The 111554-nt window shown below is 63.8% G+C and carries 112 protein-coding genes and 3 tRNA genes (1 of these 115 running past the window's edge); 47 read left to right on the top strand and 68 right to left on the bottom strand.

The window, feature by feature from the left end; all coding sequences use genetic code 11:
* Positions 1-124: 124 nt before the first annotated feature.
* On the bottom strand, positions 125-409 hold the full coding sequence (locus AC4FIJ_RS04315) for a hypothetical protein (RefSeq protein WP_490335491.1): 285 nt from the start codon (positions 407-409) through the stop codon (positions 125-127).
* 137 nt (positions 410-546) lie between these two features.
* Positions 547-702, bottom strand: a complete 156-nt coding sequence (locus AC4FIJ_RS04320) for a hypothetical protein (RefSeq protein WP_490335492.1) — start codon at positions 700-702, stop codon at positions 547-549.
* A gap of 308 nt (positions 703-1010) precedes the next feature.
* Here AC4FIJ_RS04320 and AC4FIJ_RS04325 point away from each other — a divergent pair, with 308 nt between their 5' ends.
* Positions 1011-1532, top strand: a complete 522-nt coding sequence (locus tag AC4FIJ_RS04325; RefSeq protein ID WP_490335493.1) for a helix-turn-helix domain-containing protein — start codon at positions 1011-1013, stop codon at positions 1530-1532.
* On the opposite strand, the gene AC4FIJ_RS04330 is transcribed toward AC4FIJ_RS04325, so the two are convergent.
* The 4 genes from AC4FIJ_RS04330 to efp all read right to left on the bottom strand — a co-directional run bounded on the left by AC4FIJ_RS04330 (position 1533) and on the right by efp (position 5126).
* Positions 1533-3323 carry an SLC13 family permease gene (locus tag AC4FIJ_RS04330; RefSeq protein ID WP_490335494.1) on the bottom strand — a complete coding sequence of 597 codons (1791 nt, stop codon included), beginning with the start codon at positions 3321-3323 and terminating at the stop codon, positions 1533-1535.
* A gap of 77 nt (positions 3324-3400) precedes the next feature.
* A tRNA-Leu gene (locus AC4FIJ_RS04335) sits at positions 3401-3484 on the bottom strand.
* Positions 3485-3560: 76 nt separating this feature from the next.
* Positions 3561-4382: an inositol monophosphatase family protein gene (locus AC4FIJ_RS04340; protein WP_490335495.1), complete on the bottom strand. Its 822-nt coding sequence runs from the start codon at positions 4380-4382 to the stop codon at positions 3561-3563.
* 180 nt (positions 4383-4562) lie between these two features.
* Entirely contained in the window at positions 4563-5126 is a 564-nt protein-coding gene (efp, locus tag AC4FIJ_RS04345; RefSeq protein ID WP_185883589.1) for an elongation factor P, read from the bottom strand.
* A 130-nt stretch (positions 5127-5256) separates the two neighbouring features.
* Here efp and AC4FIJ_RS04350 point away from each other — a divergent pair, with 130 nt between their 5' ends.
* The 7 genes from AC4FIJ_RS04350 to AC4FIJ_RS04380 all read left to right on the top strand — a co-directional run bounded on the left by AC4FIJ_RS04350 (position 5257) and on the right by AC4FIJ_RS04380 (position 10319).
* Positions 5257-5808 carry an adenine phosphoribosyltransferase gene (locus AC4FIJ_RS04350; RefSeq protein WP_490335496.1) on the top strand — a complete coding sequence of 184 codons (552 nt, stop codon included), beginning with the start codon at positions 5257-5259 and terminating at the stop codon, positions 5806-5808.
* Between the two features lie 82 nt (positions 5809-5890).
* Positions 5891-7342: a cytochrome ubiquinol oxidase subunit I gene (locus AC4FIJ_RS04355; protein WP_490335497.1), complete on the top strand. Its 1452-nt coding sequence runs from the start codon at positions 5891-5893 to the stop codon at positions 7340-7342.
* On the top strand, positions 7342-8349 hold the full coding sequence (cydB, locus tag AC4FIJ_RS04360) for a cytochrome d ubiquinol oxidase subunit II (protein WP_490335498.1): 1008 nt from the start codon (positions 7342-7344) through the stop codon (positions 8347-8349). The genes AC4FIJ_RS04355 and cydB overlap by 1 nt, the downstream gene beginning before the upstream one ends.
* Positions 8346-8489, top strand: a complete 144-nt coding sequence (locus AC4FIJ_RS04365) for a DUF2474 domain-containing protein (protein WP_490335499.1) — start codon at positions 8346-8348, stop codon at positions 8487-8489. The genes cydB and AC4FIJ_RS04365 overlap by 4 nt, the downstream gene beginning before the upstream one ends.
* 188 nt (positions 8490-8677) lie before the next feature.
* Positions 8678-9196 (top strand): c-type cytochrome, encoded by a 519-nt coding sequence (locus tag AC4FIJ_RS04370; RefSeq protein ID WP_490335500.1) that lies wholly within the window; start codon positions 8678-8680, stop codon positions 9194-9196.
* 43 nt (positions 9197-9239) lie between these two features.
* Positions 9240-9905: a cytochrome b/b6 domain-containing protein gene (locus AC4FIJ_RS04375; protein WP_490335501.1), complete on the top strand. Its 666-nt coding sequence runs from the start codon at positions 9240-9242 to the stop codon at positions 9903-9905.
* Between the two features lie 204 nt (positions 9906-10109).
* Positions 10110-10319, top strand: a complete 210-nt coding sequence (locus tag AC4FIJ_RS04380) for a hypothetical protein (RefSeq protein ID WP_490335502.1) — start codon at positions 10110-10112, stop codon at positions 10317-10319.
* Positions 10320-10397: 78 nt separating this feature from the next.
* Here AC4FIJ_RS04380 and aqpZ read toward each other — a convergent pair whose 3' ends face one another.
* The 3 genes from aqpZ to AC4FIJ_RS04395 form a co-directional block, all read right to left on the bottom strand.
* On the bottom strand, positions 10398-11117 hold the full coding sequence (aqpZ, locus tag AC4FIJ_RS04385; RefSeq protein WP_490335503.1) for an aquaporin Z: 720 nt from the start codon (positions 11115-11117) through the stop codon (positions 10398-10400).
* A gap of 226 nt (positions 11118-11343) precedes the next feature.
* Positions 11344-13140 (bottom strand): IlvD/Edd family dehydratase, encoded by a 1797-nt coding sequence (locus AC4FIJ_RS04390; RefSeq protein WP_490335504.1) that lies wholly within the window; start codon positions 13138-13140, stop codon positions 11344-11346.
* A gap of 17 nt (positions 13141-13157) precedes the next feature.
* A complete protein-coding gene (locus tag AC4FIJ_RS04395) occupies positions 13158-14318 on the bottom strand; it encodes an aldose epimerase family protein (protein ID WP_490335505.1) in 1161 nt (386 codons plus the stop codon).
* 139 nt (positions 14319-14457) lie between these two features.
* On the opposite strand from AC4FIJ_RS04395, the gene AC4FIJ_RS04400 reads away from it, so the two are divergent.
* Entirely contained in the window at positions 14458-15786 is a 1329-nt protein-coding gene (locus AC4FIJ_RS04400; RefSeq protein ID WP_490335506.1) for a sugar MFS transporter, read from the top strand.
* A 119-nt stretch (positions 15787-15905) separates the two neighbouring features.
* On the opposite strand, the gene AC4FIJ_RS04405 is transcribed toward AC4FIJ_RS04400, so the two are convergent.
* Entirely contained in the window at positions 15906-16661 is a 756-nt protein-coding gene (locus AC4FIJ_RS04405; RefSeq protein WP_490335507.1) for a FadR/GntR family transcriptional regulator, read from the bottom strand.
* 110 nt (positions 16662-16771) lie between these two features.
* Here AC4FIJ_RS04405 and AC4FIJ_RS04410 point away from each other — a divergent pair, with 110 nt between their 5' ends.
* From AC4FIJ_RS04410 to AC4FIJ_RS04465, 12 genes are all read left to right on the top strand, one after another.
* Positions 16772-18301: an aldehyde dehydrogenase (NADP(+)) gene (locus tag AC4FIJ_RS04410; protein WP_490335508.1), complete on the top strand. Its 1530-nt coding sequence runs from the start codon at positions 16772-16774 to the stop codon at positions 18299-18301.
* 69 nt (positions 18302-18370) lie between these two features.
* On the top strand, positions 18371-19366 hold the full coding sequence (araD1, locus tag AC4FIJ_RS04415; RefSeq protein WP_490335509.1) for an AraD1 family protein: 996 nt from the start codon (positions 18371-18373) through the stop codon (positions 19364-19366).
* 5 nt (positions 19367-19371) lie between these two features.
* A complete protein-coding gene (locus AC4FIJ_RS04420) occupies positions 19372-20298 on the top strand; it encodes a Gfo/Idh/MocA family protein (RefSeq protein ID WP_490335510.1) in 927 nt (308 codons plus the stop codon).
* Positions 20299-20320: 22 nt separating this feature from the next.
* Positions 20321-21886 carry an alpha-N-arabinofuranosidase gene (locus AC4FIJ_RS04425; RefSeq protein ID WP_490335511.1) on the top strand — a complete coding sequence of 522 codons (1566 nt, stop codon included), beginning with the start codon at positions 20321-20323 and terminating at the stop codon, positions 21884-21886.
* Entirely contained in the window at positions 21883-22791 is a 909-nt protein-coding gene (locus AC4FIJ_RS04430; RefSeq protein ID WP_490335512.1) for a 2-dehydro-3-deoxygalactonokinase, read from the top strand. The genes AC4FIJ_RS04425 and AC4FIJ_RS04430 overlap by 4 nt, the downstream gene beginning before the upstream one ends.
* A complete protein-coding gene (locus AC4FIJ_RS04435) occupies positions 22788-23423 on the top strand; it encodes a 2-dehydro-3-deoxy-6-phosphogalactonate aldolase (RefSeq protein ID WP_490335513.1) in 636 nt (211 codons plus the stop codon). Before AC4FIJ_RS04430 ends, AC4FIJ_RS04435 begins: the two co-directional genes overlap by 4 nt.
* Positions 23423-24445: an arabinan endo-1,5-alpha-L-arabinosidase gene (locus tag AC4FIJ_RS04440; protein ID WP_490335514.1), complete on the top strand. Its 1023-nt coding sequence runs from the start codon at positions 23423-23425 to the stop codon at positions 24443-24445. The genes AC4FIJ_RS04435 and AC4FIJ_RS04440 overlap by 1 nt, the downstream gene beginning before the upstream one ends.
* 25 nt (positions 24446-24470) lie before the next feature.
* Positions 24471-25895 carry a glycoside hydrolase family 43 protein gene (locus AC4FIJ_RS04445; protein WP_490335515.1) on the top strand — a complete coding sequence of 475 codons (1425 nt, stop codon included), beginning with the start codon at positions 24471-24473 and terminating at the stop codon, positions 25893-25895.
* A gap of 263 nt (positions 25896-26158) precedes the next feature.
* Positions 26159-29032, top strand: coding sequence for a TonB-dependent receptor (locus AC4FIJ_RS04450; RefSeq protein ID WP_490335516.1), 2874 nt, complete (start codon positions 26159-26161; stop codon positions 29030-29032).
* A gap of 747 nt (positions 29033-29779) precedes the next feature.
* Complete coding sequence (locus AC4FIJ_RS04455; RefSeq protein WP_490335517.1) at positions 29780-30742, top strand: hypothetical protein; 963 nt, start codon at positions 29780-29782, stop codon at positions 30740-30742.
* Positions 30743-30929: 187 nt separating this feature from the next.
* Entirely contained in the window at positions 30930-31373 is a 444-nt protein-coding gene (locus AC4FIJ_RS04460) for a hypothetical protein (RefSeq protein ID WP_490335518.1), read from the top strand.
* Positions 31374-31490: 117 nt separating this feature from the next.
* A complete protein-coding gene (locus AC4FIJ_RS04465; RefSeq protein WP_490335519.1) occupies positions 31491-32150 on the top strand; it encodes a hypothetical protein in 660 nt (219 codons plus the stop codon).
* A 190-nt stretch (positions 32151-32340) separates the two neighbouring features.
* Here AC4FIJ_RS04465 and AC4FIJ_RS04470 read toward each other — a convergent pair whose 3' ends face one another.
* From AC4FIJ_RS04470 to AC4FIJ_RS04515, 10 genes are all read right to left on the bottom strand, one after another.
* The gene (locus tag AC4FIJ_RS04470) at positions 32341-32676 is read right to left on the bottom strand and encodes a hypothetical protein (protein WP_490335520.1); all 336 of its coding nucleotides are present in this window, start codon (positions 32674-32676) and stop codon (positions 32341-32343) included.
* A 478-nt stretch (positions 32677-33154) separates the two neighbouring features.
* Positions 33155-33397, bottom strand: coding sequence for a hypothetical protein (locus AC4FIJ_RS04475; RefSeq protein ID WP_490335521.1), 243 nt, complete (start codon positions 33395-33397; stop codon positions 33155-33157).
* Positions 33398-33639: 242 nt separating this feature from the next.
* The gene (locus tag AC4FIJ_RS04480; protein ID WP_490335522.1) at positions 33640-34020 is read right to left on the bottom strand and encodes a hypothetical protein; all 381 of its coding nucleotides are present in this window, start codon (positions 34018-34020) and stop codon (positions 33640-33642) included.
* Positions 33999-34415 (bottom strand): hypothetical protein, encoded by a 417-nt coding sequence (locus AC4FIJ_RS04485; RefSeq protein WP_490335523.1) that lies wholly within the window; start codon positions 34413-34415, stop codon positions 33999-34001. The genes AC4FIJ_RS04480 and AC4FIJ_RS04485 overlap by 22 nt, the downstream gene beginning before the upstream one ends.
* Positions 34416-34417: 2 nt before the next feature.
* The gene (locus AC4FIJ_RS04490) at positions 34418-34801 is read right to left on the bottom strand and encodes a hypothetical protein (protein ID WP_490335524.1); all 384 of its coding nucleotides are present in this window, start codon (positions 34799-34801) and stop codon (positions 34418-34420) included.
* Positions 34798-35097, bottom strand: a complete 300-nt coding sequence (locus AC4FIJ_RS04495; RefSeq protein WP_490335525.1) for a hypothetical protein — start codon at positions 35095-35097, stop codon at positions 34798-34800. The genes AC4FIJ_RS04490 and AC4FIJ_RS04495 overlap by 4 nt, the downstream gene beginning before the upstream one ends.
* Positions 35094-35636, bottom strand: coding sequence for a glycoside hydrolase family 108 protein (locus AC4FIJ_RS04500; RefSeq protein WP_490335526.1), 543 nt, complete (start codon positions 35634-35636; stop codon positions 35094-35096). Before AC4FIJ_RS04500 ends, AC4FIJ_RS04495 begins: the two co-directional genes overlap by 4 nt.
* A 44-nt stretch (positions 35637-35680) precedes the next feature.
* Positions 35681-36175 carry a hypothetical protein gene (locus AC4FIJ_RS04505; protein WP_490335527.1) on the bottom strand — a complete coding sequence of 165 codons (495 nt, stop codon included), beginning with the start codon at positions 36173-36175 and terminating at the stop codon, positions 35681-35683.
* A gap of 46 nt (positions 36176-36221) precedes the next feature.
* Positions 36222-36644 carry a hypothetical protein gene (locus tag AC4FIJ_RS04510; protein ID WP_490335528.1) on the bottom strand — a complete coding sequence of 141 codons (423 nt, stop codon included), beginning with the start codon at positions 36642-36644 and terminating at the stop codon, positions 36222-36224.
* Between the two features lie 46 nt (positions 36645-36690).
* Positions 36691-36819, bottom strand: a complete 129-nt coding sequence (locus AC4FIJ_RS04515) for a hypothetical protein (RefSeq protein ID WP_490335529.1) — start codon at positions 36817-36819, stop codon at positions 36691-36693.
* 47 nt (positions 36820-36866) lie between these two features.
* Here AC4FIJ_RS04515 and AC4FIJ_RS04520 point away from each other — a divergent pair, with 47 nt between their 5' ends.
* Both AC4FIJ_RS04520 and AC4FIJ_RS04525 read left to right on the top strand, forming a co-directional pair.
* Positions 36867-37757 carry an acyltransferase family protein gene (locus tag AC4FIJ_RS04520; RefSeq protein ID WP_490335530.1) on the top strand — a complete coding sequence of 297 codons (891 nt, stop codon included), beginning with the start codon at positions 36867-36869 and terminating at the stop codon, positions 37755-37757.
* Positions 37758-37963: 206 nt separating this feature from the next.
* On the top strand, positions 37964-38794 hold the full coding sequence (locus AC4FIJ_RS04525) for a sterol desaturase family protein (RefSeq protein WP_490335531.1): 831 nt from the start codon (positions 37964-37966) through the stop codon (positions 38792-38794).
* A 46-nt stretch (positions 38795-38840) separates the two neighbouring features.
* On the opposite strand, the gene AC4FIJ_RS04530 is transcribed toward AC4FIJ_RS04525, so the two are convergent.
* Genes AC4FIJ_RS04530 through AC4FIJ_RS04540 form a run of 3 tightly spaced genes read right to left on the bottom strand, consistent with a single transcriptional unit; the run spans position 38841 to position 41353 of the window.
* Entirely contained in the window at positions 38841-40430 is a 1590-nt protein-coding gene (locus tag AC4FIJ_RS04530; RefSeq protein ID WP_490335532.1) for a LamG-like jellyroll fold domain-containing protein, read from the bottom strand.
* A complete protein-coding gene (locus AC4FIJ_RS04535; protein ID WP_490335533.1) occupies positions 40430-40831 on the bottom strand; it encodes a hypothetical protein in 402 nt (133 codons plus the stop codon). The genes AC4FIJ_RS04530 and AC4FIJ_RS04535 overlap by 1 nt, the downstream gene beginning before the upstream one ends.
* Positions 40832-40840: 9 nt before the next feature.
* Positions 40841-41353 carry a gp53-like domain-containing protein gene (locus tag AC4FIJ_RS04540; RefSeq protein ID WP_490335534.1) on the bottom strand — a complete coding sequence of 171 codons (513 nt, stop codon included), beginning with the start codon at positions 41351-41353 and terminating at the stop codon, positions 40841-40843.
* Between the two features lie 115 nt (positions 41354-41468).
* Here AC4FIJ_RS04540 and AC4FIJ_RS04545 point away from each other — a divergent pair, with 115 nt between their 5' ends.
* Together AC4FIJ_RS04545 and AC4FIJ_RS04550 are read left to right on the top strand one after the other, a co-directional pair.
* Positions 41469-41723 (top strand): hypothetical protein, encoded by a 255-nt coding sequence (locus tag AC4FIJ_RS04545; RefSeq protein ID WP_490335535.1) that lies wholly within the window; start codon positions 41469-41471, stop codon positions 41721-41723.
* On the top strand, positions 41713-42780 hold the full coding sequence (locus tag AC4FIJ_RS04550; protein WP_490335536.1) for a site-specific integrase: 1068 nt from the start codon (positions 41713-41715) through the stop codon (positions 42778-42780). Before AC4FIJ_RS04545 ends, AC4FIJ_RS04550 begins: the two co-directional genes overlap by 11 nt.
* Positions 42781-42851: 71 nt before the next feature.
* Here the strand turns inward: AC4FIJ_RS04550 and AC4FIJ_RS04555 are convergent.
* Positions 42852-42926, bottom strand: a tRNA-Gln gene (locus tag AC4FIJ_RS04555).
* Positions 42927-43055: 129 nt separating this feature from the next.
* Between AC4FIJ_RS04555 and AC4FIJ_RS04560 the strand changes: the two genes are divergently transcribed.
* Complete coding sequence (locus AC4FIJ_RS04560; protein ID WP_490335537.1) at positions 43056-44084, top strand: DNA topoisomerase IB; 1029 nt, start codon at positions 43056-43058, stop codon at positions 44082-44084.
* A gap of 237 nt (positions 44085-44321) precedes the next feature.
* On the opposite strand, the gene AC4FIJ_RS04565 is transcribed toward AC4FIJ_RS04560, so the two are convergent.
* The 5 genes from AC4FIJ_RS04565 to AC4FIJ_RS04585 form a co-directional block, all read right to left on the bottom strand.
* Complete coding sequence (locus AC4FIJ_RS04565) at positions 44322-44678, bottom strand: hypothetical protein (RefSeq protein ID WP_490335538.1); 357 nt, start codon at positions 44676-44678, stop codon at positions 44322-44324.
* 36 nt (positions 44679-44714) lie between these two features.
* Positions 44715-45023, bottom strand: coding sequence for a ParB N-terminal domain-containing protein (locus tag AC4FIJ_RS04570; RefSeq protein WP_490335539.1), 309 nt, complete (start codon positions 45021-45023; stop codon positions 44715-44717).
* Between the two features lie 575 nt (positions 45024-45598).
* Positions 45599-45689, bottom strand: a tRNA-Ser gene (locus AC4FIJ_RS04575).
* 96 nt (positions 45690-45785) lie between these two features.
* Positions 45786-46766: a MarR family transcriptional regulator gene (locus AC4FIJ_RS04580; RefSeq protein ID WP_490335540.1), complete on the bottom strand. Its 981-nt coding sequence runs from the start codon at positions 46764-46766 to the stop codon at positions 45786-45788.
* An 80-nt stretch (positions 46767-46846) separates the two neighbouring features.
* On the bottom strand, positions 46847-48136 hold the full coding sequence (locus tag AC4FIJ_RS04585) for an adenylosuccinate synthase (RefSeq protein ID WP_490335541.1): 1290 nt from the start codon (positions 48134-48136) through the stop codon (positions 46847-46849).
* Between the two features lie 136 nt (positions 48137-48272).
* On the opposite strand from AC4FIJ_RS04585, the gene AC4FIJ_RS04590 reads away from it, so the two are divergent.
* On the top strand, positions 48273-49226 hold the full coding sequence (locus tag AC4FIJ_RS04590) for an alpha/beta hydrolase (RefSeq protein ID WP_490335542.1): 954 nt from the start codon (positions 48273-48275) through the stop codon (positions 49224-49226).
* Between the two features lies 1 nt (position 49227).
* Here the strand turns inward: AC4FIJ_RS04590 and AC4FIJ_RS04595 are convergent, their stop codons facing one another.
* The 3 genes from AC4FIJ_RS04595 to AC4FIJ_RS04605 all read right to left on the bottom strand — a co-directional run bounded on the left by AC4FIJ_RS04595 (position 49228) and on the right by AC4FIJ_RS04605 (position 53256).
* The gene (locus AC4FIJ_RS04595; RefSeq protein ID WP_490335543.1) at positions 49228-50406 is read right to left on the bottom strand and encodes an ATP phosphoribosyltransferase regulatory subunit; all 1179 of its coding nucleotides are present in this window, start codon (positions 50404-50406) and stop codon (positions 49228-49230) included.
* A 75-nt stretch (positions 50407-50481) separates the two neighbouring features.
* The gene (gene serA, locus AC4FIJ_RS04600) at positions 50482-52065 is read right to left on the bottom strand and encodes a phosphoglycerate dehydrogenase (RefSeq protein ID WP_490335544.1); all 1584 of its coding nucleotides are present in this window, start codon (positions 52063-52065) and stop codon (positions 50482-50484) included.
* 69 nt (positions 52066-52134) lie between these two features.
* A complete protein-coding gene (locus tag AC4FIJ_RS04605) occupies positions 52135-53256 on the bottom strand; it encodes a phosphoserine transaminase (RefSeq protein ID WP_490335545.1) in 1122 nt (373 codons plus the stop codon).
* Between the two features lie 210 nt (positions 53257-53466).
* Between AC4FIJ_RS04605 and AC4FIJ_RS04610 the strand changes: the two genes are divergently transcribed.
* Positions 53467-54180 carry an extensin-like domain-containing protein gene (locus AC4FIJ_RS04610; RefSeq protein ID WP_490335546.1) on the top strand — a complete coding sequence of 238 codons (714 nt, stop codon included), beginning with the start codon at positions 53467-53469 and terminating at the stop codon, positions 54178-54180.
* 267 nt (positions 54181-54447) lie between these two features.
* Entirely contained in the window at positions 54448-55017 is a 570-nt protein-coding gene (locus tag AC4FIJ_RS04615; RefSeq protein ID WP_490335547.1) for a TMEM165/GDT1 family protein, read from the top strand.
* A gap of 36 nt (positions 55018-55053) precedes the next feature.
* Here AC4FIJ_RS04615 and AC4FIJ_RS04620 read toward each other — a convergent pair whose 3' ends face one another.
* The 8 genes from AC4FIJ_RS04620 to AC4FIJ_RS04655 form a co-directional block, all read right to left on the bottom strand.
* On the bottom strand, positions 55054-55590 hold the full coding sequence (locus AC4FIJ_RS04620; RefSeq protein ID WP_490335548.1) for a GNAT family N-acetyltransferase: 537 nt from the start codon (positions 55588-55590) through the stop codon (positions 55054-55056).
* Between the two features lie 35 nt (positions 55591-55625).
* A complete protein-coding gene (locus AC4FIJ_RS04625; protein WP_490335549.1) occupies positions 55626-56243 on the bottom strand; it encodes a response regulator transcription factor in 618 nt (205 codons plus the stop codon).
* A gap of 199 nt (positions 56244-56442) precedes the next feature.
* A complete protein-coding gene (locus tag AC4FIJ_RS04630) occupies positions 56443-57198 on the bottom strand; it encodes a proteasome-type protease (protein WP_490335550.1) in 756 nt (251 codons plus the stop codon).
* Positions 57199-57305: 107 nt separating this feature from the next.
* Entirely contained in the window at positions 57306-58247 is a 942-nt protein-coding gene (locus tag AC4FIJ_RS04635) for a transglutaminase family protein (protein WP_490335551.1), read from the bottom strand.
* Between the two features lie 19 nt (positions 58248-58266).
* Positions 58267-59211: an alpha-E domain-containing protein gene (locus AC4FIJ_RS04640; protein WP_490335552.1), complete on the bottom strand. Its 945-nt coding sequence runs from the start codon at positions 59209-59211 to the stop codon at positions 58267-58269.
* Positions 59211-60647: a circularly permuted type 2 ATP-grasp protein gene (locus AC4FIJ_RS04645; RefSeq protein WP_490335553.1), complete on the bottom strand. Its 1437-nt coding sequence runs from the start codon at positions 60645-60647 to the stop codon at positions 59211-59213. The genes AC4FIJ_RS04640 and AC4FIJ_RS04645 overlap by 1 nt, the downstream gene beginning before the upstream one ends.
* A 10-nt stretch (positions 60648-60657) precedes the next feature.
* Positions 60658-61635: an esterase/lipase family protein gene (locus AC4FIJ_RS04650; protein ID WP_490335554.1), complete on the bottom strand. Its 978-nt coding sequence runs from the start codon at positions 61633-61635 to the stop codon at positions 60658-60660.
* Positions 61636-61745: 110 nt separating this feature from the next.
* A complete protein-coding gene (locus AC4FIJ_RS04655; RefSeq protein ID WP_490335555.1) occupies positions 61746-62303 on the bottom strand; it encodes a DUF3617 domain-containing protein in 558 nt (185 codons plus the stop codon).
* A gap of 152 nt (positions 62304-62455) precedes the next feature.
* Here AC4FIJ_RS04655 and uvrB point away from each other — a divergent pair, with 152 nt between their 5' ends.
* The 3 genes from uvrB to AC4FIJ_RS04670 all read left to right on the top strand — a co-directional run bounded on the left by uvrB (position 62456) and on the right by AC4FIJ_RS04670 (position 66776).
* On the top strand, positions 62456-64642 hold the full coding sequence (gene uvrB / locus AC4FIJ_RS04660; protein WP_490335556.1) for an excinuclease ABC subunit UvrB: 2187 nt from the start codon (positions 62456-62458) through the stop codon (positions 64640-64642).
* 87 nt (positions 64643-64729) lie between these two features.
* Positions 64730-66250, top strand: coding sequence for a S10 family peptidase (locus AC4FIJ_RS04665; protein WP_490335557.1), 1521 nt, complete (start codon positions 64730-64732; stop codon positions 66248-66250).
* A complete protein-coding gene (locus AC4FIJ_RS04670; protein ID WP_490335558.1) occupies positions 66240-66776 on the top strand; it encodes a hypothetical protein in 537 nt (178 codons plus the stop codon). Before AC4FIJ_RS04665 ends, AC4FIJ_RS04670 begins: the two co-directional genes overlap by 11 nt.
* 10 nt (positions 66777-66786) lie before the next feature.
* On the opposite strand, the gene AC4FIJ_RS04675 is transcribed toward AC4FIJ_RS04670, so the two are convergent.
* The 6 genes from AC4FIJ_RS04675 to tsaD are packed head-to-tail and all read right to left on the bottom strand — an operon-like array spanning position 66787 to position 72105.
* Entirely contained in the window at positions 66787-67434 is a 648-nt protein-coding gene (locus AC4FIJ_RS04675; protein ID WP_490335559.1) for a helix-hairpin-helix domain-containing protein, read from the bottom strand.
* A gap of 39 nt (positions 67435-67473) precedes the next feature.
* Positions 67474-67632 carry a hypothetical protein gene (locus AC4FIJ_RS04680; RefSeq protein WP_490335560.1) on the bottom strand — a complete coding sequence of 53 codons (159 nt, stop codon included), beginning with the start codon at positions 67630-67632 and terminating at the stop codon, positions 67474-67476.
* A 23-nt stretch (positions 67633-67655) separates the two neighbouring features.
* Entirely contained in the window at positions 67656-68414 is a 759-nt protein-coding gene (locus AC4FIJ_RS04685) for an OmpA family protein (RefSeq protein WP_490335561.1), read from the bottom strand.
* 9 nt (positions 68415-68423) lie between these two features.
* Entirely contained in the window at positions 68424-69986 is a 1563-nt protein-coding gene (locus AC4FIJ_RS04690) for an oligosaccharide flippase family protein (RefSeq protein ID WP_490335562.1), read from the bottom strand.
* Complete coding sequence (locus AC4FIJ_RS04695; RefSeq protein WP_490335563.1) at positions 69983-70987, bottom strand: NAD(P)H-dependent glycerol-3-phosphate dehydrogenase; 1005 nt, start codon at positions 70985-70987, stop codon at positions 69983-69985. Before AC4FIJ_RS04695 ends, AC4FIJ_RS04690 begins: the two co-directional genes overlap by 4 nt.
* The gene (gene tsaD, locus AC4FIJ_RS04700; protein WP_490335564.1) at positions 70984-72105 is read right to left on the bottom strand and encodes a tRNA (adenosine(37)-N6)-threonylcarbamoyltransferase complex transferase subunit TsaD; all 1122 of its coding nucleotides are present in this window, start codon (positions 72103-72105) and stop codon (positions 70984-70986) included. The genes AC4FIJ_RS04695 and tsaD overlap by 4 nt, the downstream gene beginning before the upstream one ends.
* A gap of 45 nt (positions 72106-72150) precedes the next feature.
* Between tsaD and hemC the strand changes: the two genes are divergently transcribed.
* Genes hemC through AC4FIJ_RS04715 form a run of 3 tightly spaced genes read left to right on the top strand, consistent with a single transcriptional unit; the run spans position 72151 to position 74744 of the window.
* The gene (hemC, locus tag AC4FIJ_RS04705) at positions 72151-73098 is read left to right on the top strand and encodes a hydroxymethylbilane synthase (RefSeq protein ID WP_490335565.1); all 948 of its coding nucleotides are present in this window, start codon (positions 72151-72153) and stop codon (positions 73096-73098) included.
* Positions 73095-73784, top strand: a complete 690-nt coding sequence (locus AC4FIJ_RS04710; RefSeq protein ID WP_490335566.1) for a uroporphyrinogen-III synthase — start codon at positions 73095-73097, stop codon at positions 73782-73784. Before hemC ends, AC4FIJ_RS04710 begins: the two co-directional genes overlap by 4 nt.
* Positions 73785-73802: 18 nt before the next feature.
* Entirely contained in the window at positions 73803-74744 is a 942-nt protein-coding gene (locus tag AC4FIJ_RS04715; protein WP_490335567.1) for a hypothetical protein, read from the top strand.
* 18 nt (positions 74745-74762) lie between these two features.
* Here the strand turns inward: AC4FIJ_RS04715 and AC4FIJ_RS04720 are convergent, their stop codons facing one another.
* Positions 74763-76100 (bottom strand): FAD-dependent monooxygenase, encoded by a 1338-nt coding sequence (locus tag AC4FIJ_RS04720; protein ID WP_490335568.1) that lies wholly within the window; start codon positions 76098-76100, stop codon positions 74763-74765.
* Positions 76101-76288: 188 nt separating this feature from the next.
* On the opposite strand from AC4FIJ_RS04720, the gene AC4FIJ_RS04725 reads away from it, so the two are divergent.
* The 4 genes from AC4FIJ_RS04725 to budC all read left to right on the top strand — a co-directional run bounded on the left by AC4FIJ_RS04725 (position 76289) and on the right by budC (position 80346).
* A complete protein-coding gene (locus tag AC4FIJ_RS04725) occupies positions 76289-78379 on the top strand; it encodes a protein-disulfide reductase DsbD family protein (RefSeq protein ID WP_490335569.1) in 2091 nt (696 codons plus the stop codon).
* 107 nt (positions 78380-78486) lie between these two features.
* Positions 78487-78918, top strand: a complete 432-nt coding sequence (locus AC4FIJ_RS04730; RefSeq protein WP_490335570.1) for a response regulator — start codon at positions 78487-78489, stop codon at positions 78916-78918.
* Between the two features lie 109 nt (positions 78919-79027).
* Positions 79028-79468, top strand: a complete 441-nt coding sequence (gene aroQ / locus AC4FIJ_RS04735; protein WP_490335571.1) for a type II 3-dehydroquinate dehydratase — start codon at positions 79028-79030, stop codon at positions 79466-79468.
* A 116-nt stretch (positions 79469-79584) separates the two neighbouring features.
* A complete protein-coding gene (gene budC, locus AC4FIJ_RS04740; RefSeq protein ID WP_490335572.1) occupies positions 79585-80346 on the top strand; it encodes a meso-2,3-butanediol dehydrogenase in 762 nt (253 codons plus the stop codon).
* Between the two features lie 55 nt (positions 80347-80401).
* Here budC and AC4FIJ_RS04745 read toward each other — a convergent pair whose 3' ends face one another.
* The 5 genes from AC4FIJ_RS04745 to AC4FIJ_RS04765 form a co-directional block, all read right to left on the bottom strand.
* Positions 80402-81151 carry a 3'(2'),5'-bisphosphate nucleotidase CysQ gene (locus tag AC4FIJ_RS04745; RefSeq protein WP_490335573.1) on the bottom strand — a complete coding sequence of 250 codons (750 nt, stop codon included), beginning with the start codon at positions 81149-81151 and terminating at the stop codon, positions 80402-80404.
* A gap of 2 nt (positions 81152-81153) precedes the next feature.
* Positions 81154-83085, bottom strand: a complete 1932-nt coding sequence (gene cysN, locus AC4FIJ_RS04750; protein WP_490335574.1) for a sulfate adenylyltransferase subunit CysN — start codon at positions 83083-83085, stop codon at positions 81154-81156.
* On the bottom strand, positions 83085-83999 hold the full coding sequence (cysD, locus tag AC4FIJ_RS04755; RefSeq protein ID WP_490335575.1) for a sulfate adenylyltransferase subunit CysD: 915 nt from the start codon (positions 83997-83999) through the stop codon (positions 83085-83087). Before cysD ends, cysN begins: the two co-directional genes overlap by 1 nt.
* A gap of 142 nt (positions 84000-84141) precedes the next feature.
* Complete coding sequence (locus tag AC4FIJ_RS04760; protein ID WP_490335576.1) at positions 84142-84681, bottom strand: TspO/MBR family protein; 540 nt, start codon at positions 84679-84681, stop codon at positions 84142-84144.
* Positions 84678-85472 carry a TlyA family RNA methyltransferase gene (locus AC4FIJ_RS04765; protein ID WP_490335577.1) on the bottom strand — a complete coding sequence of 265 codons (795 nt, stop codon included), beginning with the start codon at positions 85470-85472 and terminating at the stop codon, positions 84678-84680. The genes AC4FIJ_RS04760 and AC4FIJ_RS04765 overlap by 4 nt, the downstream gene beginning before the upstream one ends.
* Positions 85473-85658: 186 nt before the next feature.
* Between AC4FIJ_RS04765 and AC4FIJ_RS04770 the strand changes: the two genes are divergently transcribed.
* The 3 genes from AC4FIJ_RS04770 to AC4FIJ_RS04780 all read left to right on the top strand — a co-directional run bounded on the left by AC4FIJ_RS04770 (position 85659) and on the right by AC4FIJ_RS04780 (position 89585).
* The gene (locus AC4FIJ_RS04770; protein ID WP_490335578.1) at positions 85659-86219 is read left to right on the top strand and encodes a hypothetical protein; all 561 of its coding nucleotides are present in this window, start codon (positions 85659-85661) and stop codon (positions 86217-86219) included.
* Positions 86220-87105: 886 nt separating this feature from the next.
* Positions 87106-87360, top strand: a complete 255-nt coding sequence (locus tag AC4FIJ_RS04775; protein ID WP_490335579.1) for a hypothetical protein — start codon at positions 87106-87108, stop codon at positions 87358-87360.
* Positions 87361-87548: 188 nt separating this feature from the next.
* Entirely contained in the window at positions 87549-89585 is a 2037-nt protein-coding gene (locus tag AC4FIJ_RS04780) for a 3-hydroxyacyl-CoA dehydrogenase NAD-binding domain-containing protein (RefSeq protein WP_490335580.1), read from the top strand.
* A gap of 20 nt (positions 89586-89605) precedes the next feature.
* On the opposite strand, the gene AC4FIJ_RS04785 is transcribed toward AC4FIJ_RS04780, so the two are convergent.
* Both AC4FIJ_RS04785 and AC4FIJ_RS04790 read right to left on the bottom strand, forming a co-directional pair.
* Positions 89606-90589: a glucokinase gene (locus tag AC4FIJ_RS04785; protein WP_490335581.1), complete on the bottom strand. Its 984-nt coding sequence runs from the start codon at positions 90587-90589 to the stop codon at positions 89606-89608.
* A gap of 55 nt (positions 90590-90644) precedes the next feature.
* Positions 90645-91814, bottom strand: coding sequence for a D-alanine--D-alanine ligase (locus tag AC4FIJ_RS04790; RefSeq protein ID WP_490335582.1), 1170 nt, complete (start codon positions 91812-91814; stop codon positions 90645-90647).
* Positions 91815-91917: 103 nt separating this feature from the next.
* On the opposite strand from AC4FIJ_RS04790, the gene AC4FIJ_RS04795 reads away from it, so the two are divergent.
* The 3 genes from AC4FIJ_RS04795 to AC4FIJ_RS04805 all read left to right on the top strand — a co-directional run bounded on the left by AC4FIJ_RS04795 (position 91918) and on the right by AC4FIJ_RS04805 (position 94747).
* A complete protein-coding gene (locus AC4FIJ_RS04795; RefSeq protein ID WP_490335583.1) occupies positions 91918-92706 on the top strand; it encodes an alpha/beta fold hydrolase in 789 nt (262 codons plus the stop codon).
* A complete protein-coding gene (locus tag AC4FIJ_RS04800; RefSeq protein ID WP_490335584.1) occupies positions 92703-94310 on the top strand; it encodes a Mur ligase family protein in 1608 nt (535 codons plus the stop codon). Before AC4FIJ_RS04795 ends, AC4FIJ_RS04800 begins: the two co-directional genes overlap by 4 nt.
* Positions 94311-94411: 101 nt before the next feature.
* Positions 94412-94747 carry a PilZ domain-containing protein gene (locus AC4FIJ_RS04805; RefSeq protein ID WP_490335585.1) on the top strand — a complete coding sequence of 112 codons (336 nt, stop codon included), beginning with the start codon at positions 94412-94414 and terminating at the stop codon, positions 94745-94747.
* Here the strand turns inward: AC4FIJ_RS04805 and mmsB are convergent.
* The 7 genes from mmsB to AC4FIJ_RS04840 form a co-directional block, all read right to left on the bottom strand.
* The gene (gene mmsB, locus AC4FIJ_RS04810) at positions 94744-95613 is read right to left on the bottom strand and encodes a 3-hydroxyisobutyrate dehydrogenase (protein WP_490335586.1); all 870 of its coding nucleotides are present in this window, start codon (positions 95611-95613) and stop codon (positions 94744-94746) included. The two genes, AC4FIJ_RS04805 and mmsB, sit on opposite strands and share 4 nt — an antisense overlap.
* A gap of 38 nt (positions 95614-95651) precedes the next feature.
* Positions 95652-96434 carry an enoyl-CoA hydratase-related protein gene (locus tag AC4FIJ_RS04815; protein ID WP_490335587.1) on the bottom strand — a complete coding sequence of 261 codons (783 nt, stop codon included), beginning with the start codon at positions 96432-96434 and terminating at the stop codon, positions 95652-95654.
* Entirely contained in the window at positions 96431-97486 is a 1056-nt protein-coding gene (locus AC4FIJ_RS04820; RefSeq protein WP_490335588.1) for an enoyl-CoA hydratase/isomerase family protein, read from the bottom strand. Before AC4FIJ_RS04820 ends, AC4FIJ_RS04815 begins: the two co-directional genes overlap by 4 nt.
* Positions 97483-98625: an acyl-CoA dehydrogenase family protein gene (locus AC4FIJ_RS04825; RefSeq protein ID WP_490335589.1), complete on the bottom strand. Its 1143-nt coding sequence runs from the start codon at positions 98623-98625 to the stop codon at positions 97483-97485. The genes AC4FIJ_RS04820 and AC4FIJ_RS04825 overlap by 4 nt, the downstream gene beginning before the upstream one ends.
* A gap of 34 nt (positions 98626-98659) precedes the next feature.
* A complete protein-coding gene (locus tag AC4FIJ_RS04830; protein ID WP_490335590.1) occupies positions 98660-98959 on the bottom strand; it encodes an I78 family peptidase inhibitor in 300 nt (99 codons plus the stop codon).
* 17 nt (positions 98960-98976) lie between these two features.
* Complete coding sequence (locus AC4FIJ_RS04835) at positions 98977-99447, bottom strand: hypothetical protein (protein ID WP_490335591.1); 471 nt, start codon at positions 99445-99447, stop codon at positions 98977-98979.
* 104 nt (positions 99448-99551) lie between these two features.
* A complete protein-coding gene (locus AC4FIJ_RS04840; RefSeq protein WP_490335592.1) occupies positions 99552-101048 on the bottom strand; it encodes a CoA-acylating methylmalonate-semialdehyde dehydrogenase in 1497 nt (498 codons plus the stop codon).
* 118 nt (positions 101049-101166) lie between these two features.
* Here AC4FIJ_RS04840 and AC4FIJ_RS04845 point away from each other — a divergent pair, with 118 nt between their 5' ends.
* On the top strand, positions 101167-102063 hold the full coding sequence (locus tag AC4FIJ_RS04845) for a LysR family transcriptional regulator (RefSeq protein ID WP_490335593.1): 897 nt from the start codon (positions 101167-101169) through the stop codon (positions 102061-102063).
* A gap of 38 nt (positions 102064-102101) precedes the next feature.
* Here the strand turns inward: AC4FIJ_RS04845 and lpdA are convergent, their stop codons facing one another.
* From lpdA to AC4FIJ_RS04860, 3 genes are read right to left on the bottom strand one after another with little or no spacing between them, the layout of a single operon-like run.
* On the bottom strand, positions 102102-103514 hold the full coding sequence (gene lpdA / locus AC4FIJ_RS04850; protein ID WP_490335594.1) for a dihydrolipoyl dehydrogenase: 1413 nt from the start codon (positions 103512-103514) through the stop codon (positions 102102-102104).
* A gap of 11 nt (positions 103515-103525) precedes the next feature.
* Entirely contained in the window at positions 103526-103915 is a 390-nt protein-coding gene (locus AC4FIJ_RS04855) for an acyl-CoA thioesterase (protein ID WP_490335595.1), read from the bottom strand.
* A 13-nt stretch (positions 103916-103928) separates the two neighbouring features.
* Positions 103929-105281, bottom strand: coding sequence for a pyruvate dehydrogenase complex dihydrolipoamide acetyltransferase (locus AC4FIJ_RS04860; RefSeq protein WP_490335596.1), 1353 nt, complete (start codon positions 105279-105281; stop codon positions 103929-103931).
* 192 nt (positions 105282-105473) lie between these two features.
* Here AC4FIJ_RS04860 and AC4FIJ_RS04865 point away from each other — a divergent pair, with 192 nt between their 5' ends.
* A complete protein-coding gene (locus AC4FIJ_RS04865) occupies positions 105474-105929 on the top strand; it encodes a universal stress protein (RefSeq protein WP_490335597.1) in 456 nt (151 codons plus the stop codon).
* Positions 105930-105944: 15 nt separating this feature from the next.
* Here AC4FIJ_RS04865 and AC4FIJ_RS04870 read toward each other — a convergent pair whose 3' ends face one another.
* The 4 genes in view from AC4FIJ_RS04870 to proS are tightly spaced (at most 54 nt apart) and all read right to left on the bottom strand, a layout consistent with a single transcriptional unit that may run on beyond the window.
* Entirely contained in the window at positions 105945-106475 is a 531-nt protein-coding gene (locus tag AC4FIJ_RS04870) for a peroxiredoxin-like family protein (RefSeq protein ID WP_490335598.1), read from the bottom strand.
* A gap of 54 nt (positions 106476-106529) precedes the next feature.
* The gene (gene rnr, locus AC4FIJ_RS04875; RefSeq protein WP_490335599.1) at positions 106530-108839 is read right to left on the bottom strand and encodes a ribonuclease R; all 2310 of its coding nucleotides are present in this window, start codon (positions 108837-108839) and stop codon (positions 106530-106532) included.
* A 43-nt stretch (positions 108840-108882) separates the two neighbouring features.
* Entirely contained in the window at positions 108883-110235 is a 1353-nt protein-coding gene (locus AC4FIJ_RS04880; protein ID WP_490335600.1) for a M28 family peptidase, read from the bottom strand.
* 45 nt (positions 110236-110280) lie between these two features.
* Positions 110281-111554: the 3' portion of a proline--tRNA ligase gene (gene proS, locus AC4FIJ_RS04885; RefSeq protein WP_490335631.1), read on the bottom strand. 256 nt of this gene lie beyond the right edge of the window; the window shows 1274 of its 1530 coding nt (coding positions 257-1530); its start codon lies off the right edge, out of view; the stop codon is at positions 110281-110283.

The following is a 111554-nucleotide window of genomic DNA, read 5'->3' on the forward strand; positions in this document are numbered from 1 at the left end:
TTATGCCACTCCCGCCAACCCTTCGTAGCCAACCCCGTGAATAAGACGGGCTAGATCGCTGGGGCCATGAAAAAGGCGCAGGCCGGTCGGTGAACCCCTTGGCCTGCGCCGCTTTTCAGCGCTGTCAGTTGGCGATCTTCTCCGCGGCCTGATCGGCGGCGTTGCCGATCGATTCCGCCGCATTGCCGACGCTGCCGGCGGCATCGGCCACGGCATTGTCCTTGGCGATTTCGGCGTTCTGGCCCTGCATCAGGACGAAGCCGCCCACCAGCAGCGCGATGACCAGCACCACCAGCAGCATGACGCCGAACCCGCCCGAACGGCGCGGTTCCGCATCGCGGATGACTTCGGTACGGACATGCGTATTGCCTTCGGGCGTATCCACCCGCGTAATGCGTTCTTCTGTCATGCGAATTTCCCCTTCGCTATCGATGGACGGGGAAACGCCGGATGGGGCATGCGGTTCCGGAGCCGGTTCCGGGCGGGGTATTCCGCCCATCCGGTCTGCAAAGAAAAACGGCGGAGATTTCTCTCCGCCGTGTTTCGTCAATTGTTCATCAGGGAATCGATGGTACGTCGAAATCCGCGAGAAACGTCGTCTGCGGGTTGCCTCAACGCATCCAGCCAGGCAGCGATGTCGCCCAGTCCTTCATTGTCGTTGAGTGCATTCTGTTCGTGCATCTGCGCATACATTTGCTTCATGCTCGCCCTCATATCATACCGAGCCATTGGTCATGAAACTTGCAGATTTGACAGGCTTGTCAATAGAACAGCGGCTTCGTCATGAAATTGAAACGAATGACCGAAGCTGTGGCGGAAAAGCGACTTATTATTACTTTTGATTGCAGAAGGGGCTTGCGGTGATGCAAGATCGCGCAAGCAATTTTTTTTGGGCCGATGTCCCCGGACGGCTGACAGAGGACGATACGGAAGAATTGCGCGCTGCGTTGGCGATTCTATCGGGTCTCTCCGGCGGTGAGGCAGGTGGTTTCGATTGGCCTGACGATGTGGTGTCCATCAGCGCTGGGCTCGACGATTTCCAAAGCGAGATCGGGCGATATGTTGCATCCGGCAAGCGCGTAGTCGTGCTGGCCGGAAGAGCGCATGCCGCGCGCCGGCAGGCCGCGCTGGCGGCGGGCGCGGATGAATTTCTGTCTACGGGGCCCATCGAACCGACCGAACTGGCGGCGAGACTGCGGTGGCTGAACACCGGGTCTTCGCTGCCGCCGTCGATCCGGCTGGACGGGACCGTGCTGACGCTGGACGGCACGGACCATGCGCTGACCGAACGCGAGGCGCAGATCATGGCGCTGCTGATCGCGGCGAAAGGGCGGTTCGTGCCGCATGAAGACCTGCTGGCGCTGTGGGGCCGCCATGCGCATGACGCGCAATATGTGCGGGTCGCGATACGGGCGCTGCGCCGCCGGATCGAGCCCGAGCGCGACATGCCGCGCTATCTGCTGAGCGAACCGGCCATCGGTTACCGGCTGGGGCCGGGCCACGCGCCCGGCTGGCCGCCCGTCACCCCCTGATCACATGTAGAACATCACCAGCAGGATCGACAGCGTGGTCGCCATCAGCATGACGAGCGGCACGCCGGTGCGGATATAGTCGCGGAACTGATAGCCGCCCTCCTCCATGATCAGCATGTTGGTCTGATAGGCGATGGGCGTCGCGTAGCACAGGTTGCAGCCGAACAGCACGGCCAGGATCAAAGGTTCGGCAGGCAGGTTCAGCGTCTGCGCGATGTTGAACGCGATCGGCGTGCCCACCGTGGCCGCCGCCGCATTGGACGCGAAATTGGTCAGCAGCGTCACGAACAGCATGATCGCGGCCAGCACCGCGGCGGGCGGCAGGAATTGCAGCCCCGCCGACATGACGAGGCCCAGCCATTCCGCCGCCCCGCTTTCGAGGATCAGCCGACCGATCGCGATGCTGGCCGCGACCAGCACGATGACATTGGCCGACAGCGCCCTGCCCACCCGGTCGAACTTGACGCAGCCGGTGACGAACATGGCGATGGCCCCGCCCAGCGCGGCGATGGCGATGGGCCACAGGCCGAAGCTGGCGGTGGCGACCGAACCGACCATGATCGCGCCTGCCAGCACCGCCTTGGACCGGCGCGGCACTTCCTTCGCGCCTTCGAGCAGGAGCAGCCGGTCGGTCTCGGCGAATTCCTCGATCTCGGCGATCGGCCCCATGACGAGCAGCACGTCGCCGGCCTTCAGCTGAAGCTCGGAATATTCGTGGCGGCCCTTATCGGGTCCGCGCTGCTGCTGATGGATGCCGAGGACTGCGACGCCGAACTGGCCCGCGACGCCCGAGGACGGAATCGTCAGCCCGACGAGGCGTGATTCGGCGGTGATCGCCATTTCCACCACCACCACGTCGGCCTGCTGCGAATGGGCGGCGGCGTTCAGGCGCTCGATCACCCAGGCGGGCGCGACGCGGGCCTTGAAGGTGCGCATCGCCTCTTCCAGCGCGCGGTGCGATCCGCTGACGGGCAGTCGCGAATTGGCGGTGATCTGGCGGTCGAGCGGGCCTTCGAAGCGGAAATTGTCGGGCAGCTGCTCTTCGAGGTCGCGCGGGGTCAGGCCGATCAGTTCGGAATTGTCGTCGACCCGCAAGGTGGCGGCAAAGGCGCGGTGCTGGCGCAGATTCGCGGTGCCGTGATCGGGCAGCAGGCGCGGCATCACCAGCCACAGATAAGGCAGCGCCACCAGCGCGGCGATGGCGACGATGGGCGTGAAATCGAACACGCGCATGTGCTCCATGCCCAGATCCTCGGCGATGGAGACGACCAGCAGGTTGGTCGAGGTGCCGATGGTCGTCGCCATGCCGCCGATCAGCACCGCGGCATTGAGCGGGATCAGCGTTTTCGATGCCGCCATCGCGCCGCGTTCGGCCAGCGCCACGAAGATCGGCAGCAGCAGCACCAGCACCGGCGTGTCGTTCACCATCATCGACAGCAGCATCGCCATCAGCAGCGAGACCAGCATGCCGAGCTGCGTGTTGATCTTCCACACGCTGTCGAGGAAACGCGTCGCCGGTTCGAGCGCGCCGGTCACGACCAGCCCGCGGCCCATGATCATCAGCGCGCAGATGGTGATCAGCGCGGGATGGCCAAAGCCCGAGAATGCCAGCATCAGCCCGTCGGTGGGGTGCAGCGGATCAAGCGGGAAGAAGAACAGGCCCAGCGCAATGAGCGCGATGGTCGCAAGGCTTACGATCTCGGTCGCGATGCGGCCGCGCGCGAAGGCGATGAACATCCCCACGGTCAGCACCATGGCGCCCAGCGCGTGATATGTTGGAAAACCGGGCATTAATCAGCCCGATAACAGCCGTTTGACCGCCGCGCCAGCAAGATTGCTGCCCGATGAACGCGAATTTTTGCGGGAAGTGGTGCCCCTGGCCCGACTCGAACGGGCACGTCTTGCGACAAACGATTTTGAGTCGTTCGCGTCTACCATTCCGCCACAGGGGCACGTTTCGCGAATGCAAAGCGCGGTGGAGCAGGCCCTTTAGTAACAGAAGGACCTGCCATCAAGCAGGATAAAAGATCAATCCGCTTTCAATGCGCCCACCAGCAGCTTGTGCAGCCGCGAATGGAGCGTGTCGTTGCCGGCAAGGATCGTCTGGTCGCAGATCGGCAGCGAACGGCCCCGCCAGTCGGAGACGAAACCGCCCGCCTCGCGGATCAGCAGGCAGCCTGCCGCGCTGTCCCATGGCTTGAGGCCCGCTTCCCAGAAACCTTCGTACCGGCCCGCCGCGACCCATGCGAGGTCGAGCGAGGCCGCGCCGAAGCGGCGGATGCCCGCGACGCGCGGACCGATGGCGCTGGCGATCTTCATCCATTCGGGGAAATTGCCGTGGCCGCCGAACGGAATGCCCGTGGCGATCAGCGATTCGGACAGGTCGCGCCGGGCCGAAACGCGCAGGCGCGCATCGTGCAGCCATGCGCCGCGGCTCTTTTCCGCCCAGAAGCTTTCGTCGGTAATCGGCTGATAGACAAGCGCCGCGGTCACCTCGCCCCAGCCAGACCCGTCGAGCTTGGGTTCCTGCACCGCGATCGAAATCGCGAAATGCGGCATGCCGTGGAGGAAGTTGGTCGTGCCGTCGAGCGGATCGATCACGAAGCGCGGCTTGGTCTCGTCGCCCTTGATCTCGCCCGCTTCCTCAAGGAGGAAGCCCCAGTCGGGGCGCGCGGCGCGCAGTTCGTCCCACAGGATGCGCTCTGCCGCCTGGTCGGCCTTGGACACGAAATCGGCAGGCCCCTTGCGGCTGACCTGCAGATGCTCGACCTCGCCGAAATCGCGGCGCAAGCGCGAACCGGCCTTGCGGGCGGCGCGCTCTAGCACGCGAATGATACCGGAAACTGCCATATCGATTACTCTGGTTGGTAAGGTCTAAGGTGCCGGATTTGGGCCTAGGCCGGAGCGAAAATGGTGTCCGCCGAGAACCGGCGCCCCCGTAAACTGCTTTGGGCGTACTGCAAGTATGTGAGCACCGGAAGCGCAAGGCGGATGGCTTTCGCAGCCCGGCATGGGGCGAAAGCCGGTGCCTTAGCCGGCTTTGCCGACGTAGGTGCGCTCATACACATCGACCACGATGCGCGTGCCGCTTTCGATGTGGGGCGGGACCATCACGCGCACGCCGTTTTCAAGCACGGCGGGCTTGTAGCTGGAGGACGCGGTCTGACCCTTCACCACGGCGTCGGCCTCGACGATGGTGGCCTCGATCTGTTCGGGAAGCTGGACCGAGATGGGCTTTTCCTCCCACAGTTCCAGCGTGACCTGCATGCCGTCCTCAAGGAAGGCGGCCGCATCGCCGAGGAGGTCGGCGGGCAGGTTGATCTGCTCGTAGGTCTCGGTGTCCATGAACACCAGCATGTCGCCCTCGGCATAGAGGAACTGGAAGTCCTTGGTGTCGAGGCGGACGCGCTCGATCGTGTCGGCGCTGCGGAAGCGGACATTGGTCTTGCGGCCGTCCTGCAGGTTCTTCATCTCGACCTGCATGTACGCGCCGCCCTTGCCGGGCTGGGTGTGCTGGATCTTGGCGACCTTCCAGATGCCGCCTTCATATTCCAGGATATTGCCGGGACGGATGTCCACGCCGCTGATCTTCATATGCCGATTACCTGCCGATAGGGGGCGCTGGCGGCGCAAGGGCCGCAGGCGTCCGATTCCATGGATGAGAAAGAATTGAGCGCGCCCTTAGCGTCTGGCGAGAGGCGGCACAAGCCGCTAGGCTTTCGCGATGATTACGCAAGAAACGCCCAATGCCGATCTGGCAGAGTTGATCCGCACGATTCCCGACCACCCGAAGCCGGGGATCGTGTTTCGCGATATTTCCACCCTGATGCTGGACGGCGGCGCGTTCGCATCGACCATCGACCGGCTGGCTGAAGCGCTTGAGGGCGATCCTCCGGAGCTGATCGCCGGGACCGAGGCGCGGGGTTTCATCTTCGCCTCCGCCCTCGCCTATCGACTCGGCTGCGGGGTGCTGATGCTAAGGAAGCGGGGCAAGCTGCCCGGGCCGCGCGTTTCGGTCGAATATGCGCTGGAATACGGCACCGACATGCTGGAAATGCACGACGATGCCTGCGGACCCGGCGCGACGATCGTGCTGGTCGACGATCTGATCGCGACGGGAGGCACCGCGCTGGCGGCGGTGGAACTGCTGGAAGGGCGCGGATCGCATGTCCGCCAAGCGCTGTTCGTGATCGACCTGCCCGATCTGGGCGGCGCGCAGCGGCTGCGCGATGCGGGAGTGGAGGTCCATTCCCTGATTACCTTCGACGGCGACTGACGGGCTTCCAAAGCGCGGCATGCAAGCGCAGTTGCGCAGAATGAGGTTCAAGTGCCCGCGATAAAGGTCTAGGAGCGCGGTCATGTTCGAGGGACTCGACGCTCTGTTTCTGGCCCGTGCGCAATTCGCGTTCACGGTCAGCTTTCACTTCATCTTCCCATCGTTCTCGATCGGGCTGGCCAGCTATCTGGCGGTGCTTGAGGGAATGTGGCTGTGGACGGGGCGGGAGCGCTATCTCGACCTGTTCCGGTACTGGCTGAAGATCTTTGCCGTCGCCTTCGCCATGGGCGTCGTGTCGGGCATCGTGATGAGCTATCAGTTCGGCACCAACTGGTCGGTGTTCTCGGACAAGGCGGGGCCGGTCATCGGGCCGCTGATGGCTTACGAAGTGCTGACCGCCTTCTTCCTCGAAGCCGGGTTCTTGGGCGTCATGCTGTTCGGGATGGAGCGCGTGGGGCGCAAGCTGCATTTCGCCGCCACGCTGATGGTGGCGCTGGGCACATTCATCAGCGCGTTCTGGATCCTGTCGGTCAACAGCTGGATGCACACGCCCACCGGCTATGTCATCGGTGCGAACGGGCAGTTCCTGCCGGGCGACAGCTGGCTCGACATCATCTTCAACCCCAGCTTTCCCTATCGCCTCGTCCACACCGGGATCGCGGCCTATCTGACGACCGCGCTGGTCGTGGGCGGCGTCGGCGGGTGGCACCTGCTGCGCGATCATACGAACAAGCAGGCGCGCACCATGTTCTCGATGGCGATGGGCATGATCGTGGTGGTCGCGCCGATCCAGATATTCGCGGGCGACATGCACGGGCTGAACACGCTGGAGCATCAGCCCGCCAAGGTGATGGCGATGGAAGGCCATTTCGAAAGCCATCCCGACGGCGCGCCGCTGATCCTGTTCGGCATTCCCGACAGCGAGGATGAGACTGTGCGCTATGCGGTCGAAATTCCGAAAATGTCCTCGCTGATCCTGAAGCACGATCCGGATGCGCCGCTGGCGGGTCTGGACACGGTGCCGAGGGACGAACGCCCGCCGGTCGAGGTGATCTTCTGGACATTCCGCATCATGGTGGGGCTTGGCTTTGCGATGCTGGGGCTTGGGCTGTGGAGCCTGTTCGCGCGCGTCCGGGGCAAGCTCTACGACTGGCCGTGGCTGCACCGCGCGGCAATTCTGATGGGGCCGTCGGGCTTTGTCGCGGTGATCGCGGGCTGGTTCACCACCGAAGTCGGGCGGCAGCCCTATACTGTCTATGGCCTGCTGCGGACCGAGGATTCGGCAAGCCCGCTGGCGGCCCCCGCGCTGGGCGCATCGCTGACCGCCTTTGTGCTGGTCTATTTCGCGGTGTTCGGCGTGGGCGTGTGGTATATCCTGCGCCTGATGTCCTCGATGCCGCACAGCCATGAATCGGCGATGCAGCGCGGCGACGATGGCCCGATCCGCACGGCCGGCGTCACGCCCGGGCTTGGGCAGGACGACCTGCCGGCCGAGACCCGCGATACCCCGCCCATGGAAGAGGAAGGCGACTGATGGCCGTTTCCGTCGATCTGACCGTCATCTGGGCCTTCATCATCGCCTTTGCCATCTTTGCCTATGTGGTGATGGACGGGTTCGACCTTGGCATCGGCATATTGTTTCCCTCGATCGAGGCGGGGGTCGAGCGGGACCGAGCGATGAACGCCATCGCGCCGGTGTGGGACGGGAACGAGACCTGGCTGGTGCTGGGCGGCGGCGGATTGTTCGCGGCCTTTCCGCTGGCCTATGCGATCCTGCTGCCCGCCACCTATCCGCTGATCATCGCGATGCTGCTGGGGCTGGTGTTCCGGGGCGTGGCGTTCGAATATCGCTGGCGCGACCCGCGGCACCGCGCGTTCTGGGACTGGGCGTTCTGCGGTGGATCGCTGGTGGCGGCGCTGTCGCAGGGCATGGTGCTGGGCGCGATGCTGCAGGGCGTGACCATCGCGGACCGCGCCTATGCGGGCAGCTGGTTCGACTGGCTGACGCCCTATACGCTGCTGACGGGTGCGGGCACGGTCGCGGGCTATGCGCTGCTGGGCGCGTGCTGGCTGGTGTGGAAGACCAGCGGCAAGTGCCAGCTGCACGCCTATCGCATGGCGCGATACGCCTGCGCGATCACCGTGGTGCTGATGGGTGCGGTTTCGCTGTATAATATCGTGCTGCGCCCCGAATACGAGGAGCGCTGGCTGTCCGCGCCCGAGATCTATTACGCGTGGCCCATTCCGATCGCGACGGCGATCATCGCGATCTGGCTGTGGCGATCTTTGTGGAAGGGGCGCGAAGTGCTGCCGTTCTGGCTGGGCATCGCGCTGTTCGTGCTGGGCATGGTGGGGCTTGGCGCGACGATCTGGCCCAATGTGGTGCCCCCTGACCTTACCATCTGGGACGCCGCCGCGCCCGAACGCAGCCAGATATTCATGCTGGTGGGTGTCGCGATCACCATGCCGTTCATCTTGGCCTATACGTTCTGGGCCTATTGGGTGTTTCGCGGCAAGGTCGGCGACGAGGGGTATCATTGACGCGGCAGCACACCCCGCCCGGCGCGAAAGCCGAAGCGCGGCCGCTGTGGAAGCGGCTGGCCTGGATGGCGGGGATCTGGGCGGCCAGCGTCGCGGTGCTGGGCGCGGTCGGCTGGCTGATCAGGCTGTGGATCGCCTGACCGCCAGCCTCGCTTTGAGACAAGGCGGACTGGACGCGAAAGCGTTTTGGCACATTGTCGCTGAGAATATCGTGGCCGCGTAAAGCGGTATTGCGAATTCATTGGCAAGTCGCAACAATCGTGCAAAGCTGCTCATGCAGATTTGTTGACCGAACATGCGCCATCTTTGCCAGACAGGAGAACCGCCCATGGCCCTCACCCGCATTTCCGCCACATCTTTTGCCGCGCTTGCCATGACCTTGTCGCTGGCGGCCTGCGGCGAAACGGCGGATGACACGGCAGTGGCCGATACCGAAACGGAGATGGCCGCAGCGCCCGCCGACATGGATATCCTGAAGGTTCGCCACGATAATTTCGAGGGGATCGGCGATGCTTTCAAGGTGATCCGGGGCGAGCTTGAGAAGGGTTCTCCCGATTTCGATGCGATCCAGGCGAATGCGCGAATCATCGCTGACAATGCGGTGCTGATCCCCGAACATTTCCCCGAGTGCACCGGCCCCGCCGATGGCGCCGATACCGAGGCGCTGGACACGATCTGGGAAAAGCCGGAGGAGTTTTCCGCTGCGACCGAACGCATGCTGGGCGCAAGCCGCACCATGCTGGCCGCTGCCGACAGCCGCGATGCCGCCACCGTGCAGGCCGCGGTCAAGGAGCTGGGCGGCGCCTGCAAGAACTGTCACGACCAGTTCCGCGAAAAGGAAGACTGATCGGGCGCGGAACGCAAAGCCCGTTCGTGATTTGAGCGCGTAAATGCCCGAAAAACCTGTGAAACTCTGGGACCTGCCCGTTCGCATCTGCCACTGGGCATTCGTCCTGCTGATCCCCGCATTGTGGTGGACGGCAGAGAATAACGAGATGGGCTGGCACATGCGGCTGGGCCTGTCGCTGCTGGTGCTGGTGGTATTCCGCGTGCTGTGGGGCTTCTTCGGAAGCTCCACCGCGCGTTTCGGCTCTTTCGTGAAGGGGCCTCGGGCCGTGGCCGCCTATCTTCGGTCGCTGCGCGGCCGCCACGAACCGGCCGCGGGGCATAATGCGGCCGGAGGATGGAGCGTGCTGGCGCTGCTGAGCGCGATGCTGCTGCAGATCGCGATGGGGCTGTTTGCCGGCGATCCCTGTGACGGGGCGACCGGCCCGCTGAACGAACTGGTCGGGGTGATGACCGCCGACTGGTTGACCGACTGGCATCACAATTTCTTCTGGGTCCTCGTCGCCCTGATCGCGGTGCATATCGCCGCGATCATCTTCTATCTTGCGGTGATGCGCGAGAATCTGGTCGGCGCGATGATCACCGGACACCGCCCCTTGCCCGCCGGCAAGACAGGCATGGAGCCCGTACCCGTGTGGCGCGCAATCCTGTGCCTTGCCGCGTCGATGGCCTTTGGCGGCTGGATCTGGGTCGGCGCGCCGCCTTTCTGACATCGGGTCAAAACCGTGAGTGTGGCATTTTGTGCACTGCAACAAAGTAATCGGCAACGGGGGCTATGAATTGGCCCCTTTTTTTGTCACAATCCTGTTCGATGGTCGCAATCGACTGGCTTCGAATTTCAGGGGGGCTTGTCGGAACTACGCTGCGATGCGTGAAAATGGCCGGATTTTGGGCCAAGAGAACCGGAGAAGCCGATGAAGAAGATCATGCTTACTGCCGCTGCTGCATCCCTGCTGGCCGCGGGCCCCGTCATGGCAGCCGAGGATACGCGCGCGAGTGCACCTGCGAAGCAGGCCAGCCAGCTTGAGGCTTCGCCGATCCTGGCGGTTGCTGCTCTGGCCGGTTTCGTGCTTGCCATCGTGCTGGTCGCCGACGAAGACGACGACGAGCCGATCAGCGTCTGATTTTTTCAAACCGAACAAAGAAAGGGGCCCGGCGCGCGATGCATCGGGCCCCTTTCCGTTGGGGTAGCAAAGAGCGCTTTATGCGCCCTCGCCCCCGACCCCTGCCAGCGGTTCGCCCGGCATCAGCACATAGCGCCAGATCAGCGCGCCCAGCGCTCCGCCTACAAGTGGGGCGACCCAGAACAGCCAGAGCTGCGGAATCGCGGCCGTTTCGGCGAACAGCGCCACGCCGGTGGACCGCGCGGGATTGACCGAAGTATTGGTCACCGGGATCGAGACGAGGTGGATCAGCGTCAGCGCGAGCCCGATGCCGATCGGCGCGAAACCGCCCGGCACCGCCGCGCTGGTCGATCCCAGGATCACGATCAGGAAGCCCGCGGTCAGCACGATCTCGATCAGCAGCGCCGCCATCATCGAATAGCCGCCCGGCGACAGCAGGCCATAGCCATTGGTGGCAAAGCCGCCCGGCTCCCACCCCGCCTGCCCCGATGCGATGGCGAACAATACGGCCGCGGCGACGATGGCGCCCACCACCTGCGCGATCCAGTAGGGCACCAGATCCTTCCACGCGAAGCGCCGCGCCACGGCCAGCCCCAGCGACACCGCCGGGTTGAAATGCCCGCCCGAAATGCCGCCGACCGCATAGGCCATCGTCAGCACGGTCAGCCCGAATGCCAGCGACACGCCCGCAAAGCCGATGCCAAGTTCGGGAAATCCCGCCGCCAACACCGCCGCACCGCATCCACCGAATACCAGCCAGAACGTGCCGAAAAACTCGGCCGCCAGATTTCGCATCATCGCCTGTCACTCCCTCCAATCGCCCAAACAATGCCGATGAAGTTGGTGACATGATCGAGGTGGCAGGCAATCGGGGTAAACCCGCTGAATGAACGGTCACGCCCCCGTTTCGGAGGCGATCATTCCGCGCGCACTTGCATGTCTCTCGGGGTTTCGAAGCCGATACGAAAACCGCGGGCGGTGCCATATGCACCCCCCGCGGCCTTGTTTCACCGATAGAAGGGGATCAATGGTTGTCGCGCGGCAGTCCCTTGGTCTGGGCGATGCGCTGGTATTTCTCCGCGCCTTCGAGGATCGCGCCGGTGTTCATCTGGCCGACCACGCCGCGCTGCATTTCCTGCCACGGCGTCTGCGAGGCGGGATAGGGATAGCCGCCCTTGGCTTCCAGATCGGCGCGGCGCTGGGCCAGTTCCTCGTCGGGGATCAGCACGTTGACGGTGCCCTTGCGCAGGTCGATCCGCACGCGGTCGCCCGTCTTGAGCAGCGCCAGACCGCCCATCGCCGCCGCTTCTGGGCTGGCGTTGAGGATCGAAGGGCTTCCCGATGTGCCCGACTGGCGTCCGTCGCCGATGCAGGGCAGCGCCGAGACGCCTTCGGTAATCAGATAGCTGGGCGGGCGCATATTCACGACCTCTGCCGCGCCGGGATAGCCGATGGGGCCTGCGCCGCGCATGAACATCAGCGTCTGCGGCGTAATGTTCAGCGCCGGGTCGTCGATGCGCTCGTGATAATCCTCCGGACCGTCGAACACGACGGCGGGGCCTTCGAACGCCTCGGGGTCGTCGGGGTTCGAGAGATAGCGCTGGCGGAACTCGTCCGAGATCACGCTGGTCTTCATGATCGCGGCGTCGAACAGATTGCCCGACAGCACGATGAAGCCCGCGTCCTTCAGCAGCGGCTGATCGAAGCGCTTGATCACGCGCTCGTCCTCGATCGTGGCGTCGCGGCAATTGTCGCCCATGGTCTTGCCGTTGACGGTCATTGCGCCCTCGCGGATCAGGCCCTGCCCGATCAGCTGCGCGACCACGGCGGGGACGCCGCCGGCGCGGTAATATTCCTCGCCCAGATATTCGCCCGCGGGCTGCAGATTGACCAGCAGCGGGACGTGGTGGCCCAGCGTCTCCCATTCCTTCAGCTCAAGCTCGACCCCCATGTGGCGCGCGATGGCGGCAAGGTGGATCGGCGCATTGGTCGAACCGCCGATGGCCGAGTTGGTGACGATGGCATTGTGGAACGCGTCCTTCGTCATGATGTCCGACGGCTTGAGGTCTTCGTGCACCATCTCGACCACGCGCTTGCCGGTGAGATAGGCGCACTCCTGCCGGTCGCGATAGGGCGCGGGGATCGCGGCGGAACCGGGCAGCATCATGCCCAGCGCCTCGGCCAGCGAGTTCATCGTGGTCGCGGTGCCCATGGTGTTACAATAGCCCGTTGACGGGGCCGACGATGCGACCAGCTTGATGAAGCCCTCGTCGTCGATCTGGCCCGCGGCCAGCATCTGGCGCGCCTTCCACACGATGGTGCCCGAACCGGTCCGCTCACCCTTGTGCCAGCCGTTCAGCATGGGGCCGACCGACAGGGCGATGGCCGGGATGTTCACCGTGGCCGCCGCCATCAGCATGGCGGGCGTCGTCTTGTCGCAGCCGGTGGTCAGCACGACGCCGTCGAGCGGATAGCCGTACAGCGCCTCGACCAGACCCAGATAGGACAGGTTGCGGTCGAGCGCGGCGGTGGGCCGCTTGCCGGTTTCCTGGATCGGGTGGACCGGAAATTCCAGCGCGATGCCGCCCGCTTCGCGGATGCCTTCGCGCACGCGCTCCGCGAGCACCAGATGGTGGCGGTTGCAGGGCGACAGATCGCTGCCCGATTGCGCGATGCCGATGATCGGCTTGCCCGAGCGCAGTTCCTCGAGGCTGAGGCCGAAGTTCAGATAACGCTCAAGATAGAGCGCGGTCATGTCGATATTGTCGGGATTGTCGAACCAGGCGCGCGAGCGCAGTTTCGGCTTCTGGGTGTCGGTCATGATAGCGGTTACTCGGTTCAGCGGTCGACGGACACGCGATAGATCATGACATGCCGGTAGGGCTTGCCCGGATCGACGCGCGGAGAAACGAATTCGGGTTGGTTGGGGGCGTTGGGGAATTTCTGCGGTTCAAGCGCGATGCCGTCGCCCATGCGATAGACGTGGCTGTTCTTGCCGATATAGGTCCCGTCGAGGAAATTGCCGGTGTAAAGCTGCAGCCCCGGTTCGGTCGTCAGCACTTCCAGCACGCGGCCCGAGGCGGGATCCTCCAGACGGGCGGCCATTTCCGGCTCGGCCGTCACGCCCTTGTCCAGCGCGAAATTATGGTCGAAGCCGCGGCCGACGACGATCTGCGGATTGGTCCCGTCGCGCAGCCCGTCATGCAGCGGCTTGCCTGCGCGGAAATCGAACACCGACCCTTCGACGGGGCGCAATTCGCCGGTGGGGATCAGATTCTCGTTCACCGGGGTGTAATGGCTGGCGGGAATGGTCAGCACATTGCCCATCGCGCCCTCGGGTGCGCCCTCGCCCGCCATGTTGAACAGCGCGTGATTGGTCATGTTGATGATCGTTGGCTTGTTGGTCGTCGCGTCAAATTCGATGCGCAGCGAACCCGCGTCGTCGAGGAAATAGGTCACCGCCGCATTGACCGCTCCGGGATAGCCGTTCTCGCCGTCGGGGCTCTGCAGCGTCAGGCGCACGCTGGCGTTCGGGCCGGATTCCACCGATTCGACGGTCCAGTTGCGCACGTCCCACGCGCTGCCGCCGCCATGCAGCGAATTCGCGCCGTCGTTCTGGGTCAGCTGATAGGTCTTGCCGTCGAGCGTGAAGGCGCCGCCGTCGATGCGATTGGCATAGCGCCCGATGGTCGCGCCCCAATAGTTGGGTGCCTTTTCATAATCGGACACCTCGCCATAGCTGACGGCGATGTCCGCGACATTGCCGTCGCGGTCGGGGACCATGAATTCATGCAGCGTCGCGCCCAGGGTCAGGATGGAAACGGATACGCCGTTCTCGCCGGTCAGCGTGATTTCGGTCACTTCGGTGCCGTCGGCCAGCGTGCCGGCGGATTGCTGCGTCGCCTCTGCGGCCAGCGCGGGGGCGGCGCCCACCGACAGCGAGGCAAACGACAGGGCGGCAAATGCCGCGCCAGTCATGATATTCCAGCGATTCCTCATTCCCAATTCGCTCCCGTCTATGCATGGAGTTGTCGTGCCCCATTGACGGGACCCTTTCCTCGCATATAGTCCGACAAATCAAGAAAGCGCAAGCCGCTTCATAGGCAATGCAGGCCGCGCTGCGTCAGAGAGGAAACCGATGCCTTCAACCCCCTCGTCCCCCGGCGTGTCCAGTGATGGGCGCGCGTTGGCGCCCGACGGCACCGTCGTGAAATACGGCCCGGCGCTGACGCTGCTGGCCAGCCTGTTCTTCATGTGGGGCTTTATCACCGTCATCAACAACACGCTGCTGCCGCATCTGCGCAGCGTGTTCGACCTCAACTATACCGAGACGACGCTGATCGAATCGGTGTGGTTCATCGCCTATTTCGTGGCATCGATTCCCTCGGCCAAGCTGATCGAGCGGATCGGGTACAAGAGCTCGCTGGTGGTCGGCCTGCTGGTCATGGCGGCCGGATCGCTGGGCATGATGCTGGCAGCCAGCCTGCCGTCCTATGGTGTGACGCTGACCATGCTGTTCGTGATCGCCTGCGGGATCACCCTGCTGCAGGTCGCGGCCAATCCCTATGTCGCCGTCGTCGGCAAGCCCGAGACCGCGTCATCGCGCCTCAACCTCGTGCAGGCGATGAATTCGGCGGGCACGATGCTGGCTCCGCTGTTCGGCGCCTATCTGATCCTTGGCCGGTCGCGCGGCGGCACGGCAGAGGCCGGAACCGTCCTGACCGAAGCCGAACGGCTGGCCGATGCGCAATCGGTGATCCTGCCCTATGGCCTTGTCGCTGCGGTGCTGATCGTGCTGGCCATCATCATCGCGCGTTTTCCGCTGCCTGCGATGGGTTCGGCCAATGCGCGCAGTTCCAAGGAAGAGCGCAAGAACCTGTCGCTGTGGAAGCACCGCAATCTGGTGTTCGGCGTGCCCGCGATCTTCATCTACCTGATCGCGGAAATCGGCGTCGCCAATCTGTTCGTCAACTTCGTCGCCCAGCCCGACATCGCCAATCTAACCTATGAGCAGGCCGGCCGCTACCTGACCTTCCTGTGGGCGGGCATGATGGTCGGACGCTTTGCCGGATCCGCGATCATGCAGCGATTCGATCCGGGCCATGTGCTGGCGGTGTTTTCGGTCGGCGCGTTCGTGGTGATGATGATCACCGTCTTTGCCAGCGGTCCTGTCGCGATGTGGTCGCTGATCCTGGTGGGGCTGTTCCACTCGATCATGTTCCCCACGATCTTCACTTTGGGCATCAAGGGTCTTGGCCCGCTGACCGAGGAAGGATCGGGCCTGCTGATCATGGCGATCGCGGGCGGCGCGCTGGTCGTGGTGCAGGGCTGGCTTGCCGACCGCTATGGCCTGCAGCTGTCGTTCCTGCTGACCGCGGTGTGCGAGCTTTACATCCTGTTCTACGCCTTGTGGGGCAGCAAGCCGACGCAGGCGCTGCCCGAGCCGAAGGTGCAGGCCGCGGCCTGATTCGCCATCGACCGGCATGAAATGGAAAGGGCGGCACTTGCGGGTGCCGCCCTTTTTCGTCTTTTCGTCCGGATGCAGCCTCTCGCCCGTCAGCCGCGGTCAGGCCGCGAGGATCGGGATCATTCCTCCATCGCGCTGCGCGTATCGTCCAGGGCGAGTTCGACCAGCACGTTCATCGCCGCCGCCGCCGCCTCGCCGTCGCCGGCTGCGATCGCGTCATAGACCAGCACGTGGTCCGGCATGGGATTGCGCGGCAGGGCGCGCGAACGCTGCTTGAACTGGGTCGTCCAGTTGACCGCGGCGCCGATGCTGGCGCTCAGCACCATCAGCGCGTCGTTGCGGGTCGCCTGCAGGATCGCATTGTGGAAATCGCGGTCCGCGGCGCGCCCGGCCTCAGTCGTCAGCGTATGGCGGCGCATGTCGGCCAGTGCGGCCTTCATGGTCTTGAGGTCGTCGCGATCGCGGCGCTGCGCGGCAAGGCGGGCCGCGGCCGGTTCGACGATGGCGCGCAGTTCGAACAGGCTGCGCACGAATTCGACATCGGGATCGCCGGTGAAGGCCCAGCCCAACACATCGGGATCGAGCAGGTTCCAGCGGTCGCGCGGCATGACGCGCGTACCCGCCTTGGGCCGGCTGGCGACCAGTCCCTTGGCCGTCAGCACCTGTATCGCCTCGCGATAGGCGCTGCGCGAAACCTTCAATTCCTCGGCAAAGGCGACCTCGCCGGAAAGAATGTCTCCCGGTTGGTACTTGCCTGACAAGATCTCCGTTCCCAGCTTGTGGGCGATCGCGCCGTGCAGGCGCCGTCCGGGGCCGCGCACATCCTTGGTTGCCTTCTTGTCGTCCGTTTCGGTCGAGATGCTATCGGTTTTCACAGTTTTTCGTCCCTCCAGCGGCGAACCTATCAGTCCGGTGGACACGAAGGAACACAAAGATTGCGTTTAACGTGCGCCCGTAATATGTCGGAGTAAATAGGGAGATACCAATGAACGAATTTCGCTCCGTGATCGCCGAAACCGGCGAAGCCCATGGCGACCCCCTCACCGTCCATGGACCCGACGATGTCGCGGCCGCCTGCGCCGCAGCCGATGCCGCATTCGATAGCTATCGCGCGACCAGCAACGAGGAACGCGCCGCTTTCCTTGAGCGAATCGCCGACGAGATCATGGGTCTCGGCGATGCGCTGATCGATGCCTATACCCGCGAAAGCGGCCTGCCGCGCGGACGCGCCGAAGGCGAGCGTGGCCGCACCTGCGGACAGATGAAGATGTTCGCCGATGTCGTGCGCAAGGGTCAGTGGGAACAGATCCGCATCGATCCCGCCATGCCCGACCGTGCGCCCCTGCCCCGCCCCGATCTGCGCCTGCGCATGATCCCGGTCGGTCCGGTGGCGATCTTCGGCGCGTCCAACTTCCCGCTCGCCTTCTCCACCGCGGGCGGTGACACCGCTTCGGCGCTTGCGGCCGGTTGCCCGGTCGTCGTGAAGGGCCATCCGGCGCACCCCGAAACTGGCGGTCTTGTCGCCAGCGCCATCGCCAAGGCGGTTGCCGCCAGCGGCCTGCCCGAAGGCGTGTTCCAGCATCTGATGGGCCCCTCGAACGAGCTGGGCGCCGCGCTTGTGAAGGATCCGCGCATCATGGCGGTGGGCTTCACCGGTTCGCGCGCAGGCGGCCTTGCGCTGGCCAAGCTGGCGCAGGAACGTCCGGTGCCGATCCCGGTCTATGCCGAGATGTCGAGCATCAATCCCGTCATCCTGATGCCCTCGGCCCTCAAGGCGCGCGGATCGGACCTGGGCACGGCTTTCGTCGGTTCGCTAACCATGGGCGCGGGCCAGTTCTGCACCAATCCGGGCCTTGTCCTTGCCATCGAAGGCGACGGGATCGAGGAATTCATCACTGCGGCGAGCGGCGGCGTGTCCGAAGCCAAGCCGCAGACCATGCTCACCAAGGGCATCGCCGCGGCCTATGCCAAGGGCTTGGAAGTGCTGTCGGGCCTGCCCGGCGTCGACACGCTGGCCAAGGGCGAGGAAGGCAGCGTCACCACCGGCGGCACCGCGTTGTTCCAGACCTCGGCCGAGAAGTTCCTGGCCGAACCGGCGATCGCGCATGAAGTGTTCGGTTCGTCCTCGGTCATCGTTCGCTGCAAGGACGAGGCGGAACTGAAATCCGTGCTGGAGGCGCTGGAAGGACAGCTGACCGCGACGCTGCACATGGACGAGGCGGACGAGCCGATGGCCGCGCGCCTGATGCCCGTGCTGGAACGCCGCGTCGGACGCATCCTTGCCAATGGCTGGCCCACGGGTGTCGAGGTCTGCCACGCGATGGTGCATGGCGGTCCCTTCCCCTCGACCACCGACCCGCGGACCACGTCGGTCGGCAGCCTTGCCATCGACCGGTTCCTGCGTCCGGTCAGCTATCAGAACCTCGCCGCCTCGCTTCTGCCGCCCGAACTGCGCGACGAAGCCAAGGGTGACGGCATACCGCGCCTGATCGACGGCAAGCTGACCGTCGGCTGACAAGACCACCATCCTCGCGGCGCGCCCCGGCAACAAGGGGCGCGCCGTGACAGGGAGAGTACGACTGCAATGCCCTTTCTTCGCCTGCTTCAGCACCGCGCGGCCGACGGTTCGCGCTCTGTCATCCTTGCAGAGGACGACACGGCCCATTTCCTTGAAGGCGTCGGCTCGGTCCGCGAACTGGCGCTGCGCGCCATCGCAGCGGGCGACACGCTGGAGGCCGCGGCGCGCGCCTGCGGCATGGGCGCTTCGGTCGATATCGCCGCCGAACTGGCCGCCGGAAGGCTGCTGGCCCCGATCGACCACGAGGATCCGGCCCATTTGCTGATGACCGGCACGGGGCTGACGCATCTGGGTTCCGCCGAAGGGCGCGACAAGATGCACAAGGCCGCCGCCGCGGGCGAGAACGTCACCGATTCGATGCGCATGTTCCTGGAAGGGCTGGAAGGCGGCAAGCCGTCCGATGGCGCGGTGGGGCAGCAGCCGGAATGGTTCTACAAGGGTGACGGGTCGCAGCTGGTCGGGCCGGATCAACCACTCACCATGCCGTCCTTCGCGCAGGACGGCGGCGAGGAGCCGGAGCTGGCGGGCATCTATATCGTCGGCGATGACGGCACGCCCTACCGCCTTGGCGTCGCGCTGGCGAACGAGTTCAGCGACCACGTGACCGAGCGGCATAATTATCTGTGGCTTGCGCATTCGAAGTTGCGGCAGGCCGCGCTTGGACCCGAGCTGCTGCTGGGCACGCCGCCCAGCCATGTCGAGGGGACCAGCCGGATCCTGCGCGATGGTAAGACGATCTGGGAAATGCCGTTCCTGTCGGGCGAAACCAATATGTCGCACAGCCTTGGCAATCTGGAACATCATCATTTCAAATATGATCTGTTCTGCCGCCCCGGCGACATTCACGTCCATTTCTTCGGCACGGCCACGCTGTCGTTCAGCGACGGGATCGAGACGAAGGAAGGCGACGTGTTCGAGATCTCGGCCGCGCCCTTCGCGCTGCCCGTGTCCAACCGCCTGACCCGCGCCAGCGAGCGCGCGGTCAAGGTCAAGGTGCTGTAAGGGCCATGGAACCGATCCGTATCGCGCTTGTCGGCATCGGCAAGATCGCCCGCGACCAGCATATCCCCGCCATCGACGGCTCACCCGCCTTCAGCCTGGCCGCAACGGTCAGTCCGAACCACAAGGGGCCGGAGGGGATTGCGCATCACGCCAGCCTTGACGAATTGCTGGAAAAAGGGCCCGCGATCGACGCGGTCGCGCTCTGCACCCCGCCGCAGGTTCGTTATGATCTTGCAGTTCAGGCGCTGAAGCGCGGGGTTCACGTCTTCCTCGAAAAACCGCCGGGTGCGACCTTGTCCGAAGTCGTCGCCCTGCGCGACCGCGCCGACAAGGTAGGGGTCACGCTGTTCGCATCGTGGCATTCGCGTTTTGCCGCGGGCGTGGCCCCGGCCCGCGCATGGCTGTCGGACCGCACGGTGCAGAAGGTGTCCATCGTCTGGCGAGAGGACGTGCGCGTCTGGCATCCCGGACAGGACTGGATCTGGGAGCCGGGCGGTCTTGGCGTGTTCGATCCCGGCATCAACGCGCTGTCGATCCTGACCCATATCATGCCGCGCCCCGTCTTCATGAAGAGCGCGGCGCTGTGCATCCCTGAAAATCGCGCGGCGCCCATCGCGGCCGATATCCAGTTCAGCGATACCGCCGGCGCGCCGATCCACATGGATCTCGACTGGCGGCAGACCGGGCCGCAAAGCTGGGACATCGTGGTCGAGACCGATGCGGGCACGCTGAAGCTGTCGCAAGGCGGGGCCGTGCTGACCCTGCCTTCGGGTACCGAGCATAACGAGGACCTGGAATATCCGGGCCTCTATTCACGTTTCGCCAATCTGATCCGCGGCGGGCGCAGCGATGTCGATATCGACCCGTTCCGCCTTGTCGCCGACGCGTTCCTGCGCGGCCACCGGCAGATTGTCGAACCGTTCCACGACTGATCCGCCGGGAGGGGACAGAACAATGATCAAGACCATTCGCAATACCGCCGCCGCCATGCTTCTTGGTGCGACGGCGCTGTCGGCCCCTGCGCTGGCCGATACCAATGGACAGCCGACCACCGCCAGCATCGATGCCGATGCCGAAGGGCCCGTCTATGACAAGGCGATGTTCACCCAGTTCGCCGAGCATCTGGGCACGGGCATCTATGGCGGCCTGTGGGTCGGCAAGGATAGCGAGATCCCCAACACCAACGGGTTTCGCAACGACGTGGTCGGCGCGCTGCGCGATCTGTCAGTGCCGGTGATCCGCTGGCCGGGCGGCTGCTTTGCCGACGAATATCACTGGCGCGAGGGCATCGGCCCGCAAAACGAGCGTCCGGTCAAGGTCAACACCCATTGGGGCGGCGTGACCGAGCCCAACGAAGTCGGCACGCATGAATTCTTCGAGCTTGTCCGGCAGGTCGGCGCGGAGGCCTATGTCGCGGGCAATGTCGGCAACGGCACGCCGCAGGAAATGGCGGAATGGGTCGAATACATGACCGCCCCTGCCGGAACGCTGGCCGATCTGCGCGCCGAGAACGGCCATCCCGAACCCTGGGACGTGCCCTATTTCGGCATCGGTAACGAGCTGTGGGGTTGCGGGGGCAACATGCGGCCCGAATATGCCGCCGACGTCACGCGCCGCTATGCGACCTTCATCAAGGCCCCCGCCGATACCAAGATCCTGAAGATTGCCGCGGGCGCCAATAACGACGATTACAACTGGACCGAGACCATGGTGCGGGTCGCGGGCAATATGCTCGACGGCTTGTCGCTGCATTACTACACCCTGCCCGAAGGCGGCTGGCCGCCCAAGGCAGACCCCGTCAATTTCGACGAGACCGGCTGGGCCGATACGCTGGCGGCCACCTGGCGCATGGACGAGTTCATTGCCGGCCACAGCGCCGCGATGGACAAGCACGATCCGGAAAAGCGCCTGTTCCTTGCCGTGGACGAATGGGGCGCGTGGTATGCGCAGGATCCCGGCACGCATCCGGGCTTTCTGCGGCAGCAGAACACGATGCGCGACGCGCTGATCGCGGCGATCAACCTCGACATTTTTGCCAAGCATGCCGACCGGGTGCGCATGTCGGCCATCGCACAGATGGTGAACGTGCTGCAGGCGATGATCTTTACCGAGGGCGACCAGATGGTGCTGACGCCCACCTATCACGTGTTCGAGATGTACAAGCCGTGGCAGGACGCCACCGTGCTTCCCATCGCAATCGACACGCCGACCTATAGCCATGGCGAGTTTTCGCTTCCGGCGGTCAGCGGTTCGGCGGTTCGGGCCAGGGACGGCAAGGTTCACGTGGGCCTGTCGAATGCCGATCCCGACGAAGCGAACAGCGTGACCATCGATCTGGACGGGCTGGATGCGTCGCGCGTCACGGGCCGGATCCTGACCGCGCCCGCGATCAATTCGCACAACAGCTTCGACAATCCGGAAGCGGTGAAGCCTGCAAGCTTCAGCGCGGCGCGGATCCGGAACGGCAAGCTGTCGGTCACGCTGCCTGCCAAGTCGGTCGTCGTCCTCGAACTGCAATGAGCGGGGACCATGTCCTCGGCGACTGGGGCACCAGCCGTCTGCGGCTCTACCGCATGCGCGGTGGAGCCGTGACGGCGCGGCTTCAGGGACCGGGGATCGGGGGGTTGGCCGACCCCCCGGCAGCCGTGCTAACCGGATTGCTGGAGCAATGGCTGCAGGAGGGCTCGCTGGAAGGCGGGGTCATCCTGTGCGGCATGGCGGGGGCAAAGGGCGCGCTGGTCGAGGCCGGTTATGCCCCCTGCCCCGCCGGTCGCGGGTCGTGGCTGCAATCGCGGTCGATGTTGACCGTGGCAGGCCTGCCCGTCGCCGTTCTGCCGGGACTGAGCCATCGGGGCGCAGACGGCGTTCCCGACGTCATGCGGGGCGAGGAAACGCAGGTTTTCGGCGCAACGGCCCTGCATCCTGAGCTGGCGGAGGGCGAGCATCTGATCGCGCTGCCCGGCACGCATTGCAAATGGGTGCGGCTGAAGGATGGCGACATCACCGGCTTTTCGACATGGCCGACCGGGGAATTGTTCGCGCTTCTGTCTGAGCAATCGACATTGGCCGGGCCTGTCGATGGCGGCAGCGGCGAATTCGACGAGGGGTTCGAGCGGGGGCTTGCCCGGCGGGCCGATCCGGTGCCTGCTGCACTGTTCGAGGCGCGGGCCGCGCGCATGGTCGATGGCAGGTCGCAGGCGTGGTCGCGCGGCTATCTGTCGGGGGTGTTGATCGGTTCGGAAATGTCCGCGCTGTCGCCGCAGGACACGGTGGTCACGCTAATTGGAGAGGCCGCGCTGGTGTCGCTTTACGAACGAGCGCTGGCGGCGATGGGCCGTGCGGTGCAGCGCGTGGACGCCGAAGCTGCGGTGATCGCGGGGCTGGAACTGGCGCGCCGTGCCGCTCAGGGAGAACAGATCGCATGAGGCTGCAGGACGCACTGGATGCAGGAGCGCCGCCGATCGTCGCGATCCTGCGCGGCATAAGGACCGACGAATCCGCCGAAATTGCCGAGGCGCTGGTCTCTGCCGGTATTCGCCTGATCGAGGTGCCGTTCAATTCGCCCGATCCGGCCGGTTCGATTGCCGCCATGGTCGATGCGGTCGGCGAACAGGCTGCCATCGGCGGGGGCACGGTCGTCGCCAAACCCATGGCCGAAGCGCTGGCGGCGGCGGGCGGCAGCTTCATGGTGTCGCCCAATATCGATCCCGACGTCATCGCGCGGGCCAGGGAACTAGGCCTCGACCTGCTGCCCGGATTTCTCACCCCGACAGAGGCTTTCGCGGCAGTCGGCGCAGGTGCACGGGATCTCAAGATCTTTCCCGGTTCGGTGCTGGGCAGCCATTACGTAAAGGCGGTCGGCGAAGTGCTGCCTGCCGATGTGCGCCTGTGGGCCGTGGGCGGTGTTGGCGCGGCCAATATTGCGGAATATCGCGCCGCGGGCGTGTTCGGGATCGGCGCTGGCGGCAGCCTCTATCGCCCCGGCGACGATGCCTCCGCCGTTGCCGCCAAGGCACGCGCGCTGGTCGAAGCGTGGAATGCAGTGGAAGGATCCTGATGTCTGTGCTTTCGAAAATCACCCCCCTGCTCGCGCTCTCGGCTCTGGCGCTGACGGCGCCTGCCGCGGCGCAGGACGATGCGGCGGGCACCACGCTGAACGACAGGCTGTCGGGCGATCTCATCACCCACGACCCGGTCATCATCCGCGAGGACGATACCTATTACGTCTTCACCACGGTCGGCCGCTATATCGGGATCAAGACCTCGCCCGATCTGGAACACTGGACCAATGCGGGTGCGGTGTTCGAGGAGATCCCGGCGTGGGCGAAAGAGGCCGTTCCGGGGACCGAGGGCATCTGGGCGCCCGACATCGCCTTTGTCGATGGCGAGTACCGGCTGTATTATTCCATCAGCACCTTCGGATCGAACCGGTCGGCCATCGGCCTTGCGACCAACAAGACGCTGGACCCTGATGCGAAGGATTATCGCTGGGAGGATCAGGGCATGGTCGTCATGTCCACGAAGAACAGCGATTTCAATGCGATCGACCCCAATCTGATCGTCGATGCCGAAGGGCGCCACTGGCTGGCGCTGGGCAGTTTCTGGTCGGGGATCAAGCTGTTTCCGCTGAACCCCGAAACCGGCAAGCCGGAACCGGGGGCGGAGCCCTATTCCATCGCGCGCAGGCTGGGTGTCGAAGGCGGCCCTAACCCGATCGAGGCGCCTTTCATTTTCCGGCACGACGGCTGGTACTACATGCTCAACTCGTTCGACTATTGCTGCAAGGGCGTGAACAGCACCTATTACACCGTGGTCGCGCGGTCGCGGAACGTCACCGGGCCCTATCGCGGCAAGGACGGGACCGAGGCGATGATGGGCGGCGGCACGATCTTCCTGCGCGCCGATCTGCAGGAGAAGGAGCGCTTTCGCGGCCCCGGCCACGCAGGCTTCTTCACCGACGAGGATGGCACCAGCTATGTCGTCTATCACGCCTATGACAAGGATGCCGATGGCGCGCCCAAGCTGCGCATCGCGCCGATCCGCTGGGGCGAGGACGGCTGGCCCGTCGCCGAATACTGATCACTAACAAGACCGGAGAGGTTTCATGTCGTTCAAACTTTCGCGCAGGGCCTTTGCCGCCAGCGCCGCGCTTGTCCCGATTGCCTGCACGAATGCGGGGCCGATGCGCTCGGCGGCTTCGACGGGGGCGGACCCGGACAAGCGGATCGTCAATCCGCTGATCAAGAACCGCGCCGATGCGCAGATCTTCCGGCACGACGACGGTTTCTACTACATGACCGGATCGGTGCCCGAATACGACCGGCTGGTGCTGCGACGCGCGCGCACCATCGCCGGGCTGACCGATGCCGAGGAGCGCGTGTTGTGGCGCCATCAGGACACCGGGCCGATGTCGGGCTTCCTCTGGGCGCCGGAGCTGCATCTGGTCGATGGCCGCTGGATCGTCTATTTCGCGGCGGGCCCCAGCGGCGGCGGCGAGGACGTGTTCCGTATCCGCACCTATGCCGTGGTCTGCGACGGCAGCGATCCGATGAGCGGCAACTGGTCGGTGCTGGGCGAGTTCAAGGGGCCGTGGGACAGCTTCAACCTCGATTCCACGATCTTCTATCACAACGGCACACGCTATTTCGCATGGGCGCAGCGCGAGCCGGGGATCGAGACCAATTCCAACATCTATATCGCGCCGATGGCCTCGCCGCTGACGCTGGCGGCAGCGCCCGCGCGGCTTTCGGTGCCCGAGCTGGACTGGGAGATCCGCGGCTTCAAGGTGAACGAGGCGCAGGCGATCCTGCAGCGCAACGGCAAGATCTTCATGACCTATTCGGCCAGCGCGACCGACGACCGCTATGTGCTGGGCCTGCTGACGGCCGATGCCGATGCGAACATCATGGACCCGGGCGCATGGACCAAGTCGCAGCAGCCGGTGTTCCAGACCAGCGTGGCGACCAGCGTCTATGGCCCCGGTCACAACAGCTTTACCGTGGATGAGAACGGCCATGACATGCTGGTCTATCATGGGCGCGACTACAAGGAGATCGAGGGCGATCCGCTGTTCAATCCCGACCGTCACACGCGGGTCCAGCGCCTCTATTACGACCGCGAGGGCAATCCGGATTTCGGCGTGCCGGTCGGCAATGGCCCCCTGCCCGACCGCTATGGCGTGCCGGACCGCGAATGGACCTTCCTGGCGCATCAGGGCCAGTCCCTGATGACGGGCGATGCGCCGCTGCCCAATACGCAATTTCGCGCGTGGCCTGAACAGGGTGACGCGATCCGCCTGTCGCCCATCCTGCTGCGCGACCAGCACCTTTTTGTCGGCGAAAACGGAGTCGTTTCGATCGGCACGGCAGCGCGCGCGGGCAGCGACATGTTCCGCCATGTGCCCGGACCGGTCGAGGGGACGGTGCGGATCGAATCCCTCGCCTTTCCGGGTCAGGCACTGGCCCGTAGCGGCAGCGGCATCGCGCTTGCCGCCATTGATAGCGGTAACACGGTCTGGACGCTGGGCTGACTGGCGTAAACTCAGACAATTACCCGGGTGGCGCCATCAGGTCTGTGTATTCGTGATAGCGGTAACATCATGGGCAAGATTGGCTGAAACGTGCGGGTTATACGGACAAATCGGGACGGCCGTCGCAGTATTGCAACAGCGACGGCAGTTTTGACACCGCGCGCCAAAATTTCCTCTTGCATGTTATAACTCCGACAAATAACAGGACCCATCAGGTTAGAAAGAGGCATGGTATCGACCAGCCTCGATGGGAGGGTAGTGTCATGGCGCTCAAGCCAATCGCATTGTGTACCGCATCCGTTTTCGCTCTGGGCTTCGCGGGTATCGTCCATGCGCAAGACGCCGCGCCCGGCGACTTGCCGACAACTGACTCGCAGGCCGGCGACACCAGCGGGCCGCCCGCCGATGACGTGATCGTGGTCACGGGCGTCAAGGCGTCGATCATCGGCGCGCTGGATGTGCGTCGCGAATCCGTGCAGATCGTCGACTCGGTCGTGGCCGAGGATGTCGGCAAATTGCCGGACAACAACGTGGTCGAGGCGCTGCAGCGCGTGACCGGTATCCAGGTCACCGACCGTGCCGGCGGCGAGACCGCCTTCATCACCATTCGCGGCCTGCCCGATCCGGTTACCACCTGGAACGGGCGCAACATCTTTACCGCGGGCGGCACCTCGTTCGCGCTGCAGGATATTTCGGCCAACCTCGTCAGGCAGATCGACGTCTACAAGACGCGTTCGGCGGACCAGCTCGAATTCGGACTTGCCGGACAGATCGACGTGCAGACGCGCCGCCCGTTCGACTTCGACGGGTTCACCGTGTCGGGCCTCGCCCGCGGCATCTACAGCGAGCTGGCGGACGAGTTCAATCCGAACGTCGCGCTGCTGGTCAGCGATACGTGGGACACCGACATCGGCGAAATCGGCGTGCTGGTGAACGGCAGCTACACCAAGTACAAATATCGCAACATGAACGTGCAGGCGGGCGCGATGGTGCCCTTCGCGACCGAGAACCCGCCCGAGGGTTCGAACCTGTTGCCGCTTGAGCGCATCTTCCCCAGTAACAACCCCGAATTCGCCAGCTGGACGCCGGGGCTGAACGCAGGGCTTCCCACCGCCCCCGGCTCAACCTTCAACTATGGGCCCGATGGCGGGGTCGAGGTTCCCTATTACCTGTCGCGTGACGCGGTCATCAGCTCGGACCTCTATGGCGAGCGTGAGCGTCCTTCGGTCAACGCGGCGCTGCAATGGGCGCCGAACGGCAGCTCGGTCTATACGGCCGAGTTCTATTACACCGGCTTCCGCGGCAACACGTTCAACTCGCTGTTCTTCAATTTCGCCGACTGGTGGAACGCGCTGGGTCCGAACCCTGCCGAGACGTTCGAGCTGTATGAAGGCACCAATATCATCAAGTCGCGCCAGGTCGGCGATGTCTATGGCTTCAACAGCGGCGACTATGGCACCGCCAAGACCGACAGCTATGTCTATGCGGTAAACGGCGCGTGGGATCTGGGCAATCACGGCCAGATCACCGCCGATCTTGCCTATCAGGACAGCACCAACGAAACCTCGTTCATCGCGGTTCGCACCGATCACGCCGGTTTCAGGCAGGACATCGACGTCGATTTCAACGCTGGCGGCGGCATTCCTTCCTACAGCTTCAGCGATCCCGATCTGCACACCGATCCCTCGCGCTGGTTCGTGCGCGACCTGTTCGACAATGCGAACCGGGCCGAAGGCAGCGCATGGACCTTCATGCTCGACGGTTACTACGAGTTCGACGAAGGCTTCTTCCGCCGCGTCAAGGCGGGCTTCCGCTTCGACGACCGCGACACCAGCACATTTGTGCGCGAACAGGGCGCGGGCGGTCTGGGCATCAGCCTGGCCGAGCTGGGCGAGCAGTACCAGTTCACCAACAAGGGCTTCTATGACGGCAAGGCCGATGTGCCGACCAGCTGGGTGCTGGCCGACGGTCCCGCGATCTATGAAAACCGCGATGCGATCCGCCAGCTCTATCAGCCGAACAATCCCAATATCCTTCTGTCGGACCAGCTGACGTTCGACCGGGTGTTCGACATCAACGAAGTGACCATGTCGGCCTATCTTCTGGCCGATGGCGAGGTCGACATCTTTGGTCGTCCGCTGCTGGTTCAGGGCGGTGCGCGGCTTGTCGCGATCGACACCGACTACAACTACTTCGACCGTCTCAACAATTTCGCCGAGAGCAATGTCTCGACGAACCAGATGAAGGTGCTGCCCAGCTTTACCCTGCGGTATGAAGTCACGCCCGACGTGCGCCTGCGCTTCAACTATGGCGAAACGCTGCGCCGCCCGGCATTCGGCGATCTCAACCCCAATGTCGCGCTGGTGGGCGATCTCTCGCGCCTCGGCTTCGGCACGGGCAGCGCGGGCAATCCCGAGCTGAGGGCCACCGAGTCCAAGAACTTCGACCTTGCGCTGGAATGGTATTTCGATCGCAGCAGCGCGATCACCCTCACCGCCTTCCGCCGCGAGATCGACGGGCTGGTCGTTCCGCTGACGCAGCTGGAATTCATTCCCGACAATCCGATCGTTGGCGACACCGCGACCGATTTCTTCCAGATCACCCGCCCGTCGAACGCATCGGACGGCTGGCTGCAGGGTCTGGAACTGGGGCTGACCTATTTCCCCGACTATCTGCCGGGTCTTCTCGACGGTCTGGGTTTCCAGGGCAGCGTCACCTATCTCGATTCCGAGCAGACGATCCCCGACACCGATGTCGACGGCAATCTGACCGAGACCGAGTCGCAGTTCTTCAACGTGTCCAAGTTCTCGTACAACGCGACGCTGGCCTATGACCGCGGTCCGATCGGTGCGCGCCTGTCCTATGTATGGCGCGACGGCTTCCTGCGCTTCAACGAGGCGCGGGCCTTCGCCAACCCGATCGGCATGTGGCGCCGGCCCGAGGACAGCCTGGACTTCCAGCTGACCTGGGACGTGACGCAGGATGTCGCGCTGACCTTCGACGCGGTGAACCTGACCAAGTCGAGGCAGCAGGAATACTACAAATACGCAGACGCGGGTAATCCCGAGCAGTTCAACACCAATTCGCTGCTGCTCGACCGTACATTCGCGCTGGGCGTGCGGTTTACCTTCGACTGATCCGAACCCGGCCGGGCGTGGCCATGCGGCCCTGCCCGGCCCGTCGTCGGCGGCTGCCTGCCGGGCAATCCGCTCCCTCTCTCCCGTCCGGAAGGGGCCGCCGATGTCGCACGGACAGAAGGGTCAAGGCGCGCTGCCGGAATGGATCGAGCCTGCCCGCCGCGATCTTGCTCGCGGCGGGCGTTTCCGGAAACGCCGGCCCTTCTGTCCGCGCAAGGGAATTGATCGGGGGCAGCCGCTGCCACCGGATTTGACGGCGGAATAGGGTCTGGCCGGGCCGCCGGGCTCCCGCCGCTCTATCCGACGCCAATGAACGACGTCCGCAAGTGGGTGGCCCCATTTCGGGATAGGCCCAATCGACGCCCGCATCCTATCGCCAGTGCGCGCGCAATCATGCCCCGAGCGATCCGGCTGGCCGAATTCACGGTGGCGACCTCCGACCATCGGGGCACGATCCTACCGTCAGCAAAGGGGAGCGGCGCGCGGGTTTCGATAGATCGGGAAAATGGCTGGGGCGGCAGGATTCGAACCTGCGCATGCCGGTACCAAAAACCCGCCTTCAGCGCTGATTTTGTTGCCGAACTTTGCGGAACGCCAATTTTCGTGAGCACGATAAATCAATAACTTATAAGAGAAGTGCGGAACAGAACCGTCGAAAACTCTTTAGCAAGACTCGACTCTCTAGGACCGTTCGCATGATCCCCCTCATCGACTATGGACCTACAGTAATCCTGCCCCGGGGGGAGCATGACGCCAAACAACGAGCGAGAAGTCGTTCAGTTTACCGTCCACCTGAACACGACACCGCAGGGCCGCTTCGGAGATATCGAAGATTTAGCCGAACAGATCGTGGACGATGCTAAATCAGGTATCTGCGTCAAACTGATCGATGCTGGGCGCCTCCAGATCGGACTGTCTGATGCCAAGGTCGTAAAGCTGCCGGATGGCGGCAAGGCTCTGGCGATGCTGTTCGATCTGACTGATCCCAACGCTTCGGTTGCGGCAAATCGCCACATGCAGACTAGGAAGATCAGGACTTTTGACAAGGAAGAGGGCGAAGGCAGAGCAGTTTCTGCTCATATGCTTCTGGCGCTGAACCCAATCGACAATTCGAACCGCTTCAGGGCACTTCTCGAAGTTTCAATCGGTCTCGGACAGAGCCGGGTCAAGCCTCATCTTCAACGGATCATCCGTCGCATCTTCAGCGAGAAGGGATACATGGTCGAGGATGCAGACGGCAATGAGGTTGTCGCGCAGCCGAGCTTTGGCATGTTCGCCGTGCGGTCGGATCGTCTGAAGCAGGAGATCGAAGCAGCTGAAATTGCCGAACTAGTTTTGATCCAAGCGTCTGTTCCCCAGGGTGAGTTCGACCCTCCGGATGTGATCGACGTTCGAAGACGCGAGATGAGGTTGAAGGTTCACAAAGACGCTGCAACTCGCGCAGCCGAAGTTCTCGGCAAAATCAAACCTTGGGCTCGAGATCAAGGCTACGATCAAATATATGTTCGCTGGAAGCCCGGTCCTGATGAGACGTCACTTGTGGGCTCGGCTCAAGGATCCTACAATCGAGCGAAGATCGATCTCCGGAACAAAGACATCGGGGAAACGCTCTTCGCAAGACGTCATTTCATAACGCTGCAGAGCGAAATGATCGATTGTGTGGAAGATATCCGAGACGATATGATCCATGCGATGATCGACTTGATTTGAGTCCGCACACCACAGGTGGATATTGAGCCCTCTCCTCTCCCCCCTACGGTATCTGACGATCCGGCACGGATGGTGGGTCAGATATAACCTGGTGTTTCCGGGAATTGGCGGAATTTGCCTCGCAGCGGTGGCAGTAGCATCGCCCGCACGGGGGTTGGTCTTCGGAGGTGCTGGGCTACTTAATGCTTTGGAACCGCTGCTGGCGATCGTAGGAGGCTTCTTTGTCGCCGCGCTCACCTTAGTCACCTCAGACCGCAGTGACGTTCTGAAAGCGCCGGTGGGTGGTCAGAACCCGCCGCGCCTCAAAGGCGAGGTGCTAAGTCGGCGACGATTCCTTGCCTTCCTGTTCGGATACCTAGCTTTTTCATCATTCGCGCTTTTGGGGGTTTCTGTATTGTCGACGCTCCTCGCTGCGATTGCAAAGGCTTGGCTCTCCGAATCGCTATTGGCTATCGTTGAGAATACCGGCGCAGCATTCGTCGGCGGTTGGCTAGCTCACATCGCGATCACCACGCTCCTGGGCCTCTACTATTTTACCGAACGCCTCCAGGTTTCGGATCGACGGGTTCGTATGGGCAAGAGTTCCGAAACGCATCAGAAAGATAAGGCAGCACCAGACGCCGCTGGCTAGGAGTAGTCTCAATTGACGAGAACGAAAGACTAGCAATTCTGCCCGGTCCCGTTCCCTCAACATTTACCGATTCTACATGACTTCGGCGGATGATCACGGCCTACTCAGGCTAGGGATATGCGTGTGAACTTCATTAAGACGCTGATGACAAAAGCAGCGCAGGACAAAGCCGCAAGGCTCGATATTCTCGAAATCACCGAGGGGTGGAGCGCTGGCGAATTCGGCACGAGCTTCACGCGCAAGAGTTCGCTCTATACCTGGGCCACCATTGGCGCCGCTCTTATTGCACTTTCGCTGATAACGGCTTCGGAACACAACGCAGATGATGCTTTCAAAGTGCTGGCGATGTTCGCGGCGGGGATGCTTATTGTCGTGATAGCGCCGCTGATGCACTACTACATGCAGGAGAAATGGCGCCTGATCGCTGAGGCCAAAGATCGACTGGCAGCCGATCCACAGGTACATGCCGAGTACCTGGCTGCCGCAGAACGACTGGAAGCTTTGAACGCAGCCCGCGCTCAAGCAGCAGCAGCCGAGGCAGCAGAGATGCAGTCCGCTGCAGCTCAGGCTCAAATTTGCGCCGCCAATGCACAAGCCCAGGCTGCCAAGATTGAGATGAAGTCTGCCCTCACCTCACGCGACAGAAGTAGGCTGGAAAACGAAATTCGCTCGGCAACATCGACGATAGAAATTAAGCAACGCCACGGAAGCGATGCCACGGCAGCCAAGACCCGGCTCGCAATCGCGCAGGCCAAACTTGCGAGCGGGAAGAAGTAACCTTGCCCGTGCGGCAGAGATGCTCCGCCGGACGCCTTCCAAGGTCTGCGGTAATTCTGCTCTTCCCGACCACTACAATGCCATTGAAACGGCGTCGGCGGAGAAGCGCAGAAACCCGCGTTTTTTAAATGCCGCAGCTTGAGAACGGCACATGAACAACGCCGCCTCTTGCGCGAGTTTTACCGCAGTTTTACCGCGCGTTCGACTGAGCGAATTCCGAGAACTGGTTGCCACCGATCGGTACGACGCCAATGTCCTTGCCAAAATCGAAGAGAGCGACGATGAGTGCGGCACAATTCAGATCCGCTGCAATTCGACCAGCATCGACAGCACTTCCAAGCGGCTTCGCCTCGTCTGGTCGCTCGGTAAATATCCGCAAAGCTGACCCTCTGGTCTCATCAGTCCCCATGTAGAAGGTGCCGTTGTCAGGGCATTGGACAGACCATCCGATAAACGGAGTTTCCTCTGGAAGATTGAGGTCCATCAGCAACTGATCAGGCGTAGGCGCGGCACCGATGATTTCCATGTAAGTCTCCTAATTCGGACTAACATGGCCACTTCTCAATGATTTACGAGCGGCTATCGGCAGAACGAGCCTTTTCGGACATCGATCGACCTTGACCTGCCGGATGGTCGATGCGAGACGCTCCGCAGGAAAAGCTTTTCCTGGTCAAGGAGCCGCCCTGCTCACCCCGAACAGGGCGGCTCATCCTTTGAGCAATGGCATGAAGCTGAAGCTGGAATTCGCCGCCCTGCTGCTATCAACGCTGGTCTTCCTTGCCTGGTCGATCGAGCAGATCGTGGCATTTCTGACGCTGGCTTGAGATTGCTTCCATGATCAGCCCATTATTTATCTTGAGTTTGCTCGCCTTCATAATTGGGGGTTATCTCGCTATAGCCTTCGATCTGCCCAAGGCGTACCGCAGCAAGCAAGACGCTGTGAATGCAATTGGCGCCATTCTCCTCGTTGGCGGCTTCCTAGGCATGGCGTGGGCAGCGCTCGCTTAACGCACGTTGCTGATAATTTCCGGCATGGCGGCGCTGATCTTCGCACCCCGCGCACCACAAAAGCCGCAGCGCAACTTCGGCTCCAGCCTCTCGACATCGTAAGGCAGTCGTCGTTTCTGCAACATGACGATCATCTCGAACGGCGACCAATCGACCTTCCGTCCGCAGCTGCAGCTGACACGCACCTTGTACCCGTGACGCGCGAATTCATTGATCGAATCGAGTTTTGTCCGGCCCATGCCTCCTGCTGGAACGGATGAGGAACAAATTCAAGCTTCAGAACAGCCCTAGGAACTTCGGCCGGACAGTTTCCACCGCCGCCCTATCACGCGCCTCGCAGCGCCCCACGATACCGATCGCGTCGGCGGTGCGCCCGTTCGCCTTGTCGAGCTGCGCCGTCTGCGCGTCGCCAAAGGCGATCCAGTCACCGACGGTGTTACCTTCCGGCAGCGGGGCGCCGGGGACACCGCTCCGCCACTCGTTAGGAAGGAGGCTGCTGCAGGCAGCGCGGGTCGCCGCGATAGGCGGCCCTCCGGCACAGCCGGTCAAGCCCGACACCGTGAACGCCAGCATCGACAGGAGCATCGGCCCCCGGCGCATTTCGGATCGCATGTTCGTTATCCCTCGTCTGTTGATCGATGGCGCGCTCGCGCCCGCCGGCCGCGCCGACAGTGTTCGCCGCGTCCTGACCGCTGGCGATTCCGGCATCCGCACGGCCAGCGTTCAGCTCGGCCTCGACCCCGGCGCGCTTGCCTCCGGACAGAGCGGCCGACAGCCAGAAGCCAAGGGCGATCAGGGCGGCGATCGCAACCGCCGCCCCTGCCCATCTTGGCAGCCCCGTCACGCGCGGAAACTCGCCCATGCCAGCTTCAGCGTCTTCCACAGGTCGCGCCCGCCGGTGATCAGCGCGATGCCGATCCCGATCGCCTGCGCGACATACTGGATTGTGGCCTCGGGGATCTCCTTGCCCAGCACCGCGGCGATCACCGCCAGCACCATGATCAGCTGCTCGACCACCGTGTCGGTCTGAGGCTTCGTCGACATGGCGGCGAAGGTCTGAACGCCGGGCACGGCGGAAGCCAGCCTGCGCTGCGCGCGCCATTCCCACACCAGCAGCGCCGCAATACAGATCGCACCCGAAACCAGATAGACCGCCGCGCCCGTCAGGATCCCGAACGCGACGAAGACCGCCGCCAGGATCAACAGGAACTTCCGCAGGCCCGTCCAGGCAAGCGGGTTGATAGCCTTGAAATCCATACTCACTTCCCTTCTTCAAGAACCGCACCATGCGGCGTTCCCGGCTCTGTGCCGAATAGTGGGTCGCACCAGCTCAGGCCCACGCGCCTGCGCATCGCGATCGGGTAGGCAGCGCCGAGCTTGGCGCGCAGATGATGGGTGCGAACGGCCAGCCCATTCAGCGGCCAGTCCGGTTCATTGTCGGTGGCGAATTCTGCGATGAAACTGCGCCTGACAGGGCGTCCCTTGCCTTGTGCGACGGCGTACAGAACCTTTGCTTCACCTGCCGAAATGGCGAGACGCTGCCCATCGATCGTTGCCCAGTCCGGCCCCAGCGTCCACCTGCCCAGGCAGATCGTCTCGTTCGGATCGAATGGCTCACCGCACTTCAGGCACCAGAGCGTCACGGCTCGTCGTCTACGACCGGCACCGGATGGCTGGGATCGTTTGTCACCTCGACCTGTTCAGGGCCATGCCGGTCACGATCCTTGTCCGTGAACCAGAATGCCATCGCCAAGCCTACTAGTCCCTGGACGATAATCGCCTGCGCAAGCGTCTTGAACAGATCGTCGCGCGCCAGTTCTGGCTTCGTGTAGATCATGACCAGCACCGTCATGCTCAGCAGAAAGATGCCTGCACCGGCGATCGTGCGCGCCTTGATGCCGGAAAGGCTACCGAAGGCGGATTTGATCCGCTCGATCACAGCGCCACCCGATTGGCGATCCAGCCATACAGAAAGCTCTCGTTTGCGCTGCGCCGCTGCGCCAGGTCGATATAGCGCGCACCCTGCAGGCAGTTCAGCGCCTTCAGCAGCACCCGCTCGCCCGCGTCGCCCCGGCGGCCGAGAAAGGCGCGCAACGCCGCCAGCGTGGCAGGGCCGATGTCGCCGTCTTCCCTGATGTCCGCGTAATGCGTGCCGCCGCTGTTCAGCGCATTGAGGCACTGCTGCAGCCACAGCGCGGGATAGGCCGGGCCCATGTTGACGCCAGTGTCGAACAACTCCGCTCCGATCGCTGGAGAAACCCGCGCCACCGACGAGAAGCCCGGCTTGTCAGCATATTGCCTCCGATAGATCGCCTTCGCGTGGTCGCGGGTCAGCTGACCCATGGGGCCACCATAACCGTTGGCCCGGGCGACCGCCTTCGTGATGCCGAACATGGTCTCGCCGCCGGTATCGTCAGCGTGGTTCGAGTAGCGCCCCTCGTGACCGATGGTACGCTCGATCATATCGTCAATCGTCATCTGCGTTTCCCATAAAAAAGCCCGCACGGCGGCGGGCGAAGGCTTCAGTCTCGGTTCGGCGACGGCGGAGGATCGTCGATCTGCTCGGCCATCTGCTGCAATTGCTCGCGGTCCTCGCCCGCAACGTTCCCGGCCATCCGCCGGCGCTCCTCGGATCCGCGACGCGCCATCTCAATCGCCTGCGCCTGCCGCTTGTCCGCGATCTTCCCGACCAGAGGGGCGAGTTGGTCGAACAGCCACAGCAGCATCTTCATCGTGCCGCCCAGCAGCCGCTTGATCATCCGCACCCCGCCGAACGCGATCGCGCAGGAAATCAGCGCTGCGCCCAGCGGATCGGCCCGCAGAGCCCGCACAATGAAGATCGCGAACAGCGCGCCCGCACCGCCGACCATCAGCGCCACGATCATCGCCTTTCGGATCTCGGCCCAGGACTGGCCTTCGTCGTATTTCACCGCGGCCAGTGTGGCCCAGCCCGTCACCATGCCGAACGCGATCGCCGCCGCCAGCGGGTCGATGGCGCCCGAAACGGCTATGATCATGGCCAGCCCGTACTTCGCCGCCGCTTCGCTCCCTCCCGGCACCATATCAGGCGGTCGCGGTCGCGACGAGGCAGACGGCGGCAAACCAGCACCCCGCCGCGATCATCCGCATCTTGCGTGCGCGCGAGAACGCGACCGCCGCCAGCCACGCCCCGCCCGCGCCCAGCGACCAGGCCACCGCCATCACGCTTTCAAACAACCAGTGGTCGAGCCCGAAGCCCGAGATCCGTGAGGTGAACGGAATGATGCTGCCCGCGATCAGCACGAAGGTCAGGAAGCCCATCAGCGCCGAACCGGCATAGACCAGTGTGATGAGGGGCAGCACTACCGTCCGGCGACCGCTGCGGATCTTGCCACGCACGATGGTGACACCCTTGCCGATCGCCGGAAGAGCCTGCGCCGCGCCCACGAAGGACCACCAGCGCATGATGTCGGACCAGTCATTGGCATCGAATTCGGCAAGCGGCATCAGCCCGCACCTGCAGGGTATTTCATGGCGACCTCAGTTTTCGTTCTTAGTAAAAGGCGATGAACAGCCCGAATGCTGCGATTGCGCCGCCTATCCAGCGGGCGACATGATTATACGTCGTTGCGGCCCATATCGAGCCAATGGAAAGCAGCGCGAATCCGATGATGGAGAGCATGCAGGGCTTTTACTTGATTTTCATCCCGCGGCGCTAGACGCTGGCGCATGGCCAGAATTACGGGACTTGATGCACTGCGCGGCATAGCCGCCCTGATGGTCTTCGTGTCGCACTTAAAAGTGTACGTTCTTGGTACCGGCTATATTCCCGGAGCCGGTCTAGCCGTCGATTTCTTCTTTATGCTTTCCGGCTTCGTCATGGCCCGAACCTATGAACACCGGATGCCCAGCACCGCAGCCTTCGCGCTTCTCAGGGGCAAAAGATTGTGGGCACCGCTTGCGGTAGGAACCGCTCTGGGGCTGCTGATCGTCGGTCCTTCACCGATGCTATTTCTAGCGCTGCTGTTCCTGCCCAGCCCAATTAACGGCAGGCTGTTCCCGTTCAATGCGCCCGCCTGGTCGCTGTTCTGCGAGATAGTCGCGAACATCGTTCATGCACTCATCCTGTGCAGACTGAGCAATCTGCGCCTCTCTGTTCTGCTACTCGCAATCGCGCCTCTATGGGCCATCACCCTGCTTGATGGGGCAAGGGCAGCTTCCACATGGGCCGGTATGCCTGAAGGTCTTCTGCGCGTCGGCGTGGCCTACATCATCGGCATTCTGATTTACCGGACTTTCGGGGACACACCACCGTTACGCATTCATCCAGCGATCACACTGGCTCTGTTGCCGATTGCCGCAGCCATGCCGGTTGTCACTTCGCCGCTCATCGTCCTTATCGTATTCCCACTGGCGATGTTTGGCGGCATGACTTACGCGCCCCGCTGGGGGTCCTTGATGGGCCGGTACTCCTATCCGCTTTACGCCGTGCATTACCCAATCATGCGGATGGGGCTGTCGATACCCGCAACGTTAGCGCTGATATTGGCGGCGACAATATTGGCCGATTGGGCCTCTAGGTTAAAGGGTCTACCGGGAATGGCGCGCTCGGCGGCGTGAAGCCCTCCGCATAGCGCACCGCCCTCAATATGCAGACTGTATCGATTTTACCGTTGAAATACAGCGGCGTCGGGCGAAGTCGCGCAACAATGGCGGTGGCCAAACCACGGTCGCCGCTGTGATATTGTTTTATTAACCGATTGAGACGATACCAGCGGTCTGGATCGGCGTCTCAACTATACGAAAGCCATAACCATGGTGGGCAAATGACTTTGGTGACATCTATCGCGATCTCAACGGCCATACACTTTGCCTTACTATGCGGCATTTTCTCGATAGTCTTTGCCATGGAACTGGCGCGCCCAATGGGCGAGCAGGCCCCTTTGCGGGCGCGGTTCGATGGCATCCGGTTCATGTTTATACAGGTGATGGCAGGGGCGTATATTCTCGCAGTCCTGCAAGCTGTCCTGTTCTACTACGACTACCGACCTGAACCCATTTTTGACGCCAGAACCGTACTTGGGAGCGTGGCGTCCGCTTTTGTCGCTATAGTCCTGTATGATTTCTTTTATTATTGGGTGCATCGCGCCCAGCACACTTACCCGCTGCTATGGCGCTTCCATGCCGTTCATCATTCCGTCCGCCATCTTTCAGTCCCGTGCGGTTATGGCCATTTTACCGAGCAAATCTTCAAGGCCATCATCATCTTGGGGCCGCTTTCGCACCTCATCGCATGGAATGGCGCTGTGGTCGCTACGCTCTTCATCCTATTTCAAGGCACATACATTCATTCAAGCACGAGTATTTCACTTGGACGAGGCGCGTGGTTGATCGGAGACCCTCGAACCCATCGAATTCATCACTCGCGAGAGCCGGAACACTTTGACAGGAATTTCGGCTCGCTCACGCTAGTTTGGGACAAGCTATTCGGAACTGCGCATTTTCCCCGTCGCGATGAGTGGCCCGATGTCGGTATTGATGAACACGGCCCGCCAACCTCCGTCGCGGATTATCTTTTCCTACCCTTTCGTCGGCACAGCGAAGCCCTAGGATCCGAGAACGAGAAAGGCACAGTCGAGCCGCAGTCAATCGGTTGAGACGCAGTTTGGTTTACCCCTGGCGGTAGGGTAATATTGTCCTGCGTCATGCTCCCACTGGACCGACCGGGAATGGCGCTGTCGGCGGCGTAAATGCGCCGCCATAGCGTGCGACCTTGGAAATGCGGACTCCCTCTATTCTGCCGTTGAAATATAGCGGCGTCGGGTGGATCCGCGCTCCGATTCCAACCGCGGTCGATACCGATTGTATTGGCCTGCTGTCGGTTACTGTATTGAGAACGATGCCGTTCTTATAGAGGCGAAAGGTATTGCCCGAACGTTCGACCGCGACATGATACCAGGTTCCGACCGTCATGGCCGTAGACGATGAAAGGACGGCGACGGTCGTGGAATTGATGCGATAGACAAACCTCAAATCGGTGCCGGTATGATCGAGATACCAGGCTTCGGCTGAGAGCGAACTGCCCGCCTTTGTGACGATCATCATCTGGCCAGTCGCGGCGCGCTTTACCCATGCCTCGATTGTGAAATCCGACGATCCTAGGTTTGCCTCGGGCGCAGGAGAGACGGTCAGATAGTCACCGCTTCCATCGAGCAATATGGAGGAGGATGCGGTAGCGCTGCCCCCAACTACCCCCTTCGTATTGCCGAATGATGTTACCTCGTTCCAATTGAAGCCAATATCGTTGAATCGATCCTCATCCCCGAAAGCATAGCCGGGTACATAGACCACGACGGATGACCAATCCGGATCACCTGCACCCGGCAATGCCATGCGGATGCCCTCGCCAGGGAAGACATAAATAAAGGTTCCAGCCTGGGGGTGAAGCATCGTCGTGCAATCTCGGCTTATTGACGCCAGGGGCGCACCGATTGCATCTGTCCAGTCGATGAGGTCTGAACTCGTCGCCACGCCAGCGCGAAAATCCCAAACGCCCGAGTTGAAGCCGCGACCGTGGAAATGCAAAACATAGGTCGAGCCGGTCTTGATGATGTCATCGGGCACGATGCCGTTCGACCACGAGATTGCGCCAGCAAATCCGAAGCTTGCGTTCTGGCCCCTTACTACCGGATTACTGGCGCTGCGTGTCCACGTTAGACCATCGCTCGAAGTCGCAAGGCCAATCGCGCCTTCCTGCCCGCTAGCCCGCCCCTCATAAAGCATGTACCAAGTCGCACCCTCGCGAAACACAGTCGGCGAGGAAACGTCCTGAGCTTCCCATCCCGTCGTCGGTCCGAGGACTTCCCCTTGGTCGGCCCATGTAACGAAGTCCGTTGATGTGTAGCAGCGAATATCGCGAAAAGGGACGTCCGACTTGTCCTCGACGTAGAGGTAATAGGTAGACCCGACCTTAACGAGATACGGGTCTTCCGAGGCGCGATTTGCGCCAAGGGTAAGCTTTCCGCCTTTGGTCCAGTTCACCCCATCAGACGAATAGACATAGCCGACATAAGTGACACCGCTGTAAGCGCCTTGGTGACCGCTATAGACGAGCTTGTATTCTTTGCCCGTGTCAGCCGGGTCGTGCAGAATATTGCCAATTTCACGAATAGTCTGATCGAAATCAGACGAGCTGCCGGGTGCGACAATGGTGGCGCCCAAAGCAAGACTACGCGGACTATAGACTTCCGGTGCGACCGTCTGCGCTGGAAAAGGCATAACCTGCAACAGCATCACGCACGCCTCAGATGCGTGGCGCAGAAGCCCGACACACCGGCCGCTGTAACACGCAGCCATGCTCCAGCTTCCAATGTCACCGGCAGTGTGGCGCTGGTGAAGGCGTCGGGATCAGCAGCGCTCGACTTGGCGAAAGTGATTGTGCCCATACCGATCTTTGCGTTCCCCTGCGCAATCTGCATCGCAGTATAGGCGGGCAGATAAATGCTCGCATCGCCCGTCCAGTTCAGGGCCCACTCCTGCGAACTGCCGCCACCGCCAACGCCCTCGACATCGCCCAGAGAACTGACTGGGATAAGCCCTTGGCTGTTCGGCGTGCCTGACAGGACGCCGTACAGCTTCACATTGGGAATATCGTCGGTAGCGAAATTCGGAAGATCCTGAACCTGTGTCGTCATGTCCTGCCCTTAATATCCGTCAGCGTGCCAGCTGAGTTCGGCGGTCGTATCGTCGGGATTGCGCCAACCCTGACCGGTCGTGGTCGGGCTTCCGGTTACGGTCGGATAGTTGTCCTGGTCGTTGAAGCCGCCGCCACCCGAGCCGCCGGTCGTGACACTGATCGAGGCAGCATTCGTGTAAGGGACCGGGAAAGTAATTGTCCCGGTGCTGTTCGCGGTGGCGCTGATCCGCCCCCACTGGCGCCAGAATATGCGATTTCCGATGCGGGTGCCCATTGCCGTGCCATTCGCATTTTCGACGAATAGCCCCGTCTCGGCCGCAAACAGGATGCGGAACGGCCCGAAGTCCACGCCCGCCACGTTCACCGTCAGGTCGATGTGGCCGCTCGTCCCTCCGGTCGCCGTGATCTTGCCCTTGTCGGCATCGCCGGGGGTATTGTTGACCGTCGCAGTGATTCCGCTTGTCGCTATCGAATAGCTGACATCGTCGTCATCGCGAATGTCGGTCGCGCCCCGCTTCACCGTCGGCGTCAGGTTGCGCGGATAAGCAAGGCTGGAAATTCAGCCCCACCGATGTCGCTAAGGAAGCGAACAAGATCATCGAGGCCATCCGCGCTAGCGATGGAATTAATCTGCCATGACCGCAACCGCAAGCTTCATCCCCGCCGCGCGCCTCCAGTCGAAGGAAGGCATCTGCGCCTATCTCGGCGGAATCAGCACGGCCACCTATGACAGCTGGCACGCCAAGGGCATCGTGCCCGGCCCGGTTCGCGGCACGAACCGCTATGACGTCAAGGCGCACGACTTGGCGCTGGATCGGCGCGGCGGGCTGGAGCATACCGTGTCCGGCGGCTCGACGCTGGAAAACTGGGAACGGAGCCATGCGGCTTAAGCTGAAGGGCGTTTACGCGAACACGAAGACGCTGTCCGACGGCACGAAGCGAACCTATTATTCGCTCCGCGGCGTCGGCGCGATCAGGCCGGAACCCGGCGACGAGGATGCCGCCTTCCACCCCGGCACACCCGCCTTCATGCGCGCCTATAACAAGCTGATCGAGGCACCGCGCCAGGCGCGTGTCAGCGGAACGCTGCAATCGATCATCGACGGCTATCAGAAGAGCCCGCAGTTCACGAAGCTCGCTCCGCGCACGCAGAAGGACTATATCGAGCACATCGTGAAGATCGAGCGAGCGAAGTTCAAACCGAACCTGCCGCTGCTGCCGACCTATCCGCTCGACGTCATCGACGATCCCAAGATCCGCAAGCGCTTCCTCGACTGGCGCGACGAGATGGCGCGCTCATCGCCTCGCCAAGCCGACGCCACGCTGGGCGTGCTGCGCATCATACTCGAATGGGGCCGCGATCGCGGCATGATCGCCAATAATCATGCCACGCGGCCGAAGAAGGTCTACAAGGCCGACCGGTCGGACAAGCTTTGGCTGCCCGATCACATCGCCGCCTTCCGAGCCGTTGCCCCGCCAGAGATACTGCTTGCGCTGGATCTCGCGCTATGGACCGGCCAGCGTCAGGGCGACCTGCTGAAGCTAGGCTGGTCGAGCTACAAGGATGGCCGCCTGACATTTCGCCAGGGCAAGCGGAAGCGCAAGGTCGACATGCCGGCCCCCGCTGCTCTGAAAGCGGTCCTGGACGCGGCGCCGAGAAAGGCCGCGACGATCTTGACCAGCAAAACCGGCAAGCCATGGGGCAAGGTCAACTTCCAGCACAAATGGCGCGCGGCCACGCTGGCAGCTGAGCTTGACGGTCTGCACTTCCACGACATTCGCGGCACGACATGCACGATGCTGGCCGATGCAGGCTGCACTCCGTCGGAGATCGCGGCCGTGCTGGGCTGGACCGTGTCGACCGTCAACGAGATGCTCGACCGCTACCAGTCCATGACCGCCACGCAGTCGAATTCCGCTATCCGAAAGCTGGAAGCGCGGGCCTGAAAGTGCGGAACGGGGTGCGGAACGGTGCGGAATGCCTTCTGGAACAATCCGAGAAAACCGTTAAATATCAATGGCTGGGGCGGCAGGATTCGAACCTGCGCATGCCGGTACCAAAAACCGGTGCCTTACCGCTTGGCTACGCCCCAACATCTGACGGCCGTTTCGGGCCGAGGGCCGCCATATAGCCGGTTTCGCCGCGTTGAAAAGGGCTTACGGCGCGAAAATGCCCTGCTGCGAGGAACCGCCGCGGCCTTGCCCACGTTTTCCGCTTCACCATGGCCAGCGCAGCAAAAGAGGGCCTTGCTCCCTCGCTCATCTATGTCGACGATTCCCTTCCGGGCATTACCCGCACGAAGCGGGGGCGCGGCTGGGCCTATCATGATCCCACGGGCAAACGGATCGAGGATCGGGCCGAGATCGACCGGCTGAATTCGGTGGCGCTGCCGCCAGCCTATACCGATGCGTGGTATTGTCCGGCGGCGAACGGGCACATATTGGCGACGGGGATCGATGCGCGCGGGCGCAAGCAATATCGCTATCACCCCGATTTCCGCAGCCATCAGGATGGCGAGAAATTCGATCGCTGTCTCGCCTTCGGCAAGGCGCTGCCGCTTGTGCGCAAGCGGGTCGCGGACGATCTGGCCGGCAGCGCGCTCACCCGCGAGCGCGCCATCGCCAGTGTCGTGCGCCTGCTCGATCTGGGCCGCCTGCGCATCGGGAACGAGAATTACGCCAAGTCGAACAAGAGCTTTGGCGCGACGACCCTGCGGCGGCGGCATGCCGAGATCAAGGGCGCACGGCTGATGCTGCGCTTCAAGGGCAAGTCGGGACAGAACCGAGAGGTCACGCTGACCGACCGCAGCCTTGCCAAGACCGTGCGCGAGATGCACGAATTGCCGGGGCAGCACCTGTTCCGCTACATCGGCGACGACGGCGAGGCGCATTCCGTGCTGTCCTGCGATGTGAACGCCTATCTGCGCGATACGATGGGCGGGGATTTTACCGCCAAGGATTTCCGCACTTTCCACGGCAGCGTGCTGGCCTTTACCGAGCTTGCGCAGGCGGACGGGCGCGTGCCGATCAGGGCCCTGCTGGAAGTGGTGGCGAAGAGGCTGGGCAACACGCCCGCCGTGACGCGCAAGGCCTATATTCATCCGGCGGTGATTGGACTGGTGGACACGCAATTGCGCTGGCGGGCAGCGCTGAAACTGCCGCGCAAGACACGCTGGCAGAGCCGCGAGGAGCGCGCTTTGATCGCGCTGCTGGAAAAGAGCCCCAGCGCGGCGGAGTTGCTGGCTGCCTGAGGTTAAGGCAATTTTACATTATTGAACGCCAAGCCATTCATCGCGAATGGGTCTATCGCTGACGCAGACAAGGTAACCGGCTTGAGCGTCGCGTGGTCTGGCAGTTCGTTGTTACGCCCCGAATGGAAGCTGTTGTTCCCGCGGTAGTCTCACACCTAGGCGCGGTAACGGCAAGTCTCACCTAACCCTGAAATGTTAGATGGCTTGCCGTCGCGTGCCTTCCACACGAACATAGGTTCATGCTGTGAGTGGTAAAATTCCCTTTCCGCCCTTGCCCTCGTTCCAAATGACAAAGTTCTTGAAAATGCCATACGCAGTACCCCCACCATCGAGCATCTCGCGCATGTGTTGCCAGTCGATGCACTGGTAATGGATCGCACCGTTGACGCTGTACCGCGCCGTGCGCCCGAACGCCGTCGTAAGGAACTTGGTAAATTCCTCTCGCGACATCTCGCCCGACGCTATTGCGAACTCACCGTCCTGGGTTCTGCCCTTGCCCGAGATCGCATTCATCGACTGGTTATAAGAGGCATCAATAAAGGCCATCTGCGCCTTCTCGCCATCAAGCAGTCGTTCGTAACTGACATTCTCCAACGCATCACCGCATAGCAGGCGATGTTTGCACAGCAGCTATAAGTCACCCTCGCGCGTCAACGGCGGGAGGAAGGCAGTGGTTTCACTCTCGTCCTCGTTGACCGCCTGCTCGATAAGCAGATCGTCGAGCTCGCTCATCGTAAAGCCGAACGGTTCCAGATGGAGATCGAGCCTGAACCCGAGATCGACCAGTTCGCCAAACTCAAGCCGCAGCGCTTCGGCGTCCCATTCGCCCAACTCGCCCGACTTGTTCTCGGCAATCGCGTAAAGCCGCTTCAGTTGATCGGTCAGATGGTCGACACCGATGGCCGGCGCTGCTGCAAGATCGAGATCCTTCGCCACCATCCAGCCAAGCGTAACCGCAGATGATCCGCCCCGACCCGTCGACCAGTATCGGGTTGAGGAAACCGAACTCGGCAGTCGCGGATCGCGGCCATCTGGCGGGTACCATTCACTTGCAACCTGCGCGGCGGCGGCTTCAGCGTGGCGGGATGTCCAAAAACAACCGCCAGTGCCCGCGCGTTGCCAGTATCGTTGGAGGTGGATGAAGGGTTGGAAAGAGTAGCGGGATTATCAGTATGCAGCACGGCACGTTTGCAAGTGCGAACGGGCTTTTCCATTCGGGGGCTCCGGACACGGGCCTGCGCGCGCCAAACCTTAAAGGCAGGTAAAGTCGTCCTGCCAAAAGTAATGTCCGCGAAGCACGTTCTTTGTTTTATCGGCAGGAACGGGAAGAAATGGAACGGAAGCAACCGCAATTGGCGGTCCCTTACCTCATTCAATGCTGGCGGAGAAAAGGCTTAGTTATGGCGCGGAGTTCTCTCGCTTCCCGCCCTCCGTGGTACGGGATGCCAGCGCAAAGCGCGCAGCACTGCGCCGTTTGCCGAATTCGTCAGAGGTCCAAGAATTGGTGGACTGCATGGCGGAGCGGGAGGGATTCGAACCCTCGATACGGGGTTACCGTATACACACTTTCCAGGCGTGCGCCTTCGACCACTCGGCCACCGCTCCGCTTGCCTGATCCCAAAGGGAAACGCGCCCTAACGCCGGTGTGAGAATTGTGCAAGGCGCTCTATCGGCAAAGACGCAATCCGGCGCGGATAATTTCTAGATGGCGGCGAAAGACGGAGCGATCCGCGCGAAATAGGCCGACATGGCGTCTTCGGCCGGGCGGCTCAGCCGGATGATGGCGCGCCGCCGGTCGGCGGGATCGGGCAGTCTTTCGAAAAGCCCTGCATCCGTCATCTGTCCGATCCAGCGCAGAGCCGTCGTCGCAGGCACGCCCGACGCGATGCACAGGCTGGACACGCAGACATCGTGACCTTCCGCACGCGCCGCCGTCAGGTCCAGAAGCATGTCCCAGGCCGGATCGGCGAACAGATCGCCTTCGAAGAAATTGGCCCGCAACTGCCTCTGGCGAATGATTTCGCGCAGCAGAGCCGGCGGAGGCAGCCCCTCTTCGGCGCGATCATCCACATCCTGCTGCACGGTGCGGGATGGCGCGGCCATATAGGCCAGCGTTGGGGATTGCACATGGTCGCGGCTGTCCGGCTCCATCGTCACCCCGCCCAGCTTGCGCGCCAGCGAATGCACCTGTTCGGTCAGCCGCACGAGCGCAATCCGGTCTTCATGCGCAATCTCATGCACAGAGCGTCCCGGCAGGCGTGCCAGCGCGGCGCCGACCGCCAAAGCGTAGTCGGCCAGCGACGGGTCGACCAGAAACTGCACATCGGCACAATCCATCGCGCCGAACACGGCATCGATCGCGTCGACCCGCGTCGCCACAACAAGCTGCGTCCCGCTATGCGCGGCCCGGGCATCAAGCCGCGCAAGTGCCGCCAGGAGTTCGGCACCGGGAACAGGTATGTCGATGACGACGATATCGCCGAGCACAAAGGCCTCATCCGACAACAGCCGGTCGAGGGGATCCGCCTGCCGCAAGAGCAGGCCGGCTTCGAGCATATGATCCACCAGATCGGCACGGATGCGCGGTCGATCCGACAGGACAGACACCGGAACCGACGGCCGATCGACCATCTCTCCGGTGCCATCGTCTTCGTCAAATACGAACGGCTGTGCGATCTGCATGATTCGTTGCTCCCCTATGCAGGAACAACTATGGAACATTCCGGAAACATGTCAATATGTTCCGTGAATGTTCCTTAAGATCAGTCGACGAAGGGGTCCCGCACAAGGATGGTGTCTTCACGCTCGGGACTGGTCGAGACCAGCGCCACCGGAGTCTCGATAAGCTCTTGAACACGCTGGATATATTTGATCGCCTGCGCCGGCAGGTCGGCCCAGCTGCGCGCCCCCGCGGTGGTCCCGGACCACCCCTCGACTTCCTCGTAGATCGGCTCGACCCGTGCCTGTTCCTGCGCATGCGACGGCAGATAATCGAGGATCTTGCCGTCCAGCCGATAGCCGGTGCAGATCTTCACCGAATCGAATCCGTCCAGCACGTCCAGCTTGGTCAGCGCGATGCCGGTTACGCCCGAAATCGCGCAGGCCTGCCGCACCAGCACCGCATCGAACCATCCGCAGCGGCGCTTGCGCCCCGTCACCGTGCCGAACTCATGCCCGCGCTCACCCAGTTTCTGACCGGTCTCGTCGTCCAACTCGGTCGGGAACGGCCCCGATCCGACGCGGGTGGTATAGGCCTTGACGATGCCCAGCACGAAACCGGTGCTACCCGGCCCCAGCCCCGACCCGCTGGCCGCCGTGCCGCTGACGGTGTTCGAACTGGTGACGAAGGGATAGGTGCCGTGATCGACGTCCAGCAGCACGCCCTGCGCGCCCTCGAACAGGATCTTCGCCCCCGCCTTGCGCACCTTGTTGAGCCGCTTCCACACCGGCTGCGCGAATTGCAGCACATAGGGCGCGATCTCCCGCAGCTGCGCGACCAATTCCTCGCGGTCCACAGGATCCTCGCCGAAACCGGCGCGCAGCGCGTTGTGATGCGCGCACAGCCGGTCGATCTGCGGATCCAGCGAATCGAGATGGGCCAGATCGCACACGCGGATCGCGCGGCGGCCGACCTTGTCCTCATAGGCAGGGCCGATGCCGCGCCCCGTCGTGCCGATCTTGCCGGCACCCGCCGCCGCCTCGCGCAGACCGTCGAGGTCGCGGTGCAGCGGCAGGATCAGCGGACAATTGTCGGCAATCGCGAAATTCTCGGGATTGATCGTCACGCCCTGCGCGGTCAGCTTCTCCACCTCCGCCTTCAGCGCCCAGGGATCCAGCACCACGCCATTGCCGATGATCGACAGCGTCCCTGTCACGATGCCCGACGGCAGCAGCGACAGCTTGTAGGTCACATCCCCGACGACCAGCGTATGGCCCGCGTTATGCCCGCCCTGAAAGCGAACCACGGCATCGGCGCGGCTCGCCAGCCAGTCCACGATCTTGCCTTTGCCTTCGTCGCCCCACTGGGCACCGATCACCGTCACATTGGCCAAAGTCTTGCCTTTCCAGCCCGGGAATGAAATCCGTAGCGGCGCTTAGGGTGTGGCGCCGCGCACGGCAAGAGCATGGCCGTGCAAAATGCCCATCCGTTCGGATCAGCGAAAGCTTTCAAGGGGTATGGCCTGCCGCATGAAGATCCTGTTTCCCATTTCGGCGATCGTGTGCGCCGCCAGCCTTGCCGCCGCGCCGTTCCTTGCGCAGGCGCAGGTCGCGCAGCCTGCCGCGCGTTCCAACGCGTCAATGCCTTCCGCTCCCCCCGCGCAGCAGGCCCCGCCCGCCCAGCAGATCGTGCCCACGGCACAGGAATTGTCGTTCGGATCGCATCCGCTGCAACGCATGGATTTCTATCGCTCGAGCGCACAAGGCCCGCGGCCCTTGATCCTGTTCGTGCATGGCGGGGCTTGGATCGGGGGCGACAAGTCGGATTCGACCGGCTCGGCCAAGATCCGGCATTACACCCAGTCGGGCTATCAGCTGGCCAGCGTCAATTACCGCCTGCTGCCCGAGGTAGACATCGAACATCAGGCCGACGACGTCGCCGCCGCGCTAGCCGCCTTGCTGGAGCAATCGCGCGAGCTGAACATCGATACGCGGCAGATCGTGCTGATGGGCCACAGCGCGGGTGCGCATCTGGCGGCGCTGGTCGCGACCGATCCGCGGTTCCTGAAACGATATGGCCTGACGCCCGGCGACATCGGCGGCGTGGTGCTGCTGGACGGCGCGGCCTATGACGTGCCCAGCCAGATCGTGGACGCGGGGCCGCTGCTGGGTTTCGCCTATCAGATCGCGTTCGGCTCGGCGCAGGCGCGGCAATTGTCGCTGTCGCCCGCCAATCATGCCAACGGCGACAATGCGCGCGATTTCCTGCTGCTGCATGTTGAGCGGCCCGAGGCGGAGAGGCAGGCGCGCCGCTTCGCCAATGCGCTGCAAGACAGCGGGACCCGCGTGTCGGTGGCGCAGGTGCCGGGGCGCGGCATGGATGGGCACAACATGATCAACGCCATGCTGGGCCGCAGCGATTCGCAGGCCACCCCGATCGTCGACCAGTGGCTCGCCGGGCTGTTTGCCGCCCCGACCTATTAGGTCAGAGCGCCTCAGGACCTTCCGCGCGCAGGACATGGGTGCAACCCAGCGCCTTGCCGTCATCCTGCGGCGTCAGCGCCGCGCGCGTACGCCAGCCATCGGCGCGTAGCTGCTGCGCCGCAGCGCGGTCATGGCCCAGCGGCAGGAAGACGATCCTGTCTCCGCCGTTCAGCGCGTTCGCGTCGATCAGCGGATCGGGATAGAGCGAGAAACCGGTCGCGACCTCATCATGCGCGGAATGTCCGGCCTTGGCCTGCCCCATCACGCGATAGGTGCCGCCCCGCCCCAGCGCGCCGCGCAGGCCATCGGCATAGACGGTAAAGCCGAACCAGCTCTGATATTCGAAACCGTGCCGCTCGGTCGGGTCGAGCGTGAGGCGCGCCGCATCGCCGACCAGTGCCGCGATCTCGCGCAGCGCGGCGATCCGCGTGCCCAGCGCGCCGCCGTCGATGATCGCGCGGTCGAACTCCTCAAGCTTGGCGATGGCGGTGTCGAAAGCGCCGGTGGCATAGAGTAGCGGAAGGAATGCCTCCCCCCCCGCTGCGGTCAGCCCGCCCGCGTCCTTGGCGTCAAGCTCATGCCGCACCGCGTCGACCGTCTCGGCATCCATCGGATGCGCGCGTTCGGCCAGCGTGTCGACCAGGTCGGGCAGGGTGAAGTCGACCGATATGCCCGTCGCGCCCGCGGCCCGCAGTGCCTCGATCGCCAGCAGCACGGCTTCGGCGGCGGCGGCGACATTGTCCGCGCCGACGATCTCCGCACCGATCTGCAATTGCTCGCGCTCTGGCTCTAGCCCGTTGCCTTTCAGCCGCAGGACCGGCCCGGCATAGCTGAGCCTCAGGGGACGCGGCGCGTCGCCCATGCCGGTGGCGGCGATGCGCCCGACCTGCACGGTGATATCGGCCCTGACCGCCAGCGTGCGCAGCGATACCGGATCGGTAAAGCGCACCAGCCGGTTACGGCTGACCCCCGCCATGCGCGCGGCGAGCGAGCGTTCGAATTCGACCAGCGGCGGCTGAACCGGGTCATAGCCATGCGCCGCCATCGCATCGACCATCGCGCGGGTCACGCGCATCGCCTCGGCTGCGCGCGGCGGCAGGCGGTCGGCCAGCCCCTCGGGCAGCAGGTCGGGATCGGGCGCACCGCTGCGCGGCGGGCGAATGGCGGTCGGCTTGGTCATGGTGAGGCGCGTGTATGCCGGCGCGCGGGGAGAGGCAAGGCGATTGCCGCCCGCCCCGCCCCACGCGCCGCGTCCTTAGAAGGACAGCGCCTTGACGACCTTCACGCCGGGCGTGTCGCAGATCTGCTTCATCACGTCCTGCGAGATCGGCTGGTCGACCGACAGCAGCAGCACCGCTTCCCCGCCCGCTTCGCGGCGGCCAAGGTGGAAGGTGCCGATGTTGATGCCGTTCTTGCCCAGCAGCGAACCGATGCTGCCAATGAAACCGGGCGCATCCTCGTTCACGACATAGAGCATGTCGCCGGTCAGATCCGCCTCGATCCCGATGCCGAAGATATCGACGAGGCGCGGCTGCGTCTTACCGAACAGCGTGCCTGCGACGGTGCGTTCGCCCTGCTCGGTATCGACCTTCACGCGAACCAGCGTCTGGTAGTCGCCTTCGCGCTCACGCCGGATCTCGCGCACGTCGAGGCCGCGCTCCTTGGCGAGGAACGGGGCGTTGACCATGTTCACGCTCTGCGAATAGCGCTTCATCAGGCCTGCCAGCACCGCGCCGGTGATCGGCTTGATGTTGAGCTGCGCCGCCGCGCCCTCGACCTCGATACCGATGCGGGTGAGGTTGCCGTGCGCCAGCTGCCCGACGAGCGAGCCGAGCTTTTCGGCCAGCGCCATATAGGGCTTGAGCTTGGGCGCTTCTTCGGCGCTCAGCGACGGCATGTTGAGCGCGTTGGTGACGCCGCCGTTGACGAGATAGTCGGCCATCTGCTCGGCCACCTGCAGCGCGACATTGACCTGCGCCTCGGTGGTCGAAGCACCCAGATGCGGGGTGCAGATGAAGCCGGGCGTGCCGAACAGCGGGCTGTCCTTGGCCGGTTCGGTGGCGAACACGTCCAGCGCCGCGCCCGCGATATGCCCGTTGTCGAGCAGTTCCTTGAGAGCCGCCTCGTCGATCAGCCCGCCGCGCGCGCAGTTCACGATGCGCACGCCCTTTTTGGTGCGACCGAGCCGCTCGCGATTGAGGATGTTGCGCGTCTCATCGGTCAAGGGGGTGTGAAGCGTGATGAAATCGGCGCGTTCGATCAGGGCTTCCAGATCGACCTTCTCCACGCCCATCTCGACCGCGCGTTCCTCGGTCAGGAACGGATCATAGGCGACGACCTTCATCCGCAGGCCCAAGGCGCGGCTGGCGACGATCGCGCCGATGTTGCCCGCTCCGATCAGGCCCAGCGTCTTGCCGGTGACTTCCACGCCCATGAAGTCGTTCTTGGGCCATTCGCCAGACTGCGTGCGCGCATTCGCGGCCGGAATCTGGCGCGCGAGTGCCATGATAAGGGCAATCGCGTGCTCCGCAGTGGTGATCGAATTGCCGAACGGGGTGTTCATCACCACCACGCCCTTGGACGAGGCGGCGGGAATATCGACATTGTCGACGCCGATCCCGGCGCGGCCGATAACCTTCAGATTGGTCGCGGCCTCGAGGATTTCAGCAGTGACCTTGGTCGAGGAGCGGATGGCGAGACCGTCATAATCGCCGATGCGGGCCATCAGCTGTTCGGGGGTTTCGCCGGTAATGACATCGACATCGCAGCCGCGCGCTTCGAAAATGCGAGCGGCATTGGGGTCCATCTTGTCGGAAATAAGGACTTTCGGCTTGGCCATGATAAAGCCTTCCTGTGTTTTGAAATCAGGGGGTTGCGGGCAGAACCTGTGCGCCGTCCGCAAGGAACGTCAGGCGGTCAGCAGCCCGTAGGCCCAGTCGAGCCAGGGGCCGAGCGCCTCGATATCCGCGGTGTCGACGGTCGATCCGCACCAGATCCGCAGGCCCGGAGGCGCATCGCGGTAACCGGCGACATCATAGGCCGCGCCTTCATCTTCCAGCAGCTTTGCGAACTGCTTGATGAAATCGGCATCGGCGCCCTTCACCGTAAGGCAGACGCTGGTGTTCGAACGGATCGCCGGCTTCTCGACCAGATGGCCCAGCCATGCCCGCGCCTCGACGATCTTGTCGAGAGCCGCCGCATTGGCGTCGGCCCGCGCCTTCATCGCGTCGGCGCCGCCGATCTGCTTTGCCCATTCCAGCGACACGATCGCGTCTTCCACCGCCAGCATCGACGGCGTGTTGATCGTTTCGCCCTTGAAGATGCCCTCGATCAGCTTGCCGCCCTTGGTCAGGCGGAAAACCTTGGGAAGCGGCCACGAAGGCGTATAGCTTTCCAGCCGTTCGACCGCGCGGGGACCAAGGATCAGCACGCCGTGGCCGCCCTCGCCGCCCAGCGCCTTCTGCCACGAGAAGGTGGCGACATCGATCTTGTCCCACTCAATGGTCTGCGCGAACACCGCGCTGGTGGCATCGGCGAAGGACAGGCCTTCGCGGTCGTCGGCGATCCAGTCGCCGTTCGGCACGCGCACGCCGCTGGTGGTGCCGTTCCAGGTGAACAGCACGTCATTCGACCAGTCGACCTGCGTGAGATTGGGGATGTCGCCGTAGTCGGCCTTCATCACGATGGGGTCCAGCTTCAGCTGCTTGACCGCGTCGGTCACCCAGCCTTCGCCAAAGCTTTCCCACGCCAGCGTGGTGACGGGGCGCGCGCCCAGCATGGTCCACATCGCCATTTCATAGGCGCCGGTGTCCGAGCCGGGCACGATGCCGATCCGGTGCGTCTCGGGCAGCTCAAGCAATTCGCGCATGAGATCGAGGCAATAGGCCAGACGCGCCTTGCCGATCTTGGAGCGGTGCGAGCGTCCAAGCGATGCGGGATCGAGTTTTTCGGGGGACCAAACCGGCGGCTTGGCACAGGGACCGGACGAGAAATAGGGACGCTCCGGCAGCGTCGGTTTTGTATCAGTCATTTAAGACTCTCCTTTCAGAGAGCTCGCGCGGCGTTGGGACCGCGTGGCCCGTCGGCCGCCCTAGAGATCCTCGCCGTCCTGTCAAGCGAATGCAGCGATGGCGGGGCGGACCGTTGTTCAGCCACGATGAAGGCGGGAGGCGTAAAACCCTTGGAAAAGCGCCCTGTTCGCCTTGGCCGCAAGATCGTCCAGGGACTAAGGATTGCAGCCATGGAAACGCATCGCCACGCATTTCGATCGTTGCCGGTGACGCACTGGCCTCGCCGACTCGGCCTTGCCGCCGCGCTGGTCGCACTATTCGCGGTCGCCGGCTGCGCGCCCGAGGCGACCCGGCAGGTGCCCGCCCGTCCCGTGTCGCGGCCCGTCGTCCAGCAGGACTTGCCCACGCAGGCCGAGCGGATCTGCCGGACCGGCCTCGCCGAACTGGGTGCCGATTTCGTGCCGCTGCCTGACCTCACCGCCGGATCGTGCAGTTCCAGCAATGCCGTCACGCTGTATCACCTTGCCAGCGACAACACGCGGGTGGTGGTGACCAATCTTCCCCGCATCTCGTGCAGTCTTTCGCAGGATCTGTCGAACTGGACGCGCTTTGGCGTCAGCCGTGCGGCGCAGCAAATCCTTGGCAGCCCGGTGGTGAAGCTGGAGACATTCGGCAGCTATAATTGCCGCAATGTCGCCGGTTCCAGCCGGCTTTCCGCGCATTCGACGGCCAGCGCGGTCGACATTTCGGGCTTCGTGCTGGCCGACGGGCGTCGCATAACCGTCAAGGGCGGATGGAGCGGAAGCAGCGAGGAACGGCAATTCCTGCGCACCATCCATCAAAGCGCCTGCAAGCGCTTCGGCACCGTGCTCGGCCCCGAATACAATCGTGCGCACGAGGATCACCTTCACCTCGAACTTGGCGGCGGAAAGTTCTGCCGCTGACGGCTTGATCGCCCTGCCCGTTTATCCTAACCCGCCCGCGTCATCCGGGGAGTAGCCACCCGCGCCGTCCTTCATTGGGCAAGCGGGCCCACCATCGACATGCTCGGCCGAGAGGTCGCGGTGTTGGGACAAGAGCCGGGAAGCACATGCTGCTTCCAAAGGCGCTTCTGGCGAGACCGCATGACATGGGCACTGCCTTGCCGGGCGGGTGCGCATGTCATCGGTTATCGTGGAAACGCCCGGCGTGCCTTGATGGAACATTGCCCTATGGAAGCCTTCCTCACCTCCGCCACCGTGGTCGCCCTTGCCGAAATCGGCGATAAGACCATGCTGCTCGCCATCGTGCTGGCCGCCCGGTTTCGCCGGCCGTGGCCCGTGGTGTGGGGCATATTGTTCGCGACGCTAGCAAACCATTTTCTCGCCGCGCTGCTGGGCGCCACCATCGCGGGCGTTCTGGACGGAGTGTGGTTCCGCTATGCCGTCGCGGCAGGATTCGTCGCGATGGGCCTGTGGACCCTGATCCCCGACAAGCTCGACGAAGACGAAGAACCCAAGGGCCGCGGCGGTGCATTCCTGACGACGCTGATCGCGTTTTTTCTGGTCGAAATCGGCGACAAGACTCAGATCGCGACGATTGCGCTGGGCGCGCGGTTCGATGCGACCCTTGCGGTCACCGCCGGCACGACGCTGGGCATGATGATCGCCAATGTGCCCGCCGTGTTTGCAGGCGACGCGCTGACAAGGCGCGTGTCGCTGAAGGCGATCCGCATCGTGGCTGCAGTGCTGTTCGTTGCCATCGGCCTGTTGCTGGCGGCGCAGACGGCACGCTGGATCTGAACGCCTGGATCTGAAAGTCAGGGCGACGCGCTGCGGTCAGGGCTTGCGCTCCAGCAGCGTCACCTGCCCGCCCTCGTGGATGGCATTGCCAAAGGGTCGGTAACCCAGCCTGTCCGCCAGCGCGAGGCTGCGCACATTTTCGGGATCGATCATGCAGATCGTGCGCTGCGGGCCGAAGCATTCGAAGAACCAGACGTGCGCGGCCGATGCCGCCTCATGCGCGATGCCCTGTCCCCTCGCCTTTTCCAGCATCACCCATGCCGCCTCTGGAGCCTGATTCATCGCATCGATGCAACGTCCGAAACGCGCAAGACCCGTGTCGCCCAGATAGGCGCCGTCCGACCGGTCGGTGACGACAAAGATGCCATAGCCGAGCAGCGCCCAGATGCCGCAATTGCGGGTAAACTTGGCCCACGCCGTCCCCCGGTCGATCGGCGGCGATCCACGCATGATAGGCGGCATCGAACGCGCAGCCTCGAAAAAACTTTCGAAATCGCCTTGCCGTGGCGGGCGCAGCAACAGCCGATCGGTGCGAATGACGGGTTCGGTCGGAAGTCGGGGCGGCGGGTTCATCGGGCATGGATAACCCCGCCGCCCACCAGGAGCAATCAGTGCAGCCAGTCGACAAGGCTCGCCTCAAGCTGCAAGCGTACGGCTTCTGCCGCGTGGCGTGCGCCCAGCTTTTCCATCATATTGCCGCGGTGGATTTCGACCGTGCGGGGCGAGATGTCGAGATCGCGCGCGATGACCTTGTTCGAGCAGCCCTGCGTCAGCCGGTCCAAGACCTCGCGCTCACGATTGGAAAGCATGGAGATGCGCATGCGCGCTTCCATCGTGCGGCGGCGCTGGCGGGCCTGCATCTCGGCCTCTCCGGCCACGCGGCGCAGAACCGATTGAAGTGCCTGTGGATCGAGCGGCTGGTCCAGATAATCGAAGGCGCCTGCCCGCATCGCGTTGACGACACGCTCCATCGGGGGATGACGGTCCATCGCGATGACCGGCAGCCAGGTGCCCTTTTGCGAAATAGCGTCCATGATGTCGATCACGCTCTCACCGCCGGGATCGTCATGAGCCAGCACGATACCCTTGCCGGGCATCTGGGTGATTAGTTCGGTGACGCTCTCGTACACCTCTGCATGGTGGCCGAGATCGAAGATGGTGCGGGCAAAGCTGGCGCGATTGCGAGCGTCCGCGTCAACGATGTGAATGATGATGCGCTGTTCCATGCTTCTGACCATGTAGGTGCTGAAGCGCGCTCGCCATTACGGATAAACCCGTAATGGACCTATTGAAATCGTTCGTCTTTTCTTTCGCAGATTTGCGTGAGGGGTCGATCCGGAATGGATGGAATTGCCACGATTGAAAGCCGCACCTTGCTGAATTCCGCGGTTCGGAGGCAATGTTTCGTTATTGGTGAACGCCTCGTCAGCCTTCCGACTCGGAATCCTCGAAACTATAATCCGGCAGCGAATGAAAGGCGGTGCGCAGCGCATCGCTCCAGCTCGACGAGATTTCCTGGAAATAGGGATCGCTCGCCATGATCCGGCGTTCGTGCAGCGGTTCGAAGCGGTCCCTTTCCAGCACCAGCACGTCCAGCGGCATGCCGACCGAAAGATTCGCGGCCAGCGTCGAATCCATCGACACCATCAGCAGCTTGATCCCATCCTCGAAACTCATCGTGCGGTCATAGCCGCGAATGATGATCGGGCGCCCGTATTTGGTCTCTCCGATCTGGAAGAAGGGCGTATCGGCGCTTGCCTCGATGAAATTGCCTTCCGGATAGATCAGGAACAGGCGCGGCTCCATGCCCTCGATCTGGCCGGCAACGATCATGCTGGCGGTAAAGCGCGGACCGCCCGACTGCCCGTCGGTGGACATCTGCCGCTCCTCGATCGTGGCGCGCAGCAATTCACCCACCAGATTGGCGACCTGAAACATGGTGGTGCATTTCAGAATCGACGGTTCGCGGTCTTCTGGCGCCTTGTTGCGCTCCTCAAGCCGGCTGACGACCGCTTGGGTGGTCGCCAGATTGCCCGCCGTCATGATCGCGATGATGCGATCGGGATCCGACCAGTGGAACATCTTGCGGAAGACGGAAATATTATCGACGCCCGAATTGGTCCTGGTATCGCTCATCATGACGATACCCCGGTCGAGCATCATGCCGACGCAATAGGTCACGCTTCCCCCCAAGGCTTCACTGGATGACTTTCACTGACGCCCGCGCCCGATCGCGCGGCCGGTTCGCATCATAAGGCGAAACATCGCAAATTACAGATACGCGGCCACTAATCCTGTGGGTCGGGCGCGTTTTCGCTGCCGAAATGGTCCTGCTGCGACTGGCGCTGCTGCAGCTGGCTCTGCGACTGGCTGCCGGTGCCGGAACCGTTGCTCTGGCTCTGCCGCTGGCCGTTCTGCGACTGCGTCTGCTCCTGCCTGCGAACGGCGAGTTCGACGTTGAGGTCCGCGCTGCCGCCGCCGATCGAGATGCCCTTCACGGGCGCCGCCTCGGCATAATCCTGCCCGGTGGCGACACGGATATAGCGTTCGTCGGGGCAGATCTGGTTCGACACGTCGAACCCGACCCAGCCCAGCCCGTCGATATGCGCCTCGGCCCAGGCATGGCCCGCCTCCTGATCGACGCGGTCGTCCATCATCAGATAACCCGAGACATAGCGCGCCGGAATGCCCAGCAGGCGCGCGCAGCCGATGAAGATATGCGCGTGATCCTGGCACACGCCTTCGCCGCTGTTCAGCGCATCCTCGCCCTTCGTGTTGCTGTCGGTGCGGTCCTTCACATAGGACACGGCATCGATCACGCTGTTCGACAAGGCGTGCAGCCGGGCCAGCGTGTCGTTCTCCCGCTCGACCTTTTCGGCAAGCGCCCGCATCCGGGGCCCGGGGCGAGTGAGCGGGGTGTGGCCCGAAAAGTGCCAGCACGGAAGATGGCCCGCATGGCGCCCGATGATGCCCGCATTATCCGCCGTCTCGATCGTACCGTCGCAATCGATGATCACTTCGGTCACGCCCGGCTCGATCTCGATCAGCGTGGTCGTGTTCATGTTGTGGTCGTCGAACTGCAATTGTTCGTGTGCACCCTGATAGCTCATCTTCCAGTCCAGCACGCTCTGCCCGCTGGTCGACTTGGGCGTCATGTGCAGCCGTTGAAGGGCGTGCACGACGGGGGCGTCGAACGTGTAGCGGGTGCGGTGGTGGACTGTCAGGCGCATGGGACGGCTATCGTCTCCTTCATTCGGAAAATCTGTATTCGGTTTCGACCGCGCGGCCGATCTCGAAATTGTCGGCGATGAAATCGGACAGGAACTCGTGCAGTCCCTGTTCGAAGATGGCTTCGATATCGGCGTCGTTCAAGCGCATGTCCGCCTTGCGCATCAATTCATGCGCGTGCAGTTCCTCACCATATTGCAGCGCCAGATTGCCGAGATTGGTGCGGATCTTGGAATAGCAGAACGCCAAAGAGCGCGGGAAGCGCCCGTCCAGAATCAGGAAATCGGCGATCCCGCGCGCATCCATGTTCCCCGCGTTCAGCCAGCGATAGGCGCGTTCCGCCCCCAGCGAGCGCAGGATCGTCTCCCACTGCACATTGTCGAGGCTGGATCCGACATAGGACAGCGACGGCAGCAGCACGTAATATTTGACGTCGAGGATCCGCGCCGTGTTGTCCGCGCGTTCGAGGAAACTGCCGATGCGCCCGAAATTATAGATGTCGTTGCGCAGCATCGACCCATCCATCGCGCCGCGCACCAGCGTCGCCTCGCGTTTTACCGCCGCGATCGCGTCACCCAGATTGGCCTGCGTGACGGGGCGCGACAGCAGTTCGTTAATCTGCAGATAGCTCTCGTTCACGGCCAGCCACAATTCGGCGGTGATGACGTTTCGAACCGCGCGCGCATTGGTGCGCACCTGCCCGATCAGCGAACGGATCGAGTTCGGGTTGTCCTTTTCGCGCAGGATGTAATTCCACACCTGCATGCCGGTAAACGTCCCGTTCTTTTCGAGATAGGACTGCGTCATCCCGGCGGTTTCGAGGACCGAGCTCCACTCCTGCTCCGCCGTGATGGAATCGCTGGTCAGCGCCATGCGAAAACCGGTGTCGAGGAGGCGCGCGCAATTCTCCGCCCGCTCAAGATAGCGGAACATCCAGAAGACGCCATTTGCACTGCGACCGAGCATTATTCCTCCAGCACCCAGCTGTCCTTGGTGCCGCCGCCCTGGCTGGAATTCACCACCAGCGATCCCTGTTTCAGCGCCACGCGGGTCAGTCCGCCGGGGGTTATGTCGATGCCGTTCGGGCTCATCAGAACGAACGGGCGCAGATCGACGTGGCGCGGGCTCAGGCCCTTTTTCGCCAGGATCGGCACTGTCGACAGCGACAGCGTGGGCTGCGCGATATAGTTCTGCGGGTTTGCCTTCAGCTTCTGAACGAACTTGGCGATCTCGCGCTTCGACGCGGTCGGCCCGATCAGCATGCCATAGCCGCCCGAACCGTGGACCTCCTTGACGACAAGCTCCTCGATATTGTCGAGCACGTATTTGAGCGCGTCGGGCTCCATGCAGCGCCACGTCTCGACATTGGGCAGCAGCGGCTTTTCGCCGGTGTAGAACTCGACGATTTCGGGCATGAAGCTGTAGAGCGCCTTGTCGTCCGAAATGCCGGTGCCGGGCGCATTGGCGATGGTGATCCCGCCCGATCGATAGACATCCATGATGCCGGGCACGCCCAGCATGCTTTCCGGATTAAAGGTCAGCGGATCGAGGAAATCGTCGTCCACCCGGCGATAGATCACGTCGAGCGGCTTGTATCCGCGCGTCGTGCGCATCTGGACACGCCCGTCGATGACACGAAGATCCCCCGCCTCGACCAGTTCGGCGCCCATCTGGTCGGCAAGGAAGCTGTGCTCGTAATAGGCGGAATTGTAGATGCCGGGCGTCAATACCGCGATGGCGGGCTTTCCCTTGCCGTCGAACGCGGGCGGGGCGCAGGCGGCCAGGCTGCGGGCCAGCCGCCGGGGATAGTTCGATACCGGCGCGACCTTCACCCGCGTGAACAGCTCGGGGAACATCGCCATCATCGTCTCGCGGTTCTCCAGCATGTAGGAGACGCCGCTGGGCGTGCGGGCATTGTCCTCCAGCACGTGGAAATCGTCGGGCCCCGTGCGGACGAGGTCGATACCGGTGATATGGGTGTAGATCCCGCCGGGCGGGGTAAAGCCGCACATATTGGGCAGGAACGCCGCATTGTCGCGCAGCAGCCATTCGGGCACGCGGCCCGAACGCACGATCTCCTGCCTGTGATAGAGGTCGTGCAGGAAGGCATTGATCGCCCTCACCCGCTGCTCGATCCCCTTGGACAGGCGGCGCCATTCCTGCGCGGTGATGATCCGCGGCACCGGATCGAACGGGATCAGCCGTTCCTCCGCCTCATCCTGTCCATAGACGTTAAAGGTGATGCCCGTGCGGCGGAAGAAATTCTCCGCCTCGCGGTGTTTTCTCCGCAGGGCCTGCGGGTCCTGCTCTTCGAACCAGTTTGAATAGCCCGCATAGGCGTTTCGTATGGAGCCATCCGCTCCATGCATTTCATCGAAGGTTGGGTCCCGGTCCCTGCTCATGCGCCAATGCTCATGAGTCGGGGTTGTCTCCGGTTTTTTGCTGCGTTGCAAGATGCGTAAAACTTTCGGGTGAGCGCGCCAGCACGCGCGACACGGCTTCGATGGCCGCGGGATGCCATGCAAACCCCATATGCGTGCAGCGCACCGGCAGCGCTAGGTCGCGTTCCCCCACCTTGCCGCAGGCGCAGTGGCGGTGGACGACACCGTCCTGCGCGCTCCACATCGCGATGGTGGGCACCGGAGGCTTTTGCGCGAATTCGCCACCTACCGGCGGTTCGTCGACCGGATGACCCGCGATCGCATGATAGAGCCGCCACCCGTTATTGCCATGCATGTCGCCCGAAAACGGCGAGCCCATGGTCACGACCATCTCGACATGATCGGGCAATTGCTTGGCCGCCTCGCGCGCGAAGACGCCGCCGAGGCTCCATCCGACCAGCACGATCTTGCGATCCTCTGCCCGCGACACCCGGCGGATGCGCGAAAGCAGGCGGTCGAAGCGGTCCTCGCTCGCCCCCATGTTCCAGCCGAGGCCCCAGTCGGTGACCGAATGCCCTGCATCCGCCAGCGCCTTGTGCATCGGGGCCATGCGCCACGGATGCGATCCGAACCCCGGAAGCAGCATCACCGCGCGCGGTTCCTCCGGCGTCGCCACGTCCATCTTGCCATAGGCCATGCGGAACGCGGCAGGCGCCGCAAGCGAAGCGAGTTCCTTGAGCAGCAGACGCGATGCCGGCGTCGACACACCCTGGGGCTGTGGGCGCATCGCAAGCGAATGGCGCCGCTGCCATTCGCGGAACAGAACCAAAAAGCCCTTGCCGGGACGTTCGGCGCGCGCTTCGCGGGTCTTGTCGCGTTTCCGGGCCAGAGCCGGACCGGCTTGCTCACCAGGCTTGCCGACGGACGCATCGGCCCATTGGCGCGCGGGCAGTGCATTCGCATCGATGCCGGGCAAGGCATGGCTGGAAGGAAGACTTTCGGGTTTCATGTAATCTGGCTGTAACAGTTCCGGCATCATAGAACCAATGCGAAACGGCCCTGCAGTTTCCCGCAGGGCCGTATCATTTATCCGAGATTATGTATCTGAGGCAGCGCGTTCTACGCCGCGCAGTCGCCGGTTCGCGTCTGCACCATGCGCATGGTCATCTCCATGGTCTGCCCCTGCGCATCCATCTTGGTATTGGCGACGATGTCCGAACCCGTGGCGCTGACGGTTCCGTCCATGTCCAGCGTCATGGTGCCGCCCTGTACGTCGCACACGGCATTGGCGCTGACCTGTCCGCCATCGACATCCATCCTGCTGAAATTGCACTCGCCGCTCTGAGCGACCTGGCCAAGCTGTTCCTCGAACCCCTTGTCGGCTTCTTCCGGCGTCAGGCAGAACCCTTCGCCATAGGCGCCTTCCAGCGCGCTCCTCATCTGGTCGAGCATGCCTTCAGGCGCGCCGGGCATTTCAAAGCTGGTGACGTCGACCTTCAGCGAATACTGGCCGGGCTGCGGCTTTTCCAGCTTGCTGAATTCCTGAGCGGCTTCCTCGACGCTCATGGCCGATCCCGCATCGGCAGAGGCGTCCTCGCTCTCGCTCTCGCTCGAACAGGCGGCGAGTGCCATGGCGGCACAGGCTGCCAGCCCTGCGGTCTTCCAGTTCTTCGTCACGCTACATGCTCCCCTTCGGCACCGGAATGGCGGCTCGATCGAAGGACGGGACATTGCAGATGCCAGACCGCTTGGCAATTGCACCCTTCTCATGAGATTGGACTGGGCTCATGGAATTGCACTAGGCGGCCATCGCACCCATATCATACCGCATGGCCGAACTCGTCATCCGTCGCGGACTGGAAGAGCCCGACACATCCGACAATTTCACCCCCCACCGCCCTGCCCGGCCCGAAAAGTCGCTGCCGGGCAAAAGGTTCGAACTGGTCAGCGATTACCAGCCGGCCGGCGACCAGCCGACCGCCATCGAAGAGCTGGTCAAGACGGCTCAGGAAGACGAAAAGACGCAGGTCCTGCTGGGTGTCACGGGCAGCGGCAAGACCTATACCATGGCGCAGGTGATCGAACGCCTGCAGCGCCCCGCGCTGATCCTTGCGCCCAACAAGATCCTGGCCGCGCAGCTTTACGGCGAGTTCAAGAGCTTCTTCCCGAACAACGCGGTCGAGTATTTCGTATCCTATTACGACTATTACCAGCCCGAGGCCTATGTCCCGCGCTCCGACACCTATATCGAGAAGGAGAGCTCGGTAAACGAGGCGATCGACCGGATGCGCCATTCGGCCACGCGCGCGCTGCTGGAACGCGACGACGTGATCATCGTCGCCTCGGTTTCCTGCCTCTACGGCATCGGTTCGGTCGAGACCTATTCGGCGATGATCTTCGACCTGAAGAAGGGCGATGAGGTCGACCAGCGCGAGATCATCCGCAAGCTGGTCGCGCTGCAGTACAAGCGCAACGACGCCGCATTCGCGCGCGGCAATTTCCGCGTGCGCGGGGACAATCTGGAAATCTTCCCCAGCCATTATGAAGACATGGCCTGGCGCATCTCGTTCTTTGGGGACGAGATCGAGGAGATCAGCGAGTTCGACCCGCTCACCGGCAAGAAGGGCGCTTCGCTGGACAAGGTGCGCGTCTATGCGAATTCGCACTATGTCACCCCCGGGCCGACGATGAAGCAGGCGACCGAGGCGATCCGCTTCGAGCTGACCGAACGGCTGAAGGAACTGGAAGCCGAAGGCAAGCTGCTGGAGCACCAGCGGCTGGAGCAGCGCACCAATTTCGATCTGGAAATGATCGCCGCAACCGGCAGCTGCGCGGGCATCGAGAATTACTCCCGCTTCCTGACGGGCCGCCTTCCCGGCGAGCCGCCGCCGACCCTGTTCGAATATCTGCCCGACAATGCGCTGCTGTTCGTGGACGAAAGTCACCAGACGATCCCCCAGATCGGCGCGATGTCAAAGGGCGATCACCGCCGCAAGATCACGCTGGCCGAATATGGCTTTCGGCTGCCCAGTTGCATCGACAACCGCCCGCTGCGCTTCAACGAGTGGGACGCGATGCGACCGCAGACCTTCGCCGTGTCCGCCACGCCCGGAAGCTGGGAGATGGAGCAGACCGGCGGCGTCTTCGCTGAACAGGTCATCCGTCCCACCGGGCTGATCGACCCCCCGGTCGAGATCCGCCCGGTCGAGGATCAGGTTCAGGACTGCATCAATGAGTGCAAGGCGGTCGCCGCCAAGGGCTATCGCACGCTGGTCACCACGCTGACCAAGCGCATGGCCGAGGACCTGACCGAGTTCATGCACGAGGCGGGCGTGCGCGTGCGCTACATGCATTCCGACGTCGAGACGCTGGAACGGATCGAGCTGATCCGCGACTTGCGGCTGGGCGTCTATGACGTGCTGGTCGGCATCAACCTGCTGCGCGAGGGGCTGGATATTCCCGAATGCGGCCTCGTCTGCATCCTCGACGCCGACAAGGAAGGATTCCTGCGCAGCGAGACATCGCTGATCCAGACCATCGGCCGCGCCGCGCGCAATGTCGACGGGCGCGTCATCCTCTATGCCGACCGCATCACCGGCAGCATGGAGCGCGCCATCGCGGAAACCGATCGCCGCCGCGAAAAGCAGCGCGCCTATAACGAGGAACACGGCATCACCCCCGCCACGATCAAGCGGCGCATTGCCGACATCGTGGCCGACACCGCCTCGCAGGACAGCGTCACCATCGATACCGGCGACGACGAGCGCAACAACATGGTCGGCCATAATCTGCGCGCCTATATCGAGGAGCTGGAAGGCCGCATGCGCGCCGCCGCCGCCGATCTGGAATTCGAGGAAGCCGGCCGCCTGCGCGACGAGATCCGAAGGCTGGAGGGCGAAGAGCTGGGCCTGCCCGACGACCAGAAGCGCGCCCCCATCGTGGGCCGCAGCAACGAAGGCAAGCCGGGCACGCGCAAAACGCGTTTCGGCAAGACCCAGCGCAAGTGGAAGAAGTAACCGCGGAAACCGGTTTTACGGCAAATCGAGGGGAAAAACAGGCGACATAAATTGCGTTTTGCGCCCTGCCACCGCATGAAGCCTGCCATGCTCTATCGACCTTGCTCGCGCCGCCTGATCGCGCTCGCCCCTGCCTTGCTTCTGGCCACGTCGCTTTTCGCTGCCCCCGCCCTCGCGCAGGACGACGAGAAGGAAGACGCGAAGCCCGTCGCAGATTACGAGCCGAATGCCGCGTCGAAGAAGATGAGCGGCACGTTCGGCGGCAAGCGCATCAGCTATACCGCCACGGTCGAGGAACAGGTGCTGGAGGACGACGACGGCAATCCCGCCGCTGCCATCGTCACCATGTCCTATGTCGCCGAACCGCAGGACAAGACGCGGCCCGTGACGTTCCTGTACAATGGCGGCCCCGGATCGGGGTCGGTCTGGCTGCAGATGGGCGCATTCGGGCCAAAGCGGGTCGCGATCCCTTCGGATGCGCGCGACGACGGCGGACCGCCTTACCCCATAGTCGACAATCCGGATTCGCTGCTCGACGTCACCGATATCGTGTTCATCGACCCGGTGGGGACCGGATTCTCGCATGCCATCGGCGACACCGATCCCAAGGATTACTGGGGCGTCACCGCCGATGCGAAATCGGTCGCCGCGGTGATCCGCAAGTGGATCAGCGACAATGGCCGCTGGAACAGCCCCAAGTTCCTGGGCGGCGAAAGCTATGGCACCACGCGCAGCGCCGCCGTGGTGCACGAGCTTGAGGGTGCCTATAACGATGTCGCCCTGAATGGCGTAATCCTGATCTCGACCATCCTCGACTTCGCGGCGGGCGCGGATACCGAAGGGAACGAGCTTTCCTATATCACCAACCTGCCCACCATGGCCGCGACCGCGCATTATCATGGCAAGGTGCAGGCAGCTTCGGTCGAGGCGCTGGTGCAGGAGGCACGCGATTTCGCGACCGGTCCCTATGCGGCCGCCCTGCTGAAAGGCCAGGCCCTTCCCGATGCGGAGCGGGCAAGCGTTCGGGCCGAATTGTCGCGCCTGACCGGATTGTCGGAAACCTATCTCGACCGCGCCGATCTGCGCGTCAGCCCCAACCGGTTCTATAAGGAACTGCTGCGCGACCGCGGCCTGACGGTCGGTCGGCTCGACAGCCGCTATACCGGCGTCGATTACGACAGCGCGGGCGAGACGCCCGATAACGACCCCAGCTTTTACGGCATCGACGCGGGCTATGCCGCGGCGATCAACAGCTGGCTGCGCGAGAGCATCGGTTACGAGACCGATCGCCAATATGTCACCATCGGCGGCGTGGGCGACTGGGACTGGCGGCTGGAAGGCGGCCGCGACACCAATGCCTATCTGTCGGTCGCCCCCTATCTGGGCCGGGCCTTGCGCGAAAATTCCGACCTGCGGATCTTCGTCGGCCAAGGCTGGTACGACTTTGCAACCCCGTTCTTCGCGGCCGAATATTCACTGTCGCGCACCGGGTTCGATCCTTCGCGGATCGAGTTCCAGTATTATGACGCGGGCCACATGATGTATATCCGCGACGAGGACCGCGCCAAGCTGACCGCCGACCTCAGGGCCTTCATCAATGCGCGCTGATCGCCTTTGGGCCGCGGCGATCGCCGCGCTGGCGCTCGCATCCTGTTCGGGTGACGAGGACAAGGCCGCGACCGCGCCGATCCGCCTGCAACTGACCGATGCCCGCCCCGCGCCGGACGAGATCTCGATGCCGGGCAAGATCGATCCTCCCGACGGCCGCTGGATACGCACCGGCGAAAGCGCGGTCTATGGCGAGCCGGGCATGCCCGCCCTGCTCAAGCTGTCGTGCGAGAACGGATCGGTCCGCGCGATCCGCAACGTTCCGTCCGACGACGGCGCCAAGGCGATGCTGAGCTTTGTCGGCTATCGCGGGATATTGCGCCTGCCGGTCAGCAATGACGGCGACAAATGGGCGGGCGCGCTGGCTTCTGACGATCCTCACTGGATCGCGCTGACGGGCGGGCCGTTCTATGCGACGGTCGCGGGCGGCGGGAAAGTCATCTTCCCCGCCTCGTCCACGCTGGGCGAGCTTGTCGATGGCTGCAAGACGCGGCTCGCCAAGGGCACCGAGCGCGACTCCGCTTAAACGCGGTCCCTTACAGCTTCCCGAATTTTTCCTCGTAGCCGTCCTTGTCGCCGGATGCGAGATAGCGCGCCTGCGTGCGCCAGTCGTCGCGATTGATGCGCCCCGCGAAACGGCCCATCCGCGCATCCATCTCCTGCACGTCGGCATCGCTCCACGCGGCGATCTGGTCATAGCGCGATATGCCCATAGAACCGAGCAGTTCGGCAAGCTTGGGTCCCAGCCCCTTGATCTTGAGCAGATCGTCGGACTGCCCCTCGTCCTGATCGTTCGAATGCATCTTGACCGCAGCCGCCACCGCCTGCGCATCCCGCGCGTCGGCGGGCATCTGGTCTTCATTCTTGTGTTTCTCGGCCTCGCGGGCTTCGTGCTCTTCCTCGGCCATCAGCGCCGCGGCGGCGACGGCGACGCCTGCGCCGCCGACCCCCTCGGGCGCGGCGGGGGGCTCATGCTCGTGCAGCGGTCTTCCCGCGCTGGCGGGCGGCGCGTCGATGAACGCCTGATTGCGCTGAGCGGGCGCGACCCCTTCGTCCAGCACATCGGGGCGATACATGCGGTCGCGCGGCTTCTTGGGCCTTGCGATCAGCCATATGGCGATCAGCACGGCCACGATCACGACCAGCAGGAACGCCAGCCAGTTCGACTGGATCATCTCAACCATTTAAATATCCTCGCTCTTCCCACTTTTCCCGCCAATCGGCTAGTTCTTGTCGATCCGGTCCTTCGCAACCTGCCGCTTCGCACGCTCGCGCGTCAAGCGCGCAAGCCGGGCGCGGCGTTGCAGCCAGCTCATCATCACGGCCAGTACGGCACCATATATGATGAGGAGTAATACCATCAATTCTACCCAAAGCGGCATGTTTCGCACCTTTCCGCCATGGTTCAGCCCGCGTCCGGAATATCGATCGGCGTCGGTTTGAGCGGCGCGACCTCGATCACCGAGAACTCGATGCGGCGATTGGCCGGATCCTCGGGCTCCAGCCCTTCGATCGGCTGTGCCGAGCCGAGGCCCGTCGCGCGCAGGGAATCGCGCGGCAGCCCCCGGTCGACCAGCGCGGAGCGCACGGCGGCGGCCCTTTCGCGCGACAGGCGCAGATTGACCGCGGCATCGCCGACCGCATCGGAATGGCCGGTGATCGCGATGATGCTGCCCCGGCAAGGCTTGAGCGCGGTGGCGACCTCGTCCAGCAACACTTCGCTGGCGGGATCGATTTCGGCGCTGCCCTGACCGAAGCGGATGACGCGCACCGACAGCAGGCTTTCCACGTCGCGCTGGCAATGGAACGGGCCGGGTTCGATCACGGGTTCCGGCGCGATCACCCCGCGCGAGCGCGTTTCCCAATGCGCACCGCCCACCCCCGGCAGGTTGGCCACCGCGCGCGCCACCCGGGCGCGAACATCGTCGGGCAGATCATCGCCCCCGCGCAGCACGGGATGGCGTGTCGGCCAACCGTTCGAGGTGGTGAAATCGGCCGTGATGCCCGCCCCTCCATTCGCCTCGATCGCGCGCTCGGCGCGGATCTGCAGACGTTCGATCACGTTCCGCCCGGTCTGGGCATTGGCGACCAGCGCAATGCAGGCCACGATCACCGCTCCCGTCAGGATGCGCAGCCAGTTCGGTATTTCGAACAAGAGTTTCATAGCAGGGTCCTAGCGATCCCGCGCAGGCGATGGAAGCGGCTCGGTGGGCGGAACCGCCCCGCTTTTCCCGGCCGATTTGAACAGCACGCGGTCCTCCGGCCCAAAGCCCTTTTTCCAGATCACGAAGCCATAGGTGGCAAGGATCGCGGGCACGCCCAGCGCCAGCTCGATCCATTCGGGCGCGAAGGTGAACAGATAGCCGACGACCACCGCGGGCGCGATTGCCCAGACCAGCGGCCAGCGGAAATTATTGATCGATTGCCCCAGCATCCGGCCCAGCATGAGCGACTTGGTGATCGACGCAAAGCCAAGCGCGAGCCCAAGGCCCAGCGCCACCGCAGCAGCCTGAAACGGCTCCGACAGGCCGAGATAGCGCGCCAGCATGATCAGCCCGACGGTGAAGGCCGCCTGCAGCGCCAGCGTCATCACCGACACGAGCAGATTGCGGATCCGCGCAAGATAGATAAGCGCCGCTTCGGACACCACCGCGGTCGCGGCGACGACCTCGGCCCCCAGCAGGAACGCCAGCGCGCCGGTGCCGCCGACGAAGCCCGGACCGACAAGCCCCATCACCGCCTCGCCCGGAATGCCCAGCGCCAGCGCCACGCCGGTCTGCGCGGCGATGATCCAGAACCCCGCCTGGCAGACCTGCCGCGCGATGGCGGCATAATCCTTCTCGTTCAGCTTGCGCACGATGACGGGGCCGAGGATCGGCTCGAAACTGGTCTTCAGCTTTTGCGGCAGGCTGGCGACCTGCACCGCGACGTAATAGACGCCGACGGTCGCAGGGCTGACGAAAATGCCCAGGATTGCGATGTCGAGCCGCCTCGTGCCCCATTCGATCGCATCGGCCAGCGCCAGCGGCAGATTCTCGCGCGCGATTTTCAAAAGGCGCAGCGTATGCGGCTTCCACCCGCGCGGCAGGCCGTACATGCGCAGCATCGGGATGAAGGCCGTGACGGCGGCCGCCGCGACCGACAGCAGATAGCTGATCGCCAGCCCGCCATCCGCCAGCGCAGGCACGAACAGCAGCACGCCCGCCGCGATCGACAGCACCCATGGCTCGACCACGGCGCGGCTGCGCACGGTGGCCGCGATGTTATAGCGAAACGCCAAGGCCGCCAGCATGACTTCGGTGATCGCAAGGAACACCAGTGCAAAGGGCAGCAGCAGGTCCCAGCGGCTGTTCATGCCATTGGGGAACATCGGATCGGGAAAGAGGAACAATATCCCCGCCAGCAGCGATGAAAACATCAGCGACAGCAGCAGCCCGTCCGCGATCACCGCCGCCTCATCGCGGTCCCCCTGCCCCAGTTCCTTGGCCAGCCCGCGCTTCAGACCCAGCGTCGCAAGCTGTCCTCCGATTTCGATAATGATCAGGGCAGAGGCAAAGCGGCCCAGCTGATCGGCACCGTAGAACCGCCCCGCGATGAACAGGAACGGCAGGCGCGCAACAAGGCGCAGCAGGAAGCCGAAGAAATTGGTGCGCCCGCCCTTGGCCAGCGTCGCGAGATCGTCGGCCTCGCCCTTTTCGGGCGGTGCCGCGCTGCCCGCGCCGTTCTGGCCCGTCACGGCGTTTCCATCTCGGTACGAAGCGGCCGGGCGAGGACGCCGCGCACCATGTCATTGGCGCTGACCTCGCCCGCCAGCAGGGCGCAGACCGCTTCGGTAATGGGCATCGCAATGCCCAGATCATCGGCCAGCGCCTTCAGCACCGGCGCGGTGAAGGCACCCTCGGCCACGGTGCGGCGATGGGCCATCAGGTCGGCGGCAGGCGTGCCTTCCGCCAAAGCCCGGCCCAGCGAGAAATTACGGCTGGAGGTCGAGGAACAGGTCAGCACCAGATCGCCCAGACCGCACAGGCCCGACAGCGTCTCCGCCTGCGCCCCGCGGGCAAGACCAAAGCGGAGCATCTCGGCATAGCCGCGCGCGATGGTGGCGGCTCGCGCGTTCTGGCCCAGCGACAGCCCGTCGACGACCCCGCAGGCAATGGCGAGCACGTTCTTGACCGCGCCGCCGATCTCGGCCCCGACGATGTCGTCGGAGAAATAGGGGCGAAAGCTGGGCCGCGCGATCTGCGAGGACAGGCGCTGCCACTGCGCATCGCCGCCATCGCAGGCCAAAGTCACCGCCGTCGGGAGCCCCGCGGCGACTTCATGCGCGAAAGTGGGTCCCGACAGCACCGCAAGCTGTGCGTTCGGCGCCACATCATGCGCGACCTCTGCCATCAGGCGGCCGCTGCCTGCCTCAATCCCCTTGGCGCAGAGCACCGCATCGCCCGCAAAACCGGACAAGGCCCCCGCCATGACCGAGCCGAGATGCTGGGCAGGTGTGACGATCAGCAGCGTATCCAGTTCGGCAAAGGCAGGCAGGTCGCTGCTGGCCGTGATCGAACCGCTCAGCGTCGCGCCGGGCAGATAGAGTTCGTTGCGATGGGTCCGGTTGATCGTACCCGCCACCTCCTCTGTCCTTGCCCACAGCGACACGGGCGCGCCATCCGCCGCCAGCATCTGCGCCAGCGCCGTTCCCCATGCGCCCGCCCCGATCACGCCGATGGGCTTTTGTGCGCTCATGCCTTTACTCCCGCTCCCCGCACGGCTTCCGCTTCGGGGTCGAGCGGCCAGCGCGGGCGGGCCGCGATGGAAAGCGGGTCGCCGCCCGGTTCCACCAGCCCTGCGCCCAGCCTTTCCTGCCCGGCCCATGCGATCATCGCCGCATTGTCGGTGCAGAGTTTCATCGGCGGCGCGGCAAATTCAAGCCCGTGTTTCACGGCCAGAGCTTCCAGCGCGTCCCGCAACGAGGCATTGGCCGCAACGCCGCCCGCCACGACCAGCGCGGTCATGCCCTGCGCGCGCTCCAGCGCCCGGGAGGTGCGGTCGATCACACAGTCCATCGCCGCCTGCTGAAAGCTCGCCGCCAGATCGGCGGGTTTGTGAAGGCCGCTGTCATTCGCGCGCAGCACGGCACTTTTCAGCCCTGCGAAGGAGAAATGCGGTTCCTTCGATCCCTTCAGCGGCCGCGGCAGATCGACCCCGTAAGGATCGCCCTCGCGCGCCAGCCGTTCGACCGCGGGCCCGCCCGGATAGCCCAGGCCGAGGATCTTGGCCGTCTTGTCGAACGCCTCGCCCAGTGCGTCGTCGATGGTGGTCGCAAGACGGCGATAATTGCCCACCCCGCGCACTTCCAGGATCTGGCAATGCCCGCCGGATGCCAGCAGCAGCAGATAGGGAAACGCAAGATCCGCATCGGCCAGACGCGGGCTGAGCGCGTGGCCTTCCAGGTGGTTGATCGCCAGCAGCGGCTTGTCGCCCGCCAGCGCCAGCGCCTTGGCAGTGACCAGCCCCACCATGACGCCGCCGATCAGCCCCGGCCCCGCCGTCGCCGCGATCGCGTCGACATCGGCCAGCGTCATGCCGCCGTCGGCCAGCACGCGCCGGACCATCGGGGCCAGCACCTCGACATGCGCGCGCGCCGCGATTTCGGGGACCACGCCGCCATAAGGCGCATGCTCCGCGTCCTGCGAGGCGATGGCCTGCGCGATGATGGTGCGGTCGTCCGCGACCAGCGCCACGGCGGTCTCGTCACAGCTCGATTCGATGCCGAGCACGATGCGGCGGCCGGACAAGACGCCGTCTGGTGCCACCTCCGCCTTTTCCGCGAAACCTGGCCATTCGGGGGATGGGCTGCTCATGGGAACTTCCCCTGAACGCTTTGCCCCGCTAGCACAAGCCGCTGCATGACACCGACCGAACCCCTATCGCCGCCGCGCCCCCTGCGGCTTGGCACACGCCGCTCCCCCCTCGCCATGGCGCAGGCGCATGAGGCGCGCGACCGGCTGATCGCCGCCCATGGCTGGAGCGTGGATGCGGTGGAGATTCTGCCCGTCCTCGCCAGCGGCGACCGGATACAGGACCGCCCGCTGGCCGAAATCGGCGGCAAGGCACTGTGGACCAAGGAACTCGACGCCGCGCTGGGCGAAGGGGAAATAGATTTCGCGGTCCATTCGATGAAGGATGTCGAAACGATCCGGCCCGATGCGCTGACCATCGCCGCGCTGCTGCCACGCGCCGATGTGCGCGACGTTCTGATCGGGGCGACTTCCATCGCGGCAATTCCGCAGGGCGCCCGGCTGGGCACCAGCGCGCCGCGAAGAGCCGCGCAAATGCGGAACCTGCGGCCCGATATCGACATTACCGGCTTTCGCGGCAATGTCGCGACACGTCTGGCAAAGCTGCAGGCGGGCGAAGCAGATGTGACGCTGCTGGCCTCGGCCGGTCTTGGACGGCTGGGCGAAACGGGCGTGGGGCGGCCACTGGACGCGGACGAATGGCTGCCTGCCCCCGCGCAAGGCGCCATCGGTATCGAATGCCGCACCGATGATAATCCCATGCGCGCATGGCTGGCGGCCATCGACCACGCGCCTACGCGCGCGCAAGTCATCGCAGAGCGTGCCTTGCTGCTGGCGCTGGGCGGAAATTGCCACAGCCCGGTCGCGGTGCTGACGACCGGCAGCGACCGTCTTACAATGCGCGCCGCGATCTTCAGCCCCGACGGCGCAATCCGCATCGAAAACAGCGCCGCATTCGATGCGGACGACACCGCTGCCCCCGCCAAACTGGCACGCGCACTCCTTTCCGAAGCGCCCGAGGCCGTGACCGCCTTCTTCACCGGTTCGCCGGGGTGAAGCGCATCGTCACGATCCGGCCTGCCCCCGGCGACCGGGCCACGGTCGAGCGTGCGGCACATCAGGGACTGAAGGTAGAGACGTATCCGCTTTTCAGTGCCGGTCCGGTGCCCTGGTCGGTTCCGGAACCCGTCGATTTCGATGCCGTCCTGCTGGGCAGTGCCAATGCTTTGCGGCACGGGGGCGCGGGGCTGGCCGCGCTGACCGGCCTGCCCGCGCTATGCGTCGGCCAGACGACGGCCATGGCTGCCGAGCATGCCGGTTTCGACGTGGTCGCGACCGGCGCGCGCGGGATGCAGAGCCTTTTGCCGCATGCCAAGGCGAGGCAAATGAACCGCCTGCTCCGCCTGTCGGGCGAAGCGCATGTGCCGCTCGACCTGCCGGAAGGGATCGCGGTCGACACGCGCATCACCTACACTGTTTCCGCCCATCCGATCGATGCCGAGCTGGCGGAGATGCTGGCGGACGGCGCGCTGATCCTGCTGCATTCGGGACAGGCGGCGCGGCATTTCGCGCAGGAATGCGGCCGTCTGGGTCTGGAGAAGGACCGGATCGCGCTGGCCTGCCTTGCGCCGCGCATTGCGGACATGGCCGGAACGGGCTGGGCCGATTGCCACCATGCCTCCTCGCCCGACGATAGCGCCTTGCTGGAATTGGCGAGACAAATGTGCCAAGGCGGTCTTTGAGGTAAGAAACAGAACCCGATGGTATCCAATTCCCCCGACATCTATGCCCCCTCCGGTCCGACAAGGGGCACCAACCGCATGCGCAAGATCGCGGCAAGCGTGCTGCTTGCCTTTGTGCTGGGTGTCGCCGCGGCCTTCTATCTGGCGTGGAGCACCGGCTGGCTGGCCGAGGAGCCGGCTGAAACCGCGGCGCCTGCCGCGGCGGTCGAGTCCGCGCCGACGCCGGATGCCGAACTGACCGCTGCCGCGCCCTTGCCAAGCGTGCCGGTGGGCGAGCCGACCGCGGCGCAGCGCATGCGCGATCTGGAACGACGGCTGGACCGGCTGGACATGCAGGCAGAGGCCGCGTCGGGCAATGCCGCGCGCGCGGAAGGCCTCCTCGTCGCCTTTGCCGCACGCCGGCTGGTCGAACGCGGCGCACCGCTGGGCTATCTGGAAAACCAGCTGCAACTGCGCTTTGGCAATGCACAGCCCAATGCCGTGCGCACGATCATCAACAGCGCGCGCAATCCGGTTACCCTCGACCAGCTTCGTCAAGGTCTGCAGAACCTGCCCCAGACCGCGACCACCGAATCCGACGATCTGACCGGCTGGCCGCGCATCCGTTCCGAAATCGCTAGTCTGTTCGTGCTTCGGCAGGCCGATGCGCCTTCTCCGCAGCCCGTCGTGCGGCTTGAACGCGCGCAGCAATTGCTGAATGACGGGCGGGTAGAGGCTGCCGCCGCGCTGGTCGAACGCCTGCCCAATCGCGAAGCGACGCGGGAGTGGCTTGAGAATGCGCAGCGCTATGTCGCGACGCAGCAGGCGCTGGACCTGATCGAGACTGCCGCCTTGCTCGAACCGCGCAATCTGGGCGATTCGCAGGGGCAGCCCGTTCGCCAGCCCAGCCCCGCGTCTCCGGCTTCCGAAGGCAACGCTGCGCCGACTGCCAGCACCCAGACGGTGCAATCGGCGCGCTAGGCCGCGCTCACCGAACGATCAGCCGTCCTGAAGCAGTTCGGGAAGCTTGCCCGACACGCCGCGCGCCTCGTCCATGAACCAGCGCTTCAGCGGATCGGTGCGCTCGATCGCGCCCATGCCAAGGCGGCGGATCGCGCTGGCGGCGCGGCCGGGGACGCCGAAGATCCATGTTAGCCCGTCGGTCGCCACCGCGACCATCAGATCGTCCAGCCCGCGCCATTGCTGATAGCGTTTCAGCAATTCAGCATCGCCGAGGTCCAGCCCCAGCCGCACGCCTTCGCCCAGCACTTCGGCCAGCGCCGCCGCGTCGCGCAGGCCAAGATTCAGGCCCTGCCCGGCAATCGGGTGGATGCCATGCGCGGCATCGCCCACCAGCGCCAACCGCTCGGCAATGATGGTAGGCGCGTGATGGAACCCCAGCGGATAGGACGACCGCGGGCTGGCAAGCTCAAGCCTGCCCAGCAGCCCGCCCATGCGCTTTTCCGCTTCGGCAAGGAACGCCTTCTCGCCCAGCTTCAGCCACGCGGCGGCGTCGTCCTCGGCCACGGTCCAGACCAGGGCGGTACGATGGCGGCCCTGATCGTCGTCCTTCATGGGAAGCAGCGCGAAGGGCCCGGCGGGATAGAATATCTCCCACGCGATGCCGTCGTTGGGCTTGTCATGCGCAAGGCCGCAGATGATCGCGCGGTGGCGATAGCTCCAATGCGCGATGGCAAGGCCCGCCTGATCACGCGTGGGCGATGCGCGCCCTTCCGCCCCGACCATAAGGCTGCCTTCGAACCGCCTGCCGTCGTCCAGCACCGCCGCCACGCCGTGATCGCCGCGTTCGCGCACGGTGACATTGGCATTGGGGTGATAGGCGATCTCGGGCACGTCTTTCACCGCATCGAACAGCGCAAGGCGCAGGCGGCGGTTTTCGAACATGCGGCCCAGCGATCCCTCTTCGGGCGCGGGGCGAAACCGCAGTTCGCCCGGCTTCAACTGGTCGCTGACGGCGATTTCTGTAATCGGGCTGGCAAAGGCCTCCAGCCTCTCGGCAAGGCCGATATTGCCGAACAGGTTCCAGCTGGCAGTGGAGATGGCGGAGGCGCGCCCGTCGAAACCCTCTGCCGTTTGCGATGCGGGATCGGCTGCGTCGAGCACATGGCTGGTGATCCCCTGCCGCACCAGCGCCAGCGCCAGTGTCAGCCCGACCAGGCCGCCCCCGACGATCACCACATCGCGCCTGCCCGTTTTACCAGTGTGGCCCGTTTTACCAGTATGGCCCGTGTCACCGGTATGGCCCGTATCGCCTGTCGCCATCTCATCCATCGCCCTATCAATCAGCCCGATATCGACCATTGCATCATCGGACATCCAAGTGCCCTTTGGTGCGAAATGGCCGCGCGCATTGGTGTCATCGCGCCTCGCCACTTATGGACATGGCGCAAAGCCAGCCCTAAGTCCCACGCGAGTTTAGATATGTCACCCAGATGGCCGCCCCCTCGCCCCGGTGCAAGCCCCACGGCCCCCATGGCGCGCTTTCCAAGGTTCATGACCGCCGCATGATGCAGACCAGCCCATTCACGATGCCGATCCGGTCGATCCGCCTGCTGGCGGCGGCCCTGCTGGTCGTGCTGGCGGCCTTCGTTTCCGTTGCGGCAAGCGCGCAGGATCAGCGTGCCAATCACATCGCGGCCCGGCTTGTGCCCGAACGCGCCGCCATGCCGGGCGAGACCATCGAACTGGCGATCGAGATGGTGCCGCAGGACGGCTGGCACGGCTATTGGCTCAATCCCGGCGATGCCGGTTTCGGCATGGGGCTCGACTGGGACCTGCCCGCCGGGGCGAGCACCGGGGAACCGCGCTATCCGACGCCCGAGCCGCTGCTGATCGGCACGCTGATGAACCATGTGTACGAAGGGCCCTATGCGGTGCTGGTGCCCTTTACGGTGCCGGACGATGCGGCGCCGGGTTCAAGGCTGAAGATCGGGGTGGAGGCCGACTGGCTGGCGTGTACCGACCGCGTGTGCGTTCCCGAACAGGCCGATCTGTCCGCAACGATCACGGTTGCCCAGACGGCGGGCAAAGCGGATGCACGCTTCGACCGCTGGCGACAGGCGCTCCCCGCCCCGGTCGCGTCACAGGGCCGCTATGCCATCGACGGCGAGCAGATGCGGATCGCCGTCCCCCTTGCCGCCGGGGCGGAGGCCTCGGATCCGCACCTCTTCGTCGCCGACGACGGCTATGTCGATTATGCCGCGCCGCAGAGCTTCTCTCGCGAAGGGGACTGGCTGGTCGCCTCCACCACGGCGCGGCAAGGCGCGGAAGGCGACGGACCGGTCGCCATGGTCCTGCGCCTCGACGGTGCGGGGACCGGCATCGCCTTCACGGCAGAACCGGGAGATGTGCCAGCAGTCGCGGCAGCGGGCGGCGTTCCCGATACATTGTGGGGCGGCGCGGGGCTGGCGCTTGTGCTGGCGGCCTTTGCGGGCGGCCTGCTGCTGAACATCATGCCGTGCGTTTTCCCCATCCTCAGCCTGAAGGCGATCCATCTGGCGCGCGCGGGCGGAGACGGCCATGCGGCGCGGCGCGAGGCGCTGGCCTATACGGCAGGGGTCGTGCTGGCCGTCCTCGCGCTGGGCACGGTGATGCTGGCCCTGCGCGCCGCCGGGAACGAGGTTGGCTGGGCCTTCCAGTTGCAGGAACCGGCCACGGTCGTGCTGCTGCTTGCACTGGTGGCGGCGATCACCGCCAATCTGGCCGGCATGTTCGAATTCACCCTGCCCGTCCGGGTCGAGGCTGGCGGAGGCGGCGCATTCATGACCGGCCTGCTCGCGGCGGTCGCGGCCACGCCTTGTACCGCGCCCTTCATGGCGGCGGCGATGGGCGCGGCACTGCTTCTACCGCCGGTGCAGGCGCTTGTTCTGTTCGCAGCACTCGGCCTTGGGCTGGCCGCGCCTTTCCTCGCGATCGGTTTCATCCCCGCCGTGCGGCGCATGTTGCCAAGGCCCGGCGCGTGGATGGTTCGGTTCCGCCATATCATGGCCATGCCAATGGCGCTGACTGGGCTCGCACTGCTGTGGCTGTGCGTGCGGCTGGGCGGCGTGCCGCTGCTGGCGGGCGGACTGGTCATCGTGGCAATCGTGCTGGGCCTGTGCTGGATCGCGCGGAGGAAACAGCGGGGCGGCGGATCGGCCCTGATGCCTGCCGTCGCGGCCTGCCTCGTCGCGGTCGTCGGTGCGGCCGGTGCCAGCGCCCTTGCGCCGCCGGACGGTGATCGGGGATCGGATGTCGCTATTCCCGGCTCGATTCCGTTTGACGAACAGGCCTTGGCGCAGGCACGGGCGAAAGGCCCTGTGTTCCTCTATTTCACCGCCGATTGGTGCGTGACCTGCAAGGTCAATGAAAGCGTGGCGATCGATCGCGATTCCGTCATCGACAGCTTTGACGAACACGGGGTGACCGTCATGGTCGGCGACTGGACGCGCCGCGACCCCGCGATCACCCGCTTTCTCGCCAGCCAGGGCGCCGCGGGCGTTCCATTGTATCTGTGGTATCGTCCGGGACAGGGTGCCGAGCAATTGCCGCAAGTTTTGCACAGCCAATTGCTGATTGACCGGGCCACCTTGTCGAACCCCACCACACGTCTATAACATTTGGTATATTCGTCGCTGCACGGAACCCGGTGTCACATCCCGCGTTTTCGAATTTGCGGTCGGCTATCCCGGACGGGACAGATCCGGGTAACGACAATTGAAGCTTGCAGCGTTTTAGTGGGGTAGTCGGTTCGATCATGACTGCGGGGGGGCCAGTCCAGCAAATGGATTGCAGAGAACGGCCAGTGATTCTTCTTGTTGAAGATGAAATGATCATCGCATTCGACCTACACGATCGGCTCGAGGATTCGGGCTTTACCGTCGACGGGCCATATCCCAGTGTCGCCCGTGCGATGACTGCGATCGGCGCGATGCGCCCGCAGGCGGCCGTTCTGGATGTTCAACTGACCGATGGCGACGTGATACCCTTGGCCGACCGGCTTGTGGAAATGGACGTTCCGATCATTTTCCATTCCGGCCACGCCAAACCCGATGCGCTTAAGCTGCGCTATCCCACTGCAACCGTTTGCGCCAAGCCCTGCTCTCACGGAATTCTTGAGGATTCGCTGCGCACGATCCTGGTCCGGAATTGCTGATCAGTCGCTTGCGCGCCGGCACCAGAGTATTCGGATCGACCGGCACCCATTGCAACAAACCGGCAGTCATGTCACGAGACGGGCGCATGCACCGGCGGGGGACGACATCATGGGGCTGATCTGCGTATTTAACGGGCCCAATCTGAACCTTTTGGGCACGCGGGAGCCCGAAATCTATGGCCGTGACACGCTCGACGATGTCGAGAGCATGTGCGCCGAACGCTGCCGTTCGCTGGGCCATGCGATGCGGTTCACCCAATCCAATTCCGAAGGCGATCTGGTCACTTGGATCCAGGAAGCACGCGGCAAGGCGGATGGCATCGTCATCAACCCCGCCGCCTATACCCACACCTCTATCGCGATCCGCGACGCGCTGGCCGCGTTCGACGGACCGTTTGTCGAGGTTCACATCTCGAACGTCCATGCGCGAGAGAGTTTTCGCCACCGCAGCATGCTGTCCGATCTGGCCGCAGGCGTGATCGTAGGCTGCGGCGTGGCAGGGTACGGCTATGCGATCGACACGGTTTCACGGCTGCTGGAAAAAGGCTGACCGGCCTGCCCGGCACCGCCGGTGGCGAACGGAACAAAAGCGTTTCTGACCAGTCCATATTGCAAGCGCAGGCCGATCTACGGCCTTTCGAACATGCAATATCGACAGGGATTTAAATGGAACGCTTCAAGGACAAAACGGTCATCGTGACGGGCGCGGGATCGGGAATAGGCACGGCAACCGCACAACGCTTTGCCCAAGAGGGCGCGACGGTCGCCCTTTTCGGTCATTCGGATTCGGTCGAACAGGCCCTTACCAAGATGCCGGGCGACAAGGCCTTTACGGTGAAGGTCGACGTACGCGCCCCGGACAATGTGAAGGCGGCGATCGACATGGTCGCCGAAAGGACCGGCCGGATCGACGTGCTGGTCAATAATGCGGGCGTCGCGGTCACCGGACCGCCGGACGAGCTGACCGACGAGGATTGGGACAAGGTCCTTCGTACCAATGTCGATGGCGTGTTCCATTGCAGCCGCGCGGCCATCCCGCATCTTGAGAAGACGGGCGGCTGCATCGTGAATACCAGTTCGGTTTCCGGCATGGGCGGCGACTGGGGAATGCTGGCCTACAACACCTCGAAAGGCGCGGTGACCAATTTCACGCGCGCTCTGGCGCTGGATCTGGGCAAGCGCGGGATACGGGTGAACGCGGTCGCCCCCTCGCTGACCGATACGAAGATGGCGCAAGGCATTCTGGAGGACGAGGAGAAGCTGGCCAAGTTCAAGGAACGCATGCCGCTCGACCCTCCCGCGCAGCCGTCCGACGTCGCGGCGGTGATTACGTTCCTGGCGAGCGACGACGCGCGCATGGTGTCGGGCGTGATCCTGCCGGTCGATGGCGGCGTCACCGCGGCCAATGGTCAACCGCCCTTGGGCTGACGGGCAACCTGGGACCCGGCCCCACCGCAGGGCCGGGTCCAGGGCACGAAAGCCGTCAGGACAGTTCCGACACCAGCTTGAGCACCCGCTCCGCATGCTCCTTGCGGCAGATCAGCAGGTCGGGGAGCGAAACATCCTCGCGGTTATAGAGCAAGGGCGACCCGTCGATGCGCGAGGCGTGCAGCCCATGCGCCAAGGCCACCGCGGCGGGAGCGCAATTGTCCCACTCGTACTGGCCGCCCGAATGCAGATAGATATCCGCCTCGCCGCGGATGATCGCCATGGCCTTGGCGCCCGCGCTGCCCATCGGGACCAGTTCCGCCCCGATGGCCTCGGCCACGGCCTCGCTGTCCTTGCCGGGGCGCGTGCGGCTGACGACCATGCGCAGCTTTTCGGGCGCCTGCGGCAGGGCTGCGATCCGGTCGGTGCGCAGCACTTCGGGAACGCCGGGTAGCGCAACAGCGCCGATCACCGGCTCCCCCTTGATCGCAAGACCCACGTGGACGGCCCAATCGGTCCGGCGTTCGCCATATTCGCGGGTGCCGTCGACCGGGTCGATGATCCACACGCGGTCCTTGTGCAGCCGTTCCAGCGTGTCGCGGCTTTCCTCGGATAGCACGCCGTCCTCGGGCCGCTGCGCCGCGATGGCGCGCATCAGGAAAGCGTTGGCGGTATTGTCGCCCGCGCTGCCCAGCGGCTTGCCGTCGATCAGGCCGCTGTCGCGCACCTCGACCGCGATGCGTCCGGCGAATTCGGCCAGCCGCGCCGCCAGTTCGGCATCGTCCTTGATGATCGCTTCACCCATCGTCACCACCCTAGCACATGTTCGACGATACGGTCGGCGGCTTCCTCGGCCGTCATGCTCGTCGTGTCGATCCGGATTTCCGGGCTCTCGGGCGCTTCATAGGGGCTGTCGATGCCGGTGAAATTCTTGAGTTCACCCGAACGCGCCTTCTTGTAGAGGCCCTTCACATCGCGCGATTCCGCCACGCTGAGCGGGGTATCGATGAAGACCTCGACGAATTCGCCTTCCTCCATCATCGCGCGCACCATGTCGCGCTCGGCGCGGAACGGGCTGATGAAGGCGGTGACGACGATAATACCCGCGTCGGTCATCAGGCGCGCGACCTCGCCCACGCGGCGGATATTCTCGATCCGGTCGGCGTCAGTAAAGCCGAGGTCCTTGTTGAGCCCGTGGCGCACATTGTCGCCGTCCAGCAGGAAGCTGTGGCGGTTCATCCGGTGCAGCCGCTTCTCCACCAGATTGGCGATGGTCGACTTGCCCGAACCCGACAGGCCGGTGAACCAGAGCACCTTCGGCTTCTGGTTCTTGAGATCGGCGCGCGCCTCGCGCGTGATGTCCATCGCCTGCCAGTGTACGTTCTGGGAACGGCGCAGCGCGAAATGGATCATGCCGGCGGCGACCGTCTGGTTCGTGATCTTGTCGATCAGTATGAACCCGCCCAGCGCCTTGTTCAGCCGGCCCTGATCGTCGCGATAGGGCAGGAAGGTCAGCGGCTTGTCCGTCACCATCTCGGTCACGCCGATGGCATTCAGTTCTAGCGTCTTGGCCGCCAGATGATCCAGCGTGTTGACGTCGATCTGGTACTTCGGCGCCTGCAGGCTGCACGACACGGTCTGCGCCGCGCATTTCAGCCAGTAGGAGCGGCCCGGCAGCATCGCCTCATCCGCCATCCACACGATGGTGGATTCGAACTGGTCGGCGCTTTCGGGCGGATTGTCGGCGGCGGCGATCACACTGCCGCGCGAGACGTCAACCTCGTCCTCCAGCGTGATGGTGACCGACTGACCGGCCTGCGCCTCTTCCAGATCGCCATCGAAGGTGACGATCGACTTCACGGTGCTGGACTTGCCCGATGGCACAATACGGACGGGATCGCCCGGCTTGACCGTGCCGCCGGTGATCTGCCCCGAAAAGCCACGGAAATCGAGGTTCGGGCGGTTCACCCATTGCACCGGCATGCGGAAAGGCTTGGCGAGATCCTCGTCCGCCGACAGCTCCACCGATTCCAGGTGCTGCATAAGGGTCGGACCGGTGTACCACGGCGTGTTGGCCGACAGTTCGGTGATATTGTCGCCCTTGAAGCCGGAGATCGGGATGGCGGTGAACGCCTCGATCCCCAGTTCCTCGGCGAATTCTCGGTAATCCTGCACGATGTCGAGGAAGGCCGAGCGGTCGTAGTCGACCAGGTCCATCTTGTTCACCGCCAGCACGACATGCTTGATGCCGACCAGATGGGCGAGATAGCTGTGCCGCCTCGTTTGCACCAACACGCCCTTGCGCGCATCGACGAGGATGACGGCCAGATCGGCGGTCGATGCACCCGTCACCATATTGCGCGTATATTGCTCGTGCCCCGGCGTGTCGGCGACGATGAACTTGCGCTTTTCGGTCGAGAAGAAGCGATAGGCGACGTCGATGGTGATGCCCTGCTCGCGCTCTGCCGCAAGCCCGTCGACCAGCAGCGCGAAATCGATTTCCTCGCCCTGCGTGCCGACCTTCTTGCTGTCGGATTGCAACGCGTCGAGCTGGTCCTCGAAAATCATCTTGGAATCGTAGAGCAGGCGCCCGATCAGCGTGCTCTTGCCGTCGTCCACGCTGCCGCAGGTGATGAAGCGGAGCATGGTCTTGTGCTGGTGCGTTTCGAGATATGCGTCGATATCTTCCGCGATCAGCGCATCGGTCTTGTAGACGGGCTCTTTTTCGATGTCGGCCATCAGAAATAACCCTCCTGCTTCTTCTTCTCCATGCCGGCGCCGCCGGCATCCTTGTCGATGACACGGCCCTGCCGTTCGCTGGTCGTGGTGAGCAGCGTTTCCTGAATGACTTCGGACAGCGTGGTCGCCTCGCTCTGGACCGCACCGGTCAGCGGGAAGCAGCCCAGCGTGCGAAAGCGGACCGAGCGTTCGGTGATCTCGGGCCGGGTACCCATCACCTGCTCCAGTCGCTCGATGTCGTCGGCCATGAACAGGCCGCCCTCGTAAATGAAGGTGGGGCGCTTGGCGGCAAAATAGAGCGGGACGATCTCGATGCCCTCAAGCTGGATGTATTGCCAGATGTCCAGCTCGGTCCAGTTGGAGATGGGGAAGACTCGGATGCTCTCCCCTTTCGCCTTCTTCGCGTTGTAAAGGTTCCAGAGTTCCGGCCGCTGGTTCTTGGGGTCCCAGCCATGGCTGGCGGTGCGGAACGAAAACACGCGCTCCTTCGCGCGGCTCTTCTCCTCGTCGCGCCGTGCACCGCCGAAGGCCGCGTCGAAACCGTATTTGTCGAGCGCCTGCTTCAGCCCCTCGGTCTTCCACATGTCGGTGTGCAGCGGACCGTGGTCGAACGGGTTGATGCCGCGCTCCTTCGCCTCGGGGTTCTGATAGACCAGCAGCTCCATCCCCGCGTCCTTCGCCGCCTTCTCGCGCAGCTCGTACATCGCCTTGAATTTCCAGGTCGTGTCGACGTGCAGCAGGGGGAACGGCGGCGGGCTGGGATAGAATGCCTTCTTGGCAAGATGCAGCATCACGGCGCTGTCCTTGCCGACGGAGTAGAGCATGACCGGGTTGTCGGCCTCTGCCGCCACTTCGCGGATGATATGGATACTCTCGGCCTCTAGCCGTTCGAGATGGGTCAATGCACGCGGCAAGATACGCTCCCGTTGTCAGGTCGCACAGCGGTCTGGCTGCTCGATCAACGAGATAACGAGAGCGATTTGACGCGGGTAGAAATAAAAGCTTGCTAAGCCTCAAGCCATTTTTTTGCGGAGATGTCGCGCAGATGATCCGGCGTCAGTTCAACTGCCAGAATTGCAGGTTGAGCACCGATGCGAATGCGACCCATGCCAGATACGGCACCAGCAACCCCGCCGCCAGCGGACTCACTCGCGCGAAATAGGCGATAGTGGCCAGCACCAGCACGACCATCATCACGATCCAGAAGAAGCCGAAGGCGATCATGTGCATGCCGAAAAAGATCGGCGACCACAGAAGATTGGCGGCGAACTGGACGCCGAACATCACCAGCGCGGATTTCTTATGCTCCTTGCGGTCGCTTGCCAACACCAGCGCGAGAGCAAAGCCCATGAGCGCGTAGAGGATTGTCCATACGACACCAAACAGCCAGCCGGGCGGATAGATGTCGGGCTTGACCAGCGCCTCGAACCAGGGATCGTCCGCTCCCGAACCGGAAAGCTGGCCCGACAACAGGCCAAGCACGACGATGACGGGCACGCAGACCATCGCCCACCAGAGGACGGACTTCTGCCGGTAAGCGGGCTGATGTTTCGCTGCGGGCGGTGCGTCGGCTTTGTTGCTGATCGGCTCGTTCATGCCTCTTCAAACCCTCCATCCGCCGCGCGCGTTCCCCGTCCGGCCCAGATCAGGAACTCGACATTGCCTTCGGGCCCCTTGATCGGGCTTTCAGTCAGGCCGCGCACGGTCCACCCCTCGCCCTCCAGCCATGCGGCCACTTCATCGCACACGCGGCGATGCAGGACGGGATCGCGCACCACGCCGCCCTTGCCCACTTCTTCGCGGCCCACCTCGAACTGCGGCTTGATCAGGGCGACCAGTGTCGCGTCATGCGCGGCCAGCGACAGAGGAACGGACAGCACTTTTGCCAGCGAGATAAAGCTGGCGTCGCAAACGACCCAGCTGCAGGGGCGGTCGATGTGATCGGTCGTCAGGATACGCGCGCTGGTCTGCTCCAGCACCGTCACGCGCGGATCGCTACGCAGTTTCCACGAGAGCTGGTTCGTCCCCGAATCGACCGCGAACACACGTTCGGCGCCATTGGACAAAAGGACATCGGTAAAGCCGCCCGTCGAGCTCCCGATATCCATCGCGGTCGCGCCCTGCGGATCAAGAGCGAAATGATCCAGCGCATGGGCGAGCTTGATGCCGCCGCGCGAAACCCATGGGTGATCGCGCCCGCGCACCTCGACCGGCGCATCTTCGGGCAATTGCTGGCCGGGCTTCGACATCTTCACCTCGCCTGAAAAGACCAGCCCCGCCATGACCAGCGCCTGAGCCCGGCTGCGGCTTTCGGCCAGTTCGCGTTCGACCAAGATCTGGTCGATGCGTTTTTTCTGCGGTTTGGCGCGGGCAGAGGTTGGAGGCATGGGATGGCGGGTTTCTGTGATGATCGGTCGGCGGGAAGTCGGCGGGAAAAGGCGCTCTGGCCGATTGGGCTTGAGCATGCGGCCAAGGCTTCGCATAAGCGCCCCATGACGCCAAGCCGCAATTCAGCCTCGCCCCTTACCGAAACCCTCTCCAGTTCTCAGCGAAAAGCCCTTGCGGCCCGCGCAATGCGGCGTTGCTGGACGATCACGGGCACGATGATCGCGGCGAGCGGGCTGCTGCTCGCCGCGGCCTGTGCGCCGAGTCGTCCGGCACCGGCGCCAGCCCCCGCACCGGCTCCGACGCCTGCACCGGCCCCGGCGCCCGCCGTCACGCCGCAACATTCGATCGCGGATTGGGCTGATCTGCCCGCGACGCCGGGCACGTGGACCTATCGCGCGGACGGCAATGTCACCCGTGCGCTATTCGGGACCACGCAGTCGGGCGCCCAGTTCACCATGGCCTGCGAAAAGGCCAGCCGGCAGATCCGCTTGTGGCGCGCCGGCAGCCCGGCCAGTGTCGCCGAGACGGGCATGACCATCGCCACCACGTCGACCACGCGGACCGTTCCCGGCGCGATCCAGTCCGGCCAGATTCCGCAACTGGTCGCAAGCCTGTCGCCCAATGATTCGCTGATCGACGCGATCGTCTTTTCGCGTGGACATTTCGCGGTCGGGGTCACGGGAATGCCGCTGCTTGTGATGCCCAGCTGGGGGGAAGTCGCAAGGGTTGCGCAGGACTGCCGCTGAACCCTGCGGAACCGCCGCTTTGCGGGGACAGGCCAAGGCTATGTCAGAAGGCTGCGCCGGTATTCGCGACAACCCGTCTATCCTGACAGTGAATAAAACCGATTCAAGTCTTGTCGTTGCAAGGCAAAAAAAGCACGTTGCGAATCAAGGACGGGGCGACGGGATGTCGGCAGCCACAGGGCAGCCAACGGCCCGTATCCCGCCCCGGCCCGGCCGCACGCAAGGCACCTGGGGGCTTGCGGATGAGCGGTAGTCTTGGCCCCGGCGCGAAAGGAGGTGATCCGATGTCTCATGGTCCAGCAGAGAGGTCGGTGAAGTCCACTACGAGGCATTATCGCTAAGTGGTCGCCGCCCCGTTATTCGGTAACGACTGACCATCTGTGGAACGGCGTTCCGAACGGAACATTTCCGAACGAAACAGGGGCGCGAAAACGCGATAGAGGCATCGTCAGGGCGGCACTTCCTGGCCGCTGACCATGCGAAACCCCGTGGCGAGCATTCTCGCTGCGGGGTTTCTCATATCGAGTGGGATATCCCATCAGCGTTGCATCTGGCGGCAGCGTGAGTGCGATTCATCGCATTTGCGAGAACCTTTCGCCCTTCGGTTCATTTCAAGGGCAAGGTAATGTGAAAAAAACGAGCGTGGCTCAAAGACTTCTTGGAACGCTAATTGTCTGAAAGTCTGATTGCGGTAACTGTCAGGTTCTCCGCACACATGGCGGAAAGTGGCCCGGGCCTTGGTAGCTTTAAGATGTTGTCGCTGATGCGCTCCATCTCGCAACTGCAACAAGATCGCGCCGAAAATACGCTGCATTGCAAAGTGATCGATTTTCGGATATAACGGAATAGAACGCTAACCGAATAGCCATATCAAAAGCGGGGTAATATGCTGCTGAAGAAAGTCACTGCCGCGATTACAATCGCTGGATTGGCGACCGCACCGGTTGCCGCTCATGCTTCGCCGCTGGGCACCGTTGGTACGTCGAACCTGCGCGTATCGGCCCCGGCCGGTTCTGCCAGCAAGCTTAATGCCGAAGGAAACGGCACCCTGCTGATCCTTCTTGGCCTTGCCCTTATCGCGGGCGGCGTGATCGTGCTTACGGATGATGACGACTGCGGTTGTCCGCCGGTCAGCTTCTGATCCGTCACCAGTAATTCGAATTTCGGGCTGCTCGATTTTCTGGATCGGGCGGCCTTTTTCATGGCGGGCGCATCGGTTGGCACGACAACTGGCATTTCGTCCATTTGCCATTCGCGACCGGGCCAGCCATCCCACAGCCTGCATATGCGAAGCGATTCGCTTCAACAGGCCGTTTGGGAGAGCAAGCTATGGGCGAAGCCGTCACCGTCAGCGTAGAAAATGGCATCGCGATCGTCACGATCGCCAATCCGCCAGTCAATGCATTGGGTCATTCCGTCCGCTCGGGGCTTGATAAGGCTGCCGACCGAATCGATTCGGACGTCGACATCCGCGCCGCCATCATCCGCGCCGACGGATCGACCTTTCCCGCCGGCGCCGACATCGGCGAATTCCCCAATGTTCCGCAGCCCTTTCACGGCGACGTTTTCGACAAGATCGAGGCTTTGCCGAAACCCGTCATCGCCGCCATCCACGGGACCACGCTTGGCGGAGGCCTGGAACTGGCGATGGCCTGCCATTACCGCGTTGCCGCCGACGATTCCAAGATGGGACTGCCCGAGGTTCAGCTGGGCCTGCTGCCCGGTGCGCGAGGCACGCAAAGGCTGCCCCGGCTGATCGGCGCGGAAGCAGCGCTTGGCATGATGCTGTCCGGCAAGCCGATCGCGGCGAAAAAGGCGCTCGATGCCGGGCTGGTCGACAAGATTGTCCCGCAGGCCGAACTGGACGCCGCGGCCATCGAAATGGCCACCGCGCTGATGGCGAAGGATGGCCCCCTGCCCCGCGCCTCGCAGGATAGCAACTGGACCGAAAAAGACCGCGCCGATCCGCAATTGTTCGACCGCGTGCGCGAAACCCATGGCCGGTCGTTCCGCGGGGTGATCGCGCCCAACGCGATCCTGACCTGCGTCAAGGCCGCCGTCGAACTGCCCTTCGAACAGGGCGTCGAAGTTGAAAGCAGCGAATTCGAACGACTTTTGGCATCCGACCAGTCCCGCGCGCTGATCCATGTGTTCTATGCCATGCGCGAAACGGCGAAAGTGCCCGGCATCGGCAAGGAGACGCCTCTGGTCGACATCAAGAGCGTCGGAATCATCGGCGCGGGGACCATGGGCGGCGGCATTGCGATGTGCTTTGCCAATGCGGGCATTCCGGTGAAGCTGGTCGAGGTAAAGCAGGACGCGCTCGACCGCGGGCTGGGCGTGATCCGCAAGAATTACGAAAACACGGCGAAGAAGGGCCGCCTGACGGACGATCAGGTCGAATCGCTGATGGATTCCATCACCGGCACATTGGCGATGGAGGACTTGTCCGACGTCGATCTGGTGATCGAGGCCGTGTTCGAAAGCATGGAGATCAAAGAAAAGGTCTTCACTCGCCTCGACGCCATTGCAAAGCCGGGCGCGATCCTCGCCTCTAATACCAGCTTCCTCGACATCGACCACATCGCGGCAATGACCAAGCGGCCGGAGATGGTGCTGGGCCTGCACTTCTTCTCTCCCGCCAATGTCATGCCGCTGCTGGAAGTGGTGCGGGGCGAGAAAAGCTCTGACAGCGTGATTGCGACGGGGATGAAGCTGGGCAAGACATTGCGCAAGACGCCCGTGCTTGCCCGCGTGTGCGACGGTTTCATCGCCAACCGCCTGATGTTTCCCTATATGGTCGCCAGCCAGAACATGCTGCTGCGCGGCACGCCCATGCAGGAGATCGACGCGGTGATGCGGCAATATGGCTTTGCCATGGGCCCCATCGCGCTGCTCGACCTGATCGGGCTGGACGTCATCACCTTCCCCGGCGAGACGACGATGACCGGCGAACTGGTCAAGGCCGAACGCCGCGGGCAAAAGCTGAACGGCGGCTTTTACGATTATGACGAGAAACGCCGCGGCACCCCCTCGCCCGCCGCGCTGGATATCATAGACAAGGTGCGTCAGGCGAACGGCGTAGAGGCCGCTCCCCCACTGTCACCCGATGAGATCCTGACCGGATTGCTCTATCCTGTGGTGAACGAGGGTGCGAAGATCCTTGAAGAAGGCATTGCCCTGCGCGCAGGAGACATCGATGTGACGGCGATCCTCGGCTATAACTGGCCGTCCTATCAGGGCGGGCCGATGTGCTGGGCCGACATTCACGGGCTGCCGAAGATCGTCGCGGGGCTTGAAAAGATGGGCATCGAGCCTTCCGCCCTGCTCGCCGAAAAGGCCGCGTCGGGCGGTTCGTTCACCTGACCGGCGCCGCCGCGGCGGTCCTAGCCGGGCGCATGCGCCTGGGCATAGGCCGCCGCCGCGCCGAACAGGCCGGGTTGCGGGTGCGTGATCAGCTTGACGGGTATCTTCTCCATCAAGCCCCTGAACCGGCCCTTGTAGACGAAGCGGTCGGAAAAGCCGGGCTTCGACAGCTCGTCCTTCAGCCGCAGGCCCAGCCCGCCGGCAATGACAACCGCATTCGCGCCATGCGCAAGCGCAAGATCGCCCGCCGCCGCGCCCAGGATCATGCAAAAGCGCTCGCACGCCATGACCGCGACCGGATCGCTGCCTGTCAGCGCGGAAAGCCATAATTCGCGGTCGTCGCCAGACGGCACCGTCAGCCCCTCGATCCGGGCGATCGATTCGGCGAGATAGACGATAGCGGGTCCGGAACACATCCGCTCAACCGATACGCGCGGCAGCGAGGCGCGTACATGCGAGAGGATCTGCTCCTCCACCCGATCCTCGGGCGCGAAACCGATATGTCCGCCTTCGGTCGGCTGCACGCGGTAGGACCCGTCGGGCCGCCGGACCAGCGCTGCAACGCCCAGTCCGGTGCCCGGACCCGCAATTGTGGTGGTTCCATGCGGAGGGAATTGCTCGGGTCCGGTCAGATGGACGAAATGGGCGGGATCGGCGGCGGCCACGGCATGGCCCACCGCCTCGAAATCATTGATCAACAGATGCGAATCGAGCCCGAGTTCGCTTGCGATGTCCGCAGGCCGGATCACCCAGTGCGAATTCGTGAACTGGATTTCCTGCGCGCTGACGGGTCCGGCAACCGCGATCGCCGCCGCGCGGGGCAGCGGCTCGCCCTGCGAATCCGCGAAACGCTTCCACGCAGCGGCCAGCCCCGATACGCTTCCCGTGGCCAGCGTGACAGGTTCGGCCAAGTGAGTGACTGAACCGTGATCCACTTCGGCAAGGGCAAAACGGGCGTTGGTGCCACCGACATCGATGGCGACGATTTTCTGTGCGGATGTCATGGGAAACCTGCCTAGCAGCGCTGCCGTGATACGAAAGCCTGCAATCGTATGCGTGTCATCGCGGGAGCAAAAAGGCGCCTTGCGGAACGGGGTCGTCGAAACGCTTCACGCTGCCGGCCAGCGCCTCGGCGACGAGATGGTTGACCAGTTCGGGAAACAGCAGCGGCTCCTCGGCCGCTTCCCACAGAAAGAAGCCATAGCTGCCGGGGATGGCATTGATCTCGTTGAACCAGATCTCGCCGGTTTCGCGGTTCGACATGAAGTCGATGCGCGGCGCTCCGCGGTGGCCCAGCGCGATGAATGCGCGGCGCGCATAATCGTGGATCGTCGCCTTCATTTCGCCCGGGAGATCGGGATTGATGTCGCGGGTAAGCGACAACATGCCCTCGGACGGCAGGAAGGAGCCCTTTGAGCCGCCACCGGACGAAAGGTATTTTTCCTTGAAATCAAGCAGTTCCGCGCCGCTCTTGGGCCGCTCTATCGCGGAGAGCTTCACCTCCTGCGTATCGCGGTCCCAGCGCATGGCGATGTTGTATTCGACGAGGTTCTGAACCTGCGGCTCGATGATGGCCAGATTGTCCTGCGCCAGCACATAGGCGACCAGCGCGGGCAGATCGGCCGCGCTTTTCGCCAACCCGACGCCGATCGAACTTCCCAGATTCGCGGGCTTCACGATGGTGGGAAAACCGAACTTCGCCTCGACCTCTGCGATCAGGGCATCGGTGTCCGCCAGCCTGGCGCGATTGGCGGTGACGTGATCCAGCACGTTCACGCCCGCCAGCTTGACCAGCGCCTTGGTCGCGTCCTTGCGCATTGCCATCGCGCTCGATCCCGCGGCAAAGCCCGTGACCGGAATGCCCAGCAATTCGAAATGGCCCTGAAGGCGACCGTCCTCTCCGAACGGGCCGTGGAACACGGGCAGCACGCAATCGATCGGCATCTGCTCGCCGCCCTGCAGCGTCTGCATGACCGGCCCGCGCTCGCTCCAGCGAAAGAACACCTCCGGCGCGCCGGACGGTTTCGGCTTGAACCGCCTGATATCGCGAAGAAAAGGCGCGGAGAAAAAGCGGTTCTCGAAATCGGTGTACACGGGGATCACCTCGATCTCGCGCACGTCGCAGCCGTCCATCAGCTGATGCGCCGACACGACCGAGACGTCATGCTCCTGGCTCGCGCCGCCGAACAGCACGGCGACCCTCAGCCTGTTGTCATTCGCGCCTGTCATTCCCGCTCCGCCATTTGCGCTATCCCCAGTTCCAACGCAGGCCACCCACAGGGCATCGCCCGCCAATCTTGTGCGCCGCATCTGGCGCTGTAAGAAGGGCGGCATGAAGCCTCCCCATCATATCCGGATCGGCACGCCCGGCGCACCGAAAGTGGCGTTTGGCCACGGCTGGGACCGGTCGCATCGCGATTTCATCCCTGTTGCCGAGGCGCTTGCGCCGCTTGTCGATGCCTACCTGTTCGATCTGCCCGGTTTCGGCAAGAGCGAGAGGCCCGATGATGCATGGGGAACGGTGGAATACGCCGATTACATGGCGCGCCACATGGTTGACCAGCTGGGTTTCGATCTTTGCACATGGGTCGGACACAGCCTTGGCGGGCGCATCGGCCTGCGGCTTGGTCGCCGTTCGGGCGGATTGATCGAGCGGCTGGTGATTGTCGCCGGTGCTGGCATCCCACGAGAGCTGAGCCAATGGGAACGGCTGAAGCGCAAGCGCAATTCGGCCAAATTCCAGAAGCTGAAAGCCAGTGCGAAGGACGAGGCGGAACTGATCGAACTGGAACGCAAATTCGGCAGCGTCGATTACGTGCACAGCCGCGAAACCGGCATGCGCGACATCTTCACCGCGACTGTGAATGAGGATCAGAGCCCCGATCTTGCCCGCATCATGATGCCGACAACGCTGATCTATGGCGCCGAGGACAAGGACACCCCGCCGGAGATCGGCCGCAAGATCGCATCCTTGGTGCCCAACGCCAGCTATGTCGAAGTCCCCTTCTGCGACCATATCTCGATCCTCGATCGCGGACGGCACCAGATTGCGCTGGCGATCAAGGAGGGACTGCCAAAGGGCGCGCCGACGGCTGACGGCTTTGCGGGGGCCCGGACATGATACTGGCGCCTATCGCGATCTTCGCCGCCGCCTTCGCGTTCCTGCTGTGGGTGCGGCTGCACACGCTGCTCACCTATTTCCAGCAGGAGGAATATGATGCGAAGCGTTTTCCCGCCGCGATCCTGCGCATGCGGCTTTACGACGTGCGCGCCAGCATTGTGCTGCTGGTCCTTACGCTTGTCAGCGCGCTGGCCTATTCGCGCGGGAACCTGATCGGCGTATCGGTAACCGCCATTCTGGCCAGCGCCGCGCTTCTGGCCGGTATCGCCTGGCTCGAACGGCAATACCGCTACAAGAAGCCGCTCGCCCTGACGGAGCGGGCGCGGCGGATCCGCAACGTGGCGGCGATCATATCCCTGCTGCTTGTCCTGCTGGCCTCCATGGGGCCAATACAGGCGCTGATCGCGGTGCAATTGCCGCCGGTTGCGCTGATCATCGCGAATGCCATTCTCCAGCCTGTCCAGAACAAGGTGAACGAAGGCTTCGTGACCGAGGCGCGGGAAAAGCTGGCCCGGCTCGACCCCGTCCGCATCGGCATCACCGGCAGCTTCGGCAAGACCACGACCAAACACATCTTTGCCGAGGTTCTGGGCGTGGCCGGGCCGGTGTTCTATTCGCGCGGGTCGATCAACACGGTGCTTGGCCTTACCCGCCACATCCGCGAGCGGCTGCAATGGAGCCACCGGTTCTTTATCGCGGAAATGGGCGCATACGGCATCGGTTCGGTGGCGCGGCTGTGCCGCTTCGTGCAGCCCGACTATGGCATCGTCACGGCCATAGGCGACGCGCATACCGAACGTTTCGGATCGGTCGAGAATATCGCGAAGGCCAAATCCGAACTGGTGGAATCCGTCTGCGAAAAGGGCGGCACGGCCGTCGTCGCGACCCAGGTAATGGACTATGCCCCCTTCCGCGGTCTGGCCGAGCGTTATCCCGGTCAGGTCGTGACAGTCGGCCCCGAGGAAACCGCCGATATCCGGATCGCCTCCGCCGCGCTGCAGGATGCCGACTGGGTGATCACGCTGGAAGACCGGCGGCAGGGCGGGTTCGGCACGCTCAGTTACGACCTGCCGCTGCTGGGCGAGCATAATGTCACCAACTCGGCGCTGGCTGTGGCGATGGCCGCGATCATCGATCCCTCTATTGCCAAGCGCATTCCACTCGTCACGCCCGATGTCGAGCAAGTCCCGCACCGCCTGCAAAAGCGCGAAAGCCCCGGCGAGCCGCTGGTTCTGGACGATGCCTATAACGCGAATGAGGCGGGTTTCCGGAATGCCGTTGCCGTAGCAGCGGAACTCGCGCGGCAGCGCGGCGGGCGCGCGATCCTTGTTACGCCGGGAATCGCTGAACTGGGCATGGAGCACGACCGCGTCCACGCCAAGCTGGGCGAATATGCCGCCGGGCTTGCGGATGTGATCTATGCGGTAAACCCGTCGCGCATCGGCAGCTTTACCTCTGCCCTGTCGGCAGCGGGCAAGCCCGCGATCGAGGTCGCCAGCTTCAGCGAAGCGCGCAAGGCCTTGAAACTGGACGCCAAGTCTGAAGACGTCGTGCTTTACGAGAACGATCTTCCCGATCTGCTGGAGGAAAAGCGCCTGCTGTGATCGCGAGGCCGCAGGCGAATCGCGTTGACAACAGCGACAGCTTGCTGACGATCCGCGCCAATCGATGATACTTGTCGCCTGAACCCATAGCCGGAGCCGCCATGAATCTGCGTATCGAAGACCGCTCGCGAGTGACGGTTCACGGCCTGTACCGCGTTCAGAACGGGCGTGAGCGTGCCGCGATCATCATCGACCTCTCTTCCAAGGGATGCCGCCTGCTGGAACGCATGTACCAGTTGCCGATCGGCGCCGACATCATGCTGACCATGGGGCATATCTCAGCATTTCCGGCGCGCATCTGCTGGAACGAGGGATCGTTCTATGGCGTGGAGTTCAAGCGTCCATTGCACCGCGTGGTGCTGGACCATCTCTATCGCGGCGGCGCGCCCATATTGCGCGCGCCGTCCGGTGAGGAATTGCCCGCCAGCGAAGCCTAGAGCGTTTCGAAGATCGCGCCGAAATCCTTGCCGCCCAGCCCGGCCGCATTCGCGGCTTCGTAGATCTCCGCCGCCTTGCTGCCGAGTTCGACCTTGGCACCGCTACGCTCTGCCGCGTCCATCGCCAGCTTGAGGTCCTTGAGCATCAGCGCAACCGCGAAACCACCCGCATAGCCATTGTCGGCGGGGCTGGCGGCGCCCACCCCCGGCGCAGGCGTATAGTCGTTGAGCGACCAGCAATAGCCCGTCGATTTCGAACTGATCTCGTGGAATTTCTCCATCGCCAGCCCGTTGCGCTCGGCCAGCTTGAGCGCTTCGCAAGTGCCGATCATGTGGCAGGCGAGCAGCATGTTGTTGCACATCTTGGCGACTTGGCCCGCGCCGCCCTCGCCCGCGCGGATGACCGCCTTGGCCATCGGGTTCAGCACCGTTTCGGCCCGCTCGAACGCTGTATCGGTGCCGCCCACCATGAAAGTCAGCGTGCCGCCATTGGCCGCCGCTATACCGCCTGAAACCGGTGCATCGACCATGTCGTATCCGGCCTTTTCCGCAGCCTCGATCACCTTGCGCGCGGTCGCGACGTCGATGGTCGAACAATCGATCATCAGCGCGCCTTGCGGAGCATGGCCGATCACCTCGTCAGTATAGACCTTGTCCACGATCTGGCCGTTGGGCAGCATGGACACCACCGCATCGACGCCTTGCACCGCCTCTTTGGCCGAGCTGAAGCCCGTGCATCCAGCTTCGCGGGCCTGCGCGAGCGCGGTTTCGCTAAGGTCGAAGGCGCGTACGTCATGTCCCGCCTTCGCCAGATTCGCGGCCATCCCGCCGCCCATGTTGCCAAGGCCGATGAAGGCGATCCTCATGCTTTTAGTCCTCTCGATATCGTGATTTGCGGAACGTCTCAGCGTCCCTTCCACTGGCCTTCGCGCTTTTCGACAAAGGCGGACATGCCTTCGGCCTTGTCCTCGGTCGCGGTCAGGATCTGGAACATGCGGCGCTCCGCGAGCAATCCCTGATCAAGCGTGGTCTCGAACGCGATATTGACCATCTCCTTGTTCATCATCGCGGCCATCGGCGGCATCGCGGCAATGGCGGCGGCGGTCGTGAGCGCGTCGTCCAGCAGTTCGGCGGCGGGCACCACGCGTGCGACCAGTCCGGCCCGCTCGGCTTCCCCGGCATCCATCATCCGGCCCGTCAGGCACATTTCCATCGCCTTGGACTTGCCGACCGCGCGGGTCAGCCGCTGCGATCCGCCCATGCCGGGCGCGACGCCCAGCTTGATCTCGGGCTGGCCAAATTTCGCGGTGTCGGACGCGAGGATGAAGTCGGCCATCATCGCCAGCTCGCACCCGCCGCCCAGCGCGAAGCCGTTGACCGCGGCGATCCACGGCTTGCGGGTTTTCTTGACCAGATCCGCCGTCCAGCCAGCGAAGAAATCCTCGAGGTAGAAATCGGCCGCCTGCTTATCGAGCATTTCCTTGATGTCGGCGCCCGCGGCAAAGGCCTTGTCGCCGCTGCCCGTCAACACGAGGCAGCGCTGGCCTCCGTCCTTCTCATAGGCGGCGAAGGCGCGGATCAGCTCGTCCAGCACCTGCGAGTTCAGCGCATTCAGCGCCTTGGGTCGGTTCAGCGTCACCAAGGTGACGGCATCTTTCTGTTCGACGAGGATCGTTTCATAGCTCATAGCGGTTTCCATTCCTGTTCTGGCGGGAGTGGCGCGAACACCGCATCGACGGCCTTGGGATCGATGTCGGCGACCCTGGCGGGTTTCCACTGGGGGTCGCCCGTCTTGTCGACGATCAGGGCGCGAACGCCTTCGGCAAAATCGGGGAGCATGATGGCACGCCCGGCCGCCCGATATTCCATCGTCATGTTCTCGGCGAAAGTCGATGCCCTCACCCCTTCGCGCAGCTGACGCAGGACGAGCGCGCAGGTCATCGGGCTCTTGCTGCGCAGCGTCTTCAGCTCCTTGGTCGCCCATTCGCCGCCATCGGCCTGAAGCGCATCCATGATCTCGGCCAAGGTATCGCCCTCGAACAGGCGGTTGATCGAGTCCATGTTTCCTTTCAGGCGCGGCTCCGGCGGCTCGACCGACAACTCGTCGAGAATGGCCTCTATCTGGCCGGGATCCTCGCTGATCCGGGCCTTGGCCTCGGCGGTCGCGCTGCTGTCCAGATAATGCGTGCCCAGCCCCGCCCACAGGCATTCCGACCCGTCCAGCCTTGCACCGGTCAGTCCGAGGAACTTGCCCAGCTGACCCGGCAGGCGCGACAAATACCAGCCGCCGCCGACGTCGCAGATCAGCCCGATGCCCGTTTCGGGCATGGCGTACCGGGTGTTTTCGGTGACGACGCGGTAGCGCGCGGGCTGCGATATGCCCACGCCGCCGCCCATGGTGATGCCGTCCATGAAGGCGACCACCGGCTTGGGAAAGGTGAACAGCAGGTGGTTGAGCTGATACTCGGTGTGAAAGAACGCGCGGCCCGATTTCCCGCCGTCTTCCAGCGCCGAATTGCGCAGGAGCGTCACGTCGCCGCCCGCACAGAAACCGCGGCCTTCGGCATGATCGATGACCACGGCCTTCACCTCGGCATCGTCGCGCCATTCCAGCAGCGCAGCGATCATCGCCTCGCACATTTCCATCGTCAGCGAATGAATCGCCTTGGGCCGGTTCAACGAGATGTGACCGATCCGGCTGCCCGGCTTGCCATGGGTATGGATCAGAACCTCGCTCATCGCACCATCTCCCGCCCTATGATCATGCGCATGATCTGGTTCGTGCCTTCGAGGATCGAGTGGACGCGCAGATCGCGCCACAGCTTCTCGACCGGATATTCCTTGAGATAGCCGTAGCCGCCGAACAGCTGCAGCGCCCGGTCGACGACACTGCTGCCGGTTTCGGTCGAGATCATCTTGGCCATGGCGGCAAAACGCGTCTTGTCGGGCGAGCCAGCCGTCACCTTGGCGGCGGCAAGGTAAAGAAGCGCCCGCGCCGCCTCCAGTTCTGCCGCCATTTCGGCCAGCATGAACTGCGTGTTCTGGAAATCCGCGATGGCGCGGCCAAACTGCTCACGGTCTTTCACATAGGCCAGTGCCTCGTCGATGGCGCGCTGCGCGCCGCCCAGCGAACAGGCGCCGATGTTCAACCGCCCGCCATCGAGACCCTGCATCGCGATCGCGAAGCCCTGCCCTTCGGCACCGATGATGTTCTCCTTGGGCACCTTCACCTTGTCGAGGATCAGCGCCGCGGTCGGCTGGGAGTTCCACCCCAGCTTCTTCTCCTGCGCGCCAAAGGACACGCCTTCCATGTCCTTTTCGATCACCATGCAGGAAATGCCCTTGGGCCCGTCCTCGCCGGTGCGGACCATGGTGACGTAGAGCTCGTTCACGCCGCCGCCCGAAATGAACTGCTTCGAACCGCTGACTTCCCAGTGATCGCCCTTGTCGACCGCCTTGGTCTTGAGCGCCGCCGCATCCGATCCCGATCCGGGTTCGGTGAGGCAATAGCTGGCAAGCGTTTCCATCGTGACCAGCGAAGGCAGATATTTCTCCTTCACCGCATCGGCGCCAAAGCAGTCGATCATCCAGCTGGCCATGTTGTGGATCGAGATGAAGGCGCTGGTCGAGGGGCAGCCATAGGCAAGCGCCTCCATGATTAGCGCTGCCTCCAGCCTGCCTAGCCCGATCCCGCCCGATTCCTCGGACACATAGATCGAGCCGAACCCCAACTCGCCCGCCTGCGTCAGCGTGTCGCGAGGCAGGATCTTCTTCTCATCCCATTCGGCGGCATGCGGGGTGATGGCATCAGCGGCGAAGCGCCGCGCCATCTCCTGTATGGCCTGCTGGTCGTCGGTAAGGTCGAACTGGCCTGTCATGGGTCCTCAAATCATCTGTGGGTGGCTCGCCCGATCAGCCGCAGCTGATCCGGTCGATCACCATGTTGTCGTCATAGGAAACCGTCAGGCGGTCGGGGCGATAATCCATCGTCATGGCGCTGCGCGGCGGACCCCAGCGCAATGTCCGCGCACCGGTCGCAGCGAGCAGTTCGGCGCCCAGCTCCGGGGTGGCGACCTGTCCGATACGGTCCTGAACATTATCGGCGTTACACACGCCCGAACCTCCGCGTTCGATCGGCGCGGCATCCGTGGACGGGGTCGTGCATCCCGTCACTGTCAGGGCTGCAACGGCAAGAAGAGAGATATGTCGCATCATCGGTCACCTTTTGCTCAAGTGCATTTGCGGTATTCGATGGCACCGGGCATCGCCTCATCACCCAATTCCTGCCTGACCAGAACCTGCCCGTTACCGCGGGTTTCCAGCTTCATTTCGCGCGTCCATTCCATGCCTTCGCCTTCGAAGGCGAATTCGGCCTGGATCGAACCGGGACTGGCGTTGTCGACGTTTTCCAAAGTGCCGACCGATTCATAGAAGGTCAGCGTCGTCCCGTCGATCTCGAGCAGCCCCTTGGCGGATGCACCGCCTTCGCAATCGGCTGCGTTCATGCCCCAGTTGCCGCGCAGGTTCGTGGGGATCGTGTCCGCCTCAACCTCCGCGGGTGCCTGAGGCGGAACCTCTTGCGCGGCGCCAGCCGTATCTTCCGGCGATTCCGACGGCGAAGGTCCACAGGATGTCAGCACCGCCGTCGCGCCGAGCGCCAGCGGAAAAGCCAGATCCCTGAATGATATCGAACGAGCCATTGCGTCTCCTGTGCAATCGAATGGGCATTGTTCCCCATCAACGCGCCAGCGTGCGTCGATGTCCCGCGGCGACAATGCCCGATGCGATTGAATGCCCGCTACGATTACAAAGTCGGTATCACGAACGCATTGGCCCCGTCGCCGACGCCGCCGTCGGGCCAGCGCTGGGTCACGGTCTTGACCTTGGTCCAGAACCGCAGGCCTTCCATGCCGTACTGGTTGGTGTCGCCGAACGCGCTGCGCTTCCACCCGCCAAAGCTGTGATAGCTGACAGGCACCGGGATCGGCACGTTGATGCCGACCATGCCGACATTCACCCGCGCCGCGAATTCGCGTGCCGCGTGGCCATTGCGGGTGAAGATCGCGACGCCATTGCCGTACTGGTGCTTCGACGGCAGCGCGACCGCTTCCTCGAAATCCTTGGCGCGCACCATCTGCAGCACGGGGCCGAAGATCTCTTCCTTGTAGCTTTCCATGTCGGGCGTCACGCGGTCGAGCAGCGTGGGCCCCATGAAGAAGCCCTTCTCGTGCCCCTGCAGCGTAAAGCCGCGCCCGTCGACGACCAGCTCGGAGCCTTCGTCGATGGCGGTCTGGATCCATTTCTCGATCCGCGCCTTGTGCTCAGGCGTGACGACGGGGCCGTAATGCGCATCCGGATCGTTCGAAACCCCGACACGAAGCGCATCGATCGCGGGCAAGAGCTTGTCGCGCAGGCGGTCTGCGGTCTCTTCGCCGACCGGCACCACGACGGGGAGCGCCATGCAGCGTTCGCCAGCCGATCCGAAAGCCGCGCCGGTAAGGTCGTTCACCACCTGGTCGAGGTCGGCGTCGGGCATCACGATGCCGTGGTTCTTGGCCCCGCCCATCGCCTGCACGCGCTTTCCGGCAGCGACGCCGCGGTTATATACGTAATGCGCGATGTCGGACGAACCGACGAAGCTGACCGCCGCGATGTCGGGATGGTCGAGGATCGCATCGACCATCACCTTGTCGCCGTGCACGACCTGCAGCAGGCCTTCGGGCGCGCCCGCTTCGACAAAGAGTTCAGCCAGACGGACCGGTACGGACGGATCGCGTTCGCTGGGCTTGAGGATAAACGCATTGCCCGCTGCGATCGCCATGCCAAACATCCACATCGGGATCATGGCCGGGAAGTTGAACGGGGTGATGCCCGCGCCGATGCCCAGCGGCTGACGCATCGAATAGACATCGATGCCGGTGCCCGCGCCGACCGTGTATTCGCCCTTGAGCACCTGCGGAATGCCACAGGCGAACTCGATCACTTCAAGCCCGCGCTGCACATCGCCCTTGGCATCGTCGACGACCTTGCCATGCTCGCTCGAAAGCAGCTCGGCCAGCTCCTGCATGTTCTGCTCGATCAGTTCCTTGAAGCGGAACATGACCCGTGCGCGGCGCTGCGGATTGGTCGCGGCCCATTCGGGCTGAACCTTTTTCGCGATCTCGACCGCCTTGTCCAGCAGGGCTGCATCGCCAAGCGGAACCTCCGCCTGCACTTCGCCGGTCGAGGGGTTCCAGACCTGGTGCTTGCGGCCCGTGGCCGCGCCCGCTCCGCCCGCGATGAAATGGTCTATCGTGCGCATGACCTGTCACTCTCCGTAGTTTTCCGGCGCAAAACACTGGCGCCTTTGTATTGCCAAGCACCATCGCAGGGCGCACAGTTGCAAGCAACGATCAATTTTACGGCTTGGCGCTGCAAAAATGCAGGATATAGACTGGAGCGACTTTCAGGTGTTTCTGGCACTGGCCCATTCGGGCCGGACGGTCGACGCCGCCAATCTGCTGGGGGTCGATGCCACCACGGTCAGCCGCCGGCTGAAACGGCTCGAAACGGCGCTGGGCGCCGCCCTGTTCGAACGCGGGCGCGAAGGGCATCAGCTGACCGAGGCGGGCGAAGATCTGTTCGAACAGGTCTCGACCATGGCCCGCGCCGCCGCGCGCATCCGCGACGGCGCCGATCCCGCAGGAGGGCTGGCCGGGACCTTGCGCATCAGCGTGTCCGAGGGTTTCGGCACATGGTTCCTGTCGCGCCATATTCCCAAGCTGGCCGCGGCCCATCCCGCGCTGACCATCGACCTTGTCGCCAGCAGCGGGTTCCTGAACCCATCGCGGCGGGAAGCGGATATTGCGGTGATGCTGTCGCGGCCGCGATCGGGTCAGCTGATCGCACGAAAGCTGTCGGATTACTCGCTCGGGCTCTATGCGACGCAGGGGTATATCGAAAAGTCGGGCATGCCTGAAAAGGCAGAAGACCTGACCCGCGGGCACCGGCTGATCGGCTATGTCCCGGAACTAGTCTACGCGCCGGAACTCGTCTATCTGGACGAGATCCATCCCGGACTGCGCGCCAGCCTGCGATCATCCAGCATCAATGCGCAGCACCGCCTGATCGCGCAGGGCGCGGGGCTTGGCGTGCTGCCGCGCTTTATCGCCGGGGCCGATACGGCACTGGTGCCGATCCTGCCCGACCGCACGATCCTGCGCAGCTTCTGGCTGGTCACCCATGCCGACACCAGCTCGCTTGCCCGCGTGCGTGCCGGAAAGGAATGGCTGATGGATACGGTGGCAGAGCACCGGTCGGTATTGCTGCCGCGATAAAGGCGAAGCAGGGCCTTCTCGGCCCTGCCCGCGTTCGATCAGATATGCAGCGCGCGTCCATATGCTGCGAGCACGCTTTCATGCATGCTCTCGCTGATGGTCGGGTGCGGGAAGATCGTGTTCATCAACTCCGCTTCGGTCGTCTCCAGGGTCTTGCCCACGACGTAGCCCTGGATCATCTCGGTCACTTCCGCACCAATCATATGCGCGCCCAGCAGCTCGCCGGTCTTGGCATCGAATACCGTCTTGGTGAAACCCTCGGCCTCGCCCAGCGCGATTGCCTTGCCGTTGCCGATGAAGGGGAAGGTGCCGGTCTTCACCTCATAGCCCGCTTCCTTCGCCTTGAGCTCGGTCATGCCGACGCTGGCGATCTGCGGGTGGCAATAGGTGCAGCCCGGAATGTTGCGGCGATCCATGGCATGCGGATGCACGTCCTTGTTGCCCAGTTCCTTCGCAATCGATTCCGCCGCGGTAACGCCTTCGTGGCTTGCCTTGTGCGCCAGCCACGGGCCGGGCGTGCAATCGCCGATGGCCCACACGCCCTTCACATTGGTGCGGCCGTAATCGTCGATCTGGATAAAGCCGCGGTCGGCGGTGATACCCAGCTTCTCCAGCCCGATCTCCTCGGTATTGGGAACGATGCCGATGGCGACGATCGCATGGCTGAATTCGGTTTCCTCGGCCTTGCCGGCCTTGTCGGTGATCTTCGCCTTGACCGACTTCGCGGTCTTTCCGGTAACCTCGACCTTGGCGCCGGTCTTGATCGTCATGCCCTGCTTGGTCAGCGCCTTTTCCAGAAAGGCCGAGACGTCCTTGTCTTCCACCGGCACGATGCGGTCCATCATCTCGACGACCGTGACGTCGACACCCATGTCATTGTAAAAGCTGGCGAATTCGATCCCGATCGCGCCCGATCCGATGACCAGCAACTTGCTGGGCATTTCCTTGGGCGTCATCGCGTGGCGATAGGTCCAGATGCGGTCGCCATCGGCCGGATTGCCGGGCAGGTCGCGCGCCCGCGCGCCGGTCGCGACGATGACATGCTTGGCGGTCAGTTCCTCGGTGCCCTTTTCGCCCTTCACCTCGACCTTGCCCGCAGCGACAAGCTTGCCGCTGCCCATGTGGACCGTGATCTTGTTCTTCTTCATCAGCCCGGTCACGCCCTTGTTGAGCTGCGCGGCAACCCCGCGAGAGCGCTTGACCACCGCGTCCAGATCGGCCTCGATCTCCTTGGCGGCAAGGCCATAGTCCTTGGCATGCTGCATGTAATGGAAGATCTCGGCCGAACGCAGCAGCGCCTTGGTCGGGATGCAGCCCCAGTTAAGGCAGATCCCGCCCAGCAGCTCGCGCTCCACGATGGCGGTCTTGAGGCCAAGCTGCGCGCAGCGGATCGCCGAAACATAGCCCCCCGGACCCGAACCGAGCACGATTACGTCATAGCTGTCTGCCACTTTGCAGTCTCCTAACCCTGTATCGGGCGCGGCCGCCCGTTGTCATCTATCGCCACGAAGGTGAAATCCGCCTCGGTCACCTTCACCGCATGTTCCTCGAAGCGATGGCGGCGCCATGCCTCGACATTGATCGTCATCGAACTGCGTCCGACGCGCGTGATCTCGCCATATACCGACACTTCGTCGCCCACGGACACTGGTGCATGGAATAGCATCTTGTCCATCGCGACGGTCACCGCGCGGCCCTTGCCGTGGCGCGAAGCGATCAGCCCCGCCGCATTGTCCATGACGCTGACCAGCCAGCCACCGAAGATGTCGCCATAGACATTGGTGTCGGCGGGCATTGCGACCACGCGGATCGCCGGTTCGCCTTCGGGGGGATTACCGTCTTCGGCGGTCATGCGGGCGCGACCATCAAGCCAGCATGCCCAGCGGGTTTTCGACCAGCTCCTTGAAAGCGGCCATCAGGCGGGCGCCGTCGGCCCCGTCGATCGCGCGGTGATCAAAGCTTCCCGTCGCGCTCATCATCATGGCGGGGGCGATTTCGCCGTTTTCGTCCACGATGGCGCGTTTTTCGCCCGCGCCGATGGCAAGGATCATGCCCTGCGGCGGATTGATCACGGCCTCGAACTGCTTTATGCCCATCATGCCCATGTTGGACAGGCTGGCGGTGCCGCCCTGGTATTCCTCGGGCTGCAGCTTGCCCTCGCGGGCACGGCCGGCAAGGTCCTTCATCGCCTTGGCGATCGAGCTGACCGAACGGCCATCGGCATCGGAAATGATCGGCGTGATCAGACCGGCCGGAATGGACACGGCGACCGAAACATCGGCCCGCTCGTACTGGATCAGCTCGCTGCCCGAGAACGCGACATTGCATTCGGGCACCGCGATCAGCGCCTTGCCCAGCGCCTTGACCAGCAGATCGTTGACCGACACCTTCACGCCCTGGCTTTCCAGCGCCTTGTTGATCTCGCCGCGAAGCGCCAGCAGCTTGTCGAGCCGGACATCGACGGTCAGGTAGATGTGCGGAACCTGCTGTTTGGATTCGGTCAGGCGGCGCGCGATGGTCTTGCGCATGCCCGACAGTTTCGACACCTGATGCGGAATGCGCGCATCGAGAATGGCGCGGGTTTCGTCCGACATCTCGACCGTGGAGGCCGGAGCAGCGGCGGGCGCACCGGCAGCCGGTGCCGCAGCCGGAGCGGATTTCGCCGCGCCTTCCTTTGCGCCCTTAATGTCGGCCTTCACGATCCGCCCGCGCGGTCCGCTGCCCTGCAGTTGGGCAAGGTCGATGTTCTTCTCAGCGGCCAGACGGCGCGCGAGCGGCGATGCGAACACGCGGTCACCCGACGCGGCCGGAGAAGGTGCCGGAGCCGCGGAAGCGGTCGGAGCAGGACTGGACGAAGCAGGACTTGACGAAGCAGAACTGGGCGAAGCAGCGGAAGCGGATTCCGAAGCGGCAGGCGCGGAACTGGGCGCGGGCGCAGCGCTGGCACCGGCTTTCGCGGCTTCCTCCAGATTCTCGCCTTCCTCGGCCAGCACGGCGATGACCGTACCGACCTTCACGTTCTCGGTCCCCTCATCCACCGAGATGGCGGCGATCGTTCCCTCGTCGATGGATTCGAATTCCATCGTCGCCTTGTCGGTCTCGATCTCTGCAATGATGTCGCCGGGTCCGATCTTGTCGCCGGCCTTGACGAGCCACTTGGCCAAGGTGCCCTCTTCCATGGTGGGGGACAGGGCTGGCATCTTGAGAGAGATCGGCATGATCGTCGGCGTTCCTGGCTTTGATTGCTGGCCGTATCCGGGGGATCGGAAGGCCATGGCGGGGAGAATTTCGGAGCATATCTCTAGCCTTAACCGGAATGGGTCAAGGCCGGATTTGCGTCATCCTCTTGCGAAAAGCCGCGACGTGCCGCAGGCTTTGCAGATAGTTCAACTGGCAGGCCGATATTCGCAATGCGCATCTATCTCGTCATCATGGACGAAACCCCGGAGTCCCGCACTGCGCTGCGCTTTGCATCGCGGCGCGCGCTGGATACCGGAGGCGCGGTGCACATCATCGCCGTGGTGCCCAAACAGCAGTTCGTGGCGTTCGGCGGCGTGCAGGCCACGATCGAGGACGAGGCGAAAAGCCGCGCCGAGGTTCTGGTGATGGCCGCGGCGGGTTCCTTGTTCGAGGAATCCGGCAGGATGCCGTCGATCGCGGTCAAGGTCGGCGATGCGACCCGCGTGGTGCAGGATTATCTGGCCGAGCATCCCGGTATCGCCGCACTGGTGCTGGGCGCGGCGGCCGAGGGTGCGCCCGGCCCGTTGATCGCCCACTTCGCAGGCCAACGCGCCGGACAGCTGCCCTGCCCGCTTATGATCGTACCGGGCGCGCTGACCGACGAGGAGGTCGACGCGCTCAGCTAGGTGCTGAATTCAGCTTTATGCGTGGACCTTGCCGGTCGCAGTGCCCCGCGCCGGGTAGTCGTTCTTCTTCACGAAATCGATGCCCTTGAGCAGTTCGTCCAGCGGAGGCCGCGTGAAAGGCGCGCTCTGCACCTGCGCAAAGAATAGCGTGCCGTCGGGCCGGATCAGGAACAGGCCGGGTTCCGAAAACATGTCGGGTTCGTCCGACCCTTCGCGCTTCTCGGACAGATAGAGGCCCCATTCGCGCGCCTGCTCTGCCGACAGATCATAGGCAAGCGGCAGGTCGCCCGTATCCCATTCGCGGTCGACGACCATCGCCCGCTCCTCGCTATCCATCGAGATGGCGAAGATCGAAATTCCGCGGCTGGTGAAATCGTCGAGCTGGTCGGCGATCTGCTCCAAATAGGATTTGCAGATCGGGCAGTGCTTGCCGCGATAGAACACCAGCATCGTCATGTAGTCGGGCGACTGATGCGCCAGCTTGAACCGCGCATCAATCGTCAGCGGCAGGTCGAGTTCGGGAACCTTCGAATTCGGGGTCAGCATAAGAATCTCCTTTCCATCCGAACGGACGGGCGGGAGGATCGTTTCAGCAAACCCTCACTTCTTGCGGCCCTGATGCCGTATGTTCCCCGGTCGGCCGCGCTTTCCAACGACATGCTTGCCCGCCTTGTCGTGGCGGATCTGCGGCTTCGCCTTGCGGCGCGGCGCGGGCCGGTTGCCGCGCGGTTCGATGCTGCCGGCGAATTCGGGCGGTTCGAATTTCAGCGCGCCGGACAGGGGATTGGCCTCTGCCAGCCGCAATGTCAGGCGGTCGCCCGCGCGGAAAGTGGTGCCGCTTTCCTGCCCGACCAGCACCTGCGCCTTGTCGTCATAGTTGAAACGCTCATCCCCCAGCACCGATACGGGCACCAGACCGTCACCGCCGAGACCCAGAATGGTCGCGAAAAGACCGAATTTCTGCACGCCGGTGACACGAGTTTCAAAGGTTTCGCCCACGCGGCCCGATAACCATGCCGCGACATAGCGGTCGATGGTATCGCGCTCCGCCTCCATCGCGCGGCGTTCGGCGCGGCTGATGGCTTCGGTCACGCGGTCCAGCGATTCGCGGTCTCGGTCCGACAGGCCGCTGCCATCGGGGATGGCGTTCGATTGCGGTTTGGGCTGCTCCAGCCGATAGGCATCGACCAGTGCGCGGTGGACCAGCAGATCGGCATAGCGGCGAATGGGCGAGGTGAAATGCGCATAGCTGCCCAGCGACAGGCCAAAGTGCCCTGCGTTGCGCGGCCCGTAATAGGCCTGCATCTGCGTACGCAGCACCTGCTCCATGATCAGTTCCTTCTCTGCCACGTCGGCCACATCCTTGATGAGGCGATTGAACAGCGAAGGGGTGATCACCTGACCCAGCGACAGGCTGCGATCCATGGTCTTGAGGTAGTCGCGCAGCGAGACCAGCTTCTCCCGGCTCGGCGTTTCGTGGACGCGATAGACGACGGGCGCGGCCTTGGCCTCCAGCGCCTTGGCGGCGGCGACATTGGCGGCGATCATGAAATCCTCGACCACGCGGTGCGCGTCGAGCCGTTCGCGCACGACGATGGCGTCGATGCGCCCCTTCTCGTCCAGCACGACGCGGCGTTCGGGCAGGTCGAGGTCGAGCGGCTCGCGGTCGTCACGCGCAGAGGCCAGCCGTTTCCAGCAGCCCCATAGGTTCTTCAGATGCTCGGGCGCGTCGCCGTCGTCGATCCGCTCCTGCGCGTCTTCATAGGCGATCACCTCGTGGATACGAACGATGGCGCGGGTGAACCGGAAGTTCCTCACGCGCCCGTCGGCGTCGATGGTGAGGTGGCAGGCCATCGCAGCGCGATCCTCACCCTCGCCCAGCGAGCAGACGTCGGCGGACAGCACTTCGGGCAGCATGGGGACGACGCGGTCGGGGAAATAGACCGAATTGCCCCGCTTGCGCGCCTCGCGGTCGATCTTCATGCCGGGGCGGACGTAAAAGCTGACATCGGCAATCGCGACCAGCGCCTTCCACCCGCCTTCATTGTCGGGATTGTCGTCGGGCTCGGCCCAGATCGCATCGTCATGGTCGCGCGCATCGGCGGGATCGATGGCGACGATGGGCAGGCCGGTCAGATCCTCGCGCTCGTCCCTGGACAGCGGCAGCCGGGCCGAGGTCTCTGCCTCGTCCAGCACCTCGTTCGTGAAGACATGCGGGATCTCGTATTTATGGATCGCGATCAGGCTGAAGCTCTTGGGTGCGAGCGGGTCGCCCAGCACCTCGGTCACCTTCACGCCCGAACGGGGCGATTTGCCCGCCGGTTCGGCCAGCACAAGTTGCCCTTCCTCGGCCCCGCCCAGATCGGCGATGGGCATCGAATTGCGCACGGATTTCTCGACCGGCGCCAGCCAGCCCTTGCCGCTGCCGTCGATCTCGACAACGCCCATCAGCGCCTCGGCCCGGTCGGGCAGCTTGCGCATGACATGGGCGATCCAGCCCTTTCCGGCCTCTTCCGTCCGGGCCAGGATGCGGTCGCCCTTGCGCAGGGCGGGATAGGCGCGCTTCGCCTTGCCCTTGGGTTCGACCACGCGCAGCCGCGGCGGGGCCTGCCCGCTGTCGGGATCCCATGTCTCGGGAACGGCGACAGCCTCGCCCTCTTCGATCTCGACCACGCGCAGCACGGTGACCTTGGGCACGCCGCCCATGCGGTGATACGCGGTGCGCTTGCCGTCGATCAGCCCGTCTTCGGCCATGTCCTTCAGCAAGGCCTTGAGCGCAATCTTCTCCTGACCCTTCAGCTTGAAGTGACGCGCGATCTCACGCTTGCCGACGGGGGTGTCAGAGCCGTTGATAAGCTCCATGACCTGCTCCTTGCTGGGCAGGCCTTCGAATTTCTTGTGATGTGCCATTGGACCCTATGTGGCCCTGCCCGGCCCGCTTGCCAAGCGGTGCCTATTCCGCAGCGGCAAGCGGATAGAACGCGCCGCCCGGCACGGCTGCCGCGACGGGGCTTTCCGCGCCGCTGGCCGCGATGGCCGAGACGCCCACGATCCAGTCGTCGCCGCGCAGGTTCAGCGTGCTGCTGGTCGTCCCTGCAGGCACTTCGCGCACACGTTCCCAAGCCGCGTCGTCGGTGCGGCGGCGCCACAGCGCATATCCGGCTGCCCCCTCAGAGGGTTGCCATTCGACCAGCGTGTCGGTCCGCACGGCGGCATCCGCCGTCACGCGCGGCGGCATCGGCGTGCGCGCTAGCTTTGCCAGCGCCAGCGTGTTGAGCCTTGTCACCCGCGCCAGATAGGGAAAATCCATCTCGTCGGGCACGTCGCCATAGAACACGCCTTCCTCGGTCCGGACGTTCTGGTGCTGGTGTTCGTAATCCTCGACCGCCACGGACAGGCGGACCGCGGGAAAGCCCTTTTCGAGCATCGGCAAATGATCGCCGCCGCGCCCCATGCGATCGGCGCGCCAGACCTGCCGCACCGTCAGAGCGTCGTCGCCGTCATTCTCGGACAGATCGGCCAGCCAACGCGAGAGATTGCGCGAAGGCGCGTCATTCTCGCCACCATTGCGGCGCATGTCGCTGCGCTGCTCGTCGCCCGCATCGGCGCGAACGGCTTCGGAAAAGACCCGCACATGGCCGTCGTCGGTGAAACCGTCCGACCCGTGGCTGCCGCCCACGATGTCGTTGTTAAGCACCGCCTTGACCGTCCAGCCCTGCTCCTCGGCATAGTCGGCCAGCAGCTTGCCGCCATACAGGCCCTGTTCCTCGCCCGAGAGCACGGCATAGACGATGGTGGTCGGAAACTTGAAGCGCGAGAGGTTGCGCGCCGCCTCGAATATCAGGACCGTGCCGGACCCGTCATCGTTCGCGCCGGGGGCATCGGTCGTCGCATCGGTCGGATCGGATGCCATGGAATCGATATGGGCCGATACGATCACGACCTCGTTCGGGCGCTCGGTGCCGGGCTGGATGGCCAGCACGTTGACCAGCCGGGTCGGCTCGGCAATGCGGCGGCCCTGCACCATGCGTTCGGGCAGCGCGATCTGCAGACACCCGCCGCATTCCTCAGATATCCGCCGAAACTCCGCCTCGGCCCAGCGGCGCGCGGCACCGATCCCGCGCGTCGGATGATCCTGCACCGACAGCGTGTTGCGCGTGCCGAAACCCACCAGCGTGTCGATATCGGCGCGAAGCCGGTCCTCGGAAATCCGGATGTCGGATTCGCTCTGGGCAAAGGCGGAGGGCGGCAGGGACGTGGCGCAGGCCAGCGCGGCGAGCGCAGCGACAGTAGAGCGGATTTTCATGACCCGCACTGTGCGTCGCGCTCCCGCGCTTGGCAAGGGCCCTGCCTAGTAAGCGCGTGCGATATAGATATATTCCACCGCTTCCTTGCCGGTGAAGATGCAGGGATCCTCGGGCTTGTCGCTGTCCGACGGGATATTCCGCAAGGTCAGCTTCAGGCTCTTGAGCTGTTCCACCACCGTGTCGAGTTCGGCACCGGTCGGGCGGGACCATGCCGCGCGGACCCAGCCGGGTTTCACAGCACCTTCCGCGAAATATTCGGCAACCGCGTCCATGTCCGAAATGTCGGTGCGGATCGCCTCGTCGCGGCGGGTCTGCGCCTCGGTGAACAGGTTTTCCTGGATCTGTTCCAGAATACCGGCCGCGTTGAAGAGAAAATCGTCGCGCGCTTCGCCGTTGATGTCCGCCTTGCCGTCCTCGCGCCAGAGCCGGTCGCGGCGCAGCACCGACACCTGCTCGCTCGCCATGTCGCGCGGGCCGACCTCCAGGATGATGGGCGCGCCCTTGCGGACCCAGTCCCACCGCTTTTGCGCGGCCTTGCCCGGGCGCTGATCCAGCAGCACGCGCACGGGTTCGCGGAACGCGTCCTGCGCGGTCAGGGTCTTACGAACTTCTTCGCAATAGGACAGGATGTCGCTGTCGCCATCCTTGCCGCGCAGCATGGGCAGGATGATGATCTGGTGCGGCGCGATGCGCGGGGGGACGCGCAGCCCGTCATCATCGCCATGGGTCATGATGACGCCGCCGATCAGCCGCGTGGATACGCCCCAGCTGGTCGTGTGGCACAATTGCTCGGCGCCCTGATCGTCCTGGAACTTGATGTCCGCCGCCTGCGAGAAGGTCGTGCCCAGATAATGCGAGGTGCCGGCCTGCAGCGCCTTGCCGTCCTGCATCATCGCCTCGATCGAGAAGGTCGCGTCGGCGCCCGGAAAACGCTCGTTCTCAGGCTTTTCGCCTGCGACGACGGGCATCGCCAGCACATCCTCGGCAAAGCTGCGATAGACTTCGAGCATCAGCAGCGTCTCGTCCATCGCGTCTTCGCGCGTGGCATGGGCGGTGTGGCCTTCCTGCCAGAGAAATTCGCTGGTGCGCAGGAACATTCGGGTGCGCATTTCCCAGCGCACGACATTGGCCCACTGGTTCAGCTTGAGCGGAAGGTCGCGCCAGCTCTGGATCCAGCGGCCCATGGCCTGACCGATCACCGTCTCGGACGTAGGGCGGACCACCAACGGCTCTTCCAGCTTTGCGTCGGGATCGACGACCAGCGAGCCATCCTCGGCCTTGAGCCGGTGATGGGTGACGACCGCCATCTCCTTGGCGA

This window comes from Croceicoccus sp. (genome assembly GCF_983967925.1).

Bases quoted from the DNA above. Each gene is read 5' to 3' on its own strand.
- hemC (WP_490335565.1), top strand. From the start codon at position 72,151: ATGACACCGACCGAACCCCTATCGCCGCCGCGCCCCCTGCGGCTTGGC.
- AC4FIJ_RS04320 (WP_490335492.1), bottom strand. From the start codon at position 702: ATGAAGCAAATGTATGCGCAGATGCACGAACAGAATGCACTCAACGAC.
- AC4FIJ_RS04515 (WP_490335529.1), bottom strand. From the start codon at position 36,819: ATGCTCTCCATCATCGGATTCGCGCTGCTTTCCATTGGCTCGATATGG.
- mmsB (WP_490335586.1), bottom strand. From the start codon at position 95,613: ATGAGGATCGCCTTCATCGGCCTTGGCAACATGGGCGGCGGGATGGCC.
- AC4FIJ_RS04595 (WP_490335543.1), bottom strand. From the start codon at position 50,406: ATGACCAAGCCGACCGCCATTCGCCCGCCGCGCAGCGGTGCGCCCGAT.
- AC4FIJ_RS04800 (WP_490335584.1), top strand. From the start codon at position 92,703: ATGATACTGGCGCCTATCGCGATCTTCGCCGCCGCCTTCGCGTTCCTG.
- budC (WP_490335572.1), top strand. From the start codon at position 79,585: ATGGAACGCTTCAAGGACAAAACGGTCATCGTGACGGGCGCGGGATCG.
- AC4FIJ_RS04665 (WP_490335557.1), top strand. From the start codon at position 64,730: ATGCTCTATCGACCTTGCTCGCGCCGCCTGATCGCGCTCGCCCCTGCC.
- AC4FIJ_RS04785 (WP_490335581.1), bottom strand. From the start codon at position 90,589: ATGACATCCGCACAGAAAATCGTCGCCATCGATGTCGGTGGCACCAAC.
- AC4FIJ_RS04560 (WP_490335537.1), top strand. From the start codon at position 43,056: ATGGCCAGCGCAGCAAAAGAGGGCCTTGCTCCCTCGCTCATCTATGTC.
- AC4FIJ_RS04620 (WP_490335548.1), bottom strand. From the start codon at position 55,590: ATGAACCCGCCGCCCCGACTTCCGACCGAACCCGTCATTCGCACCGAT.
- AC4FIJ_RS04340 (WP_490335495.1), bottom strand. From the start codon at position 4,382: ATGGCAGTTTCCGGTATCATTCGCGTGCTAGAGCGCGCCGCCCGCAAG.
- AC4FIJ_RS04835 (WP_490335591.1), bottom strand. From the start codon at position 99,447: ATGGCTCGTTCGATATCATTCAGGGATCTGGCTTTTCCGCTGGCGCTC.
- AC4FIJ_RS04330 (WP_490335494.1), bottom strand. From the start codon at position 3,323: ATGCCCGGTTTTCCAACATATCACGCGCTGGGCGCCATGGTGCTGACC.
- AC4FIJ_RS04395 (WP_490335505.1), bottom strand. From the start codon at position 14,318: ATGAGGAATCGCTGGAATATCATGACTGGCGCGGCATTTGCCGCCCTG.
- cysN (WP_490335574.1), bottom strand. From the start codon at position 83,085: ATGGCCGACATCGAAAAAGAGCCCGTCTACAAGACCGATGCGCTGATC.
- AC4FIJ_RS04550 (WP_490335536.1), top strand. From the start codon at position 41,713: ATGCGGCTTAAGCTGAAGGGCGTTTACGCGAACACGAAGACGCTGTCC.
- AC4FIJ_RS04355 (WP_490335497.1), top strand. From the start codon at position 5,891: ATGTTCGAGGGACTCGACGCTCTGTTTCTGGCCCGTGCGCAATTCGCG.
- AC4FIJ_RS04680 (WP_490335560.1), bottom strand. From the start codon at position 67,632: ATGCCGCTTTGGGTAGAATTGATGGTATTACTCCTCATCATATATGGT.
- AC4FIJ_RS04840 (WP_490335592.1), bottom strand. From the start codon at position 101,048: ATGCGCACGATAGACCATTTCATCGCGGGCGGAGCGGGCGCGGCCACG.
- AC4FIJ_RS04790 (WP_490335582.1), bottom strand. From the start codon at position 91,814: ATGACAGGCGCGAATGACAACAGGCTGAGGGTCGCCGTGCTGTTCGGC.
- AC4FIJ_RS04880 (WP_490335600.1), bottom strand. From the start codon at position 110,235: ATGAAAATCCGCTCTACTGTCGCTGCGCTCGCCGCGCTGGCCTGCGCC.
- AC4FIJ_RS04640 (WP_490335552.1), bottom strand. From the start codon at position 59,211: ATGCTCGGTCGCAGTGCAAATGGCGTCTTCTGGATGTTCCGCTATCTT.
- AC4FIJ_RS04670 (WP_490335558.1), top strand. From the start codon at position 66,240: ATGCGCGCTGATCGCCTTTGGGCCGCGGCGATCGCCGCGCTGGCGCTC.
- AC4FIJ_RS04635 (WP_490335551.1), bottom strand. From the start codon at position 58,247: ATGCGCCTGACAGTCCACCACCGCACCCGCTACACGTTCGACGCCCCC.
- cydB (WP_490335498.1), top strand. From the start codon at position 7,342: ATGGCCGTTTCCGTCGATCTGACCGTCATCTGGGCCTTCATCATCGCC.
- AC4FIJ_RS04475 (WP_490335521.1), bottom strand. From the start codon at position 33,397: ATGGGCCGGACAAAACTCGATTCGATCAATGAATTCGCGCGTCACGGG.
- AC4FIJ_RS04465 (WP_490335519.1), top strand. From the start codon at position 31,491: ATGCGTGTGAACTTCATTAAGACGCTGATGACAAAAGCAGCGCAGGAC.
- efp (WP_185883589.1), bottom strand. From the start codon at position 5,126: ATGAAGATCAGCGGCGTGGACATCCGTCCCGGCAATATCCTGGAATAT.
- AC4FIJ_RS04440 (WP_490335514.1), top strand. From the start codon at position 23,423: ATGTCTGTGCTTTCGAAAATCACCCCCCTGCTCGCGCTCTCGGCTCTG.
- AC4FIJ_RS04765 (WP_490335577.1), bottom strand. From the start codon at position 85,472: ATGCCTCCAACCTCTGCCCGCGCCAAACCGCAGAAAAAACGCATCGAC.
- AC4FIJ_RS04380 (WP_490335502.1), top strand. From the start codon at position 10,110: ATGAAGAAGATCATGCTTACTGCCGCTGCTGCATCCCTGCTGGCCGCG.
- AC4FIJ_RS04315 (WP_490335491.1), bottom strand. From the start codon at position 409: ATGACAGAAGAACGCATTACGCGGGTGGATACGCCCGAAGGCAATACG.
- tsaD (WP_490335564.1), bottom strand. From the start codon at position 72,105: ATGAGCAGCCCATCCCCCGAATGGCCAGGTTTCGCGGAAAAGGCGGAG.
- aroQ (WP_490335571.1), top strand. From the start codon at position 79,028: ATGGGGCTGATCTGCGTATTTAACGGGCCCAATCTGAACCTTTTGGGC.
- AC4FIJ_RS04470 (WP_490335520.1), bottom strand. From the start codon at position 32,676: ATGGAAATCATCGGTGCCGCGCCTACGCCTGATCAGTTGCTGATGGAC.
- AC4FIJ_RS04455 (WP_490335517.1), top strand. From the start codon at position 29,780: ATGACGCCAAACAACGAGCGAGAAGTCGTTCAGTTTACCGTCCACCTG.
- AC4FIJ_RS04795 (WP_490335583.1), top strand. From the start codon at position 91,918: ATGAAGCCTCCCCATCATATCCGGATCGGCACGCCCGGCGCACCGAAA.
- AC4FIJ_RS04500 (WP_490335526.1), bottom strand. From the start codon at position 35,636: ATGACGATTGACGATATGATCGAGCGTACCATCGGTCACGAGGGGCGC.
- AC4FIJ_RS04650 (WP_490335554.1), bottom strand. From the start codon at position 61,635: ATGAAACCCGAAAGTCTTCCTTCCAGCCATGCCTTGCCCGGCATCGAT.
- AC4FIJ_RS04675 (WP_490335559.1), bottom strand. From the start codon at position 67,434: ATGGTTGAGATGATCCAGTCGAACTGGCTGGCGTTCCTGCTGGTCGTG.
- AC4FIJ_RS04720 (WP_490335568.1), bottom strand. From the start codon at position 76,100: ATGTCCGATGATGCAATGGTCGATATCGGGCTGATTGATAGGGCGATG.
- AC4FIJ_RS04760 (WP_490335576.1), bottom strand. From the start codon at position 84,681: ATGAACGAGCCGATCAGCAACAAAGCCGACGCACCGCCCGCAGCGAAA.
- AC4FIJ_RS04530 (WP_490335532.1), bottom strand. From the start codon at position 40,430: ATGCTGTTGCAGGTTATGCCTTTTCCAGCGCAGACGGTCGCACCGGAA.
- AC4FIJ_RS04820 (WP_490335588.1), bottom strand. From the start codon at position 97,486: ATGAGCGAGGTTCTGATCCATACCCATGGCAAGCCGGGCAGCCGGATC.
- aqpZ (WP_490335503.1), bottom strand. From the start codon at position 11,117: ATGATGCGAAATCTGGCGGCCGAGTTTTTCGGCACGTTCTGGCTGGTA.
- AC4FIJ_RS04825 (WP_490335589.1), bottom strand. From the start codon at position 98,625: ATGACAGGCCAGTTCGACCTTACCGACGACCAGCAGGCCATACAGGAG.
- AC4FIJ_RS04715 (WP_490335567.1), top strand. From the start codon at position 73,803: ATGGTATCCAATTCCCCCGACATCTATGCCCCCTCCGGTCCGACAAGG.
- AC4FIJ_RS04865 (WP_490335597.1), top strand. From the start codon at position 105,474: ATGCGCATCTATCTCGTCATCATGGACGAAACCCCGGAGTCCCGCACT.
- AC4FIJ_RS04775 (WP_490335579.1), top strand. From the start codon at position 87,106: ATGCTGCTGAAGAAAGTCACTGCCGCGATTACAATCGCTGGATTGGCG.
- AC4FIJ_RS04375 (WP_490335501.1), top strand. From the start codon at position 9,240: ATGCCCGAAAAACCTGTGAAACTCTGGGACCTGCCCGTTCGCATCTGC.
- AC4FIJ_RS04855 (WP_490335595.1), bottom strand. From the start codon at position 103,915: ATGACCGCCGAAGACGGTAATCCCCCCGAAGGCGAACCGGCGATCCGC.
- AC4FIJ_RS04695 (WP_490335563.1), bottom strand. From the start codon at position 70,987: ATGAGCGCACAAAAGCCCATCGGCGTGATCGGGGCGGGCGCATGGGGA.
- AC4FIJ_RS04610 (WP_490335546.1), top strand. From the start codon at position 53,467: ATGGAAACGCATCGCCACGCATTTCGATCGTTGCCGGTGACGCACTGG.
- serA (WP_490335544.1), bottom strand. From the start codon at position 52,065: ATGGCCAAGCCGAAAGTCCTTATTTCCGACAAGATGGACCCCAATGCC.
- AC4FIJ_RS04590 (WP_490335542.1), top strand. From the start codon at position 48,273: ATGAAGATCCTGTTTCCCATTTCGGCGATCGTGTGCGCCGCCAGCCTT.
- AC4FIJ_RS04745 (WP_490335573.1), bottom strand. From the start codon at position 81,151: ATGGGTGAAGCGATCATCAAGGACGATGCCGAACTGGCGGCGCGGCTG.
- AC4FIJ_RS04685 (WP_490335561.1), bottom strand. From the start codon at position 68,414: ATGAAACTCTTGTTCGAAATACCGAACTGGCTGCGCATCCTGACGGGA.
- AC4FIJ_RS04525 (WP_490335531.1), top strand. From the start codon at position 37,964: ATGACTTTGGTGACATCTATCGCGATCTCAACGGCCATACACTTTGCC.
- araD1 (WP_490335509.1), top strand. From the start codon at position 18,371: ATGCCCTTTCTTCGCCTGCTTCAGCACCGCGCGGCCGACGGTTCGCGC.
- AC4FIJ_RS04535 (WP_490335533.1), bottom strand. From the start codon at position 40,831: ATGACGACACAGGTTCAGGATCTTCCGAATTTCGCTACCGACGATATT.
- AC4FIJ_RS04805 (WP_490335585.1), top strand. From the start codon at position 94,412: ATGAATCTGCGTATCGAAGACCGCTCGCGAGTGACGGTTCACGGCCTG.
- AC4FIJ_RS04430 (WP_490335512.1), top strand. From the start codon at position 21,883: ATGAGCGGGGACCATGTCCTCGGCGACTGGGGCACCAGCCGTCTGCGG.
- rnr (WP_490335599.1), bottom strand. From the start codon at position 108,839: ATGGCACATCACAAGAAATTCGAAGGCCTGCCCAGCAAGGAGCAGGTC.
- AC4FIJ_RS04725 (WP_490335569.1), top strand. From the start codon at position 76,289: ATGATGCAGACCAGCCCATTCACGATGCCGATCCGGTCGATCCGCCTG.
- AC4FIJ_RS04780 (WP_490335580.1), top strand. From the start codon at position 87,549: ATGGGCGAAGCCGTCACCGTCAGCGTAGAAAATGGCATCGCGATCGTC.
- AC4FIJ_RS04770 (WP_490335578.1), top strand. From the start codon at position 85,659: ATGCGGCGTTGCTGGACGATCACGGGCACGATGATCGCGGCGAGCGGG.
- AC4FIJ_RS04485 (WP_490335523.1), bottom strand. From the start codon at position 34,415: ATGGATTTCAAGGCTATCAACCCGCTTGCCTGGACGGGCCTGCGGAAG.
- AC4FIJ_RS04815 (WP_490335587.1), bottom strand. From the start codon at position 96,434: ATGAGCTATGAAACGATCCTCGTCGAACAGAAAGATGCCGTCACCTTG.
- AC4FIJ_RS04830 (WP_490335590.1), bottom strand. From the start codon at position 98,959: ATGCGACATATCTCTCTTCTTGCCGTTGCAGCCCTGACAGTGACGGGA.
- AC4FIJ_RS04410 (WP_490335508.1), top strand. From the start codon at position 16,772: ATGAACGAATTTCGCTCCGTGATCGCCGAAACCGGCGAAGCCCATGGC.
- AC4FIJ_RS04870 (WP_490335598.1), bottom strand. From the start codon at position 106,475: ATGCTGACCCCGAATTCGAAGGTTCCCGAACTCGACCTGCCGCTGACG.
- AC4FIJ_RS04400 (WP_490335506.1), top strand. From the start codon at position 14,458: ATGCCTTCAACCCCCTCGTCCCCCGGCGTGTCCAGTGATGGGCGCGCG.
- AC4FIJ_RS04370 (WP_490335500.1), top strand. From the start codon at position 8,678: ATGGCCCTCACCCGCATTTCCGCCACATCTTTTGCCGCGCTTGCCATG.
- AC4FIJ_RS04510 (WP_490335528.1), bottom strand. From the start codon at position 36,644: ATGCCGCTTGCCGAATTCGATGCCAATGACTGGTCCGACATCATGCGC.
- AC4FIJ_RS04570 (WP_490335539.1), bottom strand. From the start codon at position 45,023: ATGGTGGCGAAGGATCTCGATCTTGCAGCAGCGCCGGCCATCGGTGTC.
- AC4FIJ_RS04860 (WP_490335596.1), bottom strand. From the start codon at position 105,281: ATGCCGATCTCTCTCAAGATGCCAGCCCTGTCCCCCACCATGGAAGAG.
- AC4FIJ_RS04615 (WP_490335547.1), top strand. From the start codon at position 54,448: ATGGAAGCCTTCCTCACCTCCGCCACCGTGGTCGCCCTTGCCGAAATC.
- AC4FIJ_RS04845 (WP_490335593.1), top strand. From the start codon at position 101,167: ATGCAGGATATAGACTGGAGCGACTTTCAGGTGTTTCTGGCACTGGCC.
- AC4FIJ_RS04420 (WP_490335510.1), top strand. From the start codon at position 19,372: ATGGAACCGATCCGTATCGCGCTTGTCGGCATCGGCAAGATCGCCCGC.
- AC4FIJ_RS04645 (WP_490335553.1), bottom strand. From the start codon at position 60,647: ATGAGCAGGGACCGGGACCCAACCTTCGATGAAATGCATGGAGCGGAT.
- uvrB (WP_490335556.1), top strand. From the start codon at position 62,456: ATGGCCGAACTCGTCATCCGTCGCGGACTGGAAGAGCCCGACACATCC.
- AC4FIJ_RS04390 (WP_490335504.1), bottom strand. From the start codon at position 13,140: ATGACCGACACCCAGAAGCCGAAACTGCGCTCGCGCGCCTGGTTCGAC.
- AC4FIJ_RS04625 (WP_490335549.1), bottom strand. From the start codon at position 56,243: ATGGAACAGCGCATCATCATTCACATCGTTGACGCGGACGCTCGCAAT.
- AC4FIJ_RS04445 (WP_490335515.1), top strand. From the start codon at position 24,471: ATGTCGTTCAAACTTTCGCGCAGGGCCTTTGCCGCCAGCGCCGCGCTT.
- AC4FIJ_RS04605 (WP_490335545.1), bottom strand. From the start codon at position 53,256: ATGACTGATACAAAACCGACGCTGCCGGAGCGTCCCTATTTCTCGTCC.
- AC4FIJ_RS04520 (WP_490335530.1), top strand. From the start codon at position 36,867: ATGGCCAGAATTACGGGACTTGATGCACTGCGCGGCATAGCCGCCCTG.
- AC4FIJ_RS04350 (WP_490335496.1), top strand. From the start codon at position 5,257: ATGATTACGCAAGAAACGCCCAATGCCGATCTGGCAGAGTTGATCCGC.
- AC4FIJ_RS04480 (WP_490335522.1), bottom strand. From the start codon at position 34,020: ATGGGCGAGTTTCCGCGCGTGACGGGGCTGCCAAGATGGGCAGGGGCG.
- AC4FIJ_RS04580 (WP_490335540.1), bottom strand. From the start codon at position 46,766: ATGCAGATCGCACAGCCGTTCGTATTTGACGAAGACGATGGCACCGGA.
- AC4FIJ_RS04450 (WP_490335516.1), top strand. From the start codon at position 26,159: ATGGCGCTCAAGCCAATCGCATTGTGTACCGCATCCGTTTTCGCTCTG.
- AC4FIJ_RS04435 (WP_490335513.1), top strand. From the start codon at position 22,788: ATGAGGCTGCAGGACGCACTGGATGCAGGAGCGCCGCCGATCGTCGCG.
- AC4FIJ_RS04425 (WP_490335511.1), top strand. From the start codon at position 20,321: ATGATCAAGACCATTCGCAATACCGCCGCCGCCATGCTTCTTGGTGCG.
- AC4FIJ_RS04545 (WP_490335535.1), top strand. From the start codon at position 41,469: ATGACCGCAACCGCAAGCTTCATCCCCGCCGCGCGCCTCCAGTCGAAG.
- AC4FIJ_RS04505 (WP_490335527.1), bottom strand. From the start codon at position 36,175: ATGATCATAGCCGTTTCGGGCGCCATCGACCCGCTGGCGGCGGCGATC.